The sequence below is a fragment of the Dyella japonica DSM 16301 genome, assembly GCF_001010355.1.
Classification (GTDB): domain Bacteria; phylum Pseudomonadota; class Gammaproteobacteria; order Xanthomonadales; family Rhodanobacteraceae; genus Dyella; species Dyella japonica.
Genome location: NZ_JPLA01000043.1, coordinates 1 through 115,343 on the forward strand (window position 1 = coordinate 1; position 115,343 = coordinate 115,343).

Here is a 115,343-nt window from a genome sequence, read left to right on the forward strand (position 1 = left end):
CCCGGAGGGGAGAGGGAGAACACCACCTCGGCATCACCCAAAAAACTGCCGAAACGCCGCCACCGTCCGCACCACACCCTCATCATCAACATCCAGATGCGTCACCAAGCGCAACGTTGGCAGATACCCGATGCTGATGCGGATACCCGCCTGCCGCAAATGGACGTCCAATTCGCGCAGGCGATCGGCGGGCACATCGATGAACACCATATTGGTGTGCTGCCCAAGCAACTTCACGCCGGGAAGCTCACCCAACCCCGTCGCCAACATGGCCGCGCGAGCGTGATCATCCGCCAACCGCTCCACATGGTGATCCAGCGCGTACTGCGCAGCGGCGGCAAGCATGCCCGCCTGGCGCCAGCCGCCACCGGTCACCTTCTTCCATCGCCGCGCCTTGTCGATCAACGCCGCGGAGCCGACCAGCACCGAGCCCACCGGCGCACCCAGGCCCTTGGACAGGCAGACCGACACGCTGTCGAACAGGCCGGCAATCTCGCGGGCCGGCACGCCGCTCGCCACGGCGGCGTTGAACAGACGCGCGCCATCCAGATGAAAACCCAGGCCGCGTTCGCGCGCAAAATCACGCGCGGCCTTCAGGTAATCCAGCGACAGGGCGCGCCCGTGCCAGGTATTTTCCAGCGCCAGCAGGCGCGTGCGCGCGAAATGCGGATCGACCGGCTTGATTGCGGCGGCGAGCTTGTCCAGCGGCAGGCTGCCATCCACGTCGTGCGGGATCGGTTGCGGCTGGATCGAGCCGAGTACGGCGGCACCGCCGCCTTCGAATTTGTAGGTATGCGCATCGGCGCCCACCAGGTATTCATCGCCGCGCTCGCAATGCGACATCAGCGCGATGAGGTTCGATTGCGTGCCGGTGGGTACGAACACCGCCGCCTCGAAACCGAGATCGGCGGCCAGCCGCTGCTGCAGCGCGTTCACCGTGGGATCTTCGCCATAGACATCGTCGCCCACGGCGGCTTCCAGCATGGCCGCACGCATGGCCGGGGTGGGACGGGTGACGGTATCGCTGCGCAGGTCGATGAGTTCCACGATGGACTTCCGGTAGCTGGATCAGACCCCGAGTTTGAACGCTCGCTTTGGCAGAATCAAAGGCCACGGGCCTGACGGGCAGCAGCGGCTTGGGCTAGCCTTGTGATCGGGTCTCCGCATGAGGCGAGGGCATGTCGTTCCTGCATCTGTATGTCCGTGTCATCGCGTTGCTGGCACCGGAAAAGAAGCTGGCGATCACCCTGGCGCTGGCCAACCTGGCGCTGGCCGGGGTGTTCTTCCTTGAGCCGGTGCTGTTTGGCCGTGTGGTGGATGCACTGGGCAGCACGCATGCCGGGGATGCGCCCCGTCTGATCGCACTATGGGCCGGTGTTGGCTTTGCCGGCGTGCTGGCCAATGTGTGGGTGTCGCTGCATGCGGACCGGCTCGCGCATCGCCGGCGCCTCGCCGCGATCGCCTTGTTCTTCGAACATGCCGCGGCCATGCCGATGTCGTTCCACGGTGAATATCACACGGGCCGGCTGTCGCGCATCATGAACGTGGGCGTCAGCAACCTGTTCAATCTCTGGCTGAGTTTCTTCCGTGAACACCTGGCCACCTTGCTGTCGATCTTCGTGATGGTGCCCGTGGCGCTGTGGATCAACTGGAAGCTGGCGCTGCTGATGATTGCGCTGCTGTTGTGCTTTTCCATCTTCAACGCCATCGCCGTGCAGCGCACGCACAAGGCGCAGGGCGAAGTGGAGGAGCTGCACCACGAGATCGCCACGCGTGCCGGCGACGTGTTCGGTAACGTCACGGTGGTGCAGAGTTTCACGCGCCTTGCGGCCGAATCGCGTGCGCTGCACGAGCTGATGACGCGCACGCTCAATGCGCAATATCCGGTGCTGCGCGGCTGGGCGATCCTCTCAGTGCTCAATCGCGCGGCGAGCACGCTCACCATTGTGGCGATTTTTGCGGTGGGCGCGGCGCTGCATGCGCGTGGCGAGATCAGCGTGGGCGGCATCGTCAGCTTCGTGGGTTTCTCCATGCTGCTGATCGGCCGGCTGGAGCAGTTCGCCACCTTCCTTTCGAATCTGTTCTTCCAGTCGCAATCGCTGCGCGATTTCTTCACCGTGCTCGACCGCCAGTCGGAGATTGCCGATCGCCCGGGTGCCATCGCCCTGCCCCGCGTGCGTGGCGAGGTGGTGTTCGAACAGGTGAGCTTTGGCTACGACCCGGTGCAGCCGGCCCTGCACGAGCTCAATTTCCGCGCGGCACCCGGCAGCACCATCGCCCTGGTCGGCCCGACCGGCGCAGGCAAGAGCACGGCATTGAGCCTGCTCTATCGCGCTTACGATCCCAGCGCGGGTCGAGTGACCGTCGATGGCCACGATGTCCGCGATGTCACGCTGGAATCGCTGCGACAGAACATCGGCGTGGTGTTCCAGGATGCCGGCATGTTCTATCGCTCGATCCTCGACAATCTGCGCGTGGGCAATCCGGAAGCCGAGCCCGGCCAGATCGATGCCGCCGTGGCCGCCGCCGAAGCGGCCGCGTTCATCGCACGCAAGCCCGCGGGACTGGAAACGCTGGTCGCCGAACGCGGCCGCTCACTCTCGGGCGGCGAGCGCCAGCGCCTGGCGATTGCACGTGCGATGTTGAAGGACGCGCCGATCCTGATACTCGACGAAGCGACCAGCGCGCTCGACAACGCCACCGAGGCACGCATACAGCGCGCGCTGGATCGCTTGACCATCGGCCGCACCACGTTCGTGATCGCGCATCGCCTGTCGACCGTGCGCAACGCCGACCTCATCCTGGTACTGGATCAGGGACGATTGGTGGAACAGGGGCGTTATGCCGAGCTGATCGCCCAGGGTGGACTGTTCGCCCGCCTGGCGCAGGAAGGCCAGTTCGCGCCGGATGCACCGGACGATCCGGTAGCCACTGACGCTTAGCTGTACGTGATGGCCATGGCCACGCCGCCCATACCGGGCGGTGCCACATCAGCCGTGTTTTCGGAAATACACCCAGGCGATCACCGCCAGGATCAAGGCGGGCAACACATTGGCCACCAGCGGCGGCACGCCATAGACGGTGCCGAAGTTCACCATCGCCTTCTGCAGGAAGTACCAGCCGATGGCCAGCAGCATGCCGATGAACATGCGCTTGCCCAGGCCGCCGGAACGCAGGGTGCCGAACGAGAACGGCATCGCCAGCAGGACCAGCACCAGCACGTTGAGCGGATACAGCGCGCGCGTCCAGAACGCGGAGGCATACACGCCCGGATTCTGGCCGTTCTGCTCGAGGTAGGTGATGTTGCGGCGCAGGTCGCGCATTGGCAGGTATTGCGGCTGGATCACCGACTGCTCCAGCACCTGCGGATTGAGCTTGGAATCCCAGGTCTGGCTGTCGGCCGTGGTGGAGTGCGTGCCGGCATCGTCGAGCGTGGTGCTGCGCACCTTGCTCATTACCCACTGGTGACCGTCGTGTTCGGCTGTCTGTGCCCAGTCGAAGCGCTTCACCTGGCCGTCCGGCGTAAGCGTGAACACGCGCACGTCATGCAACTGCACGGTGCTGTGCGTCGCCGTGTGTTTGGCCATCCATCCCTTGGCATTGATGACGCGATCGCCATCGCGCGCCCACAGGCCGGATTCGCCGCCCAGGCCCACGTTGTTGGATTTCAGGCGCAACTGCATCGCTTGCGCCTGCTGGTCGCCCCAGGGCGCCGCCGTTTCGCCCAGGATCACCACGCCGACCACGAGGATGGCCACCACGCCCACCGCCGACGCCGCGATGCGCAGCTTGGACAGGCCGCAGGCGCGCAGCGCGGTGAGCTCGTTGGTGGCCGCCAGGCCGCCCAGGCCGAGCAGGCCGCCGATCAGCGCCGCGTTGCCAAACATCTCGTACAGTCGGCGCGGGAAGGTGACCAGCACGTACACCACCGCGTTGGTCACCGTGTAGCCGTTCTTGCCCACGTTGCCGAGCTGGCGCAGGAACTGGAACACCGCATCGAGACCGGTGATCACCAGCCATACGGTGAGCATGGCGCCGAGGACCGTGGTGCCGACCAGCCAGTCGACGCGCCGGATGCGCAGTGCAGCCATCACGCACCTGCCTTGCGCGGTTTACGCGGCGAGTATTGGTTCTGGAACATGCGGGCCGCCACGGCAAACACCAGCAAGGTCACCATCCACATCGGGAACGAGTGGTGCCAGTGGCCCTTGATGATCTGGCCGCGGCAGATCGCCAGCAGCAGGTAGTAGAAATAGAACGTGAGGATGGCCAGGAACATGCGCCCGAAGCGCGGCTCGCGCGGACTCTGGCGCGACAGCGGCAAGGCCAACGCCAGCAGCACCAGGGTCATCGCCGGAGCGATTGTGCGCCAGGCGAACTCGGCGCGCGTGTCCGGATTGTCGGTGCGCAGCAGCTGCGCCAGGGTCATCGAGTGCGCGGGATCTTCGGCATCCTCATCGGACTGGATGCTGTCCAGCGAGGCGTCGTTGCGCTCGTATTTCATCTTGCGCCAGTTGTCCGCGCCCAGCGGGATGTCGTACTGGAAGCCGTTCCACAGCGCGAGGAAACGCCCGCTGCCGTCGGTTTCCTGATACAGCTGGCCGTGCTTGCCGGTGACCAGCTTCAGGTGCGGCACGTTGTCGTGGCCCATGCGCTCGGTGGCGATGAAGGTGTTGCCCAGCGTGCTGCCGTCGCGGCTCAGCTCATCGACGAAGATGATGCCGCCCTTGCCCGGCAGCGGGGTGAAACGTCCGGCGTCCAGGCCCGCGGCAATCACCGAGCGATTGGCCGCGGCCACCAGCTGGTCGGAGGTGCGCGCGGCCCAGGGGCCCAGCCATAACGCCACCATGCCGACCAGGATGGCCAGGATCACGGCCAGGATGGACACCGGACGAAGCAAGCCGTTCGGACCCATGCCGGAGGACGCCAGCACGTGCATCTCGCTCTCGCGATACATGCGGCCCAGGCCGTTGAGGATGCCCAGGAAGGCCGCCAGCGGCAGCAGGGTCGACAGGCCGTCGAGCATGTTCAGGCCCAGCACCTGGAACATCACGCTGGCCGGAAAGCTGCCGTTCGCCACCTGCTGCAGGACGTGCGCAAACGAGGTGCCGGCCATGACAGCCAGCAGCACGATGGCGGTAGCGGCCACGGTTTGTGCCAGCTCACGCAGGAAATAACGATCGAGGATGCTCAGAACCGGTCCTCAGGCATGGTCGAACCCGCACGCGTCGCACGGGACAAGAAACAACTGCGAAGTGTACGGGTTGGAGGGACAGTTTCTCGACATGCGATAAGATGAAGGGCTTGGCGCCGCCCCGCCCCGGGCGCGGCAATCCCCAAGTCTAGCCTGTCCGGGCCTTGCCGGACCTTTCCGTAGGACTTCTCCATGACTCTCCAGTTCAGCCTTGGCTCCGCCGCTCCCGAATCCGTCGAAACCCCCTGCGTGGTGGTCGGCGTCTATGAGAACGGTCTGCTCACCAGTGCCGCCGCCCGCGTGGACACCGCTGCGCACGGCGCCATCAAGCGCCAGGTGGAGAGCGGGGACATCAACGGCAAGGCCGGCACCACGGCCGTGCTGTTCGCGCCGGAGGGCGTGGCAGCCAAGCGTGTGCTGGTGGTGGGTCTGGGAACGCAGAAGACCTTCGACGGTGCACGCTACCAAAAGATAAACATCGAAGCCGCGCGCGCCCTGGGCCGCCTGCCGCTGGACAGCGCCGTGTCCTACCTCACCGAGGTGGACGTGCCCGGTCACGATGCCTCCTGGCGCGTGCGCGTGGCCGCCCTGGCCGCCGACTACGCCGCCTACCGCTATACCGCCACCTTCAAGCCGCGCGAAAAGTCCGCGCAGCCGGAACTGACCGCGATCGCCTTTGCCGGCGCCGACGATGCCAAGCCGGGCCTCGCCCAGGCCGCTGCCATCGCCGAAGGCGTGCGCTTCGCCCGTGAGCTGGCCAATCTGCCGCCCAATATCTGCAACCCCGCCTATATCGCCGCGCAGGCCGAACAGTTCGCCGCGCAGCACGACAAGGTGAGCTGCACGGTGCTCGACCACGAGAAGATGGAAGAACTGCGCTTCGGCTCGCTGCTGGCCGTGGGCCGCGGCTCGGCCAACAAGCCCAAGCTCGTGATCCTTGAATACAAGGGCGGCGTGGAAGGCGACAAGCCGTACGCCTTCGTCGGCAAGGGCATCACCTTCGACACCGGCGGCATCAGCCTCAAGCCCGGCCCGGGCATGGAAGAAATGAAGTTCGACATGGGCGGCGCCGCCGGCGTGCTCGGCAGCTTCGTCGCCGCGGTGAAGCTCGGCGTGCCGGTGAACCTGGTGTGCGTGGTGCCGGCCGTGGAAAACATGCCCGATGGCGACAGCTACCGCCCCAGCGACGTGCTGACCAGCCTCTCGGGACTGACCATCGAAGTGCTCAATACCGATGCCGAAGGCCGCCTGATCCTGTGCGATGCGCTGACCTATACCGCGCAGACCTTCCAGCCGAAGGTGATGATCGATGCCGCCACGCTGACCGGCGCCTGCGTCATCGCGCTGGGCAAGCACGCCAGCGGTTTGATGAGCAAGCATGACGATCTGGCCGCCGAACTGATCGCCGCCGGCGAAACCACGCTCGATCGCGCATGGCGCCTGCCGCTGTGGGACGACTACCAGGTGCAGCTGGAATCGGGCTTTGCCGACGTCGCCAACATCGGCGGCAAGAACGCCGGCGCTATCACCGCCGGCTGCTTCCTGGCGCGCTTTACCGAAGGCCAGCGCTGGGCGCACCTGGACATCGCCGGTACCGCGTGGGACGAAGGCCGCAAGGGTCTGGCCACCGGCCGCCCGGTGTCGCTGCTGGTGCAGTGGCTGATGGATCAGGCGAGTAAGTAAGATCCAGCAGTGAGAGGTGAGAAGTGAGGAGTGAGAGAGGGCGACGTCGACTTCTCTCATTTCATGGGCTGTATGCGCTTCTCGCCGATTCGTTAGAGCAGAAAGCAGTAACTTCTGGCGAGAGATGGCAATACCGCCACTCTCGCTACTCACTCCTCTCCACTCACTCCTTGCCCTTATGCCTCGCGCCGATTTCTATCTGATCGACAAGCCGCGCTTCCGCGAGCAACCGCTATTGCTGGTGTGTGAGCTGGCTAAGCGGGCGCACGCCGCGCAGCAGCCCACCCTGGTGCTGGCGCGCGACTTTGCGCAAGCGGAGGCCATTGACGAGTTGATGTGGGAGTTCGATCCGGACGGCTTCATCACGCACCAGATCGCCGGTGACGATGACGACCACATCACCGCCGTGCTGATCGTGCCGCCCGGCATCGACACGCCCGACCGTCCGATGCTGATCAATCTGCGCGAAGAGTGTGCGCCGGGCCGCTACGACCGCGTGCTGGAAGTGGTGGCCGCCGATCCCGCCGAACGCGAGGGTTCGCGTACGCGCTGGACCGAATACAAGCGGCGGCAGTTTGAGGTGAGCAAGCACGATATGTGATGCCGAGCCACGGCGCTCTCCTGTGGGAGCGCACCCTGTGCGCGACTGGCGCTCATGGTGAGGTAACGCTATGTAGCTGCCGTCGCGCACAGGGTGCGCTCCCACAGGGAATCCGTTGCGTCAGTCGTCCACCGACGCCTGCACCACCATCTGCAAGTTGATCGCATCCTGCAGCTGCTCGCCGGTCAGCGGCTTGCGCAGGAAACCATCCATGCCTGCCTCGCGGGCCCGCGCTTCTTCATCGCCACCCGAACGCGCCGTGATCGCCACGATCGGGATGCGCTGTTCCGATGGCTCGCGTTGACGGATCAGACGGGCGATCTGGAAACCATCGATGCCCGGCAGGTCCAGGTCCAGCAGGATCACATCGCATGGCGCCTGTGCCAGTTCCGCCAGCGCCGCCAGACCGTTGCCGACATAGCGCACCTCATGCCCGGCTCGCTCGAGCAGACCGCGTATCACCGCAGCCACGATGACGTCGTCTTCCACCAGCAGGATGCGCAGCGGCGAGGCCTCGACGCCATCGCCGCGTTGTGTCGCGGCGGCCAGCGGCTCCTGCGTCACCGGCAGCGGCAGGCGCACGTGGAAGGTGCTGCCAAAAGCGACCTTCGATTCCAGCTCGACGCTGCCGCCCATCATCGCCACCAGCTCGCGGCAGATCGCCAGGCCCAGGCCGCTGCCGGCGCGGCGCTGCGGGCCGGTGACCTGCTCGAAGCGCTCGAACAGGCGCGCCTGGCTGGCCTCGGGTATGCCCGGGCCGGTATCGATCACGCTGAAGCGCATGCCGTCGTTGGTGCGCCGCACGCGCAGCGTCACGCCGCCGCGCTCGGTGAACTTCAAGGCGTTATTGGCCAGATTGAGCAACACCTGCTTAATGCGGAGCGCATCGCCGATCATGCGCGGCGGCAGGTCGGTGGGCATGTCCAGCTCGAAGCGCAAACCCTTGGCGCGCGCCTGGCCCAGCTCCAGTTTCGCCACGTCTTCAATCAGCGTGCGCGGATCGAACGGCGCGTTGTCCAGCTCGAGCTTGCCCGCTTCGATGCGCGCCAGGTCGAGTGCATCGTTGACCAGCTTGAGCAGCATGCTGCCCGAGCGCTGCATCGCTTCGGCGTAGTCGCGCTGCGTGCGGCTGAGCGTGGTGGTCAGCAACAGCTCCGCCATGCCCATCACGCCCGTCATCGGCGTGCGGATCTCGTGGCTGAGCGTGGCGAGGAATTGCGTCTTGGCAGCGCTGGCCTGCTCGGCCAGGCGACTGCGCTGTTCCGCCAATTGCATCTGGTGCCGCTCGGCCAGGCGACGGCGCCACGCCTGCAAGCCCAGCCATGCCAGCAGCGCCGCCAGCAACACATACGCACACCACGCCCACCAGCGCGCCCACGGCGGCGCCTGCACGTGGATCTGCAGCGGTTGCGCCAGCTGCGTCCACACGCCGTCCGCACCCGCGGCCATCACTTCGAGCGTGTAGTCGCCGCGCGGCAGGCCGGTGAGATCGCGCTCGCCGTGGCCGCCGGTATCGACCCAGCTGTTGTCGAGGCCGGCGAGGCGGAACCGATAGCGGTTCGCGGCGGGATCCACATAGGAAAACACCCGCGTATCCACGATCAGGCCTGAATCGCGCCAGCCGATGGAAAGGTGACCGGACGGCGGCACCGGCAACTCGCGCACGGCGCCTTCGCGGCGCACGCTGATGCGCGTGAGCGCCAGACGCGGCGGCTCGGTGCTACGCGACGGACGATTGGGATTGAAGCCGATCACGCCGCCCAGGGTGGGCGAGTAGATCATGCCGTCGGTCATGCGGCTGAATCCGCGCAGAAATTCGCCGTTGCTCAGACCATCCTGCAGGCCCAGTTCGTGGAACTGCGCGGTGGCGGGATCGAACCGCCACAGGCCATCGCGGCCGAACACCCACACCCGCTGATGCTGGTCGACGGCCACGTCGACCACGTTGACCGACGGCCATCCACGCGTGGCGTCGATCTTGCGATCGAGCACCAGGCCATCGTGGTCGTAGTGATAGTGCTCCAGGCCGTCGGGACGGGCCATCCACAGGCCGTCGTCGGTGAAGTCGAACGCATCCACCGCCTGGCGATTGTCGACGCCGGGCACCGGCTCGAAGTGATCGCGGTTGCGATCCAGGCGCAGCATGCCGCCGTCGCTGGCGTACCAGAAGGTGCCATCCTTCAGCGTGAGCTGGCTGCCCCAACGGGCCTTTTCCTGCGCGGGCTGCACGGATACCGCAGTCACCGCCAGCGTGTCCTGGTCGACCCGGAACAGCCCTTCGCCGAAGCTGCGCGCATAGAGCTTGCCGTCGGGTCCCACTTCCACTTCGAGCGGATGCTTGAGTCCGTGCGCAGCGCCATCGACGGCATCGAGCTTGCCGTTGGCATAGCGGAACAAGGCGCCCTGCACGGTCACCCAAAGACGCGACTGCGCATCTTCAGTGAGGCCGAGCACGTCGCCGCGCAGGCCGGAAATCACGTGCTCGACCTTGCCGGTGGACGGCCATAGGCGATCCACGCGACCACCGCGCTCACCGACCCAGATCGCACCATCGCGACCACGCGCCACCGCGTAGGCGACCGAATCGCGCAGGCTGTTGTCGTCATCGGGGATATGCGTGAAGCGGCTGACGCTGTCCCAGCCAGGTGCCAGATAGGCCACGCCGCCATCGAACAAGGCGATCCACAGGCCGCCTTCGCTGTCGGGACGGATCTGCCACACCCAGGTACCCGGCAGATTGCCGTAGAGCACCGGCTGGTTGGTGACCGCCTCGATCTTGGCGTCATGCGCCTGTTTGAGGAACAGGCCGTGCTGCGTGCCCACCCATAGACGTCCGCTGCGGTCACGCACGCTGCTCAGGATGTTGGTATCGGGCAGCTCGCTGCTGCCGACCTGCCGCGCCACGTCGTCCGCGCCGATGATGAACAGGCCATGCGAGGAGGCCACGCGGATTTCTTCGCCATCGCCTTCGATGCGCCATGCGTCCAGCGACTTCTCCGGCGAGGCCATCGCGATGGGATGAAACTCGCCGTTGGCATCGCGACGGAACACGCCGTTGTCGCTGCCCACCCACAGTTGGCCGCGTGCGTCCACGTAGAGCGCGCCCACCGTGCCCAAGGCTTCCGGTGCGTTGCCCGTCACCTGCATGTGGTCAAAGCCGCGTCCGTCACGGCGCATGCGGTCCAGGCCCAGCGCGGTACCCACCCAGATCGAGCCGTCGCCGGTCTGGGCGATCGACCAGGCCTTGTCGCTGCCCAGGCTCGCCGGATCGTTGGCGTCATGACCCCAGTGATGGAAGGTGCCCGAGCGATCGTCGTAGCAGTTGAGGCCTGCTTCCAGACCCGCCGCCCACAGGCCGCCCGCGCGATCGAAGATCAGCGCCGAGATGCCATTGTTGAACAACGATTGGCTGTCGCCCGCCACATGGCGGAACACCTTGAAGTTGACGCCGTCGTAGCGCGCGATGCCGCTCTTGGTGCCGAACCACATCGAACCATCCGGCGACTGCACCACGGTATAGACGCTGCTGCTGGGCAGGCCATCGGCCGTGCCGAATCGACGGAACTGCGGCGTCGCCAGCGCCGCATTGACGTGCTCGGGCGATGACGGCGTCGGCGCGGTCTGCGCGGCCGCGGGCACGCACACTGCCACCAGCGTGGACGCGCCCATGATCAGGACAACGCGAAGCAGCAAGGACGGCAGCATGCACTTCCCCCGGAATCTTTCGATTTTGCCAGACCTGCCGGTGCGGAACGAGCATGGCTTTTGGCCGACGCGCCCTGCCGCCCCGACGGCGTAGCCGGTGGGGAAACAATCCGTTCCAGGGCGACGGCTGGCGCCGCCGTGGCGGATCGTCCAGACTTCCCGGCATGCCAAGGTCATGCCGCCCCAGCCGCCTTCTGCTCGCCCTTCTGTGCGCCTGCGCTCCGCTTGCCTCCGTGCAGGCTGCGCCAACCACGTACCACTACGACACCACGCACAGCCAGATCCTTTTCAGCATCGACCACAACGGGTTTTCGCGACCGTTCGGGCGGCTGCATATAGCGAAAGGCTGGTTGCGTTTTGATCCGGACGACTGGAGCCAGTCGGCCACCGAGCTGGACATCGACCTGGCCAGCCTGGACATGGGCGATGCCGAATGGAATGCGGCGGTGCTCAAGCCGGCCTATCTGGATGCGGAAAAGGCTCGTTACGCGCATTTCGCAAGTACCTCCGTGGAGCGCAAGGACGACACGCACGGAGTGCTGCATGGCAACCTGACGCTGCGTGGCGTGACACATACCGTGGATATCCCGTTTACCTTCAACCGGCACGGCACCACCATCTACGGCATGCATACCATCGCAGGCTTCTCTGGCACGGCGATGCTCAATCGAGACGATTACGGCATCACCGCGACGCCCAATTCCATCGGCCACGGCGTGAGCGTGTGGCTGGAACTGGAAGCCATCCAGGAAGACCACGCCAATAGCAGCAAGGAATCACCATGAGTTTTCGCAACACCGACCACCAATGGGGATCGGTCGCCAGATTCTTTCACTGGACCATCGCGCTGCTGATCCTCGGCAACGGCATCTTCGGCCTGTGCATGGACCTGGCCCACGGCCCGATGCAGAAGATCAACTGGCTCGCCCTGCACAAGTCGATCGGCCTGACCGTGCTGGCGCTGTTCCTGTTGCGTGTGCTGTGGCGCCTGGCCAATCGTCCGCCGCGGGATGAGCCCACCTCGCGCTGGCAGCACTATGTGGCGCACGGCGTGCACACAACGCTCTACGCGCTGGTGGCGTTGCTGCCGCTGAGTGGCTGGTGGTTCAATTCCATCGCCGGCAAGCCGCTGCAGTATTTCAAGATGTTCAACCTGCCCGCGCTCACCGACGCCAATGCCGACACGCGACGCTTCTGGCATGGCGTGCACGAATACCTGTTCTGGTTTCTGGTCGTGCTGCTGGTGCTGCACATCGCCGGCGCGCTCAAGCATCACCTGATCGATCGCGACAACACCCTGCGGCGCATGCTCCCCTTTGCCCGTGTGCGCCGGAACTCTCAAGGAGAACGCTGATGAACCGCTACGCGCTCAAGCTCGCACCGCTGCTGCTTGCCCTCGCTCTGCCCAGCCTGGCCAGCGCCGCCGACTACGCCGTGCAGCCCGCCGGCAGCAAGCTCGGCTTCAGTGGCAATTTCCAGGGGCAGTCGTTCGATGGCAACTTTGGCCAGTGGACTGCCGCGATCAGCTACGACCCGGCCAAGCTGGCCGCTTCGAAGTTCGATGTGGAAGTGGACCTGGCCAGTGTGAAGACCGGCGACAAGGATCGCGACGGCGCCCTGCCCGGTTCGGATTTCTTCAACGTGGCCAAATTCCCCAAGGCGCATTTCGTCACCACCGGCTTCCGTCAGAACGGCGCGCAGGTGATTGCCGACGGCAACCTCACGCTGCGCGGCCTGACCAAGCCGGTGAGCCTCACGGTGGTGTTCAAGCCCGCAGGCACGGGCGCCAGCATGGATGTCACCGGTACGGTGAAGCGCCTTGATTTCGGCGTGGGCACCGGTGATTACGCCGATACCTCGGTGATTGCGAACGACGTGAAGATCAACGCTCACCTGGTGTTGACCGCTAAGTAAGCAACACGCGCTCGCTCCGTTGTGGGAGCGCACCCTGTGCGCGACCGCCACCTCGCACGATGCGGTAACGCCGGAGGCCGCGGTCGCGCACAGGGTGCGCTCCTACACGGGGAGACCCACGAAACGCTGCACGGCCTCCGCATCAAACGGCCAGTCCAACTCCCGCCCATCGTGGCTGTCACGCAACACCGGCACGCGCGTGCCGTAACGCTGCTCGAGCGCCTCGTCGTCGTCCACCCATAGGCTGTCGAAGTCAGGCGCATGCGCCTCGGCCATCACGGCCAGCGCCTGGTCGCACAGGTGGCAGTAGTCCCGCTGATAAAGCACGTATCGCGTCGGCATAGGGGCGGGACAATAGCTTGCGCCCCGCGTTTTCGCGATGCCCTCCGGGCGGACCGGCAGCCCTGGCGACAGTTCGTGCGGCATCTCGACCAAGGTCGAGACTGGTATTCGCAAATGATAATGCCTATCATTTGCACCAAGGGCCACACGAGCCCACCGGGTTGCCGCCGCCCCGGGTTCCCGATACCAACAAGACCCAAGGCCAGCCCATGCCCTCCCTCGCCTCGCCCGCGCGACGCCAGTTGCCTTACCGCGCCCTGTTTCTGGCGCTGTCACTAGCTCTGTCCGCGCCCCTCTTGCACGCAGAAGACGTGCCGGATTCGTCCGACGCCACCAAGGTCAAGAATCTGGAGGGCGTACAAGCCACCGCCACGGTGACCGGCGATGGCGACTCTTACACGACCAAGGCAGCCTCGGGTGCCACCCGCCTGCCGCTGTCGCTGCGCGAGACGCCGCAGTCGGTGAGCGTGGTGACCGAGCAGCAGATGAAGGACTTCGGGCTCAACAACGTCAACGCGGTGCTCGACACCACCACCGGCGTTAACGTCGAACGCGTGGAAACCGATCGCACTTATTACAGCGCGCGCGGCTTCGACATCACCAACTTCCTGGTTGACGGCGTCGGCCTGCCGTTTGCCAACGGCGAGCAGGAAGGCGATCTGGACACGGCGTTGTACCAGAGCGTGGAAGTGCTGCGCGGCGCGAACGGCCTGCTGTCGTTCACCGGCAATCCGTCGGCCACGATCAACTTCGTGCGCAAGCGTCCGACGGGCGATTTTCAGGGCAGCGTCGGCGTGACCGTCGGCAGCTGGGACAACCGTCGTCTGGACGTGGATCTGTCCGGCCCGCTCAACGATGCGCACAGCGTACGCGGCCGCCTGATCGCCGCCGGCCAGGACACCGACAGCTACCTGGACCGCTACAACCTGCGCAAGCAAGTGCTGGGCGGCATCGTCGAAGCCGATCTCAGCAGCAGCACCCTGCTCACCGCCGGCGTCACCTACCAGAAGAACAAGACCCACGGCGGCATGTGGGGCGCGCTGCCCCTGTACAACACCGATGGCACGCCGACCGATTACGACCGCAGCACCAGCACCTCGGCTGATTGGTCGCGCTGGAATGTCGCCGATACGCGCGCCTTCGTCGAACTCACCCAGCAGCTGGGCAACGACTGGAGCCTCAAGGGCTCGCTCAACTATCGCCGCATCGCCGAGGACAGCAACCTGTTCTACGTCTACGGCACGCCCGATGCGCAGACCGGCCTGGGGCTGTATTCCTACCCCTCCGCGTATACCAGCAAGGAACGCCAGTACGTGGCCGATCTGTATGCCACCGGTCCGTTCGAGCTGCTGGGCCGCAGGCACGAGCTGGTGCTCGGCGCCAACTGGGCCGAGGACAACGTGCATCAGCTGTCGAGCTATGGCGAAGGCATCGGCACGCCGCTGCCACCGCTCAACGAATGGACGGGCGACTATCCGGAACCGCCGTTTGATGCGTCGTACGGCAACGGCGACTTCCACATCAAGCGCAAGACCATGTACGCCACCGCCCGCTGGAGCCTGGCCGATCCGGTCACTCTGATCACTGGCGCCAGCCTGGTGCATATCGAGCAATACGGCGCCAACTACGGCGTGCCGAGCAACTTTGAAAAGACCCAGACCACGCCGTTCGTGGGCCTGGTGTATGACTTCGCCCAGCACTACTCGGCGTATGCGAGCTATGCGCAGCTGTTCAATCCGCAGACCTCGCTGGACATCAACAACAAGGTGCTAGCTCCGGTCACCGGTGCGAACCTGGAAGTAGGCGTGAAGGGCGAGTTGTACGACGGACGTCTAAACGCCACCTTCGCCTTGTTCCGCTCGCGCCAGGATGGATTGGCCGAATATGCCGGCCACAACCTGGCGACCAACCAGGATTACTACACCGGCATCGACGCCATCTCGAAGGGCTACGAGTTCGACGTGAGCGGCCAGCTCACCGACAACTGGCAGGTCAGCGGCGGTTACACGCAACTGGGCCTGGTCGATCCGCAGGGCAACAACGTGCGCACCTATGTGCCGCGCCGCATGTTCCGCCTCGCCACCAGCTACCGCTTCGACGCCCTGCCCGGCTTCAAGGTGGGCGGCACGCTGCGCTGGCAGGATCGCATCTACCGCGACCAGCAGGCGGTGGCGCTGGACGGCAGCGAGATCTTCACCACACAGGGTTCGTATGCGGTGGTTGGGCTGATGGCGGGCTACGACTTCGGCCAGCACTGGAGCACCACGCTCAACCTCGACAACGTGACCAACCGCAAGTACATCCCGAGCCTGTACTGGGACCAGGGCTTTTACGCGGCGCCGCGCAGCTACATGGTCAACGTTCGCTACGCGTTCTGAGGGGGTCCAGCGTAGCGGGAGGTCTCCCGCTACGCTGCTTTCCGTCATGTGACGAATCAGTCCATACGCTCGCGCACCGTCGCATCGCTGCGGCGCGGCAACGCACGCCCGGCGGCACGCGTAGAATAGGCGGTTCTCCCCGCCCACTTTGCGTGTCTCCATGGCTGTCAGCGTATTTGACCTGTTCAAGATCGGCATTGGTCCGTCCTCCTCGCATACCGTTGGCCCCATGCGCGCCGCTGCGCGGTTCGCCGAACGCTGGCTCGAAGAAAAAGGCGTGCTCGACCGCGTCGTGCGCGTGCGCGCCGAGCTGTATGGCTCGCTGGCGATGACGGGCCGCGGCCATGGCACCGACAAGGCCGTACTGCTGGGCTTCGAAGGCGCGCATCCGGATACGGTCGACCCCGATCACATCCCCGAGACGCTGCAGCGCATCCGCACCACCCATCGCCTGCGCGTGCTGGGCAAGCACGAGATCGAATTCGAAGAAAAGCGCGACCTGGTGTTCAACAAGCGCCAGAAGCTGCCGTTCCACACCAACGGCATGCGCTTCTCCGCTTACGACGCCGAAGGCCATGAGCTGGCCACGCGCGATTACTACTCGGTGGGCGGCGGCTTCGTGGTCAACCACGATGAAGCGGCCGAAGACCGCATCGTTGCCGACACCACTGAACAGCCTTACCCGTTCTCCACCGGCGACGAGCTGCTGGCGCTGTGCGAGAAGCATCAGCTCACGATTGCCCAGTTGATGCTGGAGAACGAAAAAGTGTGGCGCGGCGAGGCGGAAACCCGCGCCGGACTACTGGTGATCTGGAAGGCCATGCAGGATTGCGTCAATCGCGGCCTGCGCTCGCCCGGCGTGCTGCCGGGCGGACTGAAGGTGCAGCGTCGCGCACCGGCGATGGCCGAGGAATTGCGCAGCCAGCCGGAAGCGGCACTGAAGGATCCGCTGACCATCCTCGACTGGGTCAACCTTTACGCGCTCGCCGTGAATGAAGAGAACGCCGCTGGCGGCCGCGTCGTCACCGCGCCGACCAACGGCGCCGCCGGCATCGTGCCGGCCGTGCTGCACTACTACCACCGCTTCATTCCGAAGGCGGACGAGAACGGCATCATCGACTTCCTGCTTACCGCTGGCGCGATCGGCATTCTCTACAAGGAGAACGCCTCGATCTCCGGCGCCGAAGTGGGCTGCCAGGGCGAAGTGGGCGTGGCCTGTTCGATGGCCGCTGGTGGCCTCACTGCTGCGCTCGGCGGCAACGTGCTGCAGGTGGAAAACGCGGCCGAAATCGGCATGGAACACAACCTTGGCCTCACCTGCGACCCGATCGGCGGCCTGGTGCAGATTCCCTGCATCGAGCGCAATGCGATGGGTTCGGTGAAGGCGATCAACGCCAGCCGCATGGCGCTCAAGAGCGACGGCAAGCACCGCGTGTCGCTGGACAAGGTGATCGCCACCATGCGCGACACGGGTCGCGACATGAAGGACAAGTACAAGGAAACTTCGCGCGGCGGTTTGGCGGTCAACGTTATCGAGTGTTGATGCTGGGGCTTCGCCGATACCGCCTCGCTTTTCACCGTCATCCCAGCGAAGGCTGGGATGACGGCAAAAAATGGTGACTATTGAAACGCCTGGTCAGCCTTGGGGCGCCGTCGCGGCGCCCGCATCCGCATCCACCCGCGCCTTCAACTGCGCCAGCTGTGCCGGCGTCAACTTGGCCGACGCCTTGGCCAGGTAGTCGGCGGCGCTCTTGAGCTGCTGCTGGCTGTCCATGCGCTGCGCCAGCGAGATCTGGTACCAGCCTTCCGCCGGATTCTCCGCGATGCCCGCGCCGGTCACGTAAGCCACGCCCAGCGCGTAATGACCAAGCATCTCGTTGCTGGCCATGGCTTTGCGCGCCAACGCCACGCCACGCGGAGCATCCACGGGCACGCTTTGCTTGCCGGTGATCAGGAAATACGCCAGCGTGCCCGCCGCCTTCGCGCTGCCGGCATCGGCGGCTGACTGCAGCCAGCGCACACCCGCGGCGACGTCCTGGCGGCCGAACAGGCCGGTGACATAAAACTGGCCCAGCGACAGCTGGGCGTCGGTATCACCCTTCTGTGCCGCCGCGTTCAATAGTTTTTCGGCGAGCGCGACGTCCTTGGGCAGGCCCATTTCGCCCGACAGTCGCGCCATCGCCAGTACTTCCATGCCTTTGGACGAGCCCTTGTCGGCGGCTTTCTGCGCCCATTGCAGGGCTTCGGGCATGCCACCGGTGGACAGCAGCGCCACGGCGAGCACGGCCATGTGATCGGGGTTCTGGTCGATGGCGACGCTCTTGCGCATCCAGTCGATCGCGGTCGGAACATCGCGGGTGACCCCTACCCCGGCCATGGTGGCCGAGCCAAGCATCCAGGCGCCTTCCGCACTGCCGGCCAGAGCGGCTTTGCGATACCACTCGGTGCCGGCGGCCTTGTCGGCCGCCATGCCGTCGTCCTGCAGGGAGCGCCCGAGCGCGACTTGCGCCTGGGTGTCGCCGGCCTGGGCTCGCTTGGTCAGCGCGTCGCGGGTCGCATCGCCCGCTGCCGCACCCGCCGGCATGGAAAGCACGGCAACTGCCGCGGCCATCGCCACCAACCACGTCGCACGGATCATGGTTCGCCGACCTCGAGGGGGAAGCCCCGATACTAGCTGTCCGCCCCGCCTACGCCAATTTCCGGGATGCCGAGATTGCCTCCGATCCGTTCCAGGATTGCGTCGATCGACCGGTTTTCGAATCGTTTCAGCCGTCGATTCAATGACCTGGCTGCTGCGCTGCGCCACGCTGCACGGCACCCAGCGGGCTGACAGTTCCCCAACCGGTCTGTCATCATCGGCCCCTTGTGTCGCCCGGGGGGCGGCCCGTCGATCCACTGTCCCTGGGGACCTGCATGTCTCAATCTTCAATGCGCCGCGATGTCGGCCCGTTCGCCCTGATGCTTACCGGCCTGGGCTCGATCATCGGTTCCGGCTGGTTGTTTGGCGCCTGGCGTGCGGCCGGCCTCGCCGGTCCGGGCGCGGTATGGGCCTGGGTGCTAGGCGCCGCCATCATCATGACCATCGCGCTGACCTATGCGGAGCTGGGCGCGATGTTCCCCGAGTCCGGCGGCATGGTGCGCTACAGCCACTATTCGCACGGCTCGCTGGTCGGTTTCATCGGTGCGTGGGCCAACTGGATCGCGATCGTCTCGGTGATCCCGGTGGAAGCCGAGGCCTCGGTGCAGTACATGGCCTCGTGGCCGTGGAAGTGGGCGCAGGATCTGTACATCCACATGCCCGACGGTCACGGCGAACTGAGCCTGCCGGGCCTGTATATCGCCGCGGTGCTGGTGCTGATCTACTTCCTGGTCAACTTCTGGAGCGTGAAGCTGTTCGCGCGCTCCAACACGCTGATCACCGTGTTCAAGCTGGTGGTGCCGGCCGCGACCGGCCTGGCCCTGATCGCCAGCGGCTTCCACAGCGAGAACTTCTCGGTGGGCGTGCATGGCGACACGCATGCCATCGACTTCGCCGCCGTGCTCACCGCGGTGGCCACCGCCGGCATCGTCTTCAGCTTCAACGGCTTCCAGAGTCCGGTGAATCTGGCCGGCGAAGCGCGCAATCCGGGCAAGAGCATTCCGTTCGCGGTGATCGGCTCGATCCTGCTGGCCACCGTGGTCTACATCATCCTGCAGGTGGCCTACCTGGGTTCGGTGCCGCCGGACATGCTGGCCAAGGCTGGCTGGCACGGCATCGATTTCCGCTCGCCGTTCGCCGAGCTGGCCATCATCGTCAATCTGCACTGGCTGGCCATGCTGCTGTACGTGGATGCGTTCATCAGCCCCAGCGGCACGGGCATGACCTATACCGCCACCACCGCGCGCATGATCTACGGCATGGAGCGCAACGGCACGCTGCCGAAGATCCTCGGCAACGTGCACGCCAAGTGGGGCGTGCCGCGTCCGGCGATGTGGTTCAACCTGGTCGTGTCCTACCTGTTCCTGTTCCAGTTCCGCGGATGGGGCACGCTGGCGGCGGTGATTTCGGTGGCCACGATCATCTCGTACCTCACCGGCCCGGTGAGCGCGATGACGCTGCGCCGTACCGCGCCGAACCTGCACCGTCCGCTGCGCATCACCGGCCTGCCGATTCTGGCCGGCGTCGCCTTCATCATGGCGACCGAGCTGCTGTACTGGGCGCGCTGGCCGCTCACCGGCGAGATCATCCTGTTGATGGTCGTGGCGCTGCCGGTTTACCTGTACTACCAGGCCAAGCAGCAGTGGCAGGACTTCGGTCGCCACCTGAAGGGCGCGTGGTGGCTGATCTTCTATCTGCCGACGCTGGCTTTCGTGTCGCACGTGGGCAGCACCGACTTCGGTGGCCAGGGCTACCTCAGCTATGGCTGGGACCTGGCCGTGGTCGCCCTGATTGGACTGGTGTTCTACGTGTGGGGCGTGAAGTCCGGCTGGCGCACGCCGTCGGTGGAAGAGGCCGAGGCGAATCCGCACGTGCACGATTGATCGGCAGAGGTATGTCATGAAAAACGCGCGGCTCATCACCGCGCGTTTTTCTTTTGTGGGTCGCAGTTTCCCGAGAGGCTTGTCGCGCACAGGGTGCGCTCCCACAAAGTTTCGAGTGACCTGTGGGAGCGCACCCTGTGCGCGACTCACGAGCCCTCAGGCCAAGGCCAACACATCCCCCAACAACGCCTGCGCCGTCACCTCCGGCCCCGCTCCAGGCCCCTGGATCACCAGCGGCTGCGAGTTGTAGCGCGTGGTGCTGAGCGCAAACTGATTGTCGGTGCCATACAGGCGCGTGGCCGGATGATTCGCCGGCACTTCGACCAGACCGACACGCGCACGACCGCGCTGATTGAGGCGCGCCAGGAAACGCAGCGAGCCGCCGCGCGCTTTCGCTTCGGCATAGCGCGTGGCCAGTGGTTCATCGAGTTCCTCCAGGCGCGATAGAAAACTCTCGACGTCCAGCTGCCGCAGGCTTTCCGGCACCAGGCTTTCCACTTCCACTTCGTCGGGACGCAAGGCAAAGCCCGCACAGCGCGCCAGGATCAGCAGCTTGCGCGCCACGTCCTCGCCGGAAAGATCGCTGCGCGGATCGGGCTCGGTATAGCCCAGTTCACGCGCACGACGCAGCAGTGCGGAGAACGGCTGGCTGCCGTCGTACTGGTTGAACAGATACGACAGCGAGCCGGAGAACACGCCTTCCAGCGTGAGCAAGGCATCGCCGCAATGACGCAGGCGGCGCAAGGTCGAGATCACCGGCAGGCCCGCACCGACCGTCGCCGAATCGCCATAGCGACCGCCCTGTGCGAGCGCGGCCTGCAGCGCGCGCCATCCCGGCAGATCGCCGCCGGCCAGCGACTTGTTCGCCGTCACCACGTGATAGCCGCGCGCCAGCCACTCGGCATGGCGGGATGCGAGCGTGCCGCAGGCGGTGGCGTCGATGATCACCTTGACCGTCGCGCCATGGCTCTCCAGCGCTTCGAGCAGCAGCGCGTCGTTGCGCACATCGCCATGGGTCTTGAGCTTCTCGCGCAGGGCGCGATCAGCCAGTTGTTCCCCCTGGGTCTGCTGACGCCGCGAATTGGCCGCGCCCACCAGCCGGATCGATGCTGCCGCCGGCGTGTTGAGCAGCTTCAGAAAGGCGCCACCGACCACGCCGGTGCCGAGCAGCACCGCGGCAATCGCCGGCGCTGCCTGCGCTCTCGATGCCTGGACCGGCTCGATCAGCACCGCACTCATGCAATCACCCGGCGTTTGGCGTGGCTCACCGCCTCGGCGCGCAACAAGGCAGCATCCAGATCGCGCAGCAGGTCGTCGCCATCTTCGATGCCGACCGACAGCCGCAGCAACGTATCGGCGATGCCGGCGGCGCGGCGCGCTTCCGGTGCCATCGAGGCATGCGTCATCGACGCGGGATGCGCCACCAGGCTTTCCACGCCGCCGAGCGACTCGGCCAGCGAGTAGTAGTGCAGACCCTCGACGAACGCGGCGACCTGTTCCTCGCCGCCCTCCAGCTCAAAGCTGAGCATGGCGCCGAAACCCTGCTGCTGGCGTGCGGCGAGCGCATGGCCGACATGGCCGGGCAGGCCCGGGTAATAGGTCTTGCGTACGGCCGCATGGCCGTCCAGACGTTCGGCGATGCGCACGGCGTTTTCCTGGTGCTGGCGCAGACGCACGTTCAAGGTGCGCAGGCCGCGCAGGGTGAGAAAGCTGTCGAACGGCGCACCGGTAAGGCCGTTGCAGTTGCCCCACCACTTCAGCTGCTCGGCAATGGCCGCGTCGCGCGCCACCACGGCGCCGCCCACCACATCGCTATGGCCATTGATGTACTTGGTGGTGGAATGCACCACCACGTCAGCGCCCAGGGTCAGCGGTTGCTGCAGGGCCGGCGAGAGGAAGGTGTTGTCGACCACCACCAGCGCGCCCACGGCATGCGCGGCCTGCGCCACGTGGCGGATATCGGTGATGCGCAACAGCGGGTTCGATGGCGTTTCCACCCACACCAACGACGGCTTCGCGGCCAGACCTTCGGCCAGCGAGTGCGCGTTGGTGAGATCGACGAAACGGACCTGGAAACGCCCCTTCTTCGCCCAGGCATCCAGCAGTCGCCAGGTACCGCCGTAGCAGTCGTGCGCAGCGAGCACCAGGGAACCGGCAGGCACCAGCTCCAGCGCCAGCGCCACCGCCGCCATGCCACTGGCCGTCACCACCGCGCCCACGCCCTGCTCCAGTTCGGCCAGGGCCTCGGCCAACAGATCGCGGGTGGGATTGCCGCTGCGCGAATAGTCGTAAGCGCGCTTCTTGCCGAAGCCTTCGAACGCGTAGTTGGTCGACAGATGCAGCGGCGGCACCACGGCGCCGTGCTGGGTGTCCGATTCGATGCCGGCGCGCACGGCGCGGGTGAACAGGCTGGGGGTGTCGCTCATGGTGAATCTCCGTGCGTGATGCGTTCTAAGTTCGGATCAACAGCCGGCCAGCGCGTCGCGCAGCAGCGGCGCGAGGCGGTCGGTTTCCTTGAGGAAGGCGTCGTGGCCGTAGGGCGACTCGACCACTTCAAGCGTGGCCGGGCCATGCAGGCGGCGCTGCAGCTCGCACAGGTCGGCCAGCGGCACCAGGCGGTCGGACGGGAAGCCGATCAGGGTCGCGGGCGCGGCCACTTGCTCAGGCGTCACGTCATGCAAGTCGATGGACTCGGACAGGGCCAGGAAGCGCTCGACGTCGAATCGCTCGACGAAGCGGCGACCGGCGTGTTCGAGATAGTCCTCGACCGGGAAATGAAAGCGGCCATCGCGAAATTCCGGTGCGGCGTTGAAGCGCCGGGCGAATTCCTCGCTGCCGCGATAGGTGGTCATGGCCAGCTGGCGCGCCAGCGACAAGGCCTCGTCGGACTGACCGCTGGCCAGCCCCAGCCGCACGATGCCGCGCTGGACCGAGCGCTGCGCCGTGGCCAGCGGATGCGGGCGGTGCGCGCCGGCCAGCAGCACCAGCCGACCCAGGGCGTAAGGGTGACGCGCGGCAAAGGCCAGGGCCACCATGGCGCCGTAGGACGAACCGATGAAGGCATGCACGCGGCCAATGCCGAGCGACTCCACCAGGGCGGCGAGCACATCGGCCTGGTCCTCGCTGGACACGGCCTGTGCGCCATCGAGATCGGCCGGGGTGACCCAGTCGATGGAGAGCACGCGGTAGCGGTCCAGATCCAGCGGCTGGCCGGCGCCGACCTGGGACTGCCACCAGCCCGGCGGGGTTTCGCTGTCCAGCGCCACCACGTCACGCGTGGCCGAGATGCCACCCTGCACGATCACCGTGGGCGCGTCGGGCGCGCCGCACCACAGGTAGCTCACTTCCAGCTCGCACGGCGCGCTGCCGTACTTGGGCGTGATGACGAGGCGGCGGCTGCAGCGCTGGGTGGTCAGGTCCGGCCGCATGCCGCCAATGACCGCGGCGGGAGCGGTGGCGACGGACGGTATGGCTTGCGGCTGGCTGGACATGGGGCTCTTCTCCGGTCGGCATCGACCTGCGGACCGGAGAGGAGAGCAAGGCACGACCGGCCGGGGCGCGGTGGTGCTTGATTGCCCTCATCTCGCGGCTTGCGCCCTAGGCGCTGCCGCAGGAATTGGCACCGTCGCGGAAAATTCCGCAGGTTGCCCCGGCTTCAAAGGGCCTGTCCCTCCGCCGGTCTCGATGAGTAAAGGGGAATCTAACGAGCCTGATCGCCCATGTCAATAGACGTCTAAACGTCTATGCATCTAGCCATCGACCTTTCGTGGCAAAAAACGACGGTTACAGCTGCAACCACCGTGGGATGCGCCCGGGCCAGCCGCAGGCCCGGGCGCAAAGGCCACCATTACTGTTTGACGGCCACGAAGTGCATGCTGCGGTCGTGCAGCTTGTCGTCCATATGGACGTCCATCGTTTTTCCATCGGCCGATACGGTCGAAGTCATCACCGTCACGACCTTGCCGTCACGCTTGTCGGTTTCCACCATGGACATCTTGCCGGTCTTTTTCACGGTCACGCTGTTGATGCCCGGATCGCCTTTGTAGGGCGCTTCGGTGCCATCCAGTTTCGCCTGATAGGACTGGCCGGTCGGCGCGCTCATGTTGAGCATGCCGCCCTCTTCCTTGAAGGTGATTTCGGTGGCGTTCTCCGACATGTTGGCGATGCTGGCGGTGACCCATGAGCCCGACACCGCGTGCGATCCGGCCGGGCCGGCCGCCACCTGCTTCAGCTCACCGTTGCCGGTGACTGGCGCACCGCTGCTGTTGCTGCTGTCGCTGAACTCGAAATGCGCGGTCTTGCCATCGGCCGCCACGGTGATGGTCTGGGTGGCGACCACCTTGCCGCCCTTTTTGTCGGTTTCCTTGATGGTGTGCGGATCGACCACCTGGATGGCCATCGCATCCATGTACGGATGACCGCTGATCGCATGATCCTGTCCGTCCGCCTTGATGCTCACCGGCGGCACGCAGGTCTTGCAGTCGTACATGCCGTCCTTGAGCACGAAGACATCGGGCTTCTTGGGCATCTGCACCTTGCTCATGTCGACCTTCCAGGTGCCGTCGAACGGCCCATCGGCCATCGCGGCAAGGGGAAACAGCAGAAGCAGGCACAGGCCCAGCGATACTGACTTGTTCATGGAGGTGACTCCCCGGAGTATGGAATGGCCAGGCCATGCCCTAACCCCCAGGTGCCACGTCCTTGTCGTTCGGGCGCCAAGACCCAGCCCCATCAACCTACGCCGGGGCCGGCACCACAGCCACTGGCCGGAAGGGTTAGCTGTAACCGGTTTGCGGGCCTCCACGCGGGCTGCAACACTGCGCGCCACGCCTCCTTGCCCGCGGATCCCGATGTCACTCCTCGCCCATCTCGTTGTTGCCCTCGTCGCCCTGCTCCACGTGTGGTTCCTGGTGCTGGAGATGTTCCTGTGGACCCGCCCCGCCGGTCGCCGCGCCTTCGGCCTGAGCAAAGAGTTTGCCGAGCAGTCCAAGGTGCTGGCGGCGAACCAGGGCCTGTACAACGGTTTTCTGGCGGCCGGCCTGGGCTGGGGCCTGTGGCTGGGCGACGCCGGCCGGGCGGTTACGCTGTTCTTCCTGGGCTGCGTGCTGGTGGCCGGCATCTATGGCGGCCTCACCGCCAGCCGCAAGGTGCTGTGGATCCAGGCCTTGCCGGCACTGATCGGCATCGTGCTGGTGCTGCTGGCCTGAGCGGGGCAGGCGGGTAGCCTGCATCGGGCACGGCTCTGTGCCATCCTTTTCCCCTTCCCCGCCAGCACCGGCTCGACATGACTCTTGTGCCTCAGGAAGCGGTCGGCGACCGCTTCGACCCGCAGCAGATGCTGCATGCCCGCGAACGCACCTGGGCGGCGCTGCACGGCATCCGCGAGCGCATGCGCCCGGGCATTTCCGAGGATGAAGCGAAGGCCGAGGCTGCCGACGTGTTCCGCGCCCTGGGCATGGAGCGGCTGTGGCATCCGGTGATCATCCGCATCGGCCGCAATACCACCAAGACCTACCGCGAACGCTCCGAGCCAGTGCGCCTGGGCGAGAACGACATCTACTTCATCGATCTGGGCCTGGTCTTCGCAGGCCATGAAGGCGATGTCGGCGACACCTTCGTGGTGGGCGACGCGCCGGAATTGCAGGCCTGCGCGGATGCAGCACGCGAGCTGTTCCGCGTCACCGCAGATGCATGGCGCAGCCAGGGTCTCAGCGGCGAAGCGCTGTATGCGTTTGCCGAGCAGCAGGCCCAGGCCATGGGTTGGCGTCTCAACCACGAGATCAAGGGTCATCGCGTCAGCGACTTCCCGCATTCGGTGCACAAGGCGGGCGATCTGGGCGAATACGATGAACAACCCTCCAGCGGGCTGTGGATCCTGGAGATCCAGATCGCGCACCCGACCGAAGCCTACGGCGCGTTCTACGAGGACCTGCTGACCCGCGACTGAGGGTCGCCGAACAAACCGTTACGGTGCATCCACTAGCATGCACTCACTCCCCGCCCCGCCCGAGTGCCCTGCATGTCCCCTGTTTCATCTGATCGAACGGCTGAAGCCGTTCGAACGCCGCATGCGGCTGCCTCCACGGATCGGCTCAAGTTCAACGGCGACAACACGTTCCAGCGTGAACTGCGCAGGCGGGTCGAAGCCCATTTCAAGCAGACCGGGCAAAAGCAGCGCGATGGCGCGCATATCTACCTGAAGACGGCGCTGATCCTGGCGAGCTTCGTGGCCTCGTATGTGCTGCTGGTGTTTGTCGCGGCCACCTGGTGGCAGGGCGTGCTGTTCAGCATCGCGCTGGGCGTGGCAACGGCGCAGATCGGCTTCAACATCATGCACGACGCCGGCCATCAAGCCTTTTCCGAGCATCGGCGCGTCAACAAGTGGATGGCCATGACGCTGGACCTGGTCGGTGGCAGCTCGTATGTGTGGCACTGGAAGCACGCGCATTTTCATCACACGAATACCAACATCGACGGCTACGACAGCGACATCAACCTCGGTGCGCTGGCGCGCTTCGCGCCGCAGCAGAAGCACTATTGGCATCATCGCTGGCAGCACATCTATCTGTGGGTGTTGTACGGCCTGACGGTGGTGAGCTGGCATCTGCATGACGATTTTCGCGACGTGATCATGGGCACGATCGGCAAGCGCCGGTTTCCGCGACCCAAGGGCAAGGATCTGGCGGTCTTCGTCATCGGCAAGCTGGTGTTCTTCACGCTTGCCCTGGGCCTGCCGCTGATCTTCCATTCGGTGAGCGCCGTGTTGCTTTGCTACGGCCTGGTCGCCGTGGTGGCGGGGCTGCAGCTGGCCCTGGTGTTCCAGCTCGCGCATGCGGTGGAAGAGGCCGCGTTTCCCGAGCCCAGCGAACCGGGGCACATGAACACGCCGTGGGCGATCCATCAGCTGCAAACCACGGCGAATTTCTCGCGCGACAACCGGCTCGTCACCTGGCTGGTCGGCGGCCTGAATTTCCAGGTCGAGCACCACCTGTTTCCGCGCATCTGCCACGTGCACTACCCGGCCATCGCCAAGGTGGTCGAAGCGACCTGCCGCGAATACGGCGTGCCTTATCACGCCAATGCCTCGTTTGGCGCGGGCCTGGCCTCGCACTACCGCTGGCTGAAGCGCATGGGCCAGCCGGATGCGCTCGCAGCTCCCGTGGTGCTGGAACCGCTCCCGCAAAACTGAACGAGATGGCGGCCTGGCTCGCCGCAGCCAGCCGCAGCTGGGCCGGCGAGGCCCCAAGCCCGGCTGGCCGGCCGTTCCACGCTATCATTGGCGGCTAGCCTTCCTGCCGATCCGCCTCCATGTCTGCCCACCTGACCGAAACCCGCCGCCGCCGCACCTTCGCCATCGTCAGCCATCCTGACGCGGGCAAGACCACGCTGACCGAAAAGCTGCTGCTGTTCGGCGGTGCGATCCAGATGGCCGGCTCGGTGAAGGGCCGCAAGGCCGCCCGCCACGCCACCTCCGACTGGATGGCGCTGGAAAAGGAGCGCGGCATCTCGGTGACCTCCTCGGTGATGCAGTTCCCGTACGAGGGCCGCATCGTCAACCTGCTCGACACCCCTGGCCACGCGGACTTCTCCGAAGACACCTACCGCGTGCTCACCGCGGTCGACTCGGCGCTGATGGTGATCGACTGCGCCAAGGGCGTAGAAGAACGCACCATCAAGCTGATGGAGGTGTGCCGCCTGCGCGACACGCCGATCATGACCTTCATCAACAAGCTCGACCGCGAAGGCCGCTCGCCGATCGAACTGCTGGACGAAGTGGAATCGGTGCTCGGCATCGCCTGCGCGCCGCTGACCTGGCCGATCGGCATGGGCAAGCGCCTGAAGGGCGTGTACCACTTGCTGCTCGACGAAGTGCACGTGTTCGAGCAGGGCAAGAACTTCACGCGCCAGGACTCGACCATCTTCAAGGGTCTGGATGCACCAGGTCTCGAAGCCATGATCGGCGCCGAGGCGCTGGCGGAGCTGCGCGACGAGCTGGAGCTGGTGCAGGGCGCTTCGCATCCGTTCGACATCGAGCAGTACCTCGCCGGCAAGCTCACGCCGGTGTTCTTCGGTTCGGCGGTGAACAACTTCGGCGTGCAGCTGCTGCTGGATTTCTTCGTCGAGCACGCGCCCTCGCCGCGTTCGCGCGCCACGCTGTCGCGCGAGGTGAAGCCGGAAGAAGCAGCCCTCACCGGTTTCGTCTTCAAGATCCAGGCCAATATGGATCCCGCGCACCGCGACCGCATCGCCTTCATGCGCGTGTGCTCGGGCACCTATAACGCCGGCATGAAGATGATGCAGACGCGCACCGGCAAGGACGTGCGCATCGCCAATGCGCTGACCTTCATGGCCAGCGATCGCGAGATCGTCGAGAACGCCTATCCCGGCGATGTGATCGGCCTGCACAACCACGGCACCATCGGCATCGGCGATACCTTCACCGAAGGCGAGATGGTCAGCTTCACCGGCATTCCCAACTTCGCGCCGGAATTGTTCCGCCGCGCACGCCTGCGCGATCCGCTGAAGATGAAGGCGCTGCAGAAGGGCCTGGCGCAGCTGTCCGAAGAAGGCGCCACGCAGTTCTTCCGCCCGTTGATGAGCAACGACCTGATCCTGGGCGCGGTCGGCGTGCTGCAGTTCGACGTGGTGGCCTATCGCCTGAAGGACGAATACGGCGTAGACGCCAGCTTCGAGCAGGTCACCGTGGCCACCGCGCGCTGGATCCACTGCGACGACGCCAAGAAGCTGGAGGAGTTCCGCGAGAAGAACGCCAACAACCTGGCCATCGATGCGGCCGGCGAACTGGTCTATCTCGCACCCTCGCGGGTGAACCTGCAGCTGGCGCAGGAGCGCTCGCCCGGCGTGCGTTTCTCGGCGACGCGCGAGCATGCGACCTCGCTGGATCTGTAAGCCAGTCAAGCGGCCCCGGTAACCGCCGGGGCCTGCTAACCTCCCCTGCATTCTCAGGGGAATCAATCCATGCCAGCAGGACAGGTCGCCTTCACCACGCCCGCCACCGCCACGCCGTGGCAACGTTGGATGGTGTTCTCGCCGATGGGCCGCATCTTCTTTTTCGGCGCATTGTGCTTTGTGCTGTTCAAGCTCGTCTCCGTGAGCGTTGCGGCCATCGGCCTGGTCGGTCCGGGCGTGTCGCCGCTGTCGCGCGCCATCGGCATCCTGGCGATGGAGTTGATTTCATCGCTGGTGGCGTATGCCGTGCTGGTGAAAGCCATCGAACGACGCCCCCTGCGGGAACTTGCGCTGCGCGACATGTTCACACTCGGCCTCGCCGGACTCCTGGCAGGCGCCTTGCTGATAAGCCTGGTTGTGTTCGTGCTGTGGCTCGCCGGCAGCTATCACGTCACCGGTACGAATCCCGAAGTGAATTGGCTACCGGCTGTGCTGCTGACCGGCATTGGCGCCGGCGTGTTCGAAGAAATCCTTACCCGCGGCATCCTCTTCCGCACGCTGGAAGAAGGCCTCGGCACCTGGTGGGCACTGGCCATCTCCGCACTGTTCTTCGGCGCGGCGCATATCTTCAATCCGGGCGCCACGCTGTGGAGCTCACTCGCCATCGCGATCGAGGCCGGCATCCTGCTGGCCCTGCTCTATCACGTGACGCGTTCGCTGTGGCCGTGCATCGGTCTGCATGCGGCATGGAATGTGATGCAGGGCACGGTCTACGGCATTCCTGTTTCGGGCACGGCCGCGCACGGCTGGCTGGTGTCCAACTGCACGGGCCCGGACTGGCTGAGCGGCGGCGTGTTCGGTGCCGAGGCTTCGGTGGTGGCGCTGATCGTATGTTCGTCCTGCTCGGCCCTGCTGCTGATCGTGGCCGTGCGTCGCGGCAGCATCGTGCCGCCGTCCTGGCGTCGCGCCTCCAGCACGGTCTGAGGCCAGCTATCGTCTTCACAAATCTGCGGATACCCTGAAGGGAACCGCCCCGGCCTGGCAGGACTGCCAGGCCTAGACCACTGTGAAGACGTATGGCCGCCCCGAAAAATCGCTATTCCTGGCTGGCCCACCAGCCGATGCAGCAGAAGATCCTGGTCGCCATCGGCACCCTGGTGTTGCTGTTCGTGATCTGCAGCGTGGTGAGCCTGCAGTCGTTGTCGCGGCAGGACATCAGCACGCACTGGTCGCGTCACACCTACGACGTGCGCGCCAAGATCGACGACGTGACCGAACACCTGCAGGCCAGCCAGATGGCGCTGCGCGGTTTCCTGCTCAATCCGCAAGGTGCCGAGCTGACAGCGCACCAGCAGGCGGACGCAGCGCTCGCCCGGGACCTGAGCGAGCTGCGCACCCTCACGACCGACAACCCGCTGCAGCAGGGCCGCATTGACCGCATCGAATCGATGGCGGACCAATGGCAGAAGGACGCGTTGCAGCACGGCATCGAGCCCATGCAGGCGGTCCGCGGCAGCGACGCCACCGAAGCGGCGCTGGAACGCGTGCGTGTGCAGACCAGTTATCTCGCGCACCGCACCGTCTTCGTGGCCGACATCCTCGGCGTGCTCAAGCAGATGGACGACACCGAGGCCGCCCTGCTGGACCAGCGTGAAGCCACCCAGCAGCGCGATGTGCGGGAAGTACGCGCCGTCACCTGGATCACCATGCTGCTCAGCCTGCTCCTGGGTGGTTCGGTGGTGTACATGACGTTCCGCCTGATCACGCGGCCGATTCGCCGCATGACGGATCTGATGACGCGCCTGGCCGGACACGATCACAGCGTGGAAATCCGCCAGCTCGAACGTCGCGACGAGATCGGCGAGATAGCCCGTGCCCTGCAGGTGTTCAAGCAGATGGCCATCGAAACGGCGGCGCAGACCTGGGTGAAGACGCAGGTTTCGCAGATCGCCAGCGACCTGCAGAAAGTGGAAACCGAACGCGAGTTCGCCGAACAGCTTACCGGCACGCTGGGGCCGCTGCTCGAGTGCGGCGTGGGTGTGTTCTATCGCTTTGACGAGCAGGACCAGCGGCTGCGCCTGCAAGGCAGCTACGGCTACCAGCAGCGTCGCCATCTGAGCACCGAATACGCGCTGGGTGAAGGGCTGGTCGGCCAGAGCGCACTGGAGCGCAAACCGATCACGCTGCAGGACGTGCCCGAGGATTACGTGCGTATCCATTCCGGCAGCGGCGAGGCGTCGCCGAACACCATCACCGTGCTGCCGTTGATCCTGCGCGACAAACTGCTGGGCGTGCTGGAACTGGCCAGCTTCCACCATTTCACCGAGCCCCAGCAGCGCCTGTTGAACGAACTGCTGCCGATTGCCTCGCTGTCGCTGGAAAATCTCGGCCGCGCGATCCGCACGCAGGATCTGCTCATGCGCACCAGCGAGCAGGCCGACGAATTGCGCGCTTCGGAAGAAACCCTGCGCCGCCAGCAGCAGGATCTCCAGGTCACCAACGAAGAACTCAACGCCAAGACCCACGAGCTGCAGGAGCAATCGCAGCGCCTGCTCGCCTCGGAAGAAGAACTGCGCGTGCAGACCGAAGAGCTGCAGGCGTCCAACGAAGAACTGCGCCAGAAGACCGACACGCTTAACCAGCAGAAACACGTACTTGAGAACCTGCAGCGCGAGACGCAGGAGAAGGCGGAAGAATTGGCGCGCGCCAGCCAGTACAAGTCCGAGTTCCTCGCCAATATGTCGCACGAGTTGCGCACGCCGCTCAACAGCCTGCTGATCCTGTCGCGCAGCCTGGCCGACAACCGCGAGGGCAATCTCGATAGCGAACAAGTGGAATCGGCGCGCATCATCCATGACTCGGGTAGCAACCTGCTGCGTCTGATCAACGACATCCTCGACCTGTCCAAGGTCGAGGCCGGCAAGATGGATGTGGTGCTGGACGACTTCCCGCTGGCCGACCTCGAACGCGCGCTCAAGCGCACCTTCAACCACGTAGCGCAGGACAAGCAGATCGACTTCATCGTGAAGATCGACCCCGGCCTGCCGGCCACGCTGCGCACCGACGCCACCAAGCTCGAGCAGATCGCCAACAACCTTATCGGCAATGCCTTCAAGTTCACCCACCAGGGCTCGGTGACGGCGCATATCGGGCGACCCTCGGCGGCGATCAGTCTGCCAGCGGGCATGCAGGGCAAGGACGTGATCGCCATCGCGGTGACCGACACCGGCATCGGCATCCCGCCGGACAAGGCGCAGAAGATCTTCCAGGCGTTCGAGCAGGTCGACGCCAGCACCAGCCGCCAGTACGGCGGCACCGGCCTGGGCCTGACCATTTCCAAGCGCATCGCCGAACTGCTCGATGGCGATATCGTGCTGCACAGCGAGGTCGGACACGGCAGCACGTTCACCATCCTGCTGCCGCTGGAAGGGCCTACGGGCGTGCCCATGGCGCCGGCTGCCAACGGAATCACCACGCCCGCCCCGGCCCGTCCCACCATGACCCAGGCGCTGCTGCCGGAAACGATCGAAGACGACCGCGCCAGCATGATGCCGGGCGACACCGTCATCCTCATCATCGAGGACGATCCGGTGTTCGCGCGCATCCTCGCCGACATGGTCCGTCGCAAGGGCTACCGCGTGCTGGCCGCCGCCGATGGCGAATCGGGCCTGCAACTGGCGGCCAAGCACAGCCCCACCGGCATCCTGCTCGACGTGATGCTGCCGGGCATGGACGGCTGGACGGTGATTGAGCGCCTGAAGGAAAACGCCGCGACGCGCCACGTTCCCGTGCATTTCATTTCCGCGGTGGACGAAGCGAACCGCGGCCGCGACCTGGGCGCGGTGGGCTTTCTCACCAAGCCGGTCAGCCGCGAAGCAATCGGCGAGGCCTTCGATCGCCTGCTGCATTTTGCCGAAGGCCGTATGCGGCACCTGCTGATCGTGGACGACGACGCCGATTCGCGCGCCGCCATGCGCACCCTGCTGCGCAACGACGACGTCAGCATCGAGGAAGCCGGCAGCGCCGAGGAAGCACTTGAGCGCATGCACGGCACCACGTACGACTGCATCGTGCTGGACCTGGGCCTGCCGGGCATCTCGGGCATCGAGTTGCTCGAACAGCTCGCCGCCGCCGGCAGCATTCCGCCGGTCGTGGTTTATTCCGGCCGCGAGCTGAGCCGCGAGGAAAGCCTGAAGCTGCGCCAGTACACCGACAGCATCGTCATCAAGGGTGCACGTTCGCCGGAGCGCCTGCTGGATGAAGTGAGCCTGTTCCTGCACAGCATCCAGGGCGGCCGCGTACGCCAGGCCGCCGTGGGCGCCAAGACGACCGCAGCACCACCCGCACCCGCGCTGACCGATGCGCACGAGCTGGTCCATCGCAAAGTGCTCTTGGTGGATGACGACATGCGCAACCTGTTTGCGCTGTCCAAGGTGCTGCGCGGCTGGGGCATGCACGTGACGATGGCGCAGGATGGCCTCAAAGCGCTCAAGGCGCTGTCCGACCACAGCGATATCGAGCTGGTGCTGATGGATGTGATGATGCCGGTAATGGACGGCTACGACACCATCCGCGAGATCCGCGCGCAGCCACAGCTGGCTAAGCTGCCGATCATCGCGCTTACCGCCAAAGCCATGCGCGGCGACCGCGAGAAATGCCTGGAGGCAGGCGCCAACGATTACCTGTCCAAACCGATCGATATCGACAAGCTGTCGTCGATGATGCACGTGTGGCTGCATCGATGAGCAAGCGCGCCGACAAGGCGAAAGTGGTCGACACGGCGCTCGAGGATATCGAGATCGAGCTGTTCGTGCGGGCGCTCAAGCTGCGTCACGGTTATGACTTCACCCAGTACGCGCCGGCCTCGCTGAAGCGGCGCGTGCTGCAGCTGGCCCATGCGCAGCACGCCGACACAGTGAGTGCGCTCACCACCCGCTTGCTGCACGAAGCCGATTTCCTGCCGGCGGTGCTGGAAGGCCTGTCTGTGCCGGTATCGGAGATGTTCCGCGATCCCGATGTCTTCCGCGCCCTGCGCGAGCAGGTGTTTCCCGTGCTCGCCTCCTATCCGCAGATCAATATCTGGCAGGCCGGCTGCGCGCACGGCCAGGAAGTCTATTCTCTGGCTATCCTGCTCGAAGAAGCCGGCCTGTACGACCGCACGCAGATCTACGCGACGGACTTCAACGAGGCCGCGCTCAAGCACGCGCAGGAAGGCATCTACCCCTCGCGCGATGCGCAGCTGTGGTCGCGCAACTATCTCGCGGCCGGCGGCAGCCACACGCTGGCCGACTACTACAGCGCACGCTACGAACTGATCAAGCTGGACCAGCGTCTGCGTCGCAATGTGACGTTCGCCAACCACAACCTGGTCACCGATGAGGTGTTCTGCGAAGCGCATCTCGTGTTGTGCCGCAATGTGCTGATCTATTTTTCCGACCCGCTGCAGGACCGCACCCTGGCGCTGTTCCGCGACAGCCTGGTGCGTGGCGGCTTCCTCTGCCTGGGCACGCGCGAAAGCCTGGATTTCGCCCCCTCGGCCGCCGACTTCACGCCGGTCGATGCGGCACGCCGCATCTATCGCCTGGGCTCGCGCGGTGCAGGCAAGGACTGATATGGCCATGCCGCAGGCCATCGTGATCGGTTGTTCAGCTGGCGGCCTCACCGCGTTGGAGCAGTTGTTTGCAGGGATCGATCCTGCCCTGCCCCAACCCATCGCCGTGTGCTGCCATACCGGCTCGGCCACCGTGGATCTGCTGTGCGAGTTGCTGGCCAAGCACGCCACCCTGCCGGTGGAGGAGGCGCGCGAGCGCGCGCCCATGCGTGGCGGCGTGATCCATGTGGCACCCAGCGGCTACCACCTGCTGGTGGAAGCCAGCCGGCGTTTTTCGTTGTCGGTGGATCAGCGCGTGAGCTTTGCGCGCCCTTCCATCGACGTGCTGTTCGAATCGGCCGCCGAGGCGTATCGCGACACGCTGATCGGCATCGTGCTCACCGGCGCCAACAGCGATGGCGCCGATGGGCTCGTGCATGTGCGACAAGCGGGGGGGCTTGCCGTTGTGCAGGAACCGACCGACGCCGAAGTTGCGACCATGCCCGCCGCCGCGCTCGAACGCGCGGGCGCGGACCATTGCCTTCCACTGGCGGCGATTGCGCCGCTGCTCAACCGCCTGTGCCTGCCATGAACCTGCCTGCCCCGAAGATTCTCGTCGTCGACGACACGCCCGCCAACCTCGTCGCCATGCGTCACCTGCTCGCCGACAGCGGCGCCGAGCTGTACGAGACCGACAACGGCAACGCGGCGCTGGCGCTATGCCTGGACCACGAATTCGCACTGATCCTGCTCGACGTGAACATGCCCGAGATGGACGGCTTCGAAGTGGCCTTCCTGATCGGCGAGGATGAACGGCTGCGCGAGACGCCGATCATCTTCGTCACGGCGGCGTATGCCGACGACATCAACCGCGTGCGCGGCTATCACTTCGGCGCGGTCGATTACATTGCCAAACCGATCAACGACATGATCCTGCAGTCCAAGGTGCGCGTATTCCTTGAGCTATACCGTGCACGTGCAGCGCTCAAGTCGACGTTGGCCGAGCTCGAGGAGCGCAACGAGCAGCTCAACACGGAAATTTCCGAGCGCCGGCGCATCGAGGCGCAGATCCGCCACCAGGCCACCCACGACACGCTCACCGGCCTGCCCAATCGCACGCTGTTCCACGACCGCCTGCTTACCGCCATGCAGCGCGTGCCACGCCATGGGCCGGGCTTCGCACTGGCCATGCTCGATATCGACGGCTTCAAGGGCGTCAATGACAACCACGGTCATCCAGCCGGCGATGCCCTGCTGAAGGCGATCGCGGATCGACTCGGCGACCAGGTGCGCAGCAACGATACGGTCGCGCGCCTGGGCGGCGACGAGTTCGCGCTGATCCTGGAAGACGTGGCCGACGTGGACTTGCTGATGCGCCGCTGCCAGGACATCGGCAACGCGCTCGCCGCGCCCTATCCGCTCGAAGGACGTCATGGCCCGTTCGAAGCCCAGGTAAGCGCGAGCATTGGCGTGACCCTGTGGAAGGGTGACGGACAAGCCGATGAAGATCTGATCCAGTCGGCCGACCGCGCGCTCTATCAGGCCAAGGACAGCGGCAAGAACTGCTGCGTGATGTCGCCCTGATTCACGCCTTGCGCGGCGACACCCACATGTCGATGCGCGCGCGGAACACCTCGTCGCCCGCTGCGTTGCGCACGCTCACCAGCGCCGGCCACGCGTAGCCGCTCGTCGCCTCGCGCGCTGGCGATTCAGGCTGCGCCGTCGCCACGAGGGTGCCGGTGGCCTTGGCCAGGTATTCCACCGTCATGCCCTTGGGAATCCAGCGCATGCTCGACGGGATCGTCACGTCGGTCATCATGCCCGCGGTCAGTTCGGCGGCATTGCACAGGGCAATGGCGTGCACGGTGCCGATATGGTTGTGCACCCGGCGACGGTCGCGGATGGCCACTTCGCAGCGGCCCGGTTCCAGCGCGCGGAACTGTGGAGAGATGGTGGCGAAGTAAGGCGCCTTGAAACAGATCAGGCGGCCGTAGAGCCAGCGACCGCCAGGGAACGACACAAGACGGCGATAGAGGGACAACGCTTGGTTCATCGTCGCATTCCTTTGAGTTGCGCGTGGTCGGGATGCGTCGTCGGACCGCAAAGGCGCTGGATCCCAGCTTCCGCTGGGATGACGAGCAAGAGTGAGACCCTCACCGTCATCCCAGCGAGAGCTGGGATCCAGCGCCTTCAACGCACAGCGGAAAAGCGAGGTCCCTTCAACAACGAAACCCCGCCGACCTCATCAAGCCGCGTCCGCCAACTTCTTCTTCAGATCGGCGCGCGTCACCGCGGCACGCAGTTCGGACGGATCGAAGTCGTCCACCGAGATGAACTCGAACACGCCTTCGCGCACGCGCTTGAGCAGCTCGAACTCGGCGGTATTGATCACGCCCGCCTGCATGGCTTCCACCAGCTGCCCCACGTAGTCGTGCGACTTGAACTGGCCAGCCTTCTGCGCCTTGCCGAACTTGCGTTCCACCGGCTCGGCCGCGATCACATCTGGCAGCAGCGCATTCATGCGGCCGATGGTGTTGTTGGCAGTCGGCGTGAGGTAGGTCCACTCGGTGAGGCGATCACGCGCTTCGCCCGGCGCCGTGATGATGGCGGCGACTCGGCGGCCCAGGCGATCGGACGGCGGCACTTCGCGGCGGCCCCATGGGAACACCAGCGCGCGCAGCAGCCAGGACACCGGCCGCACGGGGAAGTTGCGGATGGCGCCGTCGAGCGCGGTCTGGATGCGCCACATGCACTCATGGAACGCCCAGGCCAGCAGCGGACGATCGGCTTCCGGACGACCCGTGTCCTCATAGCGCTTGAGCATGGCGCTGGCGATATAGAGGTAGCTGAGCACGTCGCCAAGACGAGCCGACAGCTTCTCCTTGAACTTCAGCTTGCCGCCCAGCACGCCCATGAAGACGTCGGCACACAGCGCCAGCGCGGCCGAGTAACGATTGAGCTTGCGGTAATAGCGACGCACATAGGCATCGCCCGCGGTGTCGCCGATGCGCGAGCCGGTGAGGCCCAGCGTGAGCGAACGCACGGCGTTGGAGATGCCAAAGCCGATGTGGCCAAACAGCGCGCGGTCGAACGCCTTCAGGCGATCGCCATAGTCCGGAATCGACAGCGCCTGCATTTCCTTCAAGACATAAGGATGGCAGCGAATGGCGCCCTGACCGAAGATCATCAGGCTGCGCGTCATGATGTTGGCGCCCTCCACCGTGATGGCGATGGGCACGCCCTGCCAGGCGCGGCCCGCGTAATTCTTCGGGCCTAGCTGCACGCCCTTGCCGCCATGCACGTCAAGCGCATCGCCGGCAATCGTGCGGCCCCATTCAGTGGCGTGATATTTGGCGATGGCCGAAGGCACCGCCGGCTTCTCACCGCGATCGACCGCTGCCGCCGTGGCGCGCGACAGCGCGGCCGTGGCATAGGTCAGGCCGCCGATGCGTGCGAGTGCTTCTTCCACGCCTTCGAAGCGCGCGATGGAAAGACCGAACTGCTTGCGCATGCGCGCATACGCGCCGGTGGCAGCGACAGCGGCGCGCACGCCGCCGGTGGCGTTGGACGGCAGCGAAATGGCGCGGCCCACCGACAGGCATTCCACCAGCATGCGCCAGCCATGGCCGGCCATATGCGGGCCGCCGATCAGCACGGACATCGGCACGAACACATCCTTGCCGTGCAGCGGGCCGTTCTGGAACGGCACGTTCAGCGGGAAATGACGACGGCCGATCTCCAGGCCCGGGGTGGAACGCGGCAGCAGCGCGAGCGTGATGCCGAGATCTTCCTTGTCGCCCAGCAGTTTCTCGGGGTCGTACAGACGGAAGGCCAGACCCACCACCGTGGCGATCGGCGCCAGCGTGATGTAGCGCTTGTCAAAGGTGAGCTTCATGCCCAGCGTTTCGACGCCATCGACCACCTGCTTGCAGACCACGCCGAAGTCGGTGATCGAGGTGGCATCGGAACCGGCATACGGGCCGGTCAGCGCGAAACACGGAATCTCTTCACCTATCGCAAGGCGCGGCAGGTAATGGTTCTTCTGCTCATCGCTGCCGTAGTGCAGCAGCAGTTCCGCCGGGCCCAGCGAGTTGGGCACGGCCACCGTCGAGGCCACCGTGGCCGACATGGTCGCCAGCTTCTGCAGCACCGCCGAGTGCGCCAGCGCCGAGAAGCCCAGGCCGCCGTACTGCTTGGGGATGATCATGCCGAAGAACTTGTGCTTCTTGATGAAGGCCCAGACGTCCGGCGGCAAGTCGGCCAGTTCGTGCGTGATCTGCCAGTCGTCGATCATGCCGCAGAGTTCTTCCACGGGACCGTCGAGATAGGCCTGCTCTTCCACGCTCAATTCCGGCTTGGGCTGCTTGAGCAGCTCATGCCAGTCGGGCTTGCCCGAGAACAGCTCGCCTTCGAAGCCGACCGTGCCCGCTTCGAGCGCAGTCTGTTCGGTTTCGGAAAGCTTGGGCGTGACCTTGGCGAAGATCTTCAGCAGCGGCGCGCTGATCTGCTTGCGGCGGAAACCGTCCATCAGCAGCGGCACGGCGATCGCCAGTTCGATCACCACCAGGATGAAAGTCGTCCACGGCGCGCCGGCGATCAGGCCGACCACGACGGTGGCGATCACCGTCGCAATCGCCCACGTGCGCAGGCTGCTGCGGTGGTAGGCACAGGCGCCAGTGGCAATCAGCGCCGCCAGCAAAGTCAGTATCACGGACATTCAAACACCTCGTTACGCATGACGTCTTGGTGGAACATGGATTCAGGCGGTGACCGCATCGCTGCGATCGGATGAAGAAAGCTGGCCCACGAATCGTGCGATCTCGCGGGTGAATGCGTCGTTGGCGTCGCCGGCGACCATGTGCGTGGCGCGCGGCAGTTCCACATGCTCGGCATGCGGCACCAACTGCAGGAACTCATCGACGGTGTCGCGCGAGACGACATCGCTGCGGCCGCCCGACAACAGCAGCACCGGCACATTGACCTTCGCCGCCGCCGACATCAGGCGCGGCTGATAGCGCTCGCTCTCGCTTACCAGCCCGTTGAGCAGGGCCGGATCCCAATGCCAGCGCAGGCGGCCGTCGTCGCCTTCGCGCAGCAGAGGGCGCAACTGGTCTTCGGTCTTGCGCTCGGCGCGGTGCGGCATGTACTTGGCGATTTCATCCGCTGCCTGCGCATAGTTTTCGAAGCCGGCGGGATGGGCCTGCATGAAGGCCAGGATGCGTTCCACGCCCTTGGTCTCCCAACGCGGCGTGATGTCGACCAGTACCAGCGCACGAAACGCCTCCGGATCGATCTCGCCCGCGATCACCAACCCGAGCAGCCCGCCCATCGACGCGCCGACCAGGATCGGCTTGCTCAGCTCGGCGTGCGCCAGCAGGCGCAGGTCGCCGATGAATTGCTCCATGTGGTAATCGCCGCCCGCCACGTGACCGCTCTCGCCATGGCCGCGCGCATCGAAGGTGACGCAGCGGAAGCCTTCCTCGGCCAGCGCCTCGGCCGTGCTGCGCCAGGCGCCTCGCGTCTGGCCGAAGCCGTGCGCGAACAGCAGGGTCGGATAACCGGTCGGCTGGCGGACTTCGATCGCCAGCGTCAGGCCGTCGACCGCCGTGACCTGGTGGCTGGATTTCTGGGTGGAGGCTGTCGATACCATACGCACGAGTATGGATGGCAACAATTGGCTGCGTCAATATGCGCTGCGGCAACGCGGAGGTTCCGCCGATTCAACGACTTGCCCGTACGCCAATTGCAAAGCGCCCCACAGGGGCTACCATACGCGTATGAATGCAAGCGCCAAACCCGAACGCACCCGCCTTTCCGCCGAGGATTGGGAAGACGCCGCCCTCCGGCTGATCGCCGACCAGGGCGTTGGCGCCCTCGCCGTCGAGGCGCTGGCCCGCCAGCTGGGCGTCACCAAGGGCAGCTTCTACTGGCATTTCCGTACCCGCGAAGCGCTGCTGCAGGCGGCGCTGGAGCGCTGGGAGCAATACGGCGAGAAAGAGGTGATCAGCCAGATCGAGGCCATGCCCGATCCGCGCGCGCGCCTGCCCGAATTGTTCCGCCGCGTGGCGCACGAAATCGCACCGCACCGCGTGTATGCCGCCCTGCTGAAGGCGCTGGACCACCCGCAGGTGGTGCCGGTGATGGCGCGCGTCTCGCAGCGCCGCATGGAATTCCTCACCACGATTTACAGCGAGGCCGGCCTGTCGCCGGAAGAGGCGCTCAATCGCGCCCGCCTCACCTATGCCGCCTATGTGGGCTTCCTGCAGCTGAACTTCACGCTGGGCCTGCCGCGCATCAGCCATGACGAGTTCGATGCCTACGTGGAGCACATGATCCGGACGCTCACGCCGGCCTGACCCTCGGCCAGGCAGCATCGCTTGCACGAACGCCGCCCTCGGGCGGCGTTTTCTGTTGTGGGCGCAGGGCCGGTGGGTGGCTTGGACAAGACCACCCCAACCACTGGTAGTCCAGCTTCCGAAGTGGTCTGCAGTTGCACTTGTAACTATCGGGTCCAGCAGCGAAATCAGGGTGCGCCCAGTTGCCTCTGCTGCGCTAAACCTTGCCATGCCAGTGCGCGTAAGTTACCGTTTCTGTTCTTTTTTAGCTCCAGACCAGAGTGAGGAAACGATGTCGAGCAAGCTGGCAGCGCTGCAGCGCTGGGTTGATGAAGTCGCGGCGCTGACCCGTCCCGCCAAGATCCATTGGTGCGACGGCTCGGAGTCCGAATACCAGCAGCTGGTGCAGCACATGCTGGGCACCGGCGACTTGATCGAGTTGAACCAGGAGACCCATCCGGGCTGCTACCTGCACCGCTCGAGCCCCTCCGACGTGGCGCGTGTCGAACACCTCACCTTCGTGTGCACCAAGGCCGAAGACGACGCCGGTCCGAACAATCACTGGATGGCCCCGGCCGAAGCACACGCCAAGATGGATGCGTTGTTCGACGGCTGCATGGAAGGCCGCACCATGTATGTGATCCCCTACTGCATGGGCCCGATCGATTCCCCGCTCGCCCGCTGCGGCGTGGAGATCACCGACAGCCCGTACGTGGTCGCCAACATGCGCACCATGACGCGCATGGGCGCTGCCGCGCAGGCGCGCATCGAGCGCGAAGGGACGTTCGTTAAGGGCCTGCACTCCACCGGCGAACTCGATCCCGAGCGCCGTTTCATCATGCATTTCCCGGAAGAGCTGACCATCAAGTCGTACGGCTCCGGCTACGGCGGCAACGCGCTGCTGGGCAAGAAGTGCCACGCCTTGCGCATCGCCAGCTACCAGGCGCAGTCCGAGGGCTGGCTGGCCGAACACATGCTGATCGTCGGCATCGAGAACCCGCAGGGCGAAACGCATTACATCGCCGCCGCGTTCCCGTCCGCCTGCGGCAAGACCAACCTGGCCATGCTGATTCCGCCCGAGGCTTATCGTGAGCAAGGCTGGAAGGTGTGGACGGTGGGCGACGACATCTGCTGGATGCGACCGGGTGCGGATGGCCGTCTGTACGCGATCAATCCGGAAGCGGGCTACTTCGGCGTGGCGCCGGGCACCAGCGACGCCACCAATCCCAATGCACTGTCGACCATCGCGCGCGACACCATCTTCACCAATGTCGCTGTCACCGCCGACAACCAGCCGTGGTGGGAAGGCTTGCCGGGCACGCCGGTCACCGACTGGCAGGGTCGTCCGTATGACCCGGCGAACGGTCCGGCCGCGCATCCCAATTCGCGCTTCACCGTGAGTGCCAAGCAGTGCCCGACCTGGTCGCCGCGCGCCGAGGATGCGCAGGGCGTGCCGATCAGCGCGATCGTGTTCGGCGGTCGCCGTCCCTCACTGATTCCGCTGGTGTTCGAAGCAAAGGACTGGAAGCACGGCGTCCTGGTGGGCGCCGCCATGGGCTCGGAAACCACTGCCGCCGCCACCGGCGCCGTCGGCGTGCTGCGTCGCGATTCGATGGCGATGAAGCCGTTCGCCGGCTACCACTACGGCGACTACTTCCGTCACTGGCTGTCGTTCGACCAGCCGGGCGCCAAGCTGCCGAAGATTTTCCACGTCAACTGGTTCCGCAAGGGCGAGGACGGCCGCTTCCTGTGGCCGGGCTTCGGCGACAACCTGCGCGTGCTGCAGTGGATGATCGATCGCGTGGAAGGCCGCGCCGCGGGCAACCACACGCCGATCGGCACGCTGCCCAAGGCCGGCGAGATCAAGCTCGACGATCTGCAGCTCGACCGCGCCACGGTCGACACCTTGTTCGAAGTGGACCAGGCCGGCTGGACCGCCGAACTCGCCGCCATCGGCGAATACCTGGAAAGCTTCGGCCAGCGCATGCCGCATGAACTGCATGCCGAACAGCAGCGCGTCGCCAAGGCGCTCAACGATGCGGCGGTCCCGCCGCGCACGGCCGTCGCCTCCTGACGCCCTCCCCCTCGCCGGCCCGCGTGGCCGGCGAGGATCTCCCGCGACTCACGCGGGATGACGCTCTCCCCCGCCAACGGCTCTAAACCTTGCAGCGCGCCGGCGCATCCAAGCTGGCAAGATGATTGCTGCCTGCCCCGCCACCGGAACCACCATGCCGCCGCCAGCGCCCGCCGCGGAGCCTCATGACATGGACGACGTCCAGGCGGCGGCGAGTGGCGATCGCGCGGCTTTCCAGCGGCTCTATCGGGCGCACGTGGACCGCATCTACGGCGCCATTCTTCGCCTGGCCGGCTACGACCATGCCCGCGCGGAGGATCTCACCCAGGAAGCCTTCATCCGCGCCTGGCAGAAGCTGTCCGGCTTTCGCGGCGACAGTGCGTTCAGTACCTGGCTGTATCGCCTGGCGGTGAATGTCGCGTTGATGGATATCAGGTCGCGCGGCTCGGACCCGGTCACCATGATGGACGAGGAACTCATCCCCGATCACGGTGAAACGCCGTTCTGCGCCGCCGAACGCGACGAACTGGAACGTGCGATCGGCAAACTGCCGCCACGGGCGCGCGCGGTGCTGGTGCTGCACGACGTGGAAGGTTGGCGACACGAGGAGATCGGTGCCGAACTCGGCATGGCAGTGGGTTCGTCCAAGGCGCAATTGCATCGCGCCCGCGGCCTACTGCGGAAAGTTTTGGGAGAACGCTCATGAACGAATTTGAATGGCTGCGCCAGACCCGCGCCCTGCGCGAACCGGTTACGCCACGCCGCGACCTGTGGTCCGGGATCGACGCTGCACTCGATGCAGCCGATACCAGCACGGTCGTGCCCACCGTACGACGCGCATGGCGCCAGCCGCACAACTGGCTGATCGCCGCCAGCTTCATCGGCGTGTCGCTGTTTGCCGGCAGCCTGGCGGTGCACCTGCGCGATCGCACGCTGGCCAATGCCACGGCCGCCAGCACGCCGGATGTGAGCCGCTGGCGCCCGAACGATCCGCGCCTTGCCGGCGCGGCGGTGGAACTGGATGCCGCCAACATGGAACTGCGCCAGGCCATCGAACAGGCGCCCGACTCACCGGCGCTGCAGCGACTGCTGATGCGTACCCAGAAACAACAGTCGCAGCTGCGACAGATGGAACACCAGGCTGGTTGAGTCCAGCGGAGCCTTCACCATGAAAACCGCACGCGTCATCCCACTCCTGCTCAGCCTGTCGATCGGCCAGGCCCTGGCCGACACGCCCATCAACCTCAGCCACGACGCGTTGCCCAACGCGCATGTGAGCATCAGCAACGTCAAGGGCGCGGTGACGGTCAGCGCCTGGGATCGCAACCAGGTGCAGGTCACCGGCCGCCTCGGCGACGGCGCCAAGCCGCTGGCCATCGAAGGCAGCAACAGCAACCTGAGCATCAAGGTCGAGTCGCAGGGCAAGTCCGGGCTGTTTAGCTGGGGCAGCGACAGCTCGATGGGCGCCACCACGCTGGACGTGCGCGTACCCAAGGGCGCCTCACTCGACGTCGACGTGGTCAGCGCGCCGATGAATATCGACGGCATCGACGGCGGCAGCATCAAGGTCAACACGGTCAGCGGCAAGGCGCGCATCAATGCCCGTTCGCCCAGCGTCGAGGCCGACGCCGTGAGCGGCAGCCTGGAGCTGGCCGGCAGCGCGGAGAAGGTGGCGCTGCAGACGGTGAGCGGCGACATCCTCGCGCCGAACGTGGGCGCCGAGGCCAACCTGCAGACCGTCTCCGGTCGCATCCATGTCAGCGGCGGTCCCTGGCGCAGGCTCAACCTGAGCACGGTCTCGGGCGATGTGCAGCTGGCCGGCGGCGTGGCGCCGAATGGCAGCTACGACGTCGACAGCATGAGCGGCGACGTGCAGATCCAGGTGCCGTCCAATCTGTCGGCGATCATCAAGGCCTCCACCTTCAGCGGCGACCTGCGCAGCGACTTTGGCACGGTGAAGAAGCCCGAACACGGTCCGGGCAGCGAGCTGGAGGCCACGGCCGGCGCCGGCGGCGCCAAGATGAATGTCGAAACCTTCAGCGGCGACCTGCGCATCCGCCGGCAGGATTGAGCTTCGACAGGCAGGCAACAAAAAACGCCGGGCAAGCCCGGCGTTTTTTTGTTCACGCTCAACCGATGGTCGACGGCGTGAATCAGAGATCCTGGTGGTATTGCACGTACGGCGTGCGCGACTGGTCCGGTTCCGGGCCTGCCGGCGTATTGATGGCGTTGCCCGACGACCACAGATTCTGCGCGCCGATGCTCAACTGGCCCTGCCACGGCAGACGCCAGGTCACGCCCAGGTCGATGCTGTTCCAGCGACGATCCGGGTTGTAGCCGGCGCCGCCGGGCACACCCGCTTCCGGCGCCATGGTACGACCCACGATGCTGCCGCTCAGCGGACCGCGATCGACGCCAAAGCTCACCGCTTTCTGGTCGAGGGCATTCACGCCCAGCACATTGCCCGGCAGCAGACGGACGCGGCCCACGCTGGCGCCCAGATCGATGCCGCTCTTGCCGTCCAGGGCGAAGCGGCCACGCGCATTGAGCTGGGTGCTGCTGTCGAAACCGGAGAGGCCGTTCACGCCCGGCAAGGCGCCGGGAAGCAGGCGCGGCAGCGTGGCGGCGCCCTGCACGTTGTCGGTGCCCACGCTCAGGCCCACCGTGTAGCGACCGTCGTTATACGTGGCGCCCACTTCGCTGCCGATGATGCGCGGCGCCTGGTTGTTCGCCCAATTGTGCTCGCTCACGCCCACGTGCGCCTGCACGTTGGGAGCGATGCCATAACGGAATTCGTTGGACTGCACGACGGCCGAATCCACCGCGCGGAACTGCAGCGGCGTATCGGCGAGCTGGGCCGAACCCAGCGTATCGCTGCTCGACTGCAGCGCCAGCCAGCGGCCATCGGAGCCGCGCCACAGCGGCACGCCGTTGGCGGCCTGGGAGGTCTGATCCGGCGTCTGCGAGAGCAGGCGACCGGCCGCGCTGTACGAATCATTGGCCGCAGTCTGTCCTGCCGCGATCAGCGGCATCAACAGCAGTGGCAATGACAAGAACAGACGACGCATGAAACGCGAAACCCCCGCGATACAGATAGGCAGGAACGGATTCGCCCCCTCCCAGAGACGAGTTAGGCCTAACGATACCACATTTTACTTTTTGCTAACACCCAGATTCCCAGTTTGTGAACCAAGTCCGTATGGCCCGACTCACAAATTTTTGACATCCGGGAACCCAATAGGTTCCCGGTTCACAGACCCGGCGACAAAGCTGAATGGAGGCGATATATAGTCCTCTCCTGTCGACAATGCCCGGAATCGCCCTACGACTGATGACATCGGTCCCTTCCAGCACAATGCCCTCATGGCCTGCGGACAGCGCTGTCGCAGCCATGCATGCCGCGGTGGAGAGACTCTTCCGCGCGGCTGATGCTGCGAGCGTGGCGGAAATCTGCGAAGTCATGCTGCGCGATCTGGGCATCGAAGGCCGCCTGCATTGGCGCCTGCTGGGCGACACGGAACCGCCGAACGAACAGATCACCCAGCTTGATCTGGCGGAGGATCCGCAAGGCCTGCGTTCACTGGTGCTGGCCCTGCCCACGGGTTCGATCTCGGACCCGATGAGAGAGAACCTCGCGTGGATCGGCCGACTGGTGGCCTGCCGCCTGCGCCAGCTGGCGGAAACCTCGCGACTGTACGAAGCGATTTCGCGCCTCGCGCTCGCCGAGCGCCTGCAGCGTGCGCTCTACGCCATTGCCGACCAGGCGGGCGCCGAGCACAACATGACCGAGATGATGCACTCGCTGCACGCCATCCTCGGCAGCCTGATGTACGCGGAAAATTTCTACATCGCCCTGTACGACGCCGCCACCGATACGGTGCGCTTCCCGTACTACGTCGACACGATGGACAAGGAACCGCCCTCGCCCGACGAATCGGTGCCGCTGCAGGAGATGCGTTACAGCCTCACCTGGAATCTGCTGCAGGGCGGCCAGGCGATCATGGGTTCGGTGGCCGAGCTGACCGAACAGTTCAAGGGACGCTTCGTGCTGCTGGGCCCGGTGTGCGAGCACTGGCTCGGCGTGCCGCTGTTGCGCGACGGTCGCGTGGTCGGTGGCATCGTGATGCAGAGCTATCGCGAGGACACCCATTACAGCGAGCACGACCGCGAACTGCTCAGCTACGTCGCCAAGCACGTGCAGACCGCACTGGAACGGCGCGAGGCGCACGAAGAACTCGAGCGCCGCGTCTCCAGCCGCACGGCCGCATTGCGCGAAGCCAACCGCGTGCTGCGCCAGCAGGTGCTGCAACGCCAGCGCGGCGAGCGCCTGCAGGCGGCGCTGTTCCGCATCGCGGAGCTGGCCAATGCCTCCGAAAGCATCGACAATTTCTATGCCGCCGTCCATCGCGTGATCGGCGGCCTGCTCTACGCGCGCAACTTCTATATCGCGTTGCTGGACGAAGAGCAGAAGACCCTCAGCTTTCCCTACTCGGTCGACGAGTTCGACACCGTGCGCCTGCCGCGCGCGCATGGCCGCGGCGTGACCGAATTCGTGCTGCGCCACGCCAAGCCTCTGCTGGCCGATCCGGCGGAATTCGATCGCCTGCAGCAGAGCGGTGAAATCACCCATCGTGGTTCGCGTTCGGTGTGCTGGCTGGGCGTGCCCCTGGTCTGGGGCGACCGCGCCATGGGCGTGCTGGCCGTGCAGAGCTATTCGCCGGAGCACACCTACGACGTGCGCGACCAGGAGCTGCTCACCTTCGTGGGCTATCACGTCGCCAACGCGCTGCAACGCAAGCACACCACCGAATCGCTGAAGCAGGCCTATGCCAGCCTGGAACGCCGCGTCACCGAACGCACCCGCGCCCTCGCCCTGGCCAACCGCGACCTGCGCGAACAGATTGCCGAACGCGAGCGCGTGGAGCGCCGCCTCAAGTACGAAACCCTGCACGATTCGCTGACCGGCCTGCCCAATCGCACCCTGCTGCTGCAGCGTCTCGAGCAGGCGCTGCAGCGCTATCACGGCGATACGCAGGAACTGTTCGCGGTGCTGTTCATCGACCTGGACCGCTTCAAGGTCATCAACGATTCCGTCGGCCATCTGGTCGGCGACGATCTGTTGTTCCAGGTGGGCGGCCGCATCCGCGCCTGCCTGAAGACACGCGACGTGGTGGCGCGCCTGGGCGGCGACGAATTTGCCGTGCTGGCTGAAGGCATCACCGATCCGAAGATGGCGATGCTGATCGCCGAGCGCATCATCGACGAGTTGCAGACGCCCTTCCGCCTCGGCGCGAAGGAAATCTTCACCTCGGCCTCGATCGGCATCGCCCTGCCCAGCCCGCATTACCAGCGTCCGGAAGAATTGCTGCGCGACGCCGACGCGGCGATGTATCGGGCCAAGGACGAAGGTCGCCATCGCGCCGCGGTGTTCGATGATCGACTGCGTCGCGAAGCCTTGTCGCTGCTGGAAATGGAAGGCGACCTGCGCCGCGCGCTGAGCCGCAATGAATTCGTGCCGTTCTACCAGCCCATCGTGGCGCTGCAGACGGGCCGCACCGTGGGCTACGAAGCCTTGCTGCGCTGGCGCCATCCGGATCGCGGCCTGCTCACGCCGGGCGATTTCCTCGCCGTGGCCGAAGAAAGCGGCTGCTCGGAAGCCATCGACTGGCAGATCTTCGAGCAGGTCTGCGCCCAGGCCGAGGCGCTGGCCGGCAGCGATGGCTTCGTCAGCATCAACGTCTCCGGTCGCCACTTCCGTTCGCTGGACCTGGACAAGCGCCTGCTCGACCTGATCGAGTCGCATCACCTGCCGCCGCGCTGCCTGCGCGTGGAGGTGACCGAGCGCGCGCTGCTGGAGAACGCGGTCCAGGTGAAGCGCATGCTCGACAACCTGCGCGGTCATGGCGTGAGCATCGCGCTGGATGATTTCGGCACGGGCTACTCGTCGCTGAGTTACCTGCATCAGTACCCGATCGAGACGCTGAAGATCGACCGCTCCTTTATCGTCGAACTGCCGCGCGAAGGCGGCCACGGCGCCGCCGTGGTGCGCGCCATCCAAGCGCTGGCCAATTCGCTGCAGATGCAGGTGATCGCCGAAGGCATCGAGGAAGAGGACCAGCGCGAGGCCCTGCTGCGCATCGGCTGCCGCTTCGGTCAGGGGTTTCTGTTCGCCACGCCGAAGATGGCCGAGGTGTGGCTGCAGCGTGAGCATCATTTCGCGTTGCCGTAGGGTGTAGCGCTACTTCCTTCACTCCCTCGATTCCACCTACCCGTCATTCCGGCGCAGGCGGGAATGACGGGCAGAGAAAAGGCCGGCACCTTGCGGTGGCCGGCCTTCCCCAAGATCGAGCGGGTTTACTGCGCCGTATGCGGCGCGCTCGCCGCCGGCGTCACGCTCAGCAGATGCTCCGCATCCACGCGGTCGAAGGTGTAGCGCTGCGCGCAGAACTCGCAGATCACCTCGATTTCGCCTTCGCGCGCTTCCAGCGCCGCTTCCACTTCGTCGCGGCCCAGCGAGCGCAGCACCGCTTCCACGCGCTCGCGCGTGCAGCTGCAGCCGAAGGCCAGCGGGCGCGGGTCGAACAGGCGCACGGATTCCTCGTGGTAGAGGCGATACAGCAGCTGCTCCGGCGGCGTAGCCAGCAGCTCCTGCTGGCCCAACGTGGCGGTCAGGTGCTGGATGCGCGTCCAGGCGTCTTCGTCTTCCACCGCGTCGTGGCCGCCTTCGTCAGGCAGCTTCTGCAGCATCATGCCCACCGCGTGCTCGCCATCGGCCGCCAGCACGATGCGTGCCGGCAACTGCTCGGACTGGCTGAAATAATTCTCCAGCGCCGAGGCCAGCTCCGGATGCTGCAGGTCGACCAGGCCCTGGTAGCGCTGGCCCCGCTCGGCATTGCCGATGGTGATGGCCATGATGGCGTCCGGCATCGCTGCCAGATCCAGCGTTTCGGGCAGCGGATCGTTCCAGCGCGCCAGGCCGCGCAGGCGGCCGTGGTCGGTGCACTCGGCAAACAGCAGGCGCAGCGGACCGCTGCTCTTCAATTCCACCGAGAGCGCGCCATCGAGCTTGATGTTGCCGGTCAGCAGCGCGCTGGCGGCCAGGGTCTGGCCGAGCACGGAGCGCAGCACGGCGGGATAGTGGGCGCGGCCGGCAACTTCGCGCCAGGCCGGGCCGAGACGGACGAGCACGCCGCGCACGCCGGCGCGCTCAAGCATGAAGCGATGCAGTACATCTTCGACTAGCACGGTTTCCACGGGATCGACCTCTCAAGAGCAATCCCCCTAGATGGGGGCGCCTGCATCGAGGCACAACGACCTTCGGTACAAGCTGTCAGGGAAGGGGCTGGCGCCTCCTATACTGCCGCCAATTCCGTCCAAGCGCCGCCATGAATCCACGACGCCCGTTCGCCGCCCGTCTGCTCCGCACCCTGATGCTGCTTGCGATCTCCTGGCTGGCGCTGAGCTGGCTGGTAGTCCTGGTGCTGCGCTTCGTGCCGCCCTGGACCTCGGCGGTGATGATGGAGCGCCAGCTGGGCGCGCTCATCCACGGCGAGAAGGATTTCCACCTGCAGCACCGCTGGGTGCCCTGGAGCCAGGTGTCGCCGTATGTACCACTAGCCATGGTGGCCGGCGAGGACCAGAAGTTCCCCTACCACCATGGCTTCGATTTCGATTCCATCCAGACCGCCGTCGATGCCGCCGACGAAGGGCGTCGCCTGCGCGGAGCCAGCACGATCAGCCAGCAGACCGCCAAGAACCTGTTCCTGTGGAACGGACGCAGTTTCGTCCGCAAGGGGCTGGAAGCGTATTTCACCGTGCTGATCGAACTGACCTGGCCCAAGCAGCGCATCCTGGAGGTGTACATGAACATCGCCGAGCTGGGCGATGGCATCTACGGCGTGGGTGCGGCCAGCGATGCGTACTTCCATATGGCCCCGGCACGCCTTGGCGCGGCACAGGCGGCCCGCCTCGCCGCGGTGCTGCCCAGCCCTCGCCGCTTCCACGCGGATCGCCCCACGGCCTATGTGCAAAGCCGAGCGAACTGGATCCAGCAGCAGATGGGGCAACTGGGCGGCCCGGGTTACCTGCTGAGCCGACAGGCCCCGCGCGAGACGCGGCGACGCTGAGGCTCGCCCCACGCCCAGACAGTGCACTAGCATGCGCCCACTCTCCGGGGAATCATCGCGCCTGCCATGTCACGCCTAACCGTTGTCGTGCCGGCCTATAACGAGGCGGCGGTGCTGCCGAGCTTCCACGCCCGCCTGAGCCGCGTGTTGGACGAACTGCTGCTCTCCTGCGACGTGCTTTACGTCGACGACGGCAGCACCGACGCAACTTGGCAGCTCATCAACACCCTGGCCGCCGGCGATGCCCGCATCGGCGCGATCAAACTCTCGCGCAACTTCGGCAAGGAGGCGGCACTGACCGCCGGCCTGGACCATGTGGATGCCGATGCCGCCATCGTGATCGACGCCGACCTGCAGGACCCGCCGGAGCTGATTCCTTCGCTCGTGGAGCGTTGGCGCGAGGGTTTCGACGTGGTCTATGCCACGCGCAACACGCGCCAGGGCGAAACCGGCCTCAAGCGATTCACCTCGGCTTTGTTCTACCGCAGCATGGAGCGGGTTTCCGATATCCAAGTGCCGCGCGACACCGGCGATTTCCGCCTGCTGTCGCGCCGCGCGCTGGACGCGCTGCGCCAGCTGCGCGAACGCCAGCGCTTCATGAAGGGGCTGTTCACCTGGATCGGCTACCGGCAGACGGCCGTCCATTACCTGCGCGAGCCTCGCCAGGGTGGCGCCACCAAATGGAATTACTGGCGCCTGCTGCAGCTGGCCATCGAAGGTTTCACTTCGTTCTCCACCGCACCCTTGCGGCTGGCCACCTGGACGGGCGTGCTGGCATCGCTGCTCGCCTTCCTGTTCGGCCTGTGGGTGTTCGGCAAGGCCTTGCTGTTTGGCGATCCGGTGCGCGGCTACCCGTCGCTGATGGTGGTGATCCTGTTCATGGGCGGCGTGCAGTTGCTCGCGCTGGGCGTGATCGGCGAGTACCTGGGGCGCAACTACGCCGAGAGCAAACAGCGTCCGCTGTACTTCATCGAAGAGCGTCACAACGCGCACCCCAAGCCCTGAGGGCGCGTTCGCGTGCGCGCTTCACGTCGGGCCAACACCACGTCCACGCGGCGGCGCTAGACTCCCTGCATGCGGCCGATCGGCGGCCTCCTGGGAGGTTCAAGCATGCGACAAGTCAAGCATTTGCTGGAAGGCAAGGGCACCGACATTTTCAGCATTGCGCCGGACGCGCCCGTCCTCGATGCGATCAAGCACATGGCCGAGCGCCGCGTCGGCGCGCTGCTCGTCATGCGTGAGGATCGGCTGGTAGGCATCGTCTCCGAACGTGACTACGCCCGTAAGGTGATCCTGCAGGGTCGCTCCTCCGCACAGACTGCGGTGTCGGAGATCATGAGCAGCCCGCCGCTGACGGTGGGGCCGGATACCGACGTGTTCGACTGCATGCGCCTGTGCACGGACAGCCGCATCCGTCACCTGCCCGTGGTGACCGGCGAACGCGTCGTGGGGGTGATTTCCATCGGCGACCTGGTCAAGGAAGTGATCGACGCCCAGGCCGAACAGATCGAACAACTGCAGCGTTACATCACCAGCTGAGCATCGCTCAGGCTTTGGCGGTTTCGGCTTGCGACGCCGCCTCGTCACCGGCCCGCTGCTCCGGCAGCAGGTCGGGTGAATGACCGGCGCGCGCGGCCACCCAGGTGGCCACCACCGCCACGCCCGCACCAAGGCCGGCCATGCCGGTCGCCGCCATGCCCAGCGTGCCCAGCACGCTCACGCCACTGGTGACCAGCACATCGCCGAAACGCCAGATGGCGGTCTCCACGAAGTTCTTGCCCTTGTAGCGCGTCTCGCGCGGCACCCGGGTGTACAGCGCGTCGACCGCCGGCTTGGTCATGCCATAGGCGAAGCCGCGCGAACCGACCAGCATGATCGAGAGCATCGGCACCATGACACCGAACAGGTTGACGTTGCCGATGCCCACGATCACCAGCAGCACCAGCAGCACGAAGTTCACCAGCGACGGCAGCACCAGGCCCGGCCCGGCTCCCTTGCGCACCAGCAGCCAGCGCGTCAGCGTGAGCTGCAGCACGGCGCCAAGCAGGTTCGCGTAGAGATCCAGGTCGTTGTAGAACGAGGTGCGCGCCACCCGGTCCGGCAGATGCGCCTTGGTGTAATCGGCCATCAACGCATAGGCCAGCGTGCCGATGCCATCGCCCAGCACCATCAGCACCGCCATGTAGCGCAGGAACGGGCGCGTCCACAATTCCTTGATGCCGGCCCACAGCGAACCGCCGATGGGTTCCTCGTTGCGCGCCTCGGCGCGGCAATCGTGTCGCGACGACAGCATCACCAGCAGGGCCATCGCAATGATCAACGCCACCGCCGACACCACCAGCAGCGAGGCCACGCCGATGACCTGCACCAGCAGCTTGGTCACCAGCGGCCCGAAGATCGCACCGGCCATGCCGCCCAGCGCGATCAACGGAAACACGCGACGTGCCTGCACGCTCTTGAAGATGTCCGCCATGAAGCTCCAGAACAGCGACACCACGAACAGGTTGAACACGCTGACCCAGATGAAGAAGCCCACGCCCAGCGTGCGCGCGCCGATACGATCCTGCGCCATGAAGGCCGGCACGAAGGCCAGCAGGCAGGCGACGAAGAAGCTGTAGCTCCAGCCGAGCAGACGCTTGCGCGAAAAATGCGAGACCAGCGCACCGAACACCGGCGTCAGCAGGAGCATCACGCCGAAGGTGCTGGCGTAGAACAGGGGCAGCGATTGGGAACCGACGGCGCCGCTGAGCTGGTCGCGCACCGGCCGGATGATGTAGTAAGCCGTCATCACGAAGAAGAACGCCACTGCCGAGAGGATCGACGCGAGGCCTTCGTTCGCTGCGGCAGGTCGGGGGGTATGCACCGGCGTTTCCAGCGGGGGTCCGTCACAGACTAGCATGCGGTCTAGCGAACACCGACAAGGACCGGGGGATCGGGATGACATACGACATCATCATCGTCGGCGCAGGCTCGGCCGGTTGCGTGCTGGCAAATCGCTTGAGCGCGAACGGCGACAAGCGCGTGCTGCTGCTCGAAGCCGGACCCTCCGACTGGCATCCGCTGATCCACATGCCGGCCGGCATCGCGCGCCTGGCCAACAACCGGCGCCTGAACTGGAACTACCGCACCGAACCGCAGGCACAGCTGCAGAGCCGCACGCTGTGGTGGCCGCGCGGCAAGACGTTGGGCGGCTCCAGTTCGATCAATGCCATGTGCTATGTCCGCGGCGTGCCCGGCGACTACGACCGCTGGGCGCAAGCCACCGATGATGCGCGCTGGTCATGGGAGCAGGTCCTGCCGTGGTTCCTGCGCAGCGAAGACAACACGCGCGGCGCGAGCCGGCTGCACGGCAGCGACGGCCCGCTCGGCGTCAGCGACCTGCGCTATCGCAACCCGTTGTCCGAGGTCTTCGTCGACAGCGCCGTGAGCGCCGGCTATGCGCGCAACGACGATTTCAACGGCCCAAGCCAGGATGGTTTTGGCCTGTATCAGGTGACCCAGCGCCACGGCGCACGCTGCTCCGCCGCGGCGGCTTATCTGCGGCCCGCCAGAGAGCGCCCGAATCTCGAGGTGCGTACCGGCGCGCTGGTGGCGCGCGTGGTGCTCGCCCAGGGGCGCGCGGTGGGCGTGCAGCTGCAGGGCAGTGACACCCTGATTGAAGGTGGCGAAGTGATCCTTGCCGGCGGCGCGGTGAACACGCCGCAGCTGTTGATGCTTTCGGGCATCGGCCCGGCCGATCATCTGCGCGAACACGGCCTTGCCGTGCAGGTCGATCAGCCCGGCGTGGGCGCGAACCTGCAGGACCACCTGGACATCTGCACGCTCGACGGCAGCACCCAGAAGATCACCTACGACCATCTCAACGAACTGGCGGCGGGCTGGCGCTTCCTGCGTCATCGCGAGGGGCCGGGTACGTCGAACATCGCCGAGGCCGGCGGCTTCGTGCGCAGCCGGCTCGCCACGGATGAACGCTGCGACCTGCAGTTCCACTTCGTGCCGGCGCTGCTCGACGACCACGGCCGCCATCGCCTGCCCGGCTACGGTTACACGGTGCATGCCTGCTACCTGCATCCACGCAGCCATGGCGTACTGCGCCTGCGCTCGGCCAATCCTGCCGAGCCCATCGCCATCCACGCCAACTATCTGGGCGACGCCGAGGGGCACGATCTTGAGCGCATGATCGAGGGCGCCCGCCTGTCGCGCGAGATCCTCTCCCAGCAGGCCTTCAACGCGTTTCGCGGGGCACCGGTGTTTCCCGAACGGGCGATCGCCAGCGATGCCGAATACGCCGACTTCATCCGGCGCAAGGCGGAGACGATTTATCACCCGGTGGGAACCTGCCGCATGGGCAGCGACAGCGATGCGCCGCTGGACAGCAAACTGCGTGTACGCGGCGTGCAGGGCCTGCGCGTGGTCGACGCGTCGGCGATGCCCAGCCTGCCCAGCGGCAACACCAATGCGCCGGTGATCATGATCGCCGAGCGGGCCAGCGCGCTGATCCTGAATGAAACCAAGCAGGCGGCGGTGTTGTCCCAGTAGATCCATCAGCCGTATGGGCAGAGGATTTCCCGGGTTTCCTGCGTTACTCTCCGGCGGCCGTCATGGATCGACCTGGCTCCAGGCCCAGCTCGCTCCGAGCTGTCTTTCGACCCGCGTCACCGCGACGCCCAATTCATTCGAACAGCATGACGTTACGCACGCTTCCACTGCTTATTGCCGCCGCCCTGGGATGCGCTGGCGCCCTGCCCGCCGCACAGGCGGCGACGCCGGCGAACGACGGCACGGTTGCTGCGTCTTCCGCGGGCGTGCCGGCCGATCGCATGAAGGACACGCTGAGCGCTTATCAGCAGTGGCTGGGACGTGTGGATCAGCGCAACGTGGTGGCGGGTCTGGCGACCGCGGTGGTGGCCGACAACAAAGTCGTGTTCGAGGACACCATCGGCTACGCCAACGCCGCCACGCGCGAGCCGGTGACGCCCGAGACGGTGTTCCGGCTGGCCTCGCTATCGAAGGCCTTCGCCACGGCCCTCACGGGCGTGCTGGTGGGCGATGGCAAGCTGTCCTGGGATACCAAGCTGGTCAACGTGCTGCCGTTCTTCCGGCTCAAGAGCGACAGCGCCGCGCAGCAGGCGACGGTGCGCGACATTCTCGGCCAGCGCCTGGGCCTGCCCAAGAACACTTACGACAGCATGCTCGAGGACAACGTGCCCTACGAAGAGCTGGTGCGCCGGCTCGACGAGGTCTCGCTTACCTGCGACGTGGGTCAATGCTATGGCTATCAAAACATCGCCTTCAGCCTGATCGGCGACGTGGTCTATGCGCAGACCGGCGACTTCTTCACCCGCCAGGTCGACAAGAACATCTTCTTCCCGCTGGGCATGAAGACGGCGAGCTACGGTCGCGAGGCACTGGAAGCCAGCAAGAGCTGGGCGCGACCGCATCGTCCCGGCAGCAATGGCTGGATTCCGTTCGAACCCAAGGATGCCTATTACCGCGTGGCCCCTGCGGCGGGCGTCAATGCGAGCCTGAAGGACATGGAGCAGTGGCTGATCGCGCAGATGGGCGGGCGCCCTGATGTACTGCCGGCCTCGCTGCTCAACACGCTGCACGCGCCGGAAGTGTCCACGCCGGTGGAGATGCACTCGGCGCCCTGGCGCCGCGCGCGGCTGGAGGATGCCTCCTACGCGCTGGGATGGCGCGTATTCGACTACGAAGGCGAAACGATGATCTTCCACGCCGGCGCTGTCGAAGGCTATCGCACCATGATCGGCTTCCTGCCCAAGCAGCATGTCGGCCTGGTGATGATGTGGAACTCTGCCGACCCCCTGCCCGCCGGCCTGCTGCCGATGGTGTTCGACAGCCTGCTCGGTCTTCCGCATGTGGACTGGGCGGGCATCGAAAGCGACGCGCCGGCCGCCAACACGGCCAAGGGCAAGACGCGCAGGAAGAGCAGGAGCGCGGCCACCGCAAAGGGCAGCGAGCGCTAGTCACCGGCCCACAAAAAAGCGCCGCATGTTTCCATGCGGCGCTTTGCCTTGCCGGGTGCGGGCCGCGAGTGCGGCCCGTCCGTCAGTTGAGCTTGAACACGATGCGGCGCTTGTCCTGCGACGGCACCGGACTGCCGTCCTGAGTGGCCGGCGCGAACTTCCAGCGACTCACCGCCTCGGTGGCCGCGCGATCAAACACGTGACGCGGCTCGGCATCCACCACCTTCACGTCGTCCACCGTGCCTTCCGGCGTGATGGTGAAGGCCACTTCCACCCAGCCTTCCTGGTTCGCGCGAACAGCCGTGGTCGGATAGCGCGGTGGCACGTTGCGCAAGAGCACCGCCGGATGCGTACCGCCGGCGCTCGCCGACGCGGTGTTGCCGGCGCCGGCGGTCGTGGGCGAGGTCTGCTGCTGGCGAGCGGCTTCCGCCGCCTGTTGCTGCTGCGCTGCGCGCGCCTGTGCCGCTCGCTGGTCGGCCAGCGCCTTCTGCTGGGCTTCCGCGGCAAGGCGATCGGCATCGGCCTTGTCGGTGGCAGCCTTCTGCGTGGCCAGCTGCTGTTGCTTCTCCTTGTCCGAAGCCAGCTGCTGCTCGCGATCGAGCAGCTTGCGCTGGGCATCGAGCTTGGAGCGCAGGATGGTCAGCGTGTAGTTCGCCGGGTCGGCCTTGGTCAGCAGGTCGATCTGCCGCTGGGCTTCGTTGAAGTCGCGCTGGTTGATGGCCTGTTCGGCCACGCTGGCGCCCACCGGAAAGGTTTCGCGCAGCGCGTCGGTGGCCACCTGGTTGCCAGGCTGCTTCTCCAGCACCTTCAGATAGAACTCGAACGCGTTGTTGCCGGCCGGTGCCAGCAGGCGCTGCTCGTTGACCGCCTTGCGGGCTTCGGAGAGCAGCTGGTTCATGCTCATGGCGGCCACGTTGACCGGTGGCGGCGGTGCTTCGGCGCCCGCCTTCACCGGCGTGGACGGATGCGCACCGACGTCGGCGTCGACCAGGTCCTGGTGCGGTTTGATGATGAGGAACCATGAAGCTGCGGCAAGCACGGCAACGACAGCAACAATGGCAATGGCAGCGGGCCGAATGGCCCCACGCGCGTAGCTACGCGCATGACGTTTGTTTCGGGTATCCATGATCTCTCACCGAGTGGCATCAGATACCCGCGCTTTTTCCCCCTGTGAATCCAGGAGCGGCAGCCTCCCCAGGCCACCGCGGCGCGGATGTGTGAAAGGTAACCGTAATGCAGCACTACGGCAAATCGGTCGTCGTGTCGGCGACTAGCCGCACATCGCGTCGTATCGGGCTGGCTCGGGCGTCGCTGACGCCTGACCGTCGCCGCTAGGAAATTTTCCTACCCAAGATTGCACCCAAGGCGAGGCTCCCTCTCTCTTGTAGGAGCGCACTTGTGCGCGACAACCCGATGGAGCCGTGCCTCCGGTCGCGCACAAGTGCGCTCCTACAGAGTTTTCGTACCCCGGAAACGAAGCGTCCCGGCAAGGGCCGGGACGAGTCGCTCTTTCGAAGGACTCTCCCCGCGCTGGGCACCGCGGGGAGAAAAGTCGTTCTTGCTTGTTATTAAGAGTAAAGCTTGAAGCTTACTTCTTGGCCTTGGGGGCCTTGGCAGCCTTGGGGGCCTTCGCAGCCTTGGTCGCCTTGACGACCTTGGCAGCGGCAGCCTTCTTGGCGACGCGCTTGGCAGCAGCCTTCTTTACAACCTTCTTGGCTACGGCCTTCTTGACAACCTTCTTAGCGACGGCCTTCTTGACCGCACGCTTCACGGCAGCCTTCACAACGGCCTTCTTGACCGCACGCTTCACGGCGGCCTTCTTGACCGCGCGCTTCACGGCGGCCTTCTTGACGGCACGCTTAGCAGCGGCCTTCTTGACCGCCTTCTTGGCGGCCGGCTTCTTTGCAGTGGCTTTCTTGGCAGTGGCCATAGTTCGTCTCAGCTCCTCATCAGTTGGCAGTGGTTGCCCAGTAAAAGCGTGCAGGAACGCCTCAACCAGCAGATCGCTGTTCGTGGCGTGCCGAAGATTGTTCACCTGACGACGGGTGCGTTCGTCAGACAAGGGCCTCAGGACGTGCAATGGAATCGAGACCGTGATCTTGCGTACTGCGCCGGCCTTCTCTCCATGATCGACATAAGGCTTGATGAATTTCGATGTTGCCATGGCACCCGTTCTCCGTGTTCCGATGCGAAAGCTATTCCTGAAGATTTCAGCTGTCAATTGATTTTAACCATGAAATCATCCCGTTTCACCCACCCCCGGGAGGGCCCAAACCCCCGCCATACAAGGCCTTACAGGGGTTTGGAGGCATTTTCATTTGGACGTCCATACATCCAGATGTTAATGCCGTTTCGATTACCTCAATAGCAACAAAACCGCTTAAAACAAGCCATTTTGTCTTTTCCATACGCGGGCGCCTGACAGCGGTGCGTCTCACAAGTCGAGACACATCAACGACATGCCGGAGGGCTCCCGGGCAGGCCTCCTTTGATGAACGAAACACGACTGAATTTATTTTTTCGGGGACCGGCCCGAAGGGTCATTTCGGACCACCTCGGGGATGCCCGGAGGCGTCGAAGCGGGTCGAGTCGCGACGCGACCCCGGCTGCCCGGATCGCCGCGTTGGACTTCTATCGGCATGGACGGCGATAACTTCAACGTAAAAATCGATGCGTCCGAGGCCCTCCGAATCGGTTCTTCGCGTGTCGAAAAAACCGATCCTTCAACTCAAAAAGAAGCCGGCCGCTTGTGGCGGCCGGCATCGGGTGCAGCATCGAACGCGAGGACTCAGTGGTCTTCGTTTTCGACCAGTTCGGCGTAGGCGTCGGCGTCGAGCAGCTCGTCCAGCTCGCCGCGATCGCTGGCGCGGACCAGGAAGATCCAGCCGTTGCCGAAGGCGTCTTCGTTGATGGTTTCGGGCTTGTCGTTGAGCTCTTCGTTGACCGCCACGATCTCGCCGGAGACCGGGCTGTAGATGTCCGAAGCGGCCTTGACCGACTCGACCACGGCAACGCCGTGACCGGCCTGCACGCTCGCGCCGATCTCCGGCAGCTCGACGTACACCAGGTCACCGAGCTGGCCCTGGGCGTGGTCGGAGATACCCACGCGCACCAGGCCGTCGTCTTCGACGCGGGCCCATTCGTGGGACTTGAGGAATTTCAGATCGCCGGGAATCTCGCTCATGATCGGATCCAGTCGTTGGTATGGGTCGTGGGTGGAGCGCCAATTCTAGCCGCTTCACCCGATGGGCAACACGGGCTGCGCCCGTGTTGCGTTGAGGCCTGAAGTCAGATGCCTTCGCAGGGCTGGCCGTCGCGCACGAAGGGGTATTTCACGATGCGTACCGGCACTTCGCGGCCGCGGATATCCACGCGCACGTCGCCCGGCTCGCCGACCGGAATGCGCGCAAACGCCACCGCCTTGTTGAGGGTCGGCGCAAAACTGCCGGAGAGGATCTCGCCGGCGCCGTTGGCGGTGAGCACGGGCTGACCGTGACGCAGCACACCTTTGTCGTCGAGCACGAGGCCGACCATCACGCGCTTTACACCTGCCGCCTTCTGCGCTTCGAGCGCGTTGCGGCCGATAAAGTCGCGCCCTTCGTCCAGGGCGATGGTCCAGCCGAGGTTCGCTTCCCACGGCGACACCGTGTCGTCCATATCCTGGCCATAAAGGTTCATGCCGGCTTCCAGGCGCAGCGTATCGCGCGCACCCAGGCCGGCCGGCGCGACGCCGGCGGCGGCGAGCGCCTGCCACAGCGCCACGGCGTGTTCCTGCGGCACGATGATTTCGAAACCGTCTTCACCGGTATAGCCGGTACGGGCCACGAACAACGGCATGCCATGCGGACCCTGCGCGGCAGCTGCGGCGAACTTGCCGAGCTTCTTCATGCGCTCGTGATCCACCTCGGCCAGCAGGCCGATCACTTTGGCGCGGGCGTTGGGACCCTGCACGGCGATCATGGCGTAGTCCGGGCGCTCCTTGACCTCGACGTCGAACGCCTTGGCCTGCTGGGTGATCCACGCCAGGTCCTTCTCACGGGTGGCGGCGTTCACCACCAGGCGGAAGAACTCCTCGCCCAGGAAGTAAACGATCAGGTCGTCGATCACGCCGCCCTGCTCGTTGAGCATGCAGGAGTACAGCGCCTTGCCCTGCACCTTCAGCTTGTCCACGCTGTTGGCCAGCAGGTGGCGCAGGAACTCGCGCGTGCGTGCGCCGTGCAGGTCCACCACGGTCATGTGGGAGACGTCGAACATGCCGGCGTCACGGCGCACGACGTGGTGTTCCTCGATCTGCGAGCCGTAGTTGATCGGCATGTCCCAGCCGCCGAAATCGACCATGCGTGCGCCCAGCGCACGATGGGTGTCATTGAGTACGGTCTTGTCGGTCATCGCAGTCGTGCTCTGGGGAAAGAAACATTATCGCCGGGCGCATGGATACATTCCAAGCCGAGCGCCGTGCGGGGGCGTATCGCTGGACATCTTGCGACGCAGCATGCGGGCGGGTCGCCAGCAAAAAGGACTGCGACCTTGCCTACCCGTCATTCCGGCGCAGGCCGGAATGACGAGCTTGAGAGCTCGCCGCTGGCTCAGCGTGGCGCGTGACCTTGCCCGGCGAGCAACTGTTCCACCACCTGCTCCGCCAGCTGCTCGGCCCGCAGCCCGGCCGTGAGCAGATGCAGCTCGGCGTGTTCCGGGGCCTCGTAAGGCGAGTCGATGCCGGTGAAGTTGAAGATCTCGCCGGCACGCGCCTTGCGATAAAGCCCCTTGGGATCGCGGCGCTCGCATTCCTCCAGCGTGGTGTCGACGAACACCTCGAGGAATTCACCCTCGCCGAACAGGCTGCGCGCGAAGCGGCGCTCGCTCTGGAACGGCGAGATGACGCAGACCAGCACGATCAGGCCCGCATCGACCATCAGATGGGCGACCTCGGCGACGCGGCGCACGTTTTCGACGCGCGCCTCGGCGGTGAAGCCCAGGTCCTTGTTGAGGCCATGGCGCAGGTTGTCGCCGTCCAACATATAGGTGTGGTAACCGAGCGCATGCAGGCGGCGCTCGACCAGGTTGGCCACGGTCGACTTGCCCGCGCCGGACAAGCCGGTGAACCACAGGCAGCGCGCCTGCTGTCCCTTGCTGACGCTGCGCGCTTCCTGGTTCAGGTCGGTGTGCTGCCAGTGCACGTTGGAGGCGCGGCGCAGCGCGAAGTCCAGCATGCCGCAGGCCACCGTGGCGTTGGTGGTGCGGTCGATCAGGATGAAGCTGCCCAGGGTGCGGTTGTCCTGGTAGGACTCGAATGCGATGGCGTGGTCCAGGTCGATGTTGCAGTAGCCAACTTCGTTGAGCTCAAGGCGGCGGGCGGCCAGTTCGGCCTGGGTGTTGACGTCCACTTTGTGCTTGATCGAGGTGATCCGCGCATTGACCGTGCGCGAGCCGATCTTCAGCCAATAGGCACGGTTGGGCAGCAGCGATTCGTCGCCCATCCACAGCACGTGGGCAGCGAACTGGTCGGCCACCGGCGCGGGGCACGCGGCGTCAGCGATCACATCGCCGCGGCTCACGTCGACCTCGCGGTCGAACGTCAGCGTCACCGCCTGGCCGGCCACGGCTTCGGGCAGATCGCCGTCGGCCGTGACGATGCGTTCCACGCGTGCCCGGCGCATGGCCGGCTGCACCACGATCTCCGTACCCACGGCGACGCGACCACCGCAGACCGTACCGGCGTAACCGCGGAATGATGCATCGGGGCGATTGACCCACTGCACCGGCATGCGGAAGTCCTGCGCCTGCGTGGCGGTGGTGTCGGCCGACTCCAGCAGCTCGAGCAGGCTGGGTCCCTGATACCAGGCCATGCGCGTCGAGCGATGACCGACATTGTCGCCGCCCGGCGCCACCACCGGCAGGCAATGCACGCTGGTGATGCCCAGCTGCGCGGCGAGCTCGCGGTACTCATGGGCGATGGCGGCGTAGATGTCTTCGCGGCAATCGACCAGGTCCATCTTGTTCACCGCCAGCACCACCTGGCGGATGCCCATCAGGGCACAGATATAGCTATGGCGGCGCGTCTGCGGCAGCAGGCCCTTGCGCGCGTCGACCAGCACCACCGCCAGCTGCGCGTTGGAGGCGCCGGTGGCCATGTTGCGGGTGTACTGCTCGTGCCCGGGGCAGTCCGCCACGATGAAGCTGCGACGCGGCGTGTGGAAGTAGCGGTAGGCCACATCGATGGTGATGCCCTGCTGGCGCTCGGCGTCGAGGCCGTCGGTGAGCAGGGAGAAATCCAGCGCGTCGGCAGCCTCGGCATGCAGCTTGCGGCTGTCGCGGGCGAGCGCGGCGAGCTGGTCGTCCGGCACCATGCCGGCGTCGTAGAGCAGCCGGCCGAGCAAGGTGCTCTTGCCGTCGTCGACGCTGCCGCAGGTGATGAAGCGCAGCAGGTTGGTCTCTTGCGCGAGCGTCGGGGTGGCGTCCAGCGTAGCCATCAGAAATACCCCTCCTGCTTCTTGCGTTCCATCGAGGCGCTGCCGTCGTTGTCGATCACCCGGCCCTGGCGCTCGGAGGTGCGGGAGGCGGCCATCTCCTCGATGATCTGGTCCAGCGTTTCGGCCGTGGACTCCACCGCGCCGGTCAACGGATAGCAGCCCAGCGTGCGGAAGCGCACCTCGCGCAACTCCACCTCTTCGCCATCGCGCAGGGTGAAGCGCTCGTCATCGACCATGATCAGCGCGCCGTCACGCGCCACCACCGGCCGCGGCTTGGCGAAATACAGCGGCACCACCGGAATATCCTCGCGGCGGATGTAGTGCCACACGTCCATCTCGGTCCAGTTGGACAGCGGGAACACGCGCACGCTCTCGCCCTTGTGGATGCGGGTGTTGAAGGTGTGCCACAGCTCGGGACGCTGATGCTTGGGGTCCCAGTGATGCTGCGCATTGCGGAAGGAGAACACGCGCTCCTTGGCGCGGGATTTCTCCTCGTCGCGACGCGCGCCGCCAATGGCGGCATCGAAGCCGTACTGATCCAGCGCCTGCTTGAGCGCGACCGTCTTCATCACGTCGGTATGCACCGCCGAGCCATGGATGAGCGGCGAAATGCCCTGGCGCACGCCGTCCTGGTTGATGTGCACCAGCACCTGCACGTCACCCGCGGCGGCGACCTGGTCGCGGAAGGCGATCATCTCGCGGAACTTCCAGGTCGTATCCACATGCAGCAGGGGCATCGGCGGCGGGGCCGGATAGAACGCCTTGCGCAGCAGATGCAGCAGGACGGAAGAGTCCTTGCCGATCGAATACAACATCACGGGGCGCTCGAAAGCGGCTGCCGTTTCGCGAAAGATATGGATGCTCTCGGCTTCGAGGGCGTCCAGATGGGACATGGAAGGCATGCGTGGCGTCACTGTTTCCTGGGTCCGATAGCGCCTGAGGGCGCGCGGTCAAGGGAGGAATCTAGCGGAAAATGGGCGCCAAGGCAGGCACGGCATCGACAGGACGTACCAGAACGCATCAGATCCATCGCCGATGACCTCACCATCGTTTCGTCACCTGATCTGGGCCACACTCCACTAAGATCGTGTTTCATGAGTACATCGATGGCGACAGGAAGCGCACAACTCGATGCCACGGCCACGCCCCCACGCCTGCGTGTGGCAGGCGACTGGACCCTGGCCCACTACGCCATGCTGGAGCGCGCGGTCGATGCGCTCAAGCACCGCCTCCATCAGAACACGCCGATCGACCTGAGCGCCTTGGGTGCGCTCGATACGGCCGGCGCTGCGCTGCTGGCCGGCCTGCTCGGTGCCGAACGGCTGGGCGACCTGGCCACCCAGGATCCGACCCTGCCCGCCGCCCAGCGCGCTTTGCTGCAGACCGTCGGCAAGGCGATGGCCAGCTACGTCAAGCCCAAGGCCAGGCGCCGCCACAACACCGTGACCGAGCTGCTCGCGCGCATCGGCGCGGCGATGGACAACGTCTGGCACCAGCAGGTGCAACTGCTCGGCTTCATCGGGCTCACCCTGCAAACCTTCGTGCAGACCGTCTGGCGCCCGCGTCGCTGGCGCGTCACCTCGCTGGTGGCGCATATCGAGCAGACCGGCCTGGATGCGGTGCCCATCGTGATGCTGCTCACCTTCATGGTGGGCGCAGTGGTGGCCTTCCTGGGTTCGACCGTGCTGGCGGATTTTGGCGCCACCATTTACACCGTGGATCTGGTGGCGTTTTCGTTCCTGCGCGAATTCGCCGTGCTGCTCACCGCCATCCTGCTGGCCGGCCGCACCGCCAGCGCGTTCACCGCGCAGATCGGCTCGATGAAGGCGAACGAAGAGATCGACGCGATCCGCGCGCTCGGCCTCGATCCGATGGAGCTGCTGGTGCTGCCGCGCGTGCTGGCCATGCTCGCCTCGCTGCCCATGCTCACCTTCCTGGCCATGATCGCCGGCCTGATTGGCGGCGGGCTGGTCTGCGCCATGGTGCTGGACATCCCGCCGGTGATGTTCATCAACCTGGTGAAGTCCGATATCGGGGTGAAGAATTTCCTGGTCGGCATCGCCAAGGCGCCGGTGTTCGCTTTCCTGATCGCGGTGATCGGCTGCCTGGAAGGCTTCAAGGTCAGCGGCAGTGCCGAGTCGGTGGGCGAACACACCACCTCCAGCGTGGTGCAGTCGATCTTCGTGGTGATCCTGATCGATGCGCTGGCCGCACTCTTCTATATGGAGATGGGCTGGTGAACGCCGTCGCCAAACCGCAAGCCGCTGAGAATGTCATCGAGGTTCGCCACCTGGTGAACCGCTTCGGCACGCAGATCGTGCACGAGCATCTGGACCTGGATGTGCGCCGCGGTGAAATCCTCGGTGTGGTCGGCGGTTCGGGCACCGGCAAGTCCGTGCTCCTGCGCAGCATCGTGGGCCTGCAGCGCCCGACCTCCGGACATGTGCACGTATTCGGCCAGGATCTGCTGAGCCTGTCGCCCGAACAGCGCTCCCGCGTGGAACGGCGCTTTGGCGTGCTGTTCCAGAATGGCGCGCTGTTCTCCTCGCTCAATATCGTGGAGAACGTGGCGATGCCGCTGATCGAGCACGCCGGCCTCACGCGTCCCGACGCGCAGCACCTGGGCGGCGTGAAGCTCGCGCTCGCCGGCCTGCCGATGGGCACGGAAACCAAGTTCCCGTCCGAACTTTCCGGCGGCATGGTCAAGCGCGCGGCACTGGCACGTGCGCTGGCGCTGGATCCGGAAATCCTGTTCCTGGACGAACCCACCGCAGGCCTGGACCCGATCAGCGCGGCGGCGTTCGATCAGTTGATCCTCACCCTGCGCGATGCATTGGGCCTCACCGTATTCCTGGTCACCCACGACCTGGACACGCTCTACACCATCTGCGACCGCGTCGCCGTGCTCTCGCAGAAGAAGGTGCTGGTGGTGGGCCCGCTCGATGAGGTGGCCCGCTATCCCGATCCGTGGGTGCAGGCGTATTTCCACGGCCCGCGTGGCCGCGCCGCTGAAGAGGCGCACGAACGCGATTCGAATTCCGAGGTGAAGTGATATGGAAACACGTGCCCATCACGTACTCATAGGCCTGTTCACGGTGATCGTGGTCGCCGCCGCGCTGCTGTTCGCGTTGTGGCTGGCCAAGTCCAGCTCGGACCGCCAGTTCACCGATTACCAGGTGGTGTTCAACGAAGCGGTCAGCGGGCTCTCGCAGGGCAGCGCGGTGCAGTACAACGGCATCAAGGTCGGTGCCGTCACCCAGCTCAAGCTGGACCCGCAGGACCCGCGCAAAGTGCTGGCGCGCATTCGTCTTGGCGGGGATGTGCCGGTCAAGCAGGACACGCATGCCAAGCTGACCTTGACCGGCGTGACGGGCTTGTCCGTCATCCAGCTCAGCGGCGGCTCGCCGAGCAGCCCGCCGCTGGAATCCAAGGACGACCAGTTGCCGATGATCGTGGCCGACCCTTCCCCGCTCAGTCAGATTCTGGCCAACGGCGAGGACCTGGTGACCAACATCAATGAAGTGGTGGCGAAGGCGAACATGCTGCTGTCGCCGGAGAACTCCGAACGCATCAGTCACACGCTGCAGCACCTGGACCAGATCACCGGCACCGTGGCCGACCAGCGCGAAGACATTCACCAATTGCTCCAGCAGCTGGCGCAGGCAAGCAAGCAGGCGAACGAGACCTTGGCGCAGACCAACCAGCTGGTGCGCAACGCCAACGGCCTGGTCGACAACCAGGCCCGCGCCGCGCTGGAAAGCGCGCGCAACGCGATGGCCTCGCTGGATCATTCCGCCGCCGATATCGACCGCCTGCTCAGCGACAACCGCGCCGCCATCAACGGCGGCCTGCAAGGCTTCAGTGAACTGGGCCCCGCCGTGCGCGAACTGCGCGATGCGGCCGGCTCGCTGCGCGGCGTGTCGCGCCGCCTCGACGACAACCCGGCGGGCTTCCTGCTCGGCCGTGACCGCAGCAAGGAGTTTGTGCCATGAGGTTGCGCCTGCGCTTTTCCACCTGTGCTGCCGTCGTGCTGCTGGGCGCCTGCACGATTCTGCCCAAGGCGGAATCACCCGATGTCTACCGCCTGCCGTCCACGCCGCTGCCGCGCGACAGCGCGCCGGCAGTGAACTGGACCTTGCGGGTGGATACGCCCAATGCCGAGCGCATGATCGACAGCTCACGCATCGCGGTGTTGCCGCAAGGGAATGTGGTCAGCGTATATCAGGGCGCGCGCTGGGCCGACACCGCCACCACCTTGCTGCGCAACCGCATCATGGATGCGTTCCGCGACAACGGCCGCATTGCCGGCCTCAGCAGCGACGAAACCAGCCTGCAGGCGGACTACTCACTCGCCGGCGACCTGCGCTCGTTCCAGTCGGTGTATGAGAACGGGCAGCCCGCGGTAGTGATCCGCTTCGATGCGCGACTGGTAAAGAACAGCGGCTTGCGCATCGTGGCCACGCGCCGCTTCGATGTCACCCAGCCGGTGGGCGGCACGACCGTGCCGCAGGTCGTCGCGGCGTTCGGGCAGGCCAGCGATGCGCTCGCCTCGCAGCTGGTGAACTGGATGTTGCAGCAGCCACTGGATGGCCACGACGTACGGACCAACTGACGCTACGCGCGCCGCGAGGCGTCCACCCAGCGGAAGGTGAGGTTGATGCGCGGCCCGACAGCCGCGCTCGTCTTGGGCAGGTCGTGCACGTAGCGTTGCTGCGTATCGCCAGCCATGCGCAACAGGCTGCCGTGTTCCAGTTCGATCGCCAGCACGTCGCCGCGCGCCGCCTCGCCGCGCGGCTTGAGGCGGAAGCGTCTCGCCGCGCCCAGGCTCAAGGAAGCAATCACCGGCTGACGACCCAGCTCGGGCTCGTTGTCGCTATGCCAGCCCATCGAGTCCTGGCCGTTGCGATAAAGGTTGGCGAGCACGCTATTGAAGCGGGCATCGCAGGCGCCGGCCACGCGATCGCGCAGGGCACGCAAGGCCGGCGTCCATGGATGCGGCGCGAAGCGTGTGCGCGAGTAGACGTAGCTGGCGTCGTCGTCGCCAATCCAGCAGCTGAGACGCGGTGAATCCACCTCGCGTCCGAAGATACGGATGCGGTGCACTTCCCACGGGATCGTCGCCTGCAGTTCGGCGAACAGCACGTCCGCCTCGTCAATGTCCAGCCACTGCGGCCACAGCGAAAGCGCTGCGCCCGGCAGCGGCAAGGCTTGCCAACCGCCGGGCGTCGTCTGATCGAACAGGCTCACACCAGCCTCAACGAATGGCCGGGAATCCCGGTTCCACATCGAGCGTGGCGGCGCACACGGAAGCCAGCTCCAGCAGCCGCAGATCCGAGCCGCGCGCACCCACCAGCTGCAGGCCGATCGGCATGCCGTCAGGCAGATAGCCCATCGGGATGTTCACCGCCGGGCATCCGGCCAGACTCGCAAAACTGGTGAGGTCCGCCTGCGAATCGGGCACCGGGCCATCCAGCGGGAACGCGCCCTGCGGCGTAGTCGGCAGCACCAACACATCGATCTGCGCGAACAGGCGACGCATCTTCAAGGTGGCGGCATCGAGCACGCGATCGGCGGTGGCGTAGTCGGCGGCGCTCTTGCCGGCGGCGTAGCTCAGCAGGCGACGGAAATGCTCCGAGGCGCGTTCGTCCGTGTTGGCCAGGTCAGCGGCGAAGGTGCCGAGCATCTCCGCCTCCATCAGCAACAGTCCGGCACGACGCGTGCGGGCAAAATCCCAGTCGGCAAAATCCACCGTGCGGCGCTCGCCCAGCTCGCGCGGCCATTTCGCCAGCGCCGCCTCGAACACGCCGATCACATCCTCATGCACGCCAACGGCGCGCAGATCGGGCAGGAATCCGGCGCGCAGGCGGCCCGGCTCCCAATCCGGCGGCGACAAGGCGACGCGTCGACGGCGCGAACGCGCATCGTCGGCGTCGTACCCGGCCAGCACCTGCAGCAGCACCGTCAGGTCATCCGCGCTGCGTGCTATCAGGCCCACCGTATCCAGCCGTCGTGCCGCCGGCACCATGCCGCGCGCGGAAATCTCACCATGAGTGGGCTTGAGTGCGTAAACGCCGCAGTAACTGGCCGGGATGCGGATGGAGCCCAGGCTGTCCGAACCCACGGCAGCCACGGCAAGCCCCGCCGCCACGGCGGCGGCCGCACCGCCTGACGAGCCGCCGGCGGTATAGCCGTGGCGATGCGGATTGTGCGTTGCACCGAAATGCGGATTGTTGGTGACCGCGCCCAGCGCGCCCTCGTCCATATTGGTCTTGCCGATCAGCACCGCGCCGGAAGCGCGCAGCCGCGACACCACATGGGCATCCTCGGTGACCGGCTTGCGCCGCCCGGCCAGGCCGGCGCTGGTGGGCCAGCCGGCGACGTCGAAATTGTCCTTGAGCGCGATGGGGATGCCGTCGAGCCGCCCGATCACGCCGTCGCGGCGGCGATGCTGGGCGGCCAGCGCCTGTTCCTGCAGCATGGCCGAACTCAGGCTCACATAGGCATTGAGCTGCGGATTGACGCGCTCGATGGCCTCCAGATACGTCTCGGCCAGCCCCTGTGGCTGCACGCGATCCACCGCCAGCCAGTGCAGCAGTTGGCACATGGTGGCGCGACGCAGGTCAAGTTCGCTGATCGGGGGCTGCAGATTCATTCTTTCTTCCCTGGGTCGCTTTTGGGGGGATTATCGCTATCGCACATGAAGGGATTGCAAGGATTCGGCCACCGTTGCCCCCAATGCCCCGAACCCGGACAATGCCGGATTACCCGTACCGTACGTCAGAGCACGGTGTAGCAAGCCGTACTAGATCAGCTGGAGTGAGCCGTGAGCGACCGCGAAATCATGGAATACGACGTCGTCGTCGTTGGCGCAGGCCCGTCAGGGCTCGCGTTCGCCATCCGCCTCAAGCAGTTGCAGCCGGAAACGAGCGTGTGCGTGATCGAAAAGGCGTCCACCATCGGCGCGCAGATCCTCTCCGGCGCCGTGATCGAGCCGCAGCCGCTGGATGCGCTGCTGCCGGGGTGGCGCGACAATCCGCCGCCGATCTGCGTGCCGGCCACCGAGGATGAGTTCTGGCTGCTCAGCAAGACCGGCGGCCGCAAGCTGCCGGTGCCGCCGGGCATGAACAACCACGGCAATTTCATCGTCTCGCTGGGCGCGATGTGCGCCTGGCTGGCGCCGCAGGCCGAAGCGCTGGGCGTGGATGTGTTCCCCGGCTTTGCGGCGGCCGACACCGTCTACAACGAGGACGGCTCTGTCGCCGGCGTGCGCATCGGCGACATGGGCGTGGCCAAGGACGGTTCGCACAAGGCCGGCTACACGCAGGGCATCGACATCAAGGCCAAGGTCACGGTGTTGGCCGAAGGCGCCCGCGGCAGCCTGACCAAGCAGCTGATCAAGCGCTTTGAGCTGGACAAGGACAGCGATCCGCAGGGCTATTCCATCGGCATCAAGGAACTGTGGCAGCTGCCGCCGGGCCGCGTGCAGCCGGGCAAGATCGTGCACAGCTTCGGCTGGCCGGCCGACAGCCACACCTATGGCGGCAGCTTCCTCTATCACCTGGACAAGGATCGCATCGCGCTGGGCTACGTCAGCGGCCTCGATTACAGCGATCCCGACTACCAGCCGTGGGAAGCGTTCCAGCAGTGGAAGAATCACCCGTCGGTGAAGTCCCTGCTCGAAGGCGGCAGCATTCTTTCCGCCGGCGCGCGCGCCATCGTCACCGGCGGCTACCAGTCGCTGCCCAAGGTCGAGATGCCTGGCGCCCTGCTGATCGGCGACACCGCCGGCCTGCTCAACGTGCCCAAGATCAAGGGCACGCACCAGGCGATCAAGAGCGGCATGCTCGCCGCCGAACACCTGGTCGCCAACCAGCTCAACCCGGCCGGTTTCGACGCCAAGCTGCGCGCGTCGGATGTGATGGCCGAGCTCAAATCGGTACGCAACATCAAGCCCGCCTTCAAGAAGGGCTTGTGGGTCGGCATGCTGAACGCGGCATGGGAAACCGTGCTGCGCGGCGCCTCGCCGTGGACGCTCAAGAACAAGGCGGACTGGTCCTCGCTGCACAAGCTGGGCGAGTGCGAAGAGCCCAAGCGCGACTACGTGCAGCCGCGCGAACTCCCGCCGCGCGACCGCCTGGCCGGCGTCTATTTCGCCGCCACCGAACACGACGAAGACCAGCCCATCCACCTGCACGTCGCCGACACCAACGTGTGCGTGACCCAGTGCGCGGTGGAATACGGCAACCCGTGTACGCGTTTCTGCCCTGCGGGCGTCTACGAAATCGTCAGCGACGACGCCGGCAAACGCCTGCAGATCAACGCCGCCAACTGCGTGCACTGCAAGACCTGCGACATCAAGGATCCCTACCAGATCATCAACTGGGTCACCCCGGAAGGTGGTTCGGGTCCGAATTATCAGAATCTCTGACCAGAGGGCATTGCGCTGTCCGCCCGACTCACCTGGCGCTTCAAACGCCTGAATTACGCGCTGCAGCGCTTCCGCGGCAGCGTGGCGCTGCGCGGCTGGCGCGGCACGCTGGCCCGCGTACAGCAGGAATTCCAACGCCGCCCCAGCGTCGACGATAGCCTGCAGGTCGAGCCGCTGGAGGTTCCCTTCGGACCCTTTGCGCTACCGACCTGCGAGCAGCCGCTGGTCTCGGTGGTCATCCCGGTCTATGGCAAGCTCGAGTACACGCTCGCCTGCCTGCGTTCGATCGTCAGGCATGCCCCCACGGCGCCGTTCGAAGTCATCGTGGTGGACGACAGGTCACCCGACGACTCGGTGGCGCTGCTCGAACAAGTTGTCGGTCTGCGCGTGCTGCGCAACGAACGCAATGTCGGCTTCGTGGGCAGCTGCAACGCCGGAGCGGCGGCGGCACGCGGCCAATTCCTGTTGTTCCTCAATAACGACACACAGGTGACGCCGAACTGGCTTGACGGTCTGCTCGGCTGTTTTGCTGATCGCGCTGACTGTGGCATCGCCGGAAGCCGCCTGGTTTACCCTGATGGGCGCCTGCAGGAGGCGGGTGGCCTGGTCTTCGACGACGGCAGCTGCTGGACCGCCGGGCGCTTTGAGCGGCGCGACGCGCCGGCGTGGCGTTACCGTCGCGAGGTGGACTATGTCAGCGGCGCGGCGCTTATGATTCGCCGCGAAGTGTTCTCGCACATTGGCGGCTTCGACCAGCGCTATGCACCCGCCTATTACGAGGACACCGACCTGGCCTTTGCCGTTCGGCAGCAGGGCTTGAAGGTGTACTACGAGCCGTCCAGCACGGTCATCCACTGCGAAGGCATCAGCGCCGGCACCGACCTGCATGCGGGCATGAAACGTCACCAGGTGACCAACCAGGCAACCTTCGTGGCGAAGTGGAAGCCGCTCCTGCGCGCTCATCCGCCGGCGGGCACGTCGCTGTTGCGCGCGTTGCGCTGGCGCTACCGTGGTCGCGTGCTCGTGGTCGACAGCATGACGCCCGAACCCAGGCGCGATTCCGGTTCGCTGCGCCTGAGCGCGATTCTTCGCCTGCTCGATGAGCAGGGCTGGTCCGTCTCGTTTCTACCCGACGATGGTCGCGCCAGCGACGATGAAATCCGCGCGCTCGGTGCGCTCGGCGTCGAAGTGCTGAGCCGCCCCTGGGTTTCCGACCTGCCGCACTGGTTGCGCGCGCATGGCCAAGAGCTTCGGGCCGTGATGCTTTGCCGCCACACGGTGGCGGGCCAATATGCATCGCTGGTACGCAAGCTGGCTCCCAGGGCGCGCCTGCTGTTCGACACCGTGGACCTGCACTTCCTGCGTGAACGCCGCGCGGCCGAGCTGAGCGGCAGCAATTCGATGGCACGCCAGGCTCAGTCTTCGCGCAGGAACGAGCTGGCGCTGATCGAACAAAGCGATGTCACCTTCGTGGTGAGCCCGCACGAGCAGGCCTTGCTCGCCGCCGAGCTGCCGCACGCGAAAGTTGAACTGCTCTCGAACATTCATGAGGTTCACGGCTGTCGCTACCCGCATGCGCAACGTCGTGACCTGGTGTTCATCGGCGGATTCGGGCACCCTCCCAATGCCGATGCGGTGCGCTGGATCGCCGATGAGATCCTGCCCGCGCTGCGTGTCCACCTGCCCGACATTCGGGTGCACGTGCTCGGCGATGTATCCGATGCCACGCGCAACGAACTGAACGCGCCAGGGCTTGAGTTGCACGGTCGCGTGCCCGATCTGGGGCCGTGGCTGGATACTGCGCTGGCGTCCATCGCACCCCTGCGCTTTGGTGCTGGCGTAAAGGGCAAGATCAACATGGCCATGAGCTACGGGGTGCCCGTGGTGGCGACCTCGCTGGCGGTCGAGGGCATGCAATTGACTCATGGGCTCAACACGCTGGTGGCCGAGAGTCCGGAGGACTTCGCGCAGCAGACCTTGCGACTGGCCCGGGATCCCGAACTATGGTCAGCGATGTCCATCAACGGCATGGCAAACGTGGCCACCCATTTTTCAGGAAAAGCGGCCAGCGAGGCGCTGAAACGGGCACTTCCGGGCTAGCCATGCAAGGCGGATGGCGCACCATTCGTACGAGAATGGAGCATCGGCTAGAATGTCTGTTCGCAAAATCCAGCGTGCCGGCCGGCACCTGACTGAGGAAACCTAATGAAGATACTGGTTGGCTACAAGCGTGTCGTGGACTACAACGTCCGCATTCAGGTCAAGCCCGATGGCACGGGCGTGGTGACGGATGGCGTGAAGCTCTCCGCCAACCCCTTCGACGATATCGCGCTGGAAGAAGCGCTGCGTCTGCGCGAAAAGGGTGTCGCCGAGGAAGTGATCGTGGTGGGCATCGGCCCGGCCGACCTCACCGCTCACCTGCGCAACGGCCTGGCCATGGGCGCGAATCGCGCCATCCATGTGGTCACCACGGACGCCGTGCAGCCGCTCACTGCGGCCCGCATCTTCCAGAAGCTGATCGACAAGGAGCAGCCGGGCCTGGTCATCCTGGGCAAGCAGGCCATCGACGACGACGCCAACCAGACCGGCCAGATGCTCGCTGCGCTGTGGGATCGCCCGCAGGCCACCTTTGCCAGCAAGGTCGAGATCGCCGATGGCAAGGTCACGGTGACCCGCGAAGTCGATGCTGGCCTGGAAGTGATCGAAGCCGACCTGCCCGCCGTGATCACCACGGATCTGCGCCTCAACGAGCCGCGCTTCATCAAGCTGCCGGACATCATGAAGGCCAAGTCCAAGCCGATCGACACCATCGAGTTTGCCTCGATGGGCGTGGAAGCCAACGACCACCTCAAGACCACGCACTACGCCGCGCCGGCCAAGCGCAGCAAGGGCGTGATGGTCAAGGATGCGGCCGAACTGGTCGCGGCGCTGAAGCAGAAGGGTCTGCTTTAAGCAGCCTTGGGAGATAACGACATGTCCAAGATCCTCGTCATCGCCGAACATTTGAACGGCAAGCTGAATTCCTCCACGGCTCGCGCGGTGAGCGCTGCCGCGGCCGTTAAGCCGGAAGCCATCGACGTGCTGGTACTGGCCGATAGCGCCGACGCCATCGCTGCCGAGGCTGCCAAGATCGACGGCGTGAGCCGTGTGCTCACCATCGCCCGCGCCGAGAATGCCCACCCGCTCGCCGCCGTGCTGGCCCCGCAGATCGCCAAGGCCGCCGCCGGCTACAGCCATGTGTTCGCCCCTTCGACGACCTTCGGCAAGGACGTGCTGCCCCGCGTGGCCGCCCTGCTCGGCGTCGCCCAGGTGAGCGACGTGATGAGCGTGGAAGGCAGTCACAGCTTCAAGCGCCCGATCTACGCCGGCAACGCGATCATCACGGTGGAAGCCGACGCGGGCAGCACGGTGGTCGCCACCATCCGCACGGCCTCGTGGTCCGCCGCAGCGACTGGCGCGAACAGCGCACCGATCGAGGCGCTGAGCGTCGACGCCGCCCTGCCCTCGCACACCCGCTTCGTTGAACTGCAATCGGGCAAGAGCGATCGCCCGGACCTGCAGAGCGCCAGCAAGGTGGTCTCCGGCGGCCGTGGCGTGGGCTCGAAGGAGAACTTCGAGATCATCTACAAGTTCGCCGACAAGATCGGCGCTGGCGTGGGCGCCTCGCGCGCCGCCGTCGACGCCGGCTACGTGCCGAGCGACCTGCAGGTGGGCCAGACCGGCAAGATCATCGCGCCGGAGCTGTACATGGCCATCGGCATCTCCGGCGCGATCCAGCATCTCACCGGCATCAAGGACGCCGGCACCATCGTCGCCATCAACAAGGACGGCGAGGCGCCGATTTTCGAGATCGCCGATATCGGCCTGGTGGGTGATCTGTTCAAGATCATTCCGGAGCTCGAACAGGCGCTCTGACGGCTGGGGAGCGAAGTTACGCGCTCCCCCCATGCGCGTCCATCCCAGGTCAAGTCCGGGATGGACGCGGCTCCAGCCTCAACGCCCTTGGCGCCGCAAGTCAGGCGCACTGACAGGGCCCTGGCATCGTCAAACCAGCGCAAGTACGTGCCCCTCATCGCGGCCGTGGCTCTTCGCTCGACAGGATCAGGCCTGTCGCTCGCCTCTTTTTGCAGCACGCAGTCGCCTGAACGCAAGCGCGGCCAGCGTTCATCCATCTGACACACTTCGCAGATAGGGGCGCAACTTTTTGCCACTCCCGGCACGCGCTGGCGTGCGCGATGCGCGGCCACCCTGTCTCAAGTAAGATACTGCGGCGCAAATAGGGGGTTTGCCCTGTATTGCCGCAATGTTTCGGGGTGTCCGCCCCGTTCGCGGCCAAGGGGATCGACACTGCGCCATACCGGTCTTTGAACGGATCGGGTGTATCAATGACATTCACGGAGAAGACTTTGAGCCAGATATTGGTGACCGGCGGCGCGGGCTTTCTTGGCTCCCATCTATGCGACCGCCTGATTGAATCCGGGCACGACGTCCTTTGCGTGGACAACTTTTTTACCGGCTCGAAGGACAACATCCGGCATCTGATCGGTCATCCCTCCTTCGAACTCTTGCGTCACGACGTGACGTTTCCGCTTTACGTCGAAGTGCAGCAGATCTACAACCTGGCCTGCCCGGCATCACCGGTGCACTACCAGCACGACCCGGTCCAGACCACCAAGACCAGCGTGCACGGCGCCATCAACATGCTTGGCCTGGCCAAGCGCACGCGCGCCCGCATCCTGCAGGCTTCCACCTCCGAAGTGTATGGCGACCCGGAAGTGCATCCGCAGCCGGAGTCGTACTGGGGTCGCACCAACCCCATCGGCATTCGCAGCTGCTATGACGAGGGCAAGCGTTGTGCCGAAACGCTGTTCTTCGACTATTGGCGCCAGCACCAGCTTGAAATCAAGGTCATGCGTATTTTCAATACGTACGGCCCCCGCATGCATCCCAATGACGGTCGCGTGGTCAGCAACTTCATCGTGCAGGCCCTGCGCGGCGAGCCGATCACCATCTATGGCGAAGGCACGCAGACCCGCAGCTTCTGCTACGTCGACGACCTGATCGAAGGCATGCGTCGCCTGATGAATAGCGACGCGGACATCACCGGCCCGATCAACATCGGCAATCCCGGCGAATTCACCATGCTCGAGCTGGCCGAGAAAGTCATCTCCCTGGTCGGCGGAAAGTCCAAGATCACGCATATGCCGCTGCCCAGCGATGATCCCAAGCAGCGCCAGCCCGACATCACCCAGGCCAAGGACAAGCTGGACTGGACGCCCAAGGTCTCGCTCGACGACGGCCTGAAGGAAACCGTGGCCTACTTCCGCCACCGCCTCGGGGTCTGATCGGTCATGGATCATCCAAGATTGATCGTGGTGACGCCGGTATTCGAGGATACCGAAGCATCCACCATCCTTTTTGCCGAGTTGGCCAAGGCCTGCGGACGAGAGATCCATATCGTCGCCGTGGACGATGGATCGGTGAAGCAGCCGCTGACGCTTGCAGGCCTGCAGGCTGCAGGACTGCAGGGCGTGGTGGTCCGGCTCAAGCGCAATGTCGGCCATCAGCGCGCCATCGCCACCGGACTTGCTTATGTTGCCGACCAATGCCGGGCGATCGATCGCGTGGTGATCATGGACTCCGATGGCGAGGACCTGCCGGAAACCATCGCGGCGCTGTTGAACGATCTGGACAGCAACGACGTGGATGTGACCGTGGCCCAGCGCAAGAGCCGCGTCGAGACGCTGCGCTTCAAGGCGTTTTACATCGTCTACAAGTGGCTGTTCAAGCTGCTGACGGGCCGCGCGATCAGCTTCGGCAACTTCATGGCGATGAACGAAACGGCAGTGAAACGCCTCGCGTCGATGGGTGAACTGGCCACTCACGTGGCCGGCACGGTGCTGGTGTCGCGACTGCGTTGGCGTACTTGCGCACTTGATCGAGGTCCTCGCTACGCCGGCAAGAGCAAGATGAATTTCGTCGGCCTGGCGCTGCATGGTTTCAAGGGCTTGATGATTTTCGCCGAGGACGTGTTGGTGCGCGTGGGCATTGCATGCGCACTGGTGGCCGTGCTCTCGCTGATCGGCGGCGGTATTGCCGTTTTCCTCAAAGCCGTGGGCTATGCCACGCCTGGCTGGTTCTCGGTCGCGCTCGGCTTGTTGCTGCTGGTATTCCTGCAAACCGGGGCGATCACGCTGATGACCCTGCTGCTGACCGGCATCGCGCGCGGCAGCGCCGTGCTGCCGCTGGATTACCGCCTGCTGGTGGACCGGGTGCTGACGACGAGCGACGAACGCGTACATGGATAAATTGCTCAGGCATCAGCCGGTCCGTTACATCATCAACGGCCTGATTGCCACGTGTGTCAGCTATGCGGTCCTCAACGCCTGCATACATCTGGCGCACATTCCATCCGCCGGGGTCGCCAACTTCATTGCGGCGGTGGTCGGCATTACCGTCTCGTTCCTGGGTAGCCGCCACTTCGTTTTCCCGGGAACCACTGAATCTGTCTGGCACCAGCTGGCACGTTTCTGGATCCTGTACGCGGTGCTCGCCCTGCTGCAGGCCAGCGTGCTGTTTCTGTGGACTGACGTGGCCAAGCTCGATTACCGCATCGGCTTTCTGATTGGCACCTTTCTACAGATGGTGTGCAGCTATTTCGGAGGAAAACATTGGGTATTCAAGCAATGAAGTTGATCCGAATCGTCGCGGCCACGGCGGTGTTCGTGCTGTTGCTGCTGGCGATCTATGTCGTCCACTCGCTCTACTTCAGGGTCAATGTGGTGTTCTACAGCGCCATCCTGGATGGCGTCATCGCTGCCCTGGTGGCGGGCACGGCCCTGTGGCTGCTGCCCTGGTTTCGCGTGTTGGGCGCGATCGAAAAGATGCAGCTGGTGGTGATCTGGCTGCTGCTGGGCTACGGCTTTGCCATCTCGATACCCACGGTGCTGGACCGGTCCCTGTCGTTCTACATCCTGGAAAAGCTCGAGCAGCGCGGCGGCGGTATTCGCGAAGACGCATTCGAGGACGTGTTCACCAAGGAATACGTCAAGGAACACCATCTGGTGGACGTGCGGCTCACCGAGCAGCTCCAGTCGGGCACCATCGTCATCAAGGACGGTTGCGTGCTGCTCACCGACAAGGGGCGTGACCTGGCCCACGTCAGCCGTTTCTTCCGCAACAACCTGCTTCCCAAACACCGGCTGTTGATGGGCAAGTATTCGGACGCACTGACCGATCCGTTCCGCCATAGCACCGAAGACGTCAACTACCGCTGTCAGTAATGCCTGCGGAAATTTCTTGAGAATCACGGGCCCGGCGGATGCCGGCGCCCTGGCCAGGACGGCGTCCGCCAGCGCCGGATAGCCGCGCAGCGAGTTTCGCTTCGCGGTACCCACTGGCCTTTGACTGATTGCGAGGCTCAGCGTGAACACTGATTTTTCTTCACAGGCGAGTGCCGGCCGACGCGATATCAGGCAATGGCTGTGGCCGGCCGCCCTGCTCGCGCTGGGCATGCTGCTGATTACGTTCCATCAGTCGGACTACTTCAAGGCTGTTCCTGGCGACATCGCCGATGCGCGATTCAACAATCTCGTCCTGGAACATCTGTACCGCTGGATCACCGGGCATGACGCCAGCCTCTGGAGCCCGGGTTTCTTCTATCCGTATCAGGGTGCGCTGGCCTTCAGCGACAACCATTTCGGAACTGGCCTGATCTACATCGTCCAGCGCGCGCTGGGCCTGACGCCGGAGATGGCCTTCATCGGCTGGTATACGTTCGCCGCGCCGCTTAACTTCGTGGCGTGCTACATCGCCCTGCGACGCTTCGGCCTCGGTGTCGGCGGCGCATCGGTCGGCGCTTTCATCTTCAGCTTCTCGTTCATTGCCAGCTCGCAGACCGGGCATGCACAACTGGCCTATCGTTTCGCCACGCCACTGGCGCTGCTTGCCTGGCAACGATGGCTGACTGCGGGAGACCTCAAGCAGCTCGCCATCACGGCGCTTTGGATCACGCTGCAATTCTATTGCTCGATCTACCTGGGGTATTTCGCCCTGTTGCTGTTGTTGGCTTACGCGATCGCACAGTCGATTGCTCTATGGCGAGTGAAGACCACGGGGCCATACAAGGCAATCAAGCAGGGCTACCTGGCGACGCCCCGGCGCGACAAGATCTACGTTGCCATTGCCATCGCCGCCTGCGCCGTGGCGCTACTGGCGATGTTCTATCCCTATCTGTACTACTCCCATCTCTACGGCTTCCGCCGCGACTATGGGGAAGTCCAGACGATGCTGCCGCGCCTGGCAAGCTACGTGCTCATGGACGGATCGCGGATCTGGGGCCCTTTCAGCGCCGGCATCACCGACATGCCGATGCGCAATGAACAGCAGATGTTCTTTGGCGCCGTCGCCTGGCTGCTTGCATTGGTGGGCGCGACCGGACTTCGCGACCTGCGCGCCCGCTGCGCATTGATGGCCCTGCTGGTGCTGTTCCTGCTCACCCTCTGCGTCCACGGACACAGCTTCTACGCCTATTTCTACCATCTGCCGCTCGCCAATGCCGTTCGAGCCGTCGCCCGCATCGGACTGGTCATGATGCTGCCCGTTGCCATGCTTGCCGGCCTGGGCTTCGACCGGCTGCTGTCTGCTTCCCGGCACAAGAAGTGGCCTGGCCTGATCGTTGCCACCGCGCTTGCCGCCTGTCTGGTCGCGGAGTACGCCATGTATCACACCTGGTCGGTGCCGCTCGTGGAATGGCGCGGCCGGGTCACGCATCTGCAGGAGCAGGTGCCCGCCACTCTTCCGGCAGACGCGATCATCTATGTGCCGGAACGAGCCGATCAGCGCCAATTCCTCAACGAGCTTGACGGCATGCAATTGGGACAGGCGCTGGACCGCAATACCCTCAACGGATATTCCGGCAATTGGCCGATCGGCTTTTCCGAGCGCGACGTGAACAACTGCTCGGTCATCAACAATCGCCTGGCCGGCTACGCTGCCCAAGCCAAGCTTTCATACAACGAGTACGTGGCGCTGGTGAACAGGGTTTCCATCCTGGGGACGTCGCAAAAGTGCGAGCCGCTTGGACAGCTGCTGTCTCGCACGCACTTCAGCGGCAAACTTTCGCGCGAACTGCCCAAGGATCTTGTCATCGATATTGAAAACGTTCAGCCCGAAGGCAAGGGGCTCACGTTGTCACTGTCGGTGATGAATCATTCGGCCATCAATCTGCCGTCCGTATCGGACGATAACCGGCCCGTGCGTTTCTCCTGGCGCTTCGTGCCTCTCGACGCATCGCCCTCGCCCGACGATGGCTGGGATACACGCAAGGACCTGACCGGCGATGTGGCGCCGGGGCAAACCTCCCGCTTCAGTTTTCCCATCGCGGCGCCGGCGCAGCCGGGCAGCTATCGCCTGGAAGTGGATATGGTCCAGGAGCTCGTTTCCTGGTTCCACCGCCGGGGGATGCCGATTGCCAAGAGCCAGCAGACGATCGTGGTTGACCAGGACGGCAGCGTCCACGTTTCCCACTAAGCCCGCCGCTCACGTCTCGCCTGACGGCGCGCCATCGCGCGCGTCATTTGGCCAATACGGGTTCCGTGGCAGCCGGCGTGGCAAACCAGCGGCGGTAAACGTAAGAACCCAGCTTGATACCCGGTTCTTCCACCCAGCGATAGGTGATTTCCGCCAGCGCGATCACGATGGCCAGGGTGATCGCGAAACAGGTCAGCATGGCCAGCGTGGTCGTCGGCACGTGCAGATAGATCCGGCGATACACGGGAATCATCAGATAGACCACCGTCGGATGGATCAGATACACCGAATAGCTGATCTGCCCCAGGTGCATGGTCACCCTGTTGACGATGCTCTTGATCGGCGCGTAACACAGTCCAATCAACAACAGCAGATAGACCAGGCCCTGCCAGTAATAGTTGTTGCCCAGGAGGTTGGGCAGCCAGTCATTGAGCAGCGCCATGTAGACGAACGCGCCTGCAAGCAACAGCATGTAGCCCAATTCCCGGCGGGCAGATTCGCGCGCGTCCTCAAAATGACCCTTGAGGACAAAGTAGGCGACGGCGCCACAGGCGAAGATGGGCAAATGCTTGAATACCGACCACTGGACGATCGCCGTGTGCTGCTCGGCCGTAAGCGGAAGGTATTCCAGTCCCGTCTGGACCAGCTGCCACAGCAGAAGAAACCCGATAACCCAGGAAACGGCTGCGTAAATGCTTTTCGTGCGGAAGTAGATGAACGGAAAAATGGCGTAGAACAGCATCTCTACACCGATCGTCCAGCTGGCCCACACGAAACCTTGCTGCCCCTCGGGCAGCAGATTGAAGATGAAAAGGAAACTCGCCAGCTTCTCCGACAGCGGGTGAGTTGCCTGAAACACCCAATGGTCACGGATGATCGTCGCGATGATGATCACGTAGAACAGCGGCGCAATTCGGAAAAACCGGTGGAGATAAAAGCTAAGTACCGGTCGCGGCTTCGCCAGCCTGAATGGCATCGTGTAGAACAGCGAGAACGCACTGACCACGAAAAAAAGCGTGACGCCCGTGCCACCCGTATGCGCGAACTTGCTGGCCCACACCGGTGTATCCAGCCCTGGGTGCGGCATGACGACCATATGGTAAAGCACCACATAGACGGCGGCCAAACCTCTCAATGTATCGAGAAAATGCAGACGGCCCTTGCTAGGTATCGCGTTTTTCATCAGTTCCTGGTTCCCAATATGAGAAGTACGGGCCGTCGCCCCGTCAAAGGCGCCGATAGTAGCAAGTTGTTTCGACACCCCGACGCTTTCGCCTCCCGTGCACGCCGCTCACGGCCGCATGGACGCCAGCCCGTTGACCTTCTGGGAACCTGCATGTTCCTGAGAAAGACGATGTCGCGCAGGAGCAGGGCATCACACGATGACCTTCGCCCCTCTCGCCGGATCGGCACGGCGTGAGCGTCTACGGGCCGCCACAAATCTTCTGGGTTCACTCAATCGGTGCCAGGACTGGCAAGGCGGCACCCTCCGCCCTGTCCGTCCGGTCGCGCTCCTGAAGCCAGCAGCGCGGCCGTCGGCATTTCACCCACCCAGGCCCGGCGCGGGCCGCAAAAACACTATGGCCGGACCGCACCCGCTGTTGTCGCGCGAGCGGCGACCGGCCACGACCTCACGATGCCTTGCTCGGCGACAGGTACACGTATCGCTGCAAGCCATCTTCCAGCGACCGGTCCGTACCCTCGATGCGCCAGCCCGGCACGGCGCGCTCAAGCCAGTCGAGGTCGAATGAGGTATCACCGTAGGTCACATCACCGTCGATGGCTTCGCGCTTGTGCGGACAAAAAGCGAATCCGCCGCCCTGGTGCGCTGCCGCCAGGGCCTTCTTCTGCTCGTCGGTCGTGTGCCCGTCATGCGCCCAATATTCCTGCGGGCGGATCGTGATCACCAGCAAGCCATCGGGTGCAACCACATCGCGCAGCGCGCTCAGCGCCGTCAACGTCGCACGTTCGGACAAATGCGTGAAGACCGAGAAGGCATAAATCAGATCGAACTTCTGCCCATCGACCGGAAGAGATTGCGGCAGATAATCCGACTGGCGGAAGTTTTCGCCCAGACCGTCGGCCCGGCAAATGGCAATGGAGCGATCCCACGGGTCCACGCCATAAAAGCTTGCCTCATTGACAAAGGCATACATCAATCGCGCGATGCGGCCATAACCGCAGCCGTAATCGAGGATTTTCGCGTCCTCGAGAACCCGCCCGGTCATGCGGTTGTAGTTGTAGCTCAATGCCCGGACGAAATTGAGCGTCTGCTTCAGCAGGGGGATGCCTGCATTGCCAGTCCAGTCGCGCTGGATCTGGTCGGAGGCCATCTTCGGAAGAATACCTGAGAGACGCGGAAACTCCGGATTGGGAATGGACAAGAGAAATTCCCCGAAATCATCCAGCCCCAAAAGCCCCAGTCGCCGAAAGACGTCGTCTCGGGACGTAAGCCCGGTGTCCGCCTCCATGGCGGCAATATGATTCCTTACGTACGCCAGCATGTTCCCTCCGCAGCAGTCAGAATAAACACAGCCATTTGCCAATCGGCGCGCTCAGCTCCTAAAAATCAACCCCTCGCTGAGAAAACCAGCACCTTTATGGGAAGCTGACCCATGCAATGCAGCCCCGAATATCAGGTGATCTCCCATACTCTCGTCTCGGTCAAACGAAAGCAAACCCCCACTTAGCAGCGCCAAAACAAAGATTTGCCGATCGCGCCCAAGGCGCCTCCCGGCTGGTAAAGTAGGCGGTTCGATCCTCTTGGGCCGAGCCGTAAGTATCGGCAACTACAGGAAATTTCGTGAAGTCGACGCTAATACAAGCCGGTGGGAACCGAGAGCCCGCCACTCCTGTGGCAATGATCCGGCAGGCCTGGAATAACCGGGCTCTCATCGTGACCCTGACACGGCGCGATATTGCCAGCCGGTATCGCGGTTCGGCCCTGGGCATGCTTTGGTCCATCCTCAATCCCCTGCTCATGCTGGCCATTTACACCTTTGTGTTCAGCCAGGTCTTTCGCATGCGCTGGGGTGCGGGCGCCGCCAGCAGTCCGATGGACTTCGCCTTGATGCTATTTGCCGGCATGCTCGGTTTCACATTTTTCGCCGATAGCGTGAATCGGGCTCCCGGCTTGATCCTCTCAAGTCCGAACCTGGTCAAGAAAATCGTTTTCCCACTGGAGATCCAGGCCTTCGTGGTCCTCGGCTCGGGGCTGTTCCAGGCGGGCATCAGCCTGCTGGTGCTGCTGGTCGCCTTTGTACTTGCCAAAGGTGAAGCGCCGCATTGGACGGCCATCCTGTTGCCGCTCACCTTTCTGCCGTTGTGCCTGCTGGTCCTGGGCCTGACCTGGATCCTCGCCTCACTGGGCGTCTTCGTGCGTGATATTGGCCAGCTCGTGGGGCACCTGGTCACCATGACCATGTTCCTCTCCCCCTTGTTCTATCCGGTCACGGCGATCCCCGAATCGTTCCGTCACCTGTTCTACCTCAACCCGATGACGTTCTTGATGGGCGAGATCCGAAAGGTGCTTATCATTGGCGAACAACCCGCCTGGGGGGCATTGAGTCTGTTCACGCTCGCCATGTTCGTGTTCGCCAGCGCCGGCTTCTGGTGGTTCCAGCGCACTCGCCGAGGTTTTGCCGATGTCCTCTAACGTGTCGATCCGCGTCGACGGCATCAGCAAGTGCTACAACGTCTACGCCAGCCCGATGGACCGACTGCTGCAGTCGCTCTACCCTCGTGCGGCCCGCATGGCCGGGGGCGTGGGCGCCCGCCGCGTGGCGAACGCGCTGCGCGAGCGAAGGAATTTCAGCGAGTTCTGGGCTTTGCGAGACGTCAGTTTCGAGGTCAAGCGCGGCGAAACCGTAGGCATCGTCGGCCGCAATGGCTCGGGCAAATCAACCCTGTTGCAGATGATTGCCGGAACGCTCACGCCCACCCAGGGCTCGATCTCGGTGCAGGGCCGCATTGCCGCGCTGCTGGAGCTGGGCTCCGGTTTCAATCCCGAATTCACGGGCATCGAAAACGTCCATCTCAATGCCTCCGTGCTTGGCCTGACCGATGCTGAAATCGACCAGCGCATGGATTCCATCCTCGCGTTCGCCGACATCGGTGACTTCGCCAAGCGCCCCATCAAGACCTATTCGAGCGGCATGGTGGTGCGCCTCGCATTCGCGGTCCAGGCACAGGTGGAGCCGGACATCCTGATCGTCGACGAAGCGCTGTCCGTGGGTGATGCAAAATTCCAGGCAAAGTGCTTTGCACGCCTGGAATCGCTGAAGGAAGCAGGCACCTCGATTCTCTTCGTGTCGCATGCCACCGAGCAGGTGATCAGCCATTGCGATCGCGCCATCCTGCTGCACGACGGCCTGGTGCATCAGCACGGCAAGCCCAAGGACGTGGTGCATACCTACCTGGACCTGCTGTTCGGCGGCTCGCGCAAGCTGGCCAAGACGGCCGGTACCACCGAAGCGTCGATCCTGGGCGCCACGCCGGAGGCAAAGAAGGAGCTGACCGACGGATCGTATGCGCTGGACATGCGGCCGGGCGCCTTCGAAGAGCGCGGAAACTACAGCCCCTACGAGTACCGCTGGGGCAATCGCGCCGCGCAGATCCTGGACTTCCGACTGGTCGGACCGAACGGCGCGGAGCCCTCGGTGGTGCTCGCCGGCGACCGCCTGCGGCTCACGCTTGGCATTGCTTTCAATGAAACGGTGTTTCGCCCGATTTTTGGCCTGACCATCAAAACCAAGGACGGCATCACAGTCTACGGTTCCAACACCGAGATGTCCGAGACCTCGCTGCCTTCGGGCATCGGCCATGCCGGCACGCACGCCATCGTCAGTTTCGACTTTGACTGCATGCTGGGGCCGGGCGACTACTTCTTCTCCGTGGGTGTGGCCAGTCGCGATGGCGAAGAGGCCATTCCGCATGATCGCCGCTATGACGCGATCCACATCAACGTAAACGACACGGGCTTTTTCGGCCTGGCAAAGATCAATATGACCATGGACGCCAAGGAGGCCTTGCCGTGACCGGCCCTCGCTCCCCTTTTGAAGATTTTCTTCGCGCGTCCGCCTATCGTCAGGATGAGACACACCGCATTTGGCACAAGGAAGGCGAGGCAGCCTTCAGCTATTCCGATGGCGACGAAACCGAACAACGCATCGCCCGGGTCGTAGCCGACAGCGCCGATGTCTCGCAGTTTTCGCGCGAGCTGCATCGCCACATGACGGATTGGCCGAGCACCTATCACCTCAGCCCTACCCGAGCCAACCTGCTGCGCCCGCTGGCCGGCGCGATCGCCAATGCCAAAGTGCTGGAGATCGGTGCAGGCTGTGGCGCCATCACGCGGTTCCTGGGCGAACAGGGCGCGCAGGTGCTGGCCCTGGAAGGCAGCCGCCGACGCGCCTCCATTGCCGCATCGCGCTGCCGCGATCTGCCCAACGTCGCCGTCCTCAACGAACGCTTCGATGCGCTGCGCACGAGCCAGCGATTCGACGTTGTCACGCTCATTGGCGTGCTCGAATACGCTCGCATGTATACGGCGGGTGCCGATCCCGTGCTCGAGACGCTGCGCCTGGCGCGCGAACTCCTCACCGATGACGGCATCCTGGTGGTGGCAATCGAGAACCAGCTCGGGCTGAAGTACTTCGCCGGCGTCGCCGAAGACCACCTGGGCCGCGCCATGGCGGGCATCCAGGATCAGTACGGTGAGCACACCGTCGTCACGTTTGGAAAAGTCGAGCTGGAATCGTACTTCCGCAAGGCGGGTTTCGAAGCGTCCGAATGCGCCGTGCCGCTGCCCGACTACAAGCTGCCCCAATGCGTGGTGTTTCCGCTTGGCGTGGCAGCGCATGAGGAGTTCGATGCAGGATCGCTTGCCGGCCAGTCGTCGCGATCGGACCGGCAACTGGTCACCATGCCGCTGTTCTCGCTTGGACGCGCGTTCGACGTGGTGGGGCGCAATGGCCTTTTGGCCGACCTGGCAAATTCGTTTCTGATGATCGCCCGCAAGTCCGGGCAGTCGCCGTCGTTTTCCACCCTCTTGCCCGATGTATTGGCCGAGCAGTATTCGTCCGCTCGCGCACCGGCCTTCGCGAAGACCTCGCGCTTTGTGCGCAAGCAGGGCTCCATCGTCGTCCAGCATCACAAGCTTAGCCCTGACGCGTTGCCGGACAGCAAATTGCTCGTCCAGTCGCTGGAAGAAGAACCTTACTTCCACGGCATGCATTGGGGCGATGCACTGGAAGGCATTGTCACCAAGCCGGACTGGACCATTGCGCAGGTCGGGGCCTGGTTCGACGTCTGGAAGCGGGCGCTTGCCGCACGCTTGCCCGAAGCACCGAAGGCCGACAGCCTCGCACTGGAGACGGCCATACCTGGCGCGCTGGTGGACGCCGTTCCGCGCAACCTGGTACGTCATGTCGATGGCACGACCACGTTCTTCGATCTTGAGTGGTCGTTCAAGGCGCCGCTTACGTTCGGTTACCTGGCCTTCCGCGCGATCAAACTGTCGTTTGGCTCGCTCACGGGCGTGACGGCACCGCATGATCCCAGGATGCTGCATGTCCCGACGCTGATTCGCGCCATCCTGCGCGAACACGGCCTGGTCGTGACATCAAGCCATATTCAGACCTATCTTGACCTCGAAGCCTCGCTACGCGACGAATCCATCGGCGACTTCGGAGCGCCGCTGGAATATGACGCCTACAAGAGCGATCACCTGGGCGTTCTTCCTGATGTGTCAAACCTCCTGCGGCAAAACTCAGCCTCCCAGACGCAGCTGGTTGAACTTGAGTCCATGCACGCGGCCCTGGACCGGGAGCATGAGCAGGTCAAGGGCGCCTACGCGAAGCTCCAGGAAAGTCATCGACAGCTGCAGCTGGATGTCACGCGCCTAAATGATGAGACGACGCGGCTGAACGATGAGACGACGCGGCTGCACGATGTGCTCGACAGCAGCAGCGGAGACAAGCGTGCCGCTGACGAAAAACTGCAGGACCGGATCCACGGGCTGGAAGCGCGCATCGTCAAACTGGTCCACTTCGAACAGGTCGCCAAGTCGCAGGCCAGCGAGCTGGAGCTGATCACGCGTTCGGCAAGCTGGTCGCTGACCCGGCCACTGCGCGCCGGCAATGCCTGGGTGCGCCGCATGAAATCAGCTGCGGGACGGCGCCTGGCCACCGCCACGAAGAAGGCCTATCGCACCGTCCCGGTATCGCCAGGAACCAAGAATGCCCTGAAGAGCGCCATCTTCAATCGCACAGGCCTGCTCTTCCGTCACACGGGCGCCTACCAGCGCTGGCTGGCCTATGAGCGCACGCACGCTCCGGAAACTCAGTCGAGGGGCGCGGCAAACTCTGCCGTCTACAGCGATTCGACCACCGACTTGCCGGCGAACGTGCTGTGGCGCGCCGACGGCACGCGTGAATGGGCTGACTACGATGTGGTGCGCCATCGCATCGAAGCCACCCTGCAGGAACAACAGCAGGCGAAGAAGCCGCAGAAGTTCAGCGTGCGCGATTTCTCCAGCCTTGGCGTCGACGAAGCGGCCAAACGCATCCGCTTGCCCGCAGCGCCCGCGTCGCCCGATGTCACCATCCTGGTGCCGGTGTACAACCACCTGACGACGACGCTCGAGTGCCTGGCATCGATTGCCGACCACGCGAGCGCCGCGGGGGCGAGCTTTGAGGTCCTGATCGCCGACGATGCGTCCACGGACGAAAGCCATCGCGTCTTGGCTGCCATCCCCCATGTGCGCGTGGTGACGCAGCCGAGCAACCTGGGTTTCCTGCGCAACTGCAACGCCGCTGCGGCGCAGGCCAAGGGGCGCCTCATCGTCCTGTTGAACAACGACGTGCAGGTCACCGAGGGCTGGCTGGAAGCGCTGGTGGCATGCATGGATCGCTCGGCCGACGTGGGTGCCGTGGGTCCTCGCATTGCGTATCCGACCGGCTGGCTGCAGGAGGCCGGCACCACGCTGCATGCCGACGGTACGTCGGAAATGGTCGGCCTCAACGACCTCCCTGACCAGCCTCGTTACTCCTTCGAGCGCGATGTCGACTACTGCAGCGGGGCCTGCCTGCTGATCCGCGCGGAAGACTTCCGACGCCTTGGCGGCTTCGACGAAATGTACGCGCCCGCCTATTGCGAGGATTCCGATCTCTGCATGCGCCTGCGCGCCGAGGGTCGTCGTATCGTCTATTGCCCGGAGGCCACCGTAGTCCACCATCTCAGCCGTACCTCCGACGGCCTGGCCAGTGACTACAAGCTTCGCTGCATTTCCACCAACCTGGCCAAATTCACCTCGAAGTGGAGCAACGAACTGGAACGCATGGACGACGTGCGCACCATTGCGTTCTATTTGCCGCAGTTCCATCCGTTTCCTGAAAACGATCTGTGGTGGGGCCCCGGTTTCACCGAGTGGACCAACGTCACCAAGGCCAAGCCGAACTATGTCGGCCACTACCAGCCGCGCGTGCCTGCCGACCTGGGCTACTACGATCTGCGCGTGACCGAAACCATGGAGAAGCAGGCCGAGATGGCGCGTCGCTACGGCCTGGGCGGCTTCTGCTACTACTACTACTGGTTCGCCGGCCATCGACTGCTGGAGCGGCCGATCGAGAACATGCTGCTCACCGGCCGCCCCGACTTTCCGTTCTGCCTTTGCTGGGCCAACGAGAACTGGACGCGCCGATGGGACGGCCAGGAGCACGATGTGCTCATGGCGCAGAAGCATTCGGACGATGACGACGTCGCCGTCATCCGCGATCTCATGCGCTATTTCCGCAGCCCCAACTACATCCGCATCAATGGCAAGCCGCTGATCCTGGTCTACCGCATCACGTTGTTTCCGGATTTCGCCAGGACCTCGGCGATCTGGCGCCAGGTCTGTCGCGACGAAGGCATCGGCGAGATTTACATCACCCAGGTGGAGTCGTTTGAGCTGGCCTCGGCAGGCATTCCGCCCAGCCAACTCGGTTGCGACGCTGCCGTGGAATTTCCCCCGCAGGGCATGGCTCAGCCTTACCCGGTCAAGGCGCCGCTGCTCAACCCTGATTTCCAGGGCGCCGTGGCGGACTATCGCGATATCGCCGTGCGCTACGCCACGCGCGAGCTGCCTGCGTACAAGCGTTTCATGGGCACGATGCCGGGCTGGGACAATACCGCCCGCCGGCAGAACAACAGCTATTCGTTCGAGCACGCGACGCCCGGCGCCTTCCAGGCGTGGCTGGAGACCGCGATTGCCCGGACCAAGCAGCAGTACACCGGCGACGAGCGCCTGGTCTTCATCAATGCCTGGAACGAATGGGCCGAGGGCGCGTATCTCGAACCCGATCGCCGCTTTGGACATACCTATCTTGAGGCAGTCCAAAACGCACTGACGAGCGACCGCCTCATCCGCAAAGCACGCTATTCACTAGGCTAATCCACCACTATGACCTCACCCACCCCGTGCCTTGTTGGACATCCATTCGCCCCCATCGGGAGAGGCGAGGACGTGCGCTGCACATTTAGGGCGTTGCGTTCCGTGGCCGTGCGACCGCGGGTGCTTGATCTGTATCGTGTCCATCGCCCCGACGCGGACGTGAAAGACGAGTTCGAGCCCTTCCTGGACAATCGTCCAGGCAAGATCAACCTGTTCCACCTCAATGGTGACGAGATCGAGCAGGCGCTTGGCGCGATAGGCAGCTCGCTGCCAAAGGATGCGTACAACGTCGTCTACCCGGCCTGGGAGTTGAGCAAATATCCCAGCACCTGGGCCGAACAGCTCAATCGCTTCGATGAGGTCTGGGCACCGACCGGTTTCATCCTCGACGCGTTGCGGCCGGTCGTCAGCAAGCCGGTGGTCCACATGCCGCTCGCCTGCGAAGTGGTGCTGTCGTCCTTCCGCTCCCGGCGCTACTTCGGCATACCCGAGTCCAGCTACGCGTTTCTGTTCTTCTTCGATTTCCGCTCGTTCTCCGCCCGCAAGAATCCCACGGCGGTGATCCGCGCATTCGAAGAGCTGCGCCGCGCCCGGCCGACCAGCGACGTCTGCCTGGTGATCAAGACCCACGGCAGCCAGGCAGCGCCCGAAGCCCTTGCCGCATTAAAGGAAGCCGTCGCCGCCCAGCGCGATCGCGTGGTGCTGATTGACCAGGCCATGACGGACAACGAAACCAAGAACCTGGTGCGCTGCTGCGACGCCTTTGTTTCGCTGCATCGCTCCGAAGGGTTTGGACGCGGCCTGGCCGAAGCCATGTACCTGGGCAAACCGGTGGTCGCCACGGCGTATTCGGGCAATATGGATTTCATGGACAGCCATACCGCCTTTCTGGTCGGCTACGACCTGGTGCCCGTAAAGGCAGGCGAGTATCCCCATGGTGATGGGCAGGAATGGGCAGACGCCCATGTCCCTGAGGCCGCCAGGCACATGATCGCCCTCGTCGACCAACCCGGCCTCGGGCGTGAAGTCGGCAGCCGGGCGGCACGCAGGATCCGCGACTTTTGCGGATACCGGGTTGCCGGCATCCGTTATCGCGATCGCCTCGATAGCTTGGCTGCAGCCCTCTAGGCTGCAGCCAACCGGCCAGGTCTCAGGACAACGCGGCCTCAAGCTCCGCCTTGAGGTCCGCCAGGTCTTCGACGCCGACGCTCAGCCGCACCAGCGAGTCGCTGATACCCAGGCGCTTGCGATTGGCTGCCGGCACTGAAGCGTGCGTCATGATGGCGGGGTGCTCGATCAGGCTCTCGACGCCGCCCAGCGATTCGGCCAGCGCGAACAGGTGGCAACGCTCCAGCATCCGGCGCGCTTTCTTCAGGCCGCCCTTCACCTCGACGCTGATGATGCCGCCGTAGCCATCCATCTGCTTTTTCGCCAACGCATGCTGCGGATGGCTCTTGAGGCCTGGGTAGATCACCCGCTCGATGGCGGGGTGCTTGTCCAGCCACTGCGCCAGTTCGAAGGCGCCCTCGCAGTGGGCGCGCATGCGCAGGTGCAGCGTCTTGAGCCCGCGCATGGCAAGGAAAGAGTCAAACGGACCGGCGATCGCACCCACCGAGTTCTGCAGAAAGCCCATCTGATCGGCCAGGCCATCATCGTGGCCGGCGACGACGATGCCGCCGACCATGTCCGAGTGACCGTTCAAGTATTTGGTCGCCGAATGCAGGACCAGATGCGCGCCGAATTCCAGCGGGCGCTGCAGCATGGGCGAGCAGAAGGTGTTGTCGACGACCAGGATCAACCCATGCTTGCGCGCAAACTCGCCGAGCTTGGCCAGGTCCACGAGCTTCAACATCGGATTGGTCGGCGTTTCCGCCCAGATCATCCGGGTATTGGGCTTGAGCGCAGCCTTCAGTGCCTTGGTGTCGTTGAGATCGACGAAGGTGAAGTCCAGCCCCGCCGATCGACGCCGAACCCGTTCAAACAACCGATAAGTGCCACCGTAGAGGTCGTCCATCGCAATGACATGGCTGCCGCTGTCGAGCAGGTCGAGCACGGTGCTGGCCGCAGCCAGACCCGAACCAAAGGCATAGCCCGCCTTGCCGCCTTCGAGGTCGGCCACGCAGCGCTCATAGGCCATGCGCGTGGGGTTCTGCGTACGCGAATACTCATAGCCCTGGTGCACGCCCGGACTGCTCTGCACATAGGTCGAGGTGGCGTAGATGGGCGTCATGATGGCGCCGGTGCTCGGATCTGGCTGTTGCCCGGCGTGAATGGCACGCGTGCCGAGACCGTGCTGAATTTGTTTCTTTTTTGTAGACATGGCCACCACGTCGGAACAGGGGCATTAACCCCATCGGTTATTTTCTGAAAGGTTGCATTACCCAGCTATCTTAACTGGGAAAACCCGGGACCACAGCTTCAAGCAGATGAATGGAGCCCTAACTGTTCCGGCTAACCCGGCGTTCTGTATGGCATTCGGATGATTCTGAGCGAGTTTGCTCGCCCCCCAAAGCATGACAGAATGATGAGACGTATTTTGCCCAGTCAGGACTTATGACGACACTGCTAGTCACCGGCGGAGCCGGCTTCATTGGCGCCAATTATGTACTCCAGGCCGTGGCCCAGGGACATAAGGTGCTCAATCTGGACAAGCTCACGTATGCGGGCAACCTCGATACCTTGTCGTCACTGGACGGCAATGATCGACATGTATTCGTGCAGGGCGATATTGGCGACCGCGAGCTGGTCGCCAGCCTCTTGAAGGCCCATCAAGTGGACGCCGTGGTCAACTTCGCCGCCGAATCCCACGTCGATCGCTCGATCGATGGTCCGGCCGCATTTATCGAAACCAACGTCGTGGGCACGCTGGGCCTGCTGGAAAGCACCCGCGACTACTGGCGCTCGCTGGCTGACGGCGCGAAAGCGGATTTCCGTTTCCTGCATGTCTCGACGGACGAAGTCTACGGTTCGCTGGGGGACGAGGGGCAGTTCAAGGAAACGACGCCTTATGCGCCAAATTCGCCGTATTCCGCTTCAAAGGCCGCATCGGATCACCTGGTCCGCGCCTTCCATCACACCTATGGCCTGCCAACACTGACGACCAATTGTTCGAATAACTACGGCCCTTACCAGTTCCCCGAAAAACTGATACCGCTGGTTATCCAAAAGGCGTTGGCGGGCGAGTCGCTGCCGGTTTACGGCGACGGCCTGAACGTGCGCGACTGGCTGTACGTCGGCGACCATTGCACCGCGATCGCGCGCGTGCTCGAAGCCGGTCGCGTGGGTGAAACCTATAACGTGGGCGGCAACGCCGAGCGCGAAAACCTCACCGTGGTCAAGACCATCTGCGCCCTGCTGGACGAGCGCCGTCCACTGGCCGACGGCCGCAAGCGCGAATCGCTGATCACGTTTGTCAAAGATCGCCCAGGTCATGACCGTCGCTACGCCATCGACTCGTCGAAGCTCCAGGACGAGCTTGGTTGGCGTCCGTCGCAGACCTTCGAATCGGGCATCAAGCACACGGTCGACTGGTACCTGGGCAACACGGCATGGGTTGCACGCGTGCTGGACGGCAGCTATCGCATGGAGCGACTGGGCACATGAGCAACTCGAAGGGCATCATCCTGGCCGGTGGCTCGGGAACGCGGCTTTATCCGATCACGCAGGCGGTGAGCAAGCAGCTGCTGCCGGTGTACGACAAGCCGATGATTTATTACCCGCTGGCCACGCTGATGCTGGCGGGTATCCGCGACGTGCTGATGATCAACACGCCACACGAGCAGGCCTTGTTCCAACGTCTGCTCGGCGACGGCAGTCAGTGGGGCATCAATATCACCTATGCGGTGCAGCCGTCTCCGGATGGTCTGGCGCAGGCCTTCATCATCGGCCGCGACTTCGTCGGCAATGACCGCAGCTGCCTGGTCCTTGGCGACAATATTTTTTATGGCGTGGGCTTTACCGAGCGCATGAAGCGCGCCGCGGCGCGCGAAAGCGGCGCCACCGTGTTTGGTTACTGGGTCAAGGATCCGGAACGCTACGGCGTGGCCGAATTCGACCAGACCGGCAAGGTCGTCGGACTGGAGGAGAAGCCCGCCGCACCCAAGTCGCATTACGCCGTGACAGGGCTGTACTTTTACGACAACCGTGCGCCGGACTTTGCCGCAAGCCTGAAACCCTCGCCGCGCGGCGAGCTGGAAATCACCGATCTCAACCGTTGCTATCTTGACGACGGCTCGCTGCACCTGGAGCAGCTGGGTCGCGGCTACGCCTGGCTCGATACCGGCACGCATGAGTCTCTGATGGAAGCAGGCGACTACATCCAGACCATCGAGAACCGCCAGGGCCTCAAGATCTGCTGCCCGGAAGAGATCGCCTACGTCAACAAATGGATTGATGCAGAACAACTGCTGCGTCTGTCGGCCCCGCTGTCCAAGACCGGCTACGGACAATATCTCCAGAACCTGATCAAGCAAGGCTACGTGGGATGAAGTTCATCGAAACCTCCCTGCCCGGCTGCGTCGTCATCGAACCGCAGGTCTTCGGCGACTCGCGTGGCTTTTTCTATGAAAGCTACAACGAGGCCAAATATCGCGAGGCGGGTATCGACCGCAGATTCGTCCAGGCGAACGTCTCCCGGTCGGCGCGCGGTGTCCTTCGCGGCCTGCATTACCAGTGGCCGCATCCGCAGGGCAAACTGGTGAGCGTGCTCGAGGGCGAAGTCTACGACGTGGCGGTGGATATCCGCCGCGGGTCGCCGACCTTTGGCCAGTGGGCGGGCGTGATGCTCACGGCAGACAACCATCGCCATTTCTGGATACCCGAAGGCTTTGCCCACGGATTCTGCGTGGTTTCCGAATTCGCCACGTTTTCCTACCAATGCACCGACCTCTACGACGCGAAGGCCGATGGCAGCATCCGCTGGAATGATCCGGCGATCGGCATCGACTGGCCCGTCTCCGCTCCGCTGCTTTCCGACAAGGATGGCAAGGCGCCCCTGCTTGCCGACGTCTCGCCGGACCGCCTTCCGGAGTATCGCGCTTGAAGATCTTGCTGTTGGGTGCCAATGGACAACTGGGGCGCACATTCCTGAGCCATGGCGGCCTTGCGTCGCGCGGGACCGTGGTGGCCGCCACCCGTGATGGCAAGCTCATCGAGGAAGGCGTGGGCATTGCGGCCGACCTGTCGACCCCGGAAACCCTCACGAACCTGCTGGACCATCAGCGACCGAACGTCATCGTCAATGCCGCTGCCTATACGGCGGTGGATCGCGCCGAGCAGGAAGAAGCCACCGCCACACGCATCAACGCCGAAGCCGTTGGCGCCCTGGCCCGATGGGCCAGGGACAACGACGCATTGCTGGTGAACTACTCCACCGACTACGTGTTTGCGGGCGATGCCAGCCATCCATACACCGAAGACGCCGCGGTAGCGCCTGCCGGCGCCTACGGCCGCAGCAAACTGGCCGGCGAGCAGGCGCTGCTGGCCAGCGGTGCGCACTATTTCAACTTTCGCACGGCGTGGGTGTATGCGCCCGTCGGGCAGAACTTCATGCGTACCATGCTGCGCCTCGGCGGCGAACGGGACGAGCTGCGCGTCGTTGCCGACCAGATCGGCAGCCCCACCGACACCGTCTTGATCGTCGAGGGCAGCCTCGCGGCGATCGATCGTTGGTTGAGCGCCGATGCCAACGCGCGCAGGACGCTGGAAGGCACCTACCATCTGACCGCCAGCGGCCAGACAAGCTGGCATGGCTTTGCTTGCGCCATTGTGCAAAAGGCGACGCAACGCGGCCTGCTGCCGAAAACACCCGTCGTCCATGCCATTGGCAGCAGCGACTTTCCTACGCCTGCCAAGCGCCCCGCCTATTCAGTGCTCGACAATTCCCACTTCGTGCGCACCTTTGATCATCCTCTGCCTGATTGGCAGGCAGGGCTGGATCGTACGCTCGATATGCTCACCCTCGTCCACAACTGAACTCTCATGCTTATTCCCCTCATACTCAGCGGTGGCAGCGGGACCCGGCTCTGGCCGATCTCGCGCAAGAATCTCCCCAAGCAGTTCCTTTCGCTGGCTGGTAGCGAAACGCTGTTCCAGCAGACCGTGAAGCGCGCCTTGCGCCTTCCGGACGTCGCTGCACCCGTGGTGGTGGCCAGCGACGACCATCGCTTCCTGGCGGCCGAGCAGTTGCAGGAGCTGGAAATCCACGACGCCAGCATCTTGCTGGAGCCGGTGGCCCGCAACACGGCGCCTGCGATCGCCGTGGGTGCGCTGCAGGCCATGGCCCGGGATCCGCAGGCGATCCTGCTGGTGCTGCCGGCGGACCATCTGATCGGCGACGATGCGGCATTCGGTGACGCGGTCGCCAAGGCTCGCCCGCTCGCCGAGCAGGACTGGCTGGTGACGTTTGGCATCCGCCCGGATCGGCCGGAAACGGGCTTCGGCTATATCCGCCGGGGCAAGCTGCTGGAGAAGGAAACATTCCAGGTCCAGCAGTTCGTGGAGAAGCCCAAGCTCGAGGTGGCCGAAGGCTATGTCGCCAGCGGCGAGTACGACTGGAATTCGGGCATGTTCATGTTCCGCGCCTCCACCTATCTGGACGAGCTTGGCGCGCATGCTCCAGCCATGCTCGCCGCCGCCCGCGCGGCATTCGACCAGGCGAACACGGACCTGGACTTCATCCGCCTCGACGGCGAAGCCTTCGCCTCGGCGCCGAGCGATTCGATCGACTATGCCGTGATGGAGAAGACCTCACGCGCCGCCGTGGTACCGGTGGCTTGCCGCTGGTCCGACATCGGTTCATGGGACGCACTCTGGCTGGCCGCCGAGAAAGACGCCCAGGGCAATCATCTGGAAGGTGACGTGATCGCGCTCGACACCAAAGGCAGCCTGGTGCGCTCACACGATCGCCACCTGGTGGCGACGGTTGGCCTGGAAGACATTGTCGTGGTGACCACGCCGGATGCCACCCTGGTGGCGCGCCGGGATGCCTCGCAGGACGTCAAGAAGATCGTCGAAGCGCTGAAGGCTGCCGATCGCACCGAACACGATCTGCATCGCGTCGTACGCCGCCCTTGGGGCATGTACGACTCGCTGGAAAGCGGCGACCGCTTCCAGGTGAAGCGCATCGTCGTCAAGCCCGGCGCCGCGCTGAGTCTGCAGATGCATCATCACCGCGCCGAGCATTGGATCGTGGTCAAGGGCGTGGCCGAAGTCACCTGCGACGACAAGGTGTTTCTCCTCGCCGAGAACCAGAGCACCTACCTGCCCTTGGGCAGCAAGCATCGCCTGCGCAACCCGGGCAAGGTACCCGTGGAGCTGATCGAGGTGCAGTCGGGCAGCTATCTTGGGGAAGACGACATCGTCCGTTACGACGATGTCTACGGTCGCGCCTGAGAGCCGCATTCCTGGTGCGAGAGCGTCGCTGACGCAAGATGAGAAAGGGTCCCGCGGGGCCCTTTCTTTTACGCGCGTATCAGATCGGACAACTCGCGGGTCTTCGCTTCCATCAAACCGGCGTCACCGCGCGACTCCACGTTCAGTCGCAGCAGCGGCTCGGTATTGGAAGAGCGCAGATTAAAGCGCCAGCTTCCAAAATCCGCGCTGACGCCGTCCACGTGATCGAGCGTCGGCTGTTGTGCGGCAAAGTGCTTGAGCACTTTTGCGACGGCGGCTTTCGCATCGGTTACCACGAAATTGATCTCGCCGCTGCATGGGTAGGCCGCCACGCGTTCGGCCAGCATATCGGCCAGTGCCATGCGGGTCTTGGAGACGCGTTCGGCTACCAGCAGCCACGGAATCATGCCCGAATCGCAATAGGCAAACTCGCGAAAGTAGTGATGGGCGCTCATCTCGCCGCCGTAGATCGCGTCTTCTGCACGCATGCGCTCCTTGATGAAGGCATGCCCGGTCTTGCTTTCGACCGGCACGCCGCCGGCCTGCCGGACCATGTCGATCGTGTTCCAGGTCAGGCGCGGATCATGGATGATCTTTGAACCGGGATGCTTCTGCAGCAACTGGGCTGCAAGCAGGCCGACGATGTAGTAGCCCTCGATGAATTCGCCCGTCGCATCGAAGAAGAAGCAGCGATCAAAATCGCCGTCCCAGGCGATACCGAAATCAGCGCCATGCTGGCGGACCGCATCGGCCGTGGCAGCGCGATTCTCAGGCAGCAGCGGATTGGGAATGCCGTTGGGGAAGCTGCCGTCGGGTTGGTGATGAATCCGGATGAATTCCAGCGGCAGATGCGCATCCAGCAGATCGATCACGCCGCCCGCGCCGCCATTGCCGGCATTGACCACGACCTTGAGCGGGCGCATGGCCTGCGGATCGACGTACGACAGCAGGTGTTGAATATAGGCGGACTTGTCGTGATCGCGCGTGACCGATCCCCGCGTCGCCTTGGCCGAACCGAAGGCATTGGCTTCGACCAACTGCTCGATGTCGCGCAATCCGGTATCGCCACTGATGGGGCGCGAGCCTTCGCGAACCAGCTTCATGCCGTTGTAGTCGATGGGATTGTGGCTTGCGGTCACCATGATCCCGCCCGCCACCTGCCGATGGAAGGTCTGGAAATAGACTTCCTCGGTGCCGCACAGGCCGATATCGATGGCGTCGCGCCCTTCGTCGTTCAAGCCACGGATGATTGCCTCGGCAAAAACGGGGCTGTCGCGACGGATGTCAAAGCCGACCACGACGGCGCCCTCGCCAACGGTACGGGCGAATGCACGCCCCAGCCGATAAGCGATGTCCTCGTTCAGTTCGTCCGGCACGCGGCCGCGAATGTCATAGGCCTTGAAACACTTCATGGAAAGCGACCGCAGGAGTGGAAAGGCGCCATTGTATCGCCTCTGGCGGCGCACTCCTGGGCAACGGGCTCCCCTTGCGCGAGCAGCAACGCCTGCCCTTCGCAAGGACCGGCAAGCCTCCGGAACGTCATGACTAGGCGCACACCGAAGTGCGCGCCCCTGTCGTCACTCCACCGTCACCGACTTGGCCAGATTGCGCGGCTGGTCCACATCGGTGCCGCGCAGCACGGCCACGTGATAGGCGAGCAGTTGCAGCGGCACGGTGAACACGGCGGGTGCAATGAAGTCGCCGCCGCCGTTGATGCGCAGTGTGACGCCACGGGCGCCGTTGCCTTCGAGGCTGGCTTCGCCGTCGGCGAACACCAGCAGTTCGCCGCCGCGGGCGCGCACTTCCTGCAGGTTGGACTTGAGCTTGTCCAGCAGCGGGCCGTTGGGTGCCACGGCGATCACCGGCATGTCCTCATCCACCAGGGCGAGCGGGCCGTGCTTGAGTTCGCCGGCCGGATAAGCCTCGGCGTGGATGTATGAGATTTCCTTGAGCTTGAGCGAGCCTTCCAACGCGACCGGATACTGCGCGCCACGCCCGAGGAACAGCGCGTGCTGGCGATGGATGAGGTGCTCGGCCAGCTCGATCACCTGCGGCTCGAGTTTGAGCGCATCTTCCAGGGCGCGCGGCAGGTGCTGCAGCTGGGCGCACAGATCCACATAGCGGGCGTTGTCCATGCCGCGATGGTGGGCCAGATGCAGCGTCAGCAGGCCGAGCGCGGCGAGCTGCGTGGTGAAGGCCTTGGTGGAGGCCACGCCGATTTCAGGGCCGGCGCGCGTCATCAGCTTGAGGTCGGCTTCGCGCACGACGGATGATTCGGGCACGTTGCAGATCGCCAGCGTGCCCAGATAGCCGCGGCGACGGGACTCGCGCATGGCAGCCAGCGTATCGGCCGTTTCGCCGGACTGCGAAATGGCCACGAACAGCGTGCCATCCGGCACCACGGCTTCGCGATAGCGATATTCGCTGGCCACTTCCACGCTCACCGGCAGGCGTGCGTATTCTTCGATCCAGTACTTGGCGACCAGGCCCGCGTGATAGCTGGTGCCGCAAGCGATGATGTGCAGGCCACGCACCTTGGCGAGCAGTTCGTCGCCGTCCACGCCGAAGATGTTCGGCAACACGCCATGCGGACCGATGCGCGCTTCCAGCGTCGCGGCCACGGCGTGGGGCTGCTCGAAGATTTCCTTCTGCATGTAGTGGCGGTATTCGCCGCGCTCCACCGCGTCGGCGGAAAGCTCGCTCTCGTGCATGGAACGCTCGACCCGCTGTCCATCGAGATTGAAGATCTCCACCTGGTCGCGGGTGATCTCGGCAACATCGTCTTCGTCGAGATAGATGATCTTGTTGGTGACCTGGATCAGCGCCTGTGCATCCGAACCCAGGAAGTGCTCGCCGATGCCCACGCCCACCAGCAGCGGCGCGCCGTGACGTGCGCCGACCACGCGACCGGGCTCCTTGCTGCTGATCACGGCGATCGCGTACGCACCTTCGAGTTCGCGCACGGTGGTCTGCACCGCTTCGCGCAGGCTCATGCCCGACTGCACATGCTCGTTGATCAGGGCAGCCATCACCTCGGTATCGGTTTCCGAGGTGAACACATGGCCACGCGCTTGCAGATCGGCGCGCAGCGTTGCGTAGTTCTCGATGATGCCGTTGTGCACCAGGGCGACGCTGCCGGCCATGTGCGGATGCGCGTTCGCCTCGTTGGGGACGCCGTGCGTCGCCCAGCGCGTATGCGCGATGCCGGTGCCGCCGGGAAACGGATCGGCCAGGTACAGCGACTCCATCTCGCGGACCTTGCCCTTGGCGCGCACGCGCTGGACTTCGCCTCGATCCAACACAGCCAGGCCCGCTGAATCGTAGCCGCGGTATTCGAGCGCCTTGAGGCCGGCGATGAGCAAGGGGGCCACGTCACGCTGGGCGGCGGCGGCAACGATTCCACACATGAGCTGTTACTCCTTAGAACGAACGCGGCCAGTCACGGTCGCGAAACCGCGACTCTGTACGCAGCCGATTTCAGCAAACTTTCATGGCCATGGGCGGTTGATCCGATGGCCTATGCTGGACGCTCTTTCGCCCGGGCTTCAATGCACCTTGCGGCGTAGATAGTTCAGCAGATCGATGCGGGTGATCAGGCCCAGGAACTGCTCGCCATCCACCACGATGGCCACGTGTCCGCGGTCGAACACCGGCAGCAGGGATTCGATCGGCGAGCGCACGTCCAGCATGTGCAGGCTGGTGATCATGGCGGTGGACACCGGGTCGCGGAATTTCGCTTCATCGGCATGCACGTGCATCAGCACGTCCGATTCATCGAGGATGCCGACCAGGCGGCTGCCATCCATCACCGGCAGCTGCGAGACGTCGTACAGCTTCATGCGCGTATAGGCCGTCATCAGCAGTTCGTTCGGGCCGATCACCACGGTGTCGCGCTGGGCGAAGGGGCGCAACAGCAGGTCGCGCAGATCGCCGTGCTGCTCGCGTTCGATGAAGCCGTTGTCGAGCATCCAGTAGTCGTTGTACATCTTCGACAGGTACTTGTTGCCGGTGTCGCACACCAGCGTGACCACACGCTTGGGCGCGGTCTGCTCGCGGCAATAGCGCAGCGCGGCGGCAAGCAGGGTGCCGGTCGAGGAACCGCCAAGGATGCCCTCCTTCGCCAGCAGCTCGCGCGCGGCCAGGAAGCTTTCCTTGTCGGGGATGGCATAGGCCTTCTTCACCCGCGTGAAGTCGCTGATGCTGGGCAGGAAATCCTCGCCGATGCCTTCGACCATCCAGCTGCCCGACTTGGTCGAGAGCACGCCTTCGTTGATGTACTGCGCCAGGATCGAACCGACCGGATCGGCCAGCACGAAGTCGGTGTTGGGCGAATGTTCGGCGAAGAACTTGGACAGGCCGCTGAGCGTGCCCGACGAGCCGCAGCCGACCACGATCGCGTCGACCTTGCCATCCAGTTGCTCAAGGATTTCCGGGCCGGTGGTGGCGATATGCGCGGCCGGGTTGTCCGGGTTGCCGAACTGGTTGATGAAGTAGGCGCCTGGCGTTTCGCGCGCGATGCGCTCGGCCATGTCCTGGTAGTACTCCGGATGGCCCTTGGCCACGTCCGAGCGCGTCAGCACGACCTCGGCGCCCATCGCCTTGAGGTTGAAGATCTTCTCGCGGCTCATCTTGTCGGGCACCACCAGGATCAGGCGGTAGCCCTTCTGCTGGGCGACCAGCGCCAGGCCCAGGCCGGTGTTGCCCGCCGTGCCCTCCACCAGGGTGTCGCCCGGGCGGATCCGGCCGGCGCGCTCGGCGCCTTCGATCATCGACAGGCCGATGCGGTCCTTGACCGAGCCGCCGGGGTTGGCGCTTTCCAGCTTCAGGAAGAGCTCGCACGGTCCAACGTCCAGGCGCTGCGCGCGTACCATCGGGGTACGTCCGATCAGTTCAAGGACACTGTTGTGGACCGACATAAAAACTCCTTCCTGTAGGCAGCGGCTGCTTCTTGGCGGCCGCTCGGGAGGACGATGATAACCGAGCGGCCTGCACCCTTCGCCGGCCCCGGAAACAACGCGGCCCCGGAGCCGTGAGGCGCCGGGGCCGCGTTCATGCGAAAACGTCGCAGATTCAGTTGATGTGGTGCGCTCGGCTATCCCACATGCGCTGGAGTCGCTCCTTCGCGTGGAGTTTCTCCTTCTTCATGCCCGATAACGTCATGTCATCGATGGGAAGCACGCCGATTTCGGCGTCGTGCACCTTGCTGTCGAGTTCTTTGTGATGCTGGTAAAGCCGACGAAATTCGGCGTCGGCCTTCATCAATGCCTCGACATCATCACGCTGCTGGTTTTCAAACATGATGGAACCTCCTCTGAGAGTACGGCGGGACCGTTGGGGGAACCCGCTGACGAGGAATCACGCACACGCACCCGCCATCCATGCCGGTTGTCCGGTCCATGGAGATCGATGAAGGAGGAAGGTTGGGCGCATGACTCACGTCGGTGACCCAGGCGCGGAGATGCCCCTGGGAACTTGACCCTACTCCCCGATCTGGGGTCATGCAAGCGTCATATACGCCGCAGGAAATACCGGAACTTTCCTAAAAAAGGCTGCCAGAACAGTCTTTTGCACAAGGCCAACGCAGGCGTCGCGAAATTTGAACAGAGCGCCTCGCCACGGGCGATGTCTCAACCGGCTGCGGACAAAAAAGAGGCCGGCGGAATCACCGCCGGCCCCCTTCACACCCGCATGGTCAGGAGTTACTTGCCCTGATCCTTGTTGGTCGTGCTGTCGCCCTGCATCTGCTGGCGCATGGCGCGAGCAGCCTGGGCCGCGAGGTCCGCCTGCTTCTTGGCGGCATTGGCGACCTTGGCCTGGGCGGCGGCCAGTTTCTTGGCCTGGTCGGCCTGGGCCTGGGCCTGGGCGGCGGCTTCAGCGCCTGCAGCGAGCTGGCGGGCCGATTCCTCCTGCGCGGCCTGGTATTGCAGGCGCTGGCGTTCCAGCTCGCGACGGGCCATTTCCGTTTCGCGGCGGCTGCCGTCGAGCTGGATCTGGTCGTGTTCGCGATCGAGCTTGCCGATCTGCAGCTGGGCATCCTGCAGCTGGGCCGTGGCGCGGGCCAGATCGACCCGGCGCTCGGCGATGTAAAGCGCATGCGTGCGATCGCGCGAGCGGGCCTGGGCCAGCTGGTTCACGGCGTCGCGGGCGCGCGCCTGCTCGGCCTGGGCATAGGTGCCGATCGACGGGTCGCTGGAGAGCTGGTCGAGGCTGTTGCTGAGCCGGGCCACGTCCATGTCGTCCTTGGCCGCATGAACGCTGCCTACGGCGGCCACTGCGAACAGCAGCGTCGAAAGGCGGAGGGTCAGATGTTTCATTGATGGCCTCCTTGGTCAGTGCTCGACGCAGGCGCAGGCTGGTCGGGATTGGGATTCTGCGGGTAGGTCTGGAAGCCCTGCCCCTGCGGCACGGGTTCGCCCAGTGCGGAACTCGGCGGCGCCGGCATATCGCCGGTCTGCTGCTGTTGCGGCAGGCCGGACGCCTGGCTCTGGTTCTGCTGTTGCTGGTCGGCCAGAGACTGGTCGATCTGCTCGCGCAGCTGCTGGTTCGCCGAGGTCTTGTTCTGGATCTGCGCCCGGGCGGCGCCCAGGCGGGCCTTGGTGCGGGCCAGTTCGGCGCTGGCCCGGGCCTCGTCGGCCAGTTGGACGGCGTCGTCGTAGTCGCGTTTGGCTACCGCGTTCTGGGCCTGCTGGAACTTGTCCTGGGCGTTGCCCAGGTCGATCGGGTCGTAGACCGCGGCGTCGGCATCACGTGCCGCCTGCAGCTGCATCTGCGCCTGATTCATGACCCCGTCCGGCGGCGGCGCGGACGCGCAGCCCGCCAGCGCCAGCGTCATGGCCAGCGCCAGGGTGGAGACCGTCAGGCGCGCGAACTGGGGTCGCGGCCGTGGCGGGGAAAAGATGTGCACCATCACTCAGTCCTCTCAGAGTGTCACAGCGTATTGTGGGCGGGCATAATCCACTTTAGCAATGCGCACGGAACTAGGGGATTCGAGTGGACATTGGTTATTTCCTCAAGCTAATGGTTGACAAGGGCGCGTCGGATATGTTCCTGACGACGGGCGCCCCTGTGAACATTAAGGTCGAGGGCAAGCTTTACCCGCTGGGCAATACCGGCCTGCCGAGCGGCATGGTCAAGAAAATCGCCTATTCGCTGATGGACGAGGGCCAGGTACCGCAGTTCGAGCGCGACCTGGAGCTGAACATGGCGCTGGCGGTGAAGGAAGCCGGCCGTTTCCGCATCAACGTGTTCAAGCAGCGCGGCGAAGTGGGCATGGTCATCCGTGCCATCAAGAGCGAAATCCCCAGCATCGACCAGCTGCAGCTGCCGAGCATCTTCCGTGAGCTGATCATGGAACCGCGCGGGCTGATCCTGGTGGTGGGCGCCACCGGCTCGGGCAAGTCGACCACCCTGGCGGCGATGATCGATCACCGCAACCAGAATTCCTCGGGCCACATCCTCACCATCGAGGACCCGATCGAATACCTGCACCGCCACAAGAAATCCATCGTCAACCAGCGCGAAGTCGGCCTGGACACGCACAGCTATCACGAAGCCCTGCGCAACGCGATGCGTGAGGCGCCGGACGTGATCATGATCGGCGAAATCCGCGATACCGACACCATGGAAGCGGCCATCGCGTTCTCCGAAACCGGGCACTTGTGCCTGGCGACGCTGCACTCGAACAACGCCGACCAGACGCTGGAACGCATCCTCAACTTCTTCCCCGAATCGGCGCACAAGAACGTGCTGATGAACCTCGCGCTCAACCTGCGCGCGGTGATCAGCCAGCGCCTGGTGATCGGCAAGGACGGTCGCCGCCTGCCGGCCACCGAGGTGCTGCTCAACACGCCGCTGATCCGCGACATGATTCGCCGCGGCCAGGTGCACGACGTGAAGGAAGCGATGGACCGCAGCTTGCAGGAAGGCATGCGCACCTTCGACCAGTCGCTGTATCGCCTCTACAAGGAAGGCCGCATCGAGCTGGAAGAAGCGCTCAACAAGGCCGACTCGCGCGATGGTCTGGCGCTCAAGGTGCGCCTGTCCGACAGCGGCGGGAATGCGGAAAGCACCGAGCTGGCGGGTAATGACCCGTACGGGCTGGGCTTCTAAGCGGCACAGCCGCGTAGAAGAGTCCAACTCACCTCACCGTCATTCCGGCGAAAGCCGGAATCCAGCGACTTTAGGCTTTTCGCCGCCCGTGCAAAGGCACTGGATTCCGGCTTTCGCCGGAATGACGGTGAGGGGTTATCCGGCCGCCGCAGCAGCGACCTTTCGCCGGAATGACGGTGAGGGGTAATCAGGCCGCCGCAGGCGCGTCCGGTTGCGCTTCCGGCGCCGCCCGCTGGAACGCCGGCAGTTCTTCGCAGGCCGCGTGGATGCGACGGATCGTCGGGTAATCCTCCATCGGCAACTTCCAGCGCACCGCGTTATAGACCTGCGGCACCAGGCACGCATCGGCCATGCCGGGCGTATCGCCATGGCAGAACCGGCCGGTCGCCACGTTGCCGGCCAGCATCGACTCCATCGCCTGCAAGCCCAGACTGATCCAGTGGCGCGACCATACGCCCTTGGTGGCGTCGTCCACCCCAAGCTGTGAGCTCAGGTACTGCAGCACCCGAAGGTTTCCCAGCGGATGCAGGTCGCAGGCGATGACCTGCGACAAGGCACGGACGCGCGCCCGCCCGACCGGGTCCGACGGCAGCAGCGGCGGCTCGGGACGGGTTTCGTCCAGGTATTCCATGATGGCCATGGACTGGGTGAACACCCGGCCGCCATCGACCAAGGCAGGCACCAGCTCCTGCGGGTTCAATGCCTGGTAGTCCGGCAGATGCTGCTCGCCGCCCTGGTTCACCAGGTGTACGGCTTCGGACTCGTACGGCAAACCCTTGAGGTTCAAGGCGATGCGCACGCGGTGGGCGGCGCTGGAGCGCCAGTAGCCGTACAGCACCAGATCCTGCCCCATACCCGTTCCTCCGGCCAAAGTGAGATTCATAGGATACCTGTCATACGGTTTGCATCACTGCGAAGCGGGCGGGACAATAGGCGGTTCGCGCCCAAGGGCGCCGCATTCATGAATCCAACCAGGGAGTTCCGCCGTGTCCGTTACCCGCATGAGCGATCTTGATCTGCGCGGCAAGCGCGTGCTGATTCGCGAAGATCTGAACGTACCGATCGAGAACGGCCGGATCACCTCCACCCAGCGCCTCGACGCGGCGCTGCCCACGCTCAAGGCCGCGCGCGATGCCGGCGCCAAGGTGATGGTGCTCTCGCATCTGGGCCGTCCGAAGGAAGGCCAGTTCGACGCCGAGTCCTCGCTGGCGCCGGTCGCCAAGTGGCTGGGCGACAAGCTGGGCCAGCCGGTCCGCCTGGTCGCCGACTACCTCGACGGCGTCGATGTCGCCGAAGGCGAGGTGGTGGTGCTCGAGAATTGCCGCATGAACGTCGGCGAAGGCAAGGACGACGACGCGCTGTCCAAGAAGTACGCCGCGCTGTGCGACATCTTCGTGATGGACGCCTTCGGCACCGCGCATCGAGCGCAGGCGTCCACCCATGGCGTGATCAAGTTTGCCCCGATTGCCGCCGCCGGCCCGCTGCTGTCGGCCGAGCTGGACGCGCTGGGCAAGGCGCTGGAACAGCCTGCCCGCCCGCTGCTGGCCATCGTTGCCGGCTCCAAGGTGTCGACCAAGCTCACCCTGCTGGAAAACCTGATCGGCAAGGTCGACCAGCTGATCGTGGGCGGCGGCATCGCCAATACGTTCATCGCGGCCATGGGTTATTCGGTGGGCAACTCGCTGTATGAGCCCGACCTCATCGGTGCCGCCAAGAAAGTCATCGCCGACGCCAAGCGCCGCAACGCGGACGTGCCGCTGCCGGTGGATGTGGTCGTCGCGCCGGAGTTCTCCGCGCATGCGCCCGCCACGGTCAAGCCGGTGGACGAAGTGAAGGACGGCGAGCTGATCCTCGATATCGGTCCTGAAACCGCGCGCCGCTATGCCGAGATGATCGCCAAGGCCGGCACGGTGGTGTGGAACGGTCCGGTCGGCGTGTTCGAATTCGACGCCTTCGGCCATGGCACCGAGACGCTGGCCCGCGCCGTGGCCGGTTCGCCTGCGTTCTCGATCGCCGGTGGTGGCGACACGCTGGCGGCGGTGGACAAGTACGGCATCGAAAAGGATGTGTCGTATATCTCCACCGGCGGCGGCGCCTTCCTCGAATTCCTCGAAGGCAAGGAGCTGCCGGCCGTGGCCGCGCTCAAGGCACGTGCGGGCAAGTAATGCTTTGTCTGTTTGATCTCGATGGCACGCTGATCGATTCGGAGATCGGCATCCTGGGCTGCGTCCGCCATGCACTGACGCAGCTGGGCGTGGAACATCCCGCACAGCTGCGCCACTGGATCGGTCCGCCGCTGCGGCACAGCTTTGCGCCGCTGCTGGACCACGATCACGATCGCATCGAACAGGCGGTGGAGTTCTACCACGAGCGATTCCACTCAATCGGCTGGCAGGAACACTCGGTCTATCCCGGCATCGAAGCGATGATCGAGCGGGTGCAGGCGGCGGGGCATACGCTTGCCGTCGTTACCAGCAAGCCGGAACGGCATGCGCGACCGATCATCGAACACCTGCCGTTCGGCACCGCGTTCAGCCGTCTATATGGCCCGGACCCGAGCAGCCCGCATAGCGAGAAGGCCACGATGATCGCCGCTGCGCTGGCCGATTTCGGCGCCGAGCCGGAACAGGCCGTGATGATCGGCGACCGCCATTTCGATATCGATGGGGCGGTGGCCAATCGCGTGCGCGGCATCGGCGTGCTGTGGGGTTTCGGCAGCCGCGCGGAGCTGGAAAAGGCCGGTGCGGATGAATTGGCTCACGACCCGGGACATCTGGCGCAACTCCTCACCTTGTAGGAGCGCACCCTGTGCGCGACCGCACCCTCCAAGGTCTCCGCATGGTCGGGCCGTCGCGCACAGGGTGCGCTCCTACAAGGGTACGGCCATAAAAAAAGCCGCGGCATTGCCGCGGCTTTTTTCATTCAGCGCGGGCCTCAGCCGACCACGCGCTTCACCGCATCGACCACGTGGGCCACGGTGAAACCGAAGTGCTCGAACAGCTGCGGTGCCGGCGCCGAGGCGCCGAACGTGGTCATGCCGACCACGTCGCCATCCAGGCCCACGTACTTGCGCCAGAAGTCGGACGTGGCTGCTTCCACCGCGACGCGTGCGCGGCACCAGCCCGGCAAGATCGCTTCACGGTATTCCAGCGGCTGTGCGTCGAACACTTCCGTGCACGGCATCGACACCACACGTACCGGCACGTTCTGCTGGGCCAGGGTGCGGGCCGCTTCCATTGCCAGTTCCACTTCCGAACCGGTGGCGATCAGGATGGCCTTGAACTTGGTGTCCTGCGGATCGGACAGCACGTAGGCACCGCGTGCGATATCGGCCACCTGCTGCGCGCTGCGCTGCTGGTGCTTGAGGTTCTGGCGCGAGAACACCAGGCACGCCGGGTTGCCCTTGCGCTCGATCGCGAGCTTCCACGACATCGCCGATTCCACCGCGTCGCACGGGCGCCACACCTGGTTGTTCGGGATATAGCGCAGCGAAGCGAGATGCTCCACCGGCTGATGGGTCGGGCCGTCTTCGCCCAGGCCGATCGAATCGTGCGTGTAGACGTGGATAGCGTGCGCCGGAATCAGCGCACTCATGCGCACCGCGTTGCGCGCATAGTCGGAGAACACCAGGAAGGTGGCGTCGTACGGAATGAAGCCGCCATGCAGCGCCAGGCCATTGGCGATCGCGGTCATGCCGAACTCGCGCACGCCGTAATACACGTAGTTGCCCTTCGGATCGAAACCGTTGCCGGCGTCGACACTGCCCTTCCACTTGGTCAGGTTGGAGCCGGCCAGGTCGGCCGAGCCGCCGATCAGTTCCGGCAGCAGCGGCGCGAACGCGTCGATGGTCATCTGCGAGGCCTTGCGCGAAGCGATCTCCGGGCCGTCGGCCTGCAGCTTGTCGACGAAGGCCTGCGACTTGGCCGCCCAATCGGAAGGCAGTTCGCCCGACACGCGACGATTGAATTCCGCCGCCAGTTCCGGGAAGGCCGCCGAATACTTGGCCACCGCGTCATGCCACTTCTGCTCGCGCTCGACGCCCGACTTCTTGTGGTCCCAGCCGGCGTAGATGTCGGCCGGAATCTCGAACGGCGCGTAACGCCAGTCCAGCGCGTCGCGTGCGCCGGCCACTTCGTCCTTGCCCAGCGCGGCGCCGTGGCTCTCTTCCTTGCCCTGCTTGTGCGGCGCGCCGAAGCCGATGATGGTCTTGGCGCAGATCAGCGTGGGCTTGTCGGACTGGCTGGTGGCGGCCGCGATGGCCTGCTTGATGGCATCGGCGTCATGGCCGTCCACGCCGCGGATCACGTTCCAGCCGTACGCCTCGAAACGCTCCGGCGTGTTGTCGGTGAACCAGCCGTGCACTTCGCCGTCGATGGAGATGCCGTTGTCGTCGTACACCGCGACCAGCTTGCCCAGCTTCCAGGTGCCGGCCAGCGAGGCAACTTCATGCGAGATGCCTTCCATCAGGCAGCCATCGCCCAGGAACACATAGGTGTGGTGGTTGACGATCTCGTGGCCCGGGCGGTTGAAGTGTGCGGCGAGCACCTTCTCGGCCAGCGCAAAACCGACGGCATTGGCCAGGCCCTGGCCGAGCGGACCGGTGGTGGTCTCCACGCCTGGGGTTTCGCTGGCTTCCGGATGGCCGGCGGTCTTGGAATGCAGCTGGCGGAAGCGCTTGAGCTGATCCATCGGCAGGTCGTAGCCGGTCAAGTGCAGCAGGGCGTACTGCAGCATCGAGCCGTGGCCGTTGGAGAGCACGAATCGGTCGCGGTTGAACCACTTCGGGTTGGTCGGGTTGTGCTGGAGGAAGTCGTTCCACAGCACTTCGGCGATATCCGCCATGCCCATGGGCATGCCCGGGTGGCCGGAATTGGCCTTCTCCACAGCGTCCATGGCGAGGGCGCGTACGGCATTGGCAAGTTCGCGACGGGTTGTCATCTAGGGGTCTCCGGGGAAGGCGGCCATAAAAGTACGTATTGTCGCCGATCCTGCTTACCCCTGTCGTCACTCACACCCTCTTACCCAATTGTTAAGAAAATTAACTCACCCTTAATAGTGAACTAACGAGTATTGAAACTAATCGACCCACTCACCATCTAAGTAAAAGTACCGGGTCCACAAGGTACCCAGCCGCGCTCCGCCGAACCCCCGGCGCCGCGGACTGGCCCAATAAGATGATGAGGAGTCCCCCATGAAGAACACCATTCTTGCTCTCGCCCTGGCTACGGCCGGTCTCGCCGTCGTCCCGGCGGCTTTCGCCCAGGACGCCGCCCAAGGCAACGCCCAACAGGGCTGGTACCTCGGCGCCAACGCCGGCTACGCCCAGGTGCAGAAGGGCCCCTACGACAACGGCGCGTTCGCCGGTGGCGTGAAGGGTGGTTACCGTTTCGCGATCAACCCGGATACCTCCCTGGGTGCGGAAGTGGGTTACGTCTATCTCGGCCGCGCTGACGCGCGTGGCCAGTACACCCAGAACTACGCCAACTACAACGGCGACAACGGCAAGTCCAAGCTGCAGGGCGCGACCGCCGGCCTGAACCTGCGTTACAGCTTCAGCCCGAACTGGTACGGCGAAGTCCGTGGCGGCGCCTTCTTCGCCAAGGGCTCGGGCCTGACCAACGACAAGACCAATCCGGAGATGGTCAACTTCAACAGCACGCGTTACTACGCGGGTCTGGGTGCGGGTTACAACATCAACAAGAACATCAGCGTTGGCCTGAACTGGGATTACTACGACGGCAGCCAGAGCGACAAGAACATCCACCTGCCGACCAACCTGTACAGCGTGAGCGCGGAATACCGCTTCTGATCCACGCGTACGGTGAAACAAAAAAGGGCGCCGAAAGGCGCCCTTTTTTTCTTTGTTGCACACCAGGAAAAGTCTTTGCCTCGCGAATCAAGAGCATTCCTAAGGACCTGCCGACTGTCTCCGGTCTAACCTTTCCAGTCGGCTCACACGGACCCGGCCGCGCTCCACTTGCGGCCCTGGCGGAGTCGATCCTGTCCCACAATGGAATGCTCCCCATGAAAAAAATGATTGCGGCTTTTGCGTTGGCCACGGCTGGCTTCATCACCCTCCCGGCAACTGCGCAAACAGCCGGTGGCAACTACCAGCCCAGCCAGCCGGTAGGCAGCAGCAACTGGTTCATCCGTGGCGGCGTAGGCGAAGGTCATATGGCAGATGCGCCTTATGGCAATCACCCAACCTCCTACGACCTCAGCGGCGGCTATCGCGTGAAGGTCGGTCCCGATCTCGGCTTTGGCGTCGAGCTGGGCTACAACCATATGGGCACGACCCAGTGGAAGGTAGGCAATCCGTCAGCCCCCTTCACCAAGCGCCAGGACATGCATGGCTGGACCGCTGGCTTCAACGGCAGGATCAACCTCTGGCAGGGCCTGTATTGGAGTGGACGCGCTGGCGCCTATGCCTGGGAAGCCCACGGCTACAACGATCAGCTCGACCGCAAGCACCAGAGCGGCACCAGCTGGTATGTCGGCACCGGCGTTGGCTACGATTTCAACGAACGCTTCAGCCTTGGGCTGGCCTACGACTACTACAAGGCGGATATGAGCCGTGATTACGGTGTGCGGTCGACGGACTCCCTCTCCCTCTCCGCGGAATACCGGTTCTGATCTTTCAGCTAGTGCAAAACAAAAACGGGCGCCTCGCGGCGCCCGTTTTCTTTTGTAGCGATGAAGAAGCGATCGCTTACTTGGCGTTCCACTGGCCCAGCGCGGCGAGGCCGTTGTCCTTGGCGCGAGCCAGCACGGTCTTCTGCGCGTCGGCGTAGTTCGCCTTCATGTCCTTGGACCACAGCTTCAACGCGGCCTGCTGCATGGCACGGCCGTAGGAGAAGCTCAGCGGCCACGGGTGCGGACCCATGCGGTTCATCGCATTGAGGTGGGCGGTGGACTGCTCGTCGGTCTGGCCGCCCGAGAGGAACACGATGCCCGGCAACGTAGCCGGCACGGTGGTCTTGAGCACGCGCACGGTGGCTTCGGCGACTTCTTCCACTTCGGCCTGCTCGTCCGAATCCTTGCCCGGAATGACCATGCTGACCTTCAGGATGGTGCCTTCGAGCATCACGTTCTGCTCGTACAGCGCATTGAACAGGCTGCGCAGCACGGCTTCGTGCACTTCGTAGCTGACTTCGATGCTGTGGTCGCCGTCCATGATCACTTCTGGCTCGACCATCGGCACCAGGCCGGCTTCCTGGCACAGCGCGGCGTAACGGGCCAGCGCGTGGCAGTTCGCTTCGATCGCGGTGGAGGACGGGTTGTCTTCGCTGATGTTGATCACGGCGCGCCACTTGGCGAACTGCGCACCCAGCTTCACGTACTCGGCCAGGCGCTCACGCAGGCCATCGAGGCCTTCGGTGACCACGTCGCCCGGGAAACCGGCCAGCGGCACCGGACCCTTGTCGACCTTGATGCCCGGGATGATGCCGTTCTTCTTCATCACCTGGGTGAACGGCACGCCGTCCTTGGTCGACTGGCGGATGGTTTCGTCGTACAGGATCGCGCCGGAAATGTGCTCGTTGAGATTGGGCGCGGTGAGCAGCAGCTCACGGTAGGCGCGACGGTTCTCTTCGGTGTTGTCGATGCCAACGGCCTCGAAACGCTTCTTGATGGTGTTGGTCGACTCGTCGATGGCGATGATGCCCTTGCCGGGCGCGACCATCGCGAGGGCAACGCTTTCGAGATCTTCGATGCTCATGACAACTCCGGATACTTAGGCGGTGTGGGCCGCACAAGGTGATGCCGCCCGGGGGCGGCAAGGTCGTGAAAGGCCGCGATTATAGGCCATAAGCCCGCCCAGGGCCTGGAACGGCCCTGAACGGCGCCAGGGCTGGGCTGGCGCGGCCCTCAGGCCTGGTCGAAGTTGGGCAGCTTGCAGGCGTCGATGATGGCCTGCTTCTGCGCGGCGTCGGCCGGCAGGTTGAACGGCACGATGTAATAGGTGTTCACCGGCTCGTGGGTGCTGTTCTTCAGCGACGGGCCGTAGCGAAGATTGGTCACCACGCTCTTGGCCACGGCATCGAGGTCGCTCTGCGGAACCACCTTGCGCACGGTGATGTTCTGCGGGACGCCATCGGTACCGATCATGAAGCTCACGGCCACGCAGCCGGGCTTGTCCATGTTGCGGCCGCTGTTGGGAATGTCCGCGTCGACCTTGGTATTGAGCATCAGCCAGTAGGCCTGGATGTGCTCGGGGCCGACCATGCGAGCCTGGGACTGTGCCATGACCGGGGAAACCATGCCGGCAAAAGCGATGGCAACGGCCGAACAGATCGTTAAGAGCTTCGTTTGCATGTTTGTCTCCCAAACCGCGACGTGCGGCCTGCAGCTAGTTTAGCCTTCGCGGGCCTCGTCGACCGCAATCGCCACAGGCTGCCCGGCCGTTCGCAATTGCTGCAGATACGCCGTCAAGCCACGTGCGCCAAGAGTCAGCGCAAGACCTGCCACCGCAGCCACGACGTACTCCACAAACATGGTCTTTTCGTAGGTGGGCGGAGTCATGGGCACGCCGCCGACCATGATGTGGTTATAGGCCAGCAAATTGAGGCCGTGCGCCAGCATGCCCGCGAGCCCCGTGATGAGCTTGTAGATACCCGCTACC

94 protein-coding genes and 1 riboswitch (1 of these 95 running past the window's edge) are annotated in these 115,343 nt (G+C 64.7%); of the genes, 56 read left to right on the top strand and 38 right to left on the bottom strand.

Annotated features, from left to right (window positions below; all coding sequences use genetic code 11):
- Positions 1–33: 33 nt before the first annotated feature.
- Complete coding sequence (gene ltaE / locus Y882_RS14665; protein ID WP_082121133.1) at positions 34–1,047, bottom strand: low-specificity L-threonine aldolase; 1,014 nt, start codon at positions 1,045–1,047, stop codon at positions 34–36.
- A gap of 131 nt (positions 1,048–1,178) precedes the next feature.
- Here ltaE and Y882_RS14670 point away from each other — a divergent pair, with 131 nt between their 5' ends.
- Positions 1,179–2,942 (top strand): glucan ABC transporter ATP-binding protein/ permease, encoded by a 1,764-nt coding sequence (locus tag Y882_RS14670; RefSeq protein ID WP_046972692.1) that lies wholly within the window; start codon positions 1,179–1,181, stop codon positions 2,940–2,942.
- Positions 2,943–2,990: 48 nt separating this feature from the next.
- Here Y882_RS14670 and lptG read toward each other — a convergent pair whose 3' ends face one another.
- Both lptG and lptF read right to left on the bottom strand, forming a co-directional pair.
- Complete coding sequence (gene lptG, locus Y882_RS14675) at positions 2,991–4,091, bottom strand: LPS export ABC transporter permease LptG (protein ID WP_046972693.1); 1,101 nt, start codon at positions 4,089–4,091, stop codon at positions 2,991–2,993.
- Positions 4,091–5,188 (bottom strand): LPS export ABC transporter permease LptF, encoded by a 1,098-nt coding sequence (gene lptF / locus Y882_RS14680; RefSeq protein ID WP_082121134.1) that lies wholly within the window; start codon positions 5,186–5,188, stop codon positions 4,091–4,093. Before lptF ends, lptG begins: the two co-directional genes overlap by 1 nt.
- Positions 5,189–5,386: 198 nt before the next feature.
- Between lptF and Y882_RS14685 the strand changes: the two genes are divergently transcribed.
- Entirely contained in the window at positions 5,387–6,877 is a 1,491-nt protein-coding gene (locus Y882_RS14685) for a leucyl aminopeptidase (RefSeq protein WP_046972695.1), read from the top strand.
- Positions 6,878–7,055: 178 nt separating this feature from the next.
- Complete coding sequence (locus tag Y882_RS14690; protein ID WP_046972696.1) at positions 7,056–7,478, top strand: DNA polymerase III subunit chi; 423 nt, start codon at positions 7,056–7,058, stop codon at positions 7,476–7,478.
- A gap of 120 nt (positions 7,479–7,598) precedes the next feature.
- On the opposite strand, the gene Y882_RS14695 is transcribed toward Y882_RS14690, so the two are convergent.
- Positions 7,599–11,183 (bottom strand): hybrid sensor histidine kinase/response regulator, encoded by a 3,585-nt coding sequence (locus tag Y882_RS14695; protein WP_046972697.1) that lies wholly within the window; start codon positions 11,181–11,183, stop codon positions 7,599–7,601.
- A gap of 164 nt (positions 11,184–11,347) precedes the next feature.
- On the opposite strand from Y882_RS14695, the gene Y882_RS14700 reads away from it, so the two are divergent.
- Genes Y882_RS14700 through Y882_RS14710 form a run of 3 tightly spaced genes read left to right on the top strand, consistent with a single transcriptional unit; the run spans position 11,348 to position 13,097 of the window.
- Positions 11,348–11,968 (top strand): YceI family protein, encoded by a 621-nt coding sequence (locus tag Y882_RS14700; protein WP_046972698.1) that lies wholly within the window; start codon positions 11,348–11,350, stop codon positions 11,966–11,968.
- The gene (locus Y882_RS14705; protein ID WP_046972699.1) at positions 11,965–12,537 is read left to right on the top strand and encodes a cytochrome b; all 573 of its coding nucleotides are present in this window, start codon (positions 11,965–11,967) and stop codon (positions 12,535–12,537) included. The genes Y882_RS14700 and Y882_RS14705 overlap by 4 nt, the downstream gene beginning before the upstream one ends.
- Positions 12,537–13,097 (top strand): YceI family protein, encoded by a 561-nt coding sequence (locus Y882_RS14710; protein ID WP_046972700.1) that lies wholly within the window; start codon positions 12,537–12,539, stop codon positions 13,095–13,097. Before Y882_RS14705 ends, Y882_RS14710 begins: the two co-directional genes overlap by 1 nt.
- 102 nt (positions 13,098–13,199) lie before the next feature.
- Here the strand turns inward: Y882_RS14710 and Y882_RS14715 are convergent, their stop codons facing one another.
- Positions 13,200–13,439: a glutaredoxin family protein gene (locus Y882_RS14715; protein WP_046972701.1), complete on the bottom strand. Its 240-nt coding sequence runs from the start codon at positions 13,437–13,439 to the stop codon at positions 13,200–13,202.
- A gap of 209 nt (positions 13,440–13,648) precedes the next feature.
- Between Y882_RS14715 and Y882_RS14720 the strand changes: the two genes are divergently transcribed.
- Both Y882_RS14720 and Y882_RS14725 read left to right on the top strand, forming a co-directional pair.
- Positions 13,649–15,817, top strand: coding sequence for a TonB-dependent siderophore receptor (locus Y882_RS14720; protein ID WP_046972702.1), 2,169 nt, complete (start codon positions 13,649–13,651; stop codon positions 15,815–15,817).
- A 160-nt stretch (positions 15,818–15,977) separates the two neighbouring features.
- Positions 15,978–17,360 carry an L-serine ammonia-lyase gene (locus Y882_RS14725; protein ID WP_046972703.1) on the top strand — a complete coding sequence of 461 codons (1,383 nt, stop codon included), beginning with the start codon at positions 15,978–15,980 and terminating at the stop codon, positions 17,358–17,360.
- Positions 17,361–17,453: 93 nt separating this feature from the next.
- Here Y882_RS14725 and Y882_RS14730 read toward each other — a convergent pair whose 3' ends face one another.
- Positions 17,454–18,455, bottom strand: a complete 1,002-nt coding sequence (locus Y882_RS14730) for a tetratricopeptide repeat protein (RefSeq protein ID WP_046972704.1) — start codon at positions 18,453–18,455, stop codon at positions 17,454–17,456.
- 275 nt (positions 18,456–18,730) lie between these two features.
- Between Y882_RS14730 and Y882_RS14735 the strand changes: the two genes are divergently transcribed.
- Positions 18,731–20,338 (top strand): APC family permease, encoded by a 1,608-nt coding sequence (locus Y882_RS14735; protein WP_046972705.1) that lies wholly within the window; start codon positions 18,731–18,733, stop codon positions 20,336–20,338.
- A 156-nt stretch (positions 20,339–20,494) separates the two neighbouring features.
- Here the strand turns inward: Y882_RS14735 and Y882_RS14740 are convergent, their stop codons facing one another.
- From Y882_RS14740 to Y882_RS14755, 4 genes are all read right to left on the bottom strand, one after another.
- The gene (locus Y882_RS14740) at positions 20,495–21,577 is read right to left on the bottom strand and encodes a homoserine dehydrogenase family protein (RefSeq protein ID WP_046972706.1); all 1,083 of its coding nucleotides are present in this window, start codon (positions 21,575–21,577) and stop codon (positions 20,495–20,497) included.
- Complete coding sequence (gene metB / locus Y882_RS14745; protein ID WP_046972707.1) at positions 21,574–22,764, bottom strand: cystathionine gamma-synthase; 1,191 nt, start codon at positions 22,762–22,764, stop codon at positions 21,574–21,576. The genes Y882_RS14740 and metB overlap by 4 nt, the downstream gene beginning before the upstream one ends.
- Before the next feature lie 36 nt (positions 22,765–22,800).
- On the bottom strand, positions 22,801–23,829 hold the full coding sequence (metX, locus tag Y882_RS14750; RefSeq protein ID WP_046972708.1) for a homoserine O-succinyltransferase MetX: 1,029 nt from the start codon (positions 23,827–23,829) through the stop codon (positions 22,801–22,803).
- Positions 23,830–23,913: 84 nt separating this feature from the next.
- Positions 23,914–24,029: riboswitch (SAM riboswitch) on the bottom strand.
- A gap of 156 nt (positions 24,030–24,185) precedes the next feature.
- A complete protein-coding gene (locus tag Y882_RS14755; protein WP_046972709.1) occupies positions 24,186–24,977 on the bottom strand; it encodes a hypothetical protein in 792 nt (263 codons plus the stop codon).
- Positions 24,978–25,188: 211 nt separating this feature from the next.
- Here Y882_RS14755 and Y882_RS14760 point away from each other — a divergent pair, with 211 nt between their 5' ends.
- The 9 genes from Y882_RS14760 to Y882_RS14800 all read left to right on the top strand — a co-directional run bounded on the left by Y882_RS14760 (position 25,189) and on the right by Y882_RS14800 (position 36,422).
- Positions 25,189–25,545 (top strand): DUF1304 domain-containing protein, encoded by a 357-nt coding sequence (locus tag Y882_RS14760; protein WP_046972710.1) that lies wholly within the window; start codon positions 25,189–25,191, stop codon positions 25,543–25,545.
- Positions 25,546–25,622: 77 nt separating this feature from the next.
- On the top strand, positions 25,623–26,285 hold the full coding sequence (locus Y882_RS14765; protein ID WP_046972711.1) for a M24 family metallopeptidase: 663 nt from the start codon (positions 25,623–25,625) through the stop codon (positions 26,283–26,285).
- Positions 26,286–26,357: 72 nt separating this feature from the next.
- A complete protein-coding gene (locus tag Y882_RS14770; protein WP_046972712.1) occupies positions 26,358–27,527 on the top strand; it encodes a fatty acid desaturase family protein in 1,170 nt (389 codons plus the stop codon).
- A gap of 119 nt (positions 27,528–27,646) precedes the next feature.
- The gene (locus tag Y882_RS14775; RefSeq protein WP_046972713.1) at positions 27,647–29,248 is read left to right on the top strand and encodes a peptide chain release factor 3; all 1,602 of its coding nucleotides are present in this window, start codon (positions 27,647–27,649) and stop codon (positions 29,246–29,248) included.
- Between the two features lie 69 nt (positions 29,249–29,317).
- The gene (locus Y882_RS14780) at positions 29,318–30,232 is read left to right on the top strand and encodes a CPBP family intramembrane glutamic endopeptidase (protein ID WP_046972714.1); all 915 of its coding nucleotides are present in this window, start codon (positions 29,318–29,320) and stop codon (positions 30,230–30,232) included.
- Positions 30,233–30,324: 92 nt separating this feature from the next.
- Positions 30,325–33,993: a response regulator gene (locus tag Y882_RS14785; protein WP_046972715.1), complete on the top strand. Its 3,669-nt coding sequence runs from the start codon at positions 30,325–30,327 to the stop codon at positions 33,991–33,993.
- The gene (locus Y882_RS14790) at positions 33,990–34,859 is read left to right on the top strand and encodes a CheR family methyltransferase (RefSeq protein ID WP_046972716.1); all 870 of its coding nucleotides are present in this window, start codon (positions 33,990–33,992) and stop codon (positions 34,857–34,859) included. The genes Y882_RS14785 and Y882_RS14790 overlap by 4 nt, the downstream gene beginning before the upstream one ends.
- Before the next feature lies 1 nt (position 34,860).
- A complete protein-coding gene (locus Y882_RS14795) occupies positions 34,861–35,430 on the top strand; it encodes a chemotaxis protein CheB (RefSeq protein WP_046972717.1) in 570 nt (189 codons plus the stop codon).
- Entirely contained in the window at positions 35,427–36,422 is a 996-nt protein-coding gene (locus Y882_RS14800) for a diguanylate cyclase domain-containing protein (protein WP_046972718.1), read from the top strand. The genes Y882_RS14795 and Y882_RS14800 overlap by 4 nt, the downstream gene beginning before the upstream one ends.
- A 1-nt stretch (position 36,423) precedes the next feature.
- Here the strand turns inward: Y882_RS14800 and Y882_RS14805 are convergent, their stop codons facing one another.
- The 3 genes from Y882_RS14805 to Y882_RS14815 form a co-directional block, all read right to left on the bottom strand.
- The gene (locus Y882_RS14805) at positions 36,424–36,891 is read right to left on the bottom strand and encodes a hotdog fold domain-containing protein (RefSeq protein WP_046972719.1); all 468 of its coding nucleotides are present in this window, start codon (positions 36,889–36,891) and stop codon (positions 36,424–36,426) included.
- A 192-nt stretch (positions 36,892–37,083) separates the two neighbouring features.
- A complete protein-coding gene (locus Y882_RS14810; protein WP_046972720.1) occupies positions 37,084–39,555 on the bottom strand; it encodes an acyl-CoA dehydrogenase in 2,472 nt (823 codons plus the stop codon).
- Between the two features lie 42 nt (positions 39,556–39,597).
- Positions 39,598–40,488 (bottom strand): alpha/beta fold hydrolase, encoded by an 891-nt coding sequence (locus tag Y882_RS14815; RefSeq protein ID WP_046972721.1) that lies wholly within the window; start codon positions 40,486–40,488, stop codon positions 39,598–39,600.
- A gap of 127 nt (positions 40,489–40,615) precedes the next feature.
- Between Y882_RS14815 and Y882_RS14820 the strand changes: the two genes are divergently transcribed.
- The 5 genes from Y882_RS14820 to Y882_RS14840 all read left to right on the top strand — a co-directional run bounded on the left by Y882_RS14820 (position 40,616) and on the right by Y882_RS14840 (position 45,318).
- Positions 40,616–41,194, top strand: coding sequence for a TetR/AcrR family transcriptional regulator (locus Y882_RS14820; RefSeq protein WP_046972722.1), 579 nt, complete (start codon positions 40,616–40,618; stop codon positions 41,192–41,194).
- 208 nt (positions 41,195–41,402) lie between these two features.
- Entirely contained in the window at positions 41,403–43,247 is a 1,845-nt protein-coding gene (locus Y882_RS14825; RefSeq protein WP_280136532.1) for a phosphoenolpyruvate carboxykinase (GTP), read from the top strand.
- A 154-nt stretch (positions 43,248–43,401) separates the two neighbouring features.
- Complete coding sequence (locus Y882_RS14830; RefSeq protein WP_046972724.1) at positions 43,402–43,953, top strand: RNA polymerase sigma factor; 552 nt, start codon at positions 43,402–43,404, stop codon at positions 43,951–43,953.
- Entirely contained in the window at positions 43,950–44,396 is a 447-nt protein-coding gene (locus Y882_RS14835) for a hypothetical protein (RefSeq protein WP_046972725.1), read from the top strand. Before Y882_RS14830 ends, Y882_RS14835 begins: the two co-directional genes overlap by 4 nt.
- 19 nt (positions 44,397–44,415) lie before the next feature.
- Positions 44,416–45,318 (top strand): DUF4097 family beta strand repeat-containing protein, encoded by a 903-nt coding sequence (locus Y882_RS14840; RefSeq protein WP_046972726.1) that lies wholly within the window; start codon positions 44,416–44,418, stop codon positions 45,316–45,318.
- A gap of 82 nt (positions 45,319–45,400) precedes the next feature.
- Here the strand turns inward: Y882_RS14840 and Y882_RS14845 are convergent, their stop codons facing one another.
- Positions 45,401–46,315, bottom strand: coding sequence for a hypothetical protein (locus Y882_RS14845; protein ID WP_046972727.1), 915 nt, complete (start codon positions 46,313–46,315; stop codon positions 45,401–45,403).
- 263 nt (positions 46,316–46,578) lie between these two features.
- On the opposite strand from Y882_RS14845, the gene Y882_RS14850 reads away from it, so the two are divergent.
- On the top strand, positions 46,579–49,476 hold the full coding sequence (locus tag Y882_RS14850; RefSeq protein ID WP_046972728.1) for a bifunctional diguanylate cyclase/phosphodiesterase: 2,898 nt from the start codon (positions 46,579–46,581) through the stop codon (positions 49,474–49,476).
- 125 nt (positions 49,477–49,601) lie between these two features.
- Here the strand turns inward: Y882_RS14850 and hslO are convergent, their stop codons facing one another.
- Positions 49,602–50,501 carry an Hsp33 family molecular chaperone HslO gene (gene hslO, locus Y882_RS14855; protein WP_046972729.1) on the bottom strand — a complete coding sequence of 300 codons (900 nt, stop codon included), beginning with the start codon at positions 50,499–50,501 and terminating at the stop codon, positions 49,602–49,604.
- Between the two features lie 131 nt (positions 50,502–50,632).
- Here hslO and mtgA point away from each other — a divergent pair, with 131 nt between their 5' ends.
- The 3 genes from mtgA (at position 50,633) to Y882_RS14870 (ending at position 52,912) form a co-directional block, all read left to right on the top strand.
- Entirely contained in the window at positions 50,633–51,373 is a 741-nt protein-coding gene (mtgA, locus tag Y882_RS14860) for a monofunctional biosynthetic peptidoglycan transglycosylase (protein WP_046972730.1), read from the top strand.
- A gap of 66 nt (positions 51,374–51,439) precedes the next feature.
- Positions 51,440–52,378: a glycosyltransferase family 2 protein gene (locus Y882_RS14865; RefSeq protein WP_046972731.1), complete on the top strand. Its 939-nt coding sequence runs from the start codon at positions 51,440–51,442 to the stop codon at positions 52,376–52,378.
- 105 nt (positions 52,379–52,483) lie between these two features.
- Positions 52,484–52,912 (top strand): CBS domain-containing protein, encoded by a 429-nt coding sequence (locus Y882_RS14870; protein ID WP_046972732.1) that lies wholly within the window; start codon positions 52,484–52,486, stop codon positions 52,910–52,912.
- A gap of 7 nt (positions 52,913–52,919) precedes the next feature.
- On the opposite strand, the gene Y882_RS14875 is transcribed toward Y882_RS14870, so the two are convergent.
- Positions 52,920–54,236, bottom strand: a complete 1,317-nt coding sequence (locus tag Y882_RS14875) for an NTP/NDP exchange transporter (RefSeq protein WP_425479471.1) — start codon at positions 54,234–54,236, stop codon at positions 52,920–52,922.
- Positions 54,237–54,310: 74 nt separating this feature from the next.
- On the opposite strand from Y882_RS14875, the gene Y882_RS14880 reads away from it, so the two are divergent.
- A complete protein-coding gene (locus Y882_RS14880) occupies positions 54,311–55,912 on the top strand; it encodes a GMC family oxidoreductase (protein ID WP_046972733.1) in 1,602 nt (533 codons plus the stop codon).
- 146 nt (positions 55,913–56,058) lie between these two features.
- Positions 56,059–57,360, top strand: a complete 1,302-nt coding sequence (locus Y882_RS14885) for a serine hydrolase domain-containing protein (protein ID WP_046972734.1) — start codon at positions 56,059–56,061, stop codon at positions 57,358–57,360.
- Between the two features lie 82 nt (positions 57,361–57,442).
- On the opposite strand, the gene Y882_RS14890 is transcribed toward Y882_RS14885, so the two are convergent.
- The 6 genes from Y882_RS14890 to cysD form a co-directional block, all read right to left on the bottom strand.
- Positions 57,443–58,486: an energy transducer TonB gene (locus tag Y882_RS14890; protein WP_046972735.1), complete on the bottom strand. Its 1,044-nt coding sequence runs from the start codon at positions 58,484–58,486 to the stop codon at positions 57,443–57,445.
- A 462-nt stretch (positions 58,487–58,948) separates the two neighbouring features.
- On the bottom strand, positions 58,949–59,524 hold the full coding sequence (gene metJ, locus Y882_RS20890; protein WP_082121135.1) for a met regulon transcriptional regulator MetJ: 576 nt from the start codon (positions 59,522–59,524) through the stop codon (positions 58,949–58,951).
- A 624-nt stretch (positions 59,525–60,148) separates the two neighbouring features.
- Positions 60,149–60,544: a glycine cleavage system protein GcvH gene (gene gcvH / locus Y882_RS14900; RefSeq protein ID WP_046972737.1), complete on the bottom strand. Its 396-nt coding sequence runs from the start codon at positions 60,542–60,544 to the stop codon at positions 60,149–60,151.
- Between the two features lie 104 nt (positions 60,545–60,648).
- Positions 60,649–61,749, bottom strand: a complete 1,101-nt coding sequence (gene gcvT, locus Y882_RS14905) for a glycine cleavage system aminomethyltransferase GcvT (RefSeq protein WP_046972738.1) — start codon at positions 61,747–61,749, stop codon at positions 60,649–60,651.
- Between the two features lie 197 nt (positions 61,750–61,946).
- Positions 61,947–63,830, bottom strand: a complete 1,884-nt coding sequence (gene cysN, locus Y882_RS14910) for a sulfate adenylyltransferase subunit CysN (protein ID WP_046972739.1) — start codon at positions 63,828–63,830, stop codon at positions 61,947–61,949.
- The gene (cysD, locus tag Y882_RS14915) at positions 63,830–64,732 is read right to left on the bottom strand and encodes a sulfate adenylyltransferase subunit CysD (RefSeq protein WP_046972740.1); all 903 of its coding nucleotides are present in this window, start codon (positions 64,730–64,732) and stop codon (positions 63,830–63,832) included. Before cysD ends, cysN begins: the two co-directional genes overlap by 1 nt.
- A 192-nt stretch (positions 64,733–64,924) precedes the next feature.
- Between cysD and Y882_RS14920 the strand changes: the two genes are divergently transcribed.
- From Y882_RS14920 to Y882_RS14935, 4 genes are read left to right on the top strand one after another with little or no spacing between them, the layout of a single operon-like run.
- Complete coding sequence (locus Y882_RS14920; RefSeq protein ID WP_046972741.1) at positions 64,925–66,070, top strand: MlaE family ABC transporter permease; 1,146 nt, start codon at positions 64,925–64,927, stop codon at positions 66,068–66,070.
- Positions 66,067–66,882 carry an ABC transporter ATP-binding protein gene (locus Y882_RS14925; protein ID WP_046972742.1) on the top strand — a complete coding sequence of 272 codons (816 nt, stop codon included), beginning with the start codon at positions 66,067–66,069 and terminating at the stop codon, positions 66,880–66,882. The genes Y882_RS14920 and Y882_RS14925 overlap by 4 nt, the downstream gene beginning before the upstream one ends.
- Before the next feature lies 1 nt (position 66,883).
- A complete protein-coding gene (locus tag Y882_RS14930; RefSeq protein WP_046972743.1) occupies positions 66,884–67,822 on the top strand; it encodes an MlaD family protein in 939 nt (312 codons plus the stop codon).
- Complete coding sequence (locus Y882_RS14935; RefSeq protein WP_046972744.1) at positions 67,819–68,442, top strand: ABC-type transport auxiliary lipoprotein family protein; 624 nt, start codon at positions 67,819–67,821, stop codon at positions 68,440–68,442. Before Y882_RS14930 ends, Y882_RS14935 begins: the two co-directional genes overlap by 4 nt.
- Before the next feature lie 2 nt (positions 68,443–68,444).
- Here Y882_RS14935 and Y882_RS14940 read toward each other — a convergent pair whose 3' ends face one another.
- Both Y882_RS14940 and Y882_RS14945 read right to left on the bottom strand, forming a co-directional pair.
- The gene (locus tag Y882_RS14940; RefSeq protein ID WP_244466356.1) at positions 68,445–69,077 is read right to left on the bottom strand and encodes an alpha-ketoglutarate-dependent dioxygenase AlkB family protein; all 633 of its coding nucleotides are present in this window, start codon (positions 69,075–69,077) and stop codon (positions 68,445–68,447) included.
- A gap of 7 nt (positions 69,078–69,084) precedes the next feature.
- On the bottom strand, positions 69,085–70,482 hold the full coding sequence (locus tag Y882_RS14945; RefSeq protein ID WP_046972745.1) for an amidase: 1,398 nt from the start codon (positions 70,480–70,482) through the stop codon (positions 69,085–69,087).
- A gap of 171 nt (positions 70,483–70,653) precedes the next feature.
- Here Y882_RS14945 and Y882_RS14950 point away from each other — a divergent pair, with 171 nt between their 5' ends.
- The 9 genes from Y882_RS14950 (at position 70,654) to Y882_RS14990 (ending at position 81,789) form a co-directional block, all read left to right on the top strand.
- Entirely contained in the window at positions 70,654–72,258 is a 1,605-nt protein-coding gene (locus tag Y882_RS14950) for an electron transfer flavoprotein-ubiquinone oxidoreductase (protein ID WP_046972746.1), read from the top strand.
- 81 nt (positions 72,259–72,339) lie between these two features.
- Positions 72,340–74,358, top strand: a complete 2,019-nt coding sequence (locus Y882_RS14955; protein ID WP_244466357.1) for a glycosyltransferase — start codon at positions 72,340–72,342, stop codon at positions 74,356–74,358.
- A 105-nt stretch (positions 74,359–74,463) separates the two neighbouring features.
- Complete coding sequence (locus tag Y882_RS14960; protein ID WP_046972748.1) at positions 74,464–75,210, top strand: electron transfer flavoprotein subunit beta/FixA family protein; 747 nt, start codon at positions 74,464–74,466, stop codon at positions 75,208–75,210.
- Positions 75,211–75,231: 21 nt separating this feature from the next.
- The gene (locus tag Y882_RS14965) at positions 75,232–76,173 is read left to right on the top strand and encodes an electron transfer flavoprotein subunit alpha/FixB family protein (RefSeq protein WP_046972749.1); all 942 of its coding nucleotides are present in this window, start codon (positions 75,232–75,234) and stop codon (positions 76,171–76,173) included.
- A 491-nt stretch (positions 76,174–76,664) separates the two neighbouring features.
- Positions 76,665–77,603 carry a UDP-glucuronic acid decarboxylase family protein gene (locus Y882_RS14970; RefSeq protein ID WP_046972810.1) on the top strand — a complete coding sequence of 313 codons (939 nt, stop codon included), beginning with the start codon at positions 76,665–76,667 and terminating at the stop codon, positions 77,601–77,603.
- 6 nt (positions 77,604–77,609) lie between these two features.
- Complete coding sequence (locus Y882_RS14975) at positions 77,610–78,566, top strand: glycosyltransferase (protein WP_046972750.1); 957 nt, start codon at positions 77,610–77,612, stop codon at positions 78,564–78,566.
- Positions 78,559–78,948, top strand: coding sequence for a GtrA family protein (locus tag Y882_RS14980; protein ID WP_046972751.1), 390 nt, complete (start codon positions 78,559–78,561; stop codon positions 78,946–78,948). The genes Y882_RS14975 and Y882_RS14980 overlap by 8 nt, the downstream gene beginning before the upstream one ends.
- Entirely contained in the window at positions 78,945–79,541 is a 597-nt protein-coding gene (locus Y882_RS14985) for a hypothetical protein (protein WP_046972752.1), read from the top strand. Before Y882_RS14980 ends, Y882_RS14985 begins: the two co-directional genes overlap by 4 nt.
- 142 nt (positions 79,542–79,683) lie before the next feature.
- A complete protein-coding gene (locus Y882_RS14990) occupies positions 79,684–81,789 on the top strand; it encodes a COG1361 family protein (protein WP_052950037.1) in 2,106 nt (701 codons plus the stop codon).
- Positions 81,790–81,832: 43 nt separating this feature from the next.
- On the opposite strand, the gene Y882_RS14995 is transcribed toward Y882_RS14990, so the two are convergent.
- The gene (locus Y882_RS14995) at positions 81,833–83,050 is read right to left on the bottom strand and encodes an acyltransferase family protein (protein ID WP_156171495.1); all 1,218 of its coding nucleotides are present in this window, start codon (positions 83,048–83,050) and stop codon (positions 81,833–81,835) included.
- Between the two features lie 370 nt (positions 83,051–83,420).
- Entirely contained in the window at positions 83,421–84,293 is an 873-nt protein-coding gene (locus tag Y882_RS15000; protein ID WP_156171497.1) for a class I SAM-dependent methyltransferase, read from the bottom strand.
- Between the two features lie 299 nt (positions 84,294–84,592).
- On the opposite strand from Y882_RS15000, the gene Y882_RS15005 reads away from it, so the two are divergent.
- From Y882_RS15005 to Y882_RS15020, 4 genes are all read left to right on the top strand, one after another.
- On the top strand, positions 84,593–85,444 hold the full coding sequence (locus Y882_RS15005; RefSeq protein WP_244466358.1) for an ABC transporter permease: 852 nt from the start codon (positions 84,593–84,595) through the stop codon (positions 85,442–85,444).
- Entirely contained in the window at positions 85,434–86,825 is a 1,392-nt protein-coding gene (locus tag Y882_RS15010; protein ID WP_046972755.1) for an ABC transporter ATP-binding protein, read from the top strand. The genes Y882_RS15005 and Y882_RS15010 overlap by 11 nt, the downstream gene beginning before the upstream one ends.
- Positions 86,822–91,222, top strand: a complete 4,401-nt coding sequence (locus Y882_RS19375; protein ID WP_082121138.1) for a glycoside hydrolase family 99-like domain-containing protein — start codon at positions 86,822–86,824, stop codon at positions 91,220–91,222. Before Y882_RS15010 ends, Y882_RS19375 begins: the two co-directional genes overlap by 4 nt.
- Before the next feature lie 102 nt (positions 91,223–91,324).
- A complete protein-coding gene (locus tag Y882_RS15020; protein ID WP_211259195.1) occupies positions 91,325–92,350 on the top strand; it encodes a glycosyltransferase in 1,026 nt (341 codons plus the stop codon).
- A gap of 22 nt (positions 92,351–92,372) precedes the next feature.
- Here the strand turns inward: Y882_RS15020 and Y882_RS15025 are convergent, their stop codons facing one another.
- Entirely contained in the window at positions 92,373–93,542 is a 1,170-nt protein-coding gene (locus Y882_RS15025; protein ID WP_046972814.1) for a trans-sulfuration enzyme family protein, read from the bottom strand.
- 233 nt (positions 93,543–93,775) lie between these two features.
- Between Y882_RS15025 and rfbB the strand changes: the two genes are divergently transcribed.
- The 5 genes from rfbB to Y882_RS15050 are packed head-to-tail and all read left to right on the top strand — an operon-like array spanning position 93,776 to position 98,614.
- Positions 93,776–94,825, top strand: coding sequence for a dTDP-glucose 4,6-dehydratase (gene rfbB, locus Y882_RS15030; protein ID WP_046972757.1), 1,050 nt, complete (start codon positions 93,776–93,778; stop codon positions 94,823–94,825).
- On the top strand, positions 94,822–95,709 hold the full coding sequence (gene rfbA / locus Y882_RS15035; protein ID WP_046972758.1) for a glucose-1-phosphate thymidylyltransferase RfbA: 888 nt from the start codon (positions 94,822–94,824) through the stop codon (positions 95,707–95,709). The genes rfbB and rfbA overlap by 4 nt, the downstream gene beginning before the upstream one ends.
- Complete coding sequence (gene rfbC, locus Y882_RS15040) at positions 95,706–96,263, top strand: dTDP-4-dehydrorhamnose 3,5-epimerase (RefSeq protein WP_046972759.1); 558 nt, start codon at positions 95,706–95,708, stop codon at positions 96,261–96,263. The genes rfbA and rfbC overlap by 4 nt, the downstream gene beginning before the upstream one ends.
- Positions 96,260–97,195: a dTDP-4-dehydrorhamnose reductase gene (gene rfbD / locus Y882_RS15045; protein WP_046972760.1), complete on the top strand. Its 936-nt coding sequence runs from the start codon at positions 96,260–96,262 to the stop codon at positions 97,193–97,195. The genes rfbC and rfbD overlap by 4 nt, the downstream gene beginning before the upstream one ends.
- A gap of 6 nt (positions 97,196–97,201) precedes the next feature.
- Complete coding sequence (locus Y882_RS15050; RefSeq protein ID WP_046972761.1) at positions 97,202–98,614, top strand: mannose-1-phosphate guanylyltransferase/mannose-6-phosphate isomerase; 1,413 nt, start codon at positions 97,202–97,204, stop codon at positions 98,612–98,614.
- A 68-nt stretch (positions 98,615–98,682) separates the two neighbouring features.
- Here the strand turns inward: Y882_RS15050 and Y882_RS15055 are convergent, their stop codons facing one another.
- The 6 genes from Y882_RS15055 to Y882_RS15080 form a co-directional block, all read right to left on the bottom strand.
- The gene (locus Y882_RS15055) at positions 98,683–100,026 is read right to left on the bottom strand and encodes a phosphohexomutase domain-containing protein (protein ID WP_046972762.1); all 1,344 of its coding nucleotides are present in this window, start codon (positions 100,024–100,026) and stop codon (positions 98,683–98,685) included.
- A 165-nt stretch (positions 100,027–100,191) separates the two neighbouring features.
- Positions 100,192–102,021 (bottom strand): glutamine--fructose-6-phosphate transaminase (isomerizing), encoded by a 1,830-nt coding sequence (glmS, locus tag Y882_RS15060; protein WP_046972763.1) that lies wholly within the window; start codon positions 102,019–102,021, stop codon positions 100,192–100,194.
- 138 nt (positions 102,022–102,159) lie between these two features.
- The gene (locus Y882_RS15065) at positions 102,160–103,530 is read right to left on the bottom strand and encodes a pyridoxal-phosphate dependent enzyme (protein ID WP_046972764.1); all 1,371 of its coding nucleotides are present in this window, start codon (positions 103,528–103,530) and stop codon (positions 102,160–102,162) included.
- A gap of 154 nt (positions 103,531–103,684) precedes the next feature.
- A complete protein-coding gene (locus Y882_RS15070) occupies positions 103,685–103,912 on the bottom strand; it encodes an HP1242/YdcH family protein (RefSeq protein ID WP_046972765.1) in 228 nt (75 codons plus the stop codon).
- Between the two features lie 401 nt (positions 103,913–104,313).
- A complete protein-coding gene (locus Y882_RS15075) occupies positions 104,314–104,928 on the bottom strand; it encodes a DUF4398 domain-containing protein (protein WP_046972766.1) in 615 nt (204 codons plus the stop codon).
- Positions 104,925–105,395: a DUF4398 domain-containing protein gene (locus Y882_RS15080; RefSeq protein WP_244466359.1), complete on the bottom strand. Its 471-nt coding sequence runs from the start codon at positions 105,393–105,395 to the stop codon at positions 104,925–104,927. The genes Y882_RS15075 and Y882_RS15080 overlap by 4 nt, the downstream gene beginning before the upstream one ends.
- A gap of 236 nt (positions 105,396–105,631) precedes the next feature.
- On the opposite strand from Y882_RS15080, the gene Y882_RS15085 reads away from it, so the two are divergent.
- The gene (locus Y882_RS15085; RefSeq protein ID WP_280136534.1) at positions 105,632–106,723 is read left to right on the top strand and encodes a PilT/PilU family type 4a pilus ATPase; all 1,092 of its coding nucleotides are present in this window, start codon (positions 105,632–105,634) and stop codon (positions 106,721–106,723) included.
- 187 nt (positions 106,724–106,910) lie between these two features.
- Here the strand turns inward: Y882_RS15085 and maiA are convergent, their stop codons facing one another.
- Positions 106,911–107,576, bottom strand: a complete 666-nt coding sequence (maiA, locus tag Y882_RS15090; protein ID WP_046972768.1) for a maleylacetoacetate isomerase — start codon at positions 107,574–107,576, stop codon at positions 106,911–106,913.
- Positions 107,577–107,709: 133 nt separating this feature from the next.
- Between maiA and Y882_RS15095 the strand changes: the two genes are divergently transcribed.
- Positions 107,710–108,888, top strand: coding sequence for a phosphoglycerate kinase (locus Y882_RS15095; protein WP_046972769.1), 1,179 nt, complete (start codon positions 107,710–107,712; stop codon positions 108,886–108,888).
- Positions 108,888–109,520 carry an HAD hydrolase-like protein gene (locus tag Y882_RS15100; protein ID WP_046972770.1) on the top strand — a complete coding sequence of 211 codons (633 nt, stop codon included), beginning with the start codon at positions 108,888–108,890 and terminating at the stop codon, positions 109,518–109,520. Before Y882_RS15095 ends, Y882_RS15100 begins: the two co-directional genes overlap by 1 nt.
- A gap of 137 nt (positions 109,521–109,657) precedes the next feature.
- Here Y882_RS15100 and tkt read toward each other — a convergent pair whose 3' ends face one another.
- Positions 109,658–111,661, bottom strand: coding sequence for a transketolase (gene tkt, locus Y882_RS15105; protein WP_046972771.1), 2,004 nt, complete (start codon positions 111,659–111,661; stop codon positions 109,658–109,660).
- Positions 111,662–111,914: 253 nt separating this feature from the next.
- Here tkt and Y882_RS15110 point away from each other — a divergent pair, with 253 nt between their 5' ends.
- Entirely contained in the window at positions 111,915–112,532 is a 618-nt protein-coding gene (locus tag Y882_RS15110) for an outer membrane beta-barrel protein (RefSeq protein ID WP_046972772.1), read from the top strand.
- Between the two features lie 215 nt (positions 112,533–112,747).
- The gene (locus Y882_RS15115) at positions 112,748–113,356 is read left to right on the top strand and encodes an outer membrane beta-barrel protein (protein WP_046972773.1); all 609 of its coding nucleotides are present in this window, start codon (positions 112,748–112,750) and stop codon (positions 113,354–113,356) included.
- 76 nt (positions 113,357–113,432) lie between these two features.
- Here Y882_RS15115 and Y882_RS15120 read toward each other — a convergent pair whose 3' ends face one another.
- The 3 genes from Y882_RS15120 to Y882_RS15130 form a co-directional block, all read right to left on the bottom strand.
- Positions 113,433–114,440, bottom strand: coding sequence for a class I fructose-bisphosphate aldolase (locus Y882_RS15120; protein ID WP_046972774.1), 1,008 nt, complete (start codon positions 114,438–114,440; stop codon positions 113,433–113,435).
- Between the two features lie 149 nt (positions 114,441–114,589).
- On the bottom strand, positions 114,590–114,967 hold the full coding sequence (locus Y882_RS15125; protein WP_244466360.1) for an energy transducer TonB: 378 nt from the start codon (positions 114,965–114,967) through the stop codon (positions 114,590–114,592).
- A gap of 108 nt (positions 114,968–115,075) precedes the next feature.
- A protein-coding gene (locus tag Y882_RS15130) for a hypothetical protein (protein WP_156171500.1) crosses the window boundary here: on the bottom strand, positions 115,076–115,343 show its final stretch. Its footprint extends 278 nt past the window's final position; 268 of the gene's 546 nt are visible here — the last part of the coding sequence; its start codon lies beyond the right edge, outside the window; the stop codon is at positions 115,076–115,078.

Excerpts from the sequence above, each read along its gene's own strand:
- Y882_RS15125 (WP_244466360.1), bottom strand. The coding sequence starts at position 114,967 with ATGGCACAGTCCCAGGCTCGCATGGTCGGCCCCGAGCACATCCAGGCC.
- Y882_RS14715 (WP_046972701.1), bottom strand. The coding sequence starts at position 13,439 with ATGCCGACGCGATACGTGCTTTATCAGCGGGACTACTGCCACCTGTGC.
- Y882_RS14835 (WP_046972725.1), top strand. The coding sequence starts at position 43,950 with ATGAACGAATTTGAATGGCTGCGCCAGACCCGCGCCCTGCGCGAACCG.
- Y882_RS14945 (WP_046972745.1), bottom strand. The coding sequence starts at position 70,482 with ATGAATCTGCAGCCCCCGATCAGCGAACTTGACCTGCGTCGCGCCACC.
- Y882_RS14685 (WP_046972695.1), top strand. The coding sequence starts at position 5,387 with ATGACTCTCCAGTTCAGCCTTGGCTCCGCCGCTCCCGAATCCGTCGAA.
- Y882_RS14725 (WP_046972703.1), top strand. The coding sequence starts at position 15,978 with ATGGCTGTCAGCGTATTTGACCTGTTCAAGATCGGCATTGGTCCGTCC.
- Y882_RS14920 (WP_046972741.1), top strand. The coding sequence starts at position 64,925 with ATGAGTACATCGATGGCGACAGGAAGCGCACAACTCGATGCCACGGCC.
- rfbB (WP_046972757.1), top strand. The coding sequence starts at position 93,776 with ATGACGACACTGCTAGTCACCGGCGGAGCCGGCTTCATTGGCGCCAAT.
- Y882_RS14980 (WP_046972751.1), top strand. The coding sequence starts at position 78,559 with ATGGATAAATTGCTCAGGCATCAGCCGGTCCGTTACATCATCAACGGC.
- Y882_RS15080 (WP_244466359.1), bottom strand. The coding sequence starts at position 105,395 with ATGAATCAGGCGCAGATGCAGCTGCAGGCGGCACGTGATGCCGACGCC.
- Y882_RS14975 (WP_046972750.1), top strand. The coding sequence starts at position 77,610 with ATGGATCATCCAAGATTGATCGTGGTGACGCCGGTATTCGAGGATACC.
- cysN (WP_046972739.1), bottom strand. The coding sequence starts at position 63,830 with ATGGCTACGCTGGACGCCACCCCGACGCTCGCGCAAGAGACCAACCTG.
- Y882_RS14850 (WP_046972728.1), top strand. The coding sequence starts at position 46,579 with ATGACATCGGTCCCTTCCAGCACAATGCCCTCATGGCCTGCGGACAGC.
- Y882_RS14840 (WP_046972726.1), top strand. The coding sequence starts at position 44,416 with ATGAAAACCGCACGCGTCATCCCACTCCTGCTCAGCCTGTCGATCGGC.
- Y882_RS15110 (WP_046972772.1), top strand. The coding sequence starts at position 111,915 with ATGAAGAACACCATTCTTGCTCTCGCCCTGGCTACGGCCGGTCTCGCC.
- Y882_RS14815 (WP_046972721.1), bottom strand. The coding sequence starts at position 40,488 with ATGGTATCGACAGCCTCCACCCAGAAATCCAGCCACCAGGTCACGGCG.
- Y882_RS14710 (WP_046972700.1), top strand. The coding sequence starts at position 12,537 with ATGAACCGCTACGCGCTCAAGCTCGCACCGCTGCTGCTTGCCCTCGCT.
- Y882_RS15075 (WP_046972766.1), bottom strand. The coding sequence starts at position 104,928 with ATGAAACATCTGACCCTCCGCCTTTCGACGCTGCTGTTCGCAGTGGCC.
- Y882_RS15055 (WP_046972762.1), bottom strand. The coding sequence starts at position 100,026 with ATGAAGTGTTTCAAGGCCTATGACATTCGCGGCCGCGTGCCGGACGAA.
- Y882_RS14805 (WP_046972719.1), bottom strand. The coding sequence starts at position 36,891 with ATGAACCAAGCGTTGTCCCTCTATCGCCGTCTTGTGTCGTTCCCTGGC.
- Y882_RS14870 (WP_046972732.1), top strand. The coding sequence starts at position 52,484 with ATGCGACAAGTCAAGCATTTGCTGGAAGGCAAGGGCACCGACATTTTC.
- Y882_RS14965 (WP_046972749.1), top strand. The coding sequence starts at position 75,232 with ATGTCCAAGATCCTCGTCATCGCCGAACATTTGAACGGCAAGCTGAAT.
- Y882_RS14930 (WP_046972743.1), top strand. The coding sequence starts at position 66,884 with ATGGAAACACGTGCCCATCACGTACTCATAGGCCTGTTCACGGTGATC.
- Y882_RS14740 (WP_046972706.1), bottom strand. The coding sequence starts at position 21,577 with ATGAGTGCGGTGCTGATCGAGCCGGTCCAGGCATCGAGAGCGCAGGCA.
- Y882_RS14690 (WP_046972696.1), top strand. The coding sequence starts at position 7,056 with ATGCCTCGCGCCGATTTCTATCTGATCGACAAGCCGCGCTTCCGCGAG.
- tkt (WP_046972771.1), bottom strand. The coding sequence starts at position 111,661 with ATGACAACCCGTCGCGAACTTGCCAATGCCGTACGCGCCCTCGCCATG.
- Y882_RS14695 (WP_046972697.1), bottom strand. The coding sequence starts at position 11,183 with ATGCTGCCGTCCTTGCTGCTTCGCGTTGTCCTGATCATGGGCGCGTCC.
- gcvT (WP_046972738.1), bottom strand. The coding sequence starts at position 61,749 with ATGACCGACAAGACCGTACTCAATGACACCCATCGTGCGCTGGGCGCA.
- cysD (WP_046972740.1), bottom strand. The coding sequence starts at position 64,732 with ATGCCTTCCATGTCCCATCTGGACGCCCTCGAAGCCGAGAGCATCCAT.
- Y882_RS14780 (WP_046972714.1), top strand. The coding sequence starts at position 29,318 with ATGCCAGCAGGACAGGTCGCCTTCACCACGCCCGCCACCGCCACGCCG.
- Y882_RS14730 (WP_046972704.1), bottom strand. The coding sequence starts at position 18,455 with ATGATCCGTGCGACGTGGTTGGTGGCGATGGCCGCGGCAGTTGCCGTG.
- Y882_RS15025 (WP_046972814.1), bottom strand. The coding sequence starts at position 93,542 with ATGTCTACAAAAAAGAAACAAATTCAGCACGGTCTCGGCACGCGTGCC.
- Y882_RS14810 (WP_046972720.1), bottom strand. The coding sequence starts at position 39,555 with ATGTCCGTGATACTGACTTTGCTGGCGGCGCTGATTGCCACTGGCGCC.
- Y882_RS14820 (WP_046972722.1), top strand. The coding sequence starts at position 40,616 with ATGAATGCAAGCGCCAAACCCGAACGCACCCGCCTTTCCGCCGAGGAT.
- Y882_RS15085 (WP_280136534.1), top strand. The coding sequence starts at position 105,632 with ATGGTTGACAAGGGCGCGTCGGATATGTTCCTGACGACGGGCGCCCCT.
- Y882_RS14720 (WP_046972702.1), top strand. The coding sequence starts at position 13,649 with ATGCCCTCCCTCGCCTCGCCCGCGCGACGCCAGTTGCCTTACCGCGCC.
- Y882_RS14935 (WP_046972744.1), top strand. The coding sequence starts at position 67,819 with ATGAGGTTGCGCCTGCGCTTTTCCACCTGTGCTGCCGTCGTGCTGCTG.
- Y882_RS14790 (WP_046972716.1), top strand. The coding sequence starts at position 33,990 with ATGAGCAAGCGCGCCGACAAGGCGAAAGTGGTCGACACGGCGCTCGAG.
- Y882_RS14785 (WP_046972715.1), top strand. The coding sequence starts at position 30,325 with ATGGCCGCCCCGAAAAATCGCTATTCCTGGCTGGCCCACCAGCCGATG.
- metX (WP_046972708.1), bottom strand. The coding sequence starts at position 23,829 with ATGTCCAGCCAGCCGCAAGCCATACCGTCCGTCGCCACCGCTCCCGCC.
- Y882_RS15000 (WP_156171497.1), bottom strand. The coding sequence starts at position 84,293 with ATGCTGGCGTACGTAAGGAATCATATTGCCGCCATGGAGGCGGACACC.
- Y882_RS14845 (WP_046972727.1), bottom strand. The coding sequence starts at position 46,315 with ATGCGTCGTCTGTTCTTGTCATTGCCACTGCTGTTGATGCCGCTGATC.
- Y882_RS14700 (WP_046972698.1), top strand. The coding sequence starts at position 11,348 with ATGCCAAGGTCATGCCGCCCCAGCCGCCTTCTGCTCGCCCTTCTGTGC.
- Y882_RS14765 (WP_046972711.1), top strand. The coding sequence starts at position 25,623 with ATGACTCTTGTGCCTCAGGAAGCGGTCGGCGACCGCTTCGACCCGCAG.
- Y882_RS14880 (WP_046972733.1), top strand. The coding sequence starts at position 54,311 with ATGACATACGACATCATCATCGTCGGCGCAGGCTCGGCCGGTTGCGTG.
- Y882_RS14890 (WP_046972735.1), bottom strand. The coding sequence starts at position 58,486 with ATGGATACCCGAAACAAACGTCATGCGCGTAGCTACGCGCGTGGGGCC.
- rfbA (WP_046972758.1), top strand. The coding sequence starts at position 94,822 with ATGAGCAACTCGAAGGGCATCATCCTGGCCGGTGGCTCGGGAACGCGG.
- mtgA (WP_046972730.1), top strand. The coding sequence starts at position 50,633 with ATGAATCCACGACGCCCGTTCGCCGCCCGTCTGCTCCGCACCCTGATG.
- metB (WP_046972707.1), bottom strand. The coding sequence starts at position 22,764 with ATGAGCGACACCCCCAGCCTGTTCACCCGCGCCGTGCGCGCCGGCATC.
- lptG (WP_046972693.1), bottom strand. The coding sequence starts at position 4,091 with ATGGCTGCACTGCGCATCCGGCGCGTCGACTGGCTGGTCGGCACCACG.
- Y882_RS15100 (WP_046972770.1), top strand. The coding sequence starts at position 108,888 with ATGCTTTGTCTGTTTGATCTCGATGGCACGCTGATCGATTCGGAGATC.
- Y882_RS14755 (WP_046972709.1), bottom strand. The coding sequence starts at position 24,977 with ATGAACAAGTCAGTATCGCTGGGCCTGTGCCTGCTTCTGCTGTTTCCC.
- Y882_RS14760 (WP_046972710.1), top strand. The coding sequence starts at position 25,189 with ATGTCACTCCTCGCCCATCTCGTTGTTGCCCTCGTCGCCCTGCTCCAC.
- Y882_RS14670 (WP_046972692.1), top strand. The coding sequence starts at position 1,179 with ATGTCGTTCCTGCATCTGTATGTCCGTGTCATCGCGTTGCTGGCACCG.
- gcvH (WP_046972737.1), bottom strand. The coding sequence starts at position 60,544 with ATGAGCGAGATTCCCGGCGATCTGAAATTCCTCAAGTCCCACGAATGG.
- Y882_RS14985 (WP_046972752.1), top strand. The coding sequence starts at position 78,945 with ATGAAGTTGATCCGAATCGTCGCGGCCACGGCGGTGTTCGTGCTGTTG.
- Y882_RS14800 (WP_046972718.1), top strand. The coding sequence starts at position 35,427 with ATGAACCTGCCTGCCCCGAAGATTCTCGTCGTCGACGACACGCCCGCC.
- Y882_RS14825 (WP_280136532.1), top strand. The coding sequence starts at position 41,403 with ATGCCAGTGCGCGTAAGTTACCGTTTCTGTTCTTTTTTAGCTCCAGAC.
- Y882_RS15010 (WP_046972755.1), top strand. The coding sequence starts at position 85,434 with ATGTCCTCTAACGTGTCGATCCGCGTCGACGGCATCAGCAAGTGCTAC.
- Y882_RS14960 (WP_046972748.1), top strand. The coding sequence starts at position 74,464 with ATGAAGATACTGGTTGGCTACAAGCGTGTCGTGGACTACAACGTCCGC.
- Y882_RS14795 (WP_046972717.1), top strand. The coding sequence starts at position 34,861 with ATGGCCATGCCGCAGGCCATCGTGATCGGTTGTTCAGCTGGCGGCCTC.
- Y882_RS15070 (WP_046972765.1), bottom strand. The coding sequence starts at position 103,912 with ATGTTTGAAAACCAGCAGCGTGATGATGTCGAGGCATTGATGAAGGCC.
- Y882_RS14865 (WP_046972731.1), top strand. The coding sequence starts at position 51,440 with ATGTCACGCCTAACCGTTGTCGTGCCGGCCTATAACGAGGCGGCGGTG.
- Y882_RS14775 (WP_046972713.1), top strand. The coding sequence starts at position 27,647 with ATGTCTGCCCACCTGACCGAAACCCGCCGCCGCCGCACCTTCGCCATC.
- Y882_RS14705 (WP_046972699.1), top strand. The coding sequence starts at position 11,965 with ATGAGTTTTCGCAACACCGACCACCAATGGGGATCGGTCGCCAGATTC.
- Y882_RS14770 (WP_046972712.1), top strand. The coding sequence starts at position 26,358 with ATGTCCCCTGTTTCATCTGATCGAACGGCTGAAGCCGTTCGAACGCCG.
- rfbC (WP_046972759.1), top strand. The coding sequence starts at position 95,706 with ATGAAGTTCATCGAAACCTCCCTGCCCGGCTGCGTCGTCATCGAACCG.
- Y882_RS15065 (WP_046972764.1), bottom strand. The coding sequence starts at position 103,530 with ATGTCGGTCCACAACAGTGTCCTTGAACTGATCGGACGTACCCCGATG.
- Y882_RS14735 (WP_046972705.1), top strand. The coding sequence starts at position 18,731 with ATGTCTCAATCTTCAATGCGCCGCGATGTCGGCCCGTTCGCCCTGATG.
- maiA (WP_046972768.1), bottom strand. The coding sequence starts at position 107,576 with ATGGGGCAGGATCTGGTGCTGTACGGCTACTGGCGCTCCAGCGCCGCC.
- glmS (WP_046972763.1), bottom strand. The coding sequence starts at position 102,021 with ATGTGTGGAATCGTTGCCGCCGCCGCCCAGCGTGACGTGGCCCCCTTG.
- metJ (WP_082121135.1), bottom strand. The coding sequence starts at position 59,524 with ATGGCAACATCGAAATTCATCAAGCCTTATGTCGATCATGGAGAGAAG.
- Y882_RS15050 (WP_046972761.1), top strand. The coding sequence starts at position 97,202 with ATGCTTATTCCCCTCATACTCAGCGGTGGCAGCGGGACCCGGCTCTGG.
- Y882_RS15120 (WP_046972774.1), bottom strand. The coding sequence starts at position 114,440 with ATGAGCATCGAAGATCTCGAAAGCGTTGCCCTCGCGATGGTCGCGCCC.
- Y882_RS14885 (WP_046972734.1), top strand. The coding sequence starts at position 56,059 with ATGACGTTACGCACGCTTCCACTGCTTATTGCCGCCGCCCTGGGATGC.
- Y882_RS15115 (WP_046972773.1), top strand. The coding sequence starts at position 112,748 with ATGAAAAAAATGATTGCGGCTTTTGCGTTGGCCACGGCTGGCTTCATC.
- Y882_RS14830 (WP_046972724.1), top strand. The coding sequence starts at position 43,402 with ATGCCGCCGCCAGCGCCCGCCGCGGAGCCTCATGACATGGACGACGTC.